The organism is Streptomyces sp. P17 (assembly GCF_032436805.1).
Lineage (GTDB): Bacteria > Actinomycetota > Actinomycetes > Streptomycetales > Streptomycetaceae > Streptomyces.
The window spans coordinates 1-113,697 of the sequence record NZ_JAVRBF010000019.1 but is presented as its reverse complement, the minus strand read 5'-3'; the positions used below and the strand labels follow the sequence as shown (position 1 = coordinate 113,697).

Here is a 113,697-nt window from a genome sequence, read left to right as displayed (position 1 = left end):
CTGGTGCCGCGGAGCTGCTTGACGCCTTCGGTGATGAGGTTGAAGCCATGGACGTAGGCCTCGGAGAGCCCTCCGCCGCCGGTGTTGAGGGGGAGCCGTCCGCCGATCTCCAGGGCGCCCTGTTCGGTGTAGGCGCCGCCTTCTCCTCGCCCGCAGAAGCCGTAGCCCTCCAGGGAGAGCGGGACGAGCGCGGTGAAGGCGTCGTAGATCTGGGCGACGTCGATGTCCTGCGGGGTGAGATCGGCGTGCTTCCACAGGTGCCGGGCGGCGGTCCAGGCGGGGCCGGTGAGGGGGTCGTCGTTCCAGTAGTTGACCATGCCGTGGTGCTGGGCGGGGAGCCCTTGGGCGGCGGAGTGGACGTAGACGGGCCGCTGGGCACAGTCCCGGGCCCGCTCACTGCTGACGACGACGCAGGCCAACGCGCCGTCCGTCTCCAGGCAGTTGTCGTAGAGGCAGAGGGGTTCGCTGATCCAGCGGGAGGTCATGTACATCTCGCGGGTGAGGGGGCGGTCGTACATGATCGCGGCGGGGTTCTGATTGGCGCGGTTGCGGCAGGCGAGGGCGACGTTGAAGAGGTGGTCGCGGGTGGTGCCGTACTCGTGCATATGGCGGCGGGCGAGCATGGCTATCTCGTCGACGGGCCGCAGCAGGCCGTAGGGGCGGGTCCACTGGGCGGGCGTGGGGAGTTGGACGTCGGTGTTGGTCCAGGGCCGCGGCCCGCTGCCGCGCTTGCGTGAGCGCCAGGCGACGCCGACGGTGGCCTGCCCTGCGGCGATGGCGGCGGCGAGGTGGGCGACGGTGGCGCACGAACCGCCGCCTCCGTAGCCGACCTTGCTGAAGAAGGTGAGGTCACCGAGTCCGACGGCCTTGGCCAGCTCCACCTCGTCCGTCTCCTCCATGGTGTACGAGGCGAGCGCGTCGACCTCGCTCGGCGCGATCCCGGCGTCGTCGAGCGCGGCGAGGACGGCTCGGCAGGCGAGGGTGCGCTCGTCCTCGGGGAGTTGCCTGGCGAACCGGGTCTGTCCGATCCCCACGATGGCGGTGGCGTCCTTGATCCCGACCATGCTGTTGGCCCCTCCCGTCGGCTGACAGTGCGTCAGGTTACCGCTAATCTGACGGACAGTCAGCTACTGGTTTGGGGGCTGTTGTGCGCGGTGACGTGGAGTGGGGCAGCATTCCGGGACTCGTCCGCTACGCGACCGAGCGGTACGCGGATGCCGAGGCGGTGGTGGAGGGGCGTACGCGGATCTCGTACGCGGAGTTGGGTTCGCGGGTGTCCCGCTCCACGGCGGCGTGTGTCGTGAACGGGGTCCGGCCGGGCGACCGGGTGGCGATCTGGGCGCCGAACTCCCTGGACTGGATCGTGGCGGCGCTGGGCGCGGTGTCGGCGGGGGCGGTGCTGGTGCCGCTGAACACCCGGTTCAAGGGGGCGGAGGCGGCGGATGTGCTGCGGCGGTGCGGGGCGCGGCTGCTGTTCGTGACGGGCACGTTCCTGGGGACGTCCTACGTGGCCTCGCTGCGGCGGGTGGGCCTTGCGTCGCTGCCGGAGCTGGAGCAGGTGGTGGTGCTGGCGGACGACGCGCCGGCGGACTTCCGGACCTGGAAGGACTTCCTGGCGAGCGGGGAGGGGCTGGCCGGCGACCCGGTCGACGTGGGCCCGTCGTCGCCGTCGGACATCGTCTACACCTCGGGGACGACGGGCCGCCCGAAGGGGGCGGTGATCACGCATGGGCAGACGCTGAGGGCGTACGAGATCTGGAGCGACCTGGCGGGCCTGAGGCTGGGGGACCGCTATCTGATCGTGAACCCCTTCTTCCACACCTTCGGCTACAAGGCCGGGGTGATCGCCTGCCTGATGCGCGGGGCGACGATGATCCCGCAGCCGGTGTTCAACGTGGACACGGTGCTGGCGAATGTGGCGGCGGAGGGTGTGTCGGTGCTGCCCGGGCCGCCGACACTGCTCCAGTCCCTCCTGGACCACCCGTCCCGCGCGGCCTTCGACCTCTCGGCGCTGCGCCTTGTGGTCACCGGGGCGGCGGTGGTGCCGCTGCGCCTGGTGGAGCGGCTGCGCTCGGAACTGGGGGTGGCGACGGTCCTGACGGCGTACGGCCTCTCGGAGGCGAGCGGGATCGTGACCATGTGCCGCAGGGGCGACGACCCGACGGTGATCGCGTCGACCTCGGGACGGGCGATACCTGGGACGGAGGTGAGGGTGGACGCCCCGTCGGGGGAACCGGGGGAGGTCCTGGTCCGGGGCTTCAACGTCATGCGCGGTTACTACGAGGACGAGCGGGCGACGGCGGAGGCGGTGACGGAGGACGGCTGGCTGCGGACGGGGGACGTGGGCGTGCTGGACGGGGCCGGGAACCTGCGGGTGACGGATCGCATCAAGGACATGTACATCGTCGGCGGCTTCAACGCGTACCCGGCGGAGATCGAGCAGGTGCTCGCCCTGCACCCGGATGTCTCCGACGTGGCGGTGATCGGCGTACCGGACGACCGCCTGGGGGAAGTGGGCAAGGCGTATGTGGTCCGGCGTCCCGGGGCGGTCCTGACGGCGGACGACCTGATGGCGTGGTCCCGGCGGGAGATGGCGAACTACAAGGTGCCGAGGTCGGTGGAGTTCGTGGCGGAGCTGCCGAGGAACGCGAGCGGGAAGGTGGTGAAGGGGCGGTTGCGGGACGCCGGCTGAGGGACGGCCGGCGCCCCGCTGCTCCGGCTAACCGAAGGCGCGAACGGCCTGGTAGTACGTCCAGGCGGTGCTGTTGCAGGCGGTCTTGGTGGCGCCGCCGTAGTTGTTGCAGACGCGCTTGAGGTCCTCGTAGAAGGCGCTGTCGAGGCGGGACTTGTTGGCGCTGAACGTGCCGGCGGCCTTGTAGTTGCGGTAGCCGAAGTCGTGGCGGGCGCAGGACATCTGGAACGGGAAGCCGAAGGGGTTGTCCGGCGAGGAGGAGCAGTAGTCGGTGGACCAGTCGAACCCGTAGGCCGCCCAGGCGCCCTGGTTGGCCCGGGCCGCGCCCCAGAGGTTGTAGCTGCTCGCGCTGGTCTGGGTCCAACTGGCCAGGACCTGAGGCTTGTCGGCGGGAGCGGCGTCGGCCGCGGTCGCGGTGGCGACGACGGTGACGATCGTGAGGGCCGAGGTTGCAAGTGCGGTACCGAGTCTGCGGTGCATCCCACACCTCCATGAGGCTGCCGCCCGTCCATCGGACAGCAGGTTCATGTCAAGATGATCGGCCTGTTCTATGCGCGTTTACACCTGCGGGGACCAAATAGCCGATTAACCAAGGGATGTGATCAATGATCAGGCGGTGAACGCCGCGATCCCACTCCACGTCCCCCGAGGGGGCCGAGCTTCCCCTTGACACACGTCGGCCGCGGCGGCTCCCCCTCCGCGCCGCCGCGGCCGATCCCCGTGTGGGAAAAGGTTCTGTGGTGTCTGCCGGTCAGGCCGGGTTGTCCGTGACGTGGGTGTTGTCCGTGGTGGCCTCGCCCTCGTCCTCGGTGCTCGTCACGTGGGTGTTGAGCGGCTTGATCGGGCTGCTCGTCACGTGGGTGTTGAGCGGCTTGATCTCCTCGCCGCTGTCCGCGTCGGTGACGTGGGTGTTGTCGGGCTCAAGGACCGGGTCCTTCTCGGTGTTGCTCATGGGTGGTGCCTCCCCTTGGTGGATCCCTGCGGAACTGCGAGGCCCGTCCGGCGATTCCCCCGAGGACCGCCGGACGGGCTGCTCGCGGCCGTTCACCATAGACGACGGCCGAAGGTCGTCCCGCCTGCCCCCCGACGCGACGGATCGACACGTCGAGAGTGCCTGGCGGCGATAAACGAATGATGAACGCCCCCGACGCCGCCGACGTCCTCAGGCGGCGACCGGTGTGAGCAGTCCCCTCACCTCGGCGGCCTCCGGCGAGTCCAGCCGCTCATAGATCTCCAGGGCTTCGCGCCAGCAGACCAGCGCCCGGCCGGCGTGCCCGATGCCGTTCAGCGCCTTGCCCAGGACGGTCAGCACGTGCCCCCGGCGCCAGTCGCCGCCGATGCCGCGCAGCACCGTGAGCGCCATCTCGGCGTTGCTCGCCGCCTGGGCCGGCTTACGTGCCTCCAGGTCGACCTCCGCGAGCCGGCACAGCGTCATCCCTTCCCACAGGCGCTGTCGGCTGTCACGGAAGACCCGGAGCGCCTCGTCCAGTTGCTGCGTCGCCTCGCTGTGCTGTCCCGTCTTGGCCAGCGCCATCCCGAGGGCGTAGCGGCCGTTCGCGCCCCGCAGGGTGTGGCCCAACGACTGGTAGATGTCGGTTCCTTGGCGGGCCAGTGCCACGGCGGTGTCGGCACGCCCCGTGGCGAGATGCAGACGGGACAGGTTGCACAGCGGGCTCGCGGACCCCGCGACATCGCCGCAGCCCCGGAACTTGTCGATGGCCTGGCTGAAGAACCGTTCGGCGTCCGTGTAGCGGTTCTGGTAGAACGCGATGCTTCCCAGGATGTTCGCCGCCCAGCTCGACGGCAGCGGGTCGTCGGTCGTCCCGGCGAGCTGGATCGCCTCCTGTGCCTCCGGATACGCCCGGTCGAACAGGCCCGAGAACAGGCGTGCGTTGCTCAGCACGACCGACGCGCGACCCTCGGCACGTACGTCGCCCTCGGCACGCGCGGCGTCCCGCAGCACCGTGGCGGCGGCTTCGTACTCCTTCGAGTTGGCCCCCGACTCGGCCAGGTCGACGGATGCCCACAGCAGGTCCACCGCACGGCGCAGGGTGCTGCCCTCGGCGGACTGCCGGGCACAGGCGAGCAGCGGTACCGCCTCGGAGTACAGCCAGTCCCGCGCGGCCTGCCGGTCGGGGAAGCTCAGGCCAACCGGCCCGGTGGCGTGGAGGTGGTCCACCAGCCGGTCTCCGGGCCGCTCCATCGCGTAACCCCCCGCCGCGGTGCCCAGGTAGAAGTCCAGGAGGCGGCTCAGGGCGGCACGCCGCTGACTGGGCGGCCACTCGTCCCGCTCCGCACAAGCACGCGCGTAGAGCCGGACCAGATCATGGAACCGATACCGGCCAGGCGCCGCGGATTCCAGCAGCGACGTGTCGACCAGGGCCTCCAGCAAGTCCTCCGTCTCCTCCACCGGAAGATCCAGGACCGCCGCAGCCGCCGCCAGTGAGATATCCGGACCGTCCGCCAGGCCCAGCAGCCGGAACGCCCGTGCCTGGGACGGCTCCAGCTGGCCGTACCCCAGCTCGAACGTCGCCTTCACCGCCAGATCGCCCGCCTGGAGTTCGTCCAGCCGCCGCCGTTCGTCCGCCAGCTTGGCCGCCAGTACCGAGACCGTCCAGGTGCGCCGGGCCGCCAGGCGGGATGCCGCGATGCGGATCGCAAGGGGCAGGAAACCGCAGGCCGCGACCACGTCCAGGGCCGCTTCCCGTTCCGAGGCCACTCGCTCCTCGCCCACGATCTTCGTGAACAGGGACAACGCTTCGTCCGGTGACATCACGTCCAGGTCCACCAGGTGCGCCCCCGCCAGGTCCACCATCCGCACCCGCGACGTCACCAGCGCCGCGCAGCCCGACGTCCCCGGCAGCAAGGGCCTCACCTGCGCCGCATCCCGCGCGTTGTCCAGCAGCACCAGCACCCGGCGCCCGTCCAGCACCGAGCGGTACAGCGCCGCCCGCTCCTCCAGGGAGTCCGGGATCGCGGAGTCCGCCGTGCCCAGGGCCCTCAGAAATGCCCCCAGTACCGTCTCCGGGTCCGCCGCCCTCGCGCCCGCGCCCTGGAGGTCCACGTACAGCTGGCCGTCCGGGAAGGCCGAACGGGACTGGTGGGCCACATGGACCGCAAGGGTCGTCTTGCCGACGCCCCCGATCCCCGCCAGCGCCGACACCGCCATCACGCGGCCCTCCGCCGACGCGAGCACCTCGCTCAGCTCGGAGACGAACGACGCGCGGCCCGTGAAGTCGGGGACCGTCGCCGGGAGCTGGGCCGGGCGGACCGGGACCGTCGAAGGCTCCGCCAGCGGTGCCGACGGTTCCGCCAGGCCCGGGTCCGCCTGGAGGATGCGCTGCTGGAGCTCGCTCAACCCCGGACGGGGGTCCACGCCCAGTTCGTCCGCCAGCAGGCGCCGCGTGTCCGCGTACACCGCCAGCGCCTCCGCCTGGCGCCCGCTGCGGTACAGGGCCAGCATCAGCAGCTCACGCAGGCGTTCCCGGAGCGGGTGCGCCGCCGTCAGGGCCGTCAGTTCCGAGACCGCCTCCGCGTGGCAGCCCTGTTCCAGGTCCATGTCCAGGCGGGACTCCAGGAGCTGGAGCCGCCACTCCTCCAGGCGGACCCGTTGGGCCTCGGCGTACGGGCCGGGGACGCCTGCCAGAGGTTCGCCGTCCCACAGGGCCAGTGCGCGGTTCAGGACCTCCCGCGCATGGCACAGGTCGCCCGCCCCCCGCGCCTTCTCCGCCTCCGTCGCCAGTTCCTGCGCCATCGACAGGTCCAGGGCGCCGAACCCCAGGCCCCGCACCGCGTATCCGCCGGACTCGCTGACCAGGACACCCGGGTCCAGGACCTTGCGCAGCCGGGACGCGTACGTCCGTACCGCCGCCAGCGCCTGGGACGGCGGTTCCTCGCCCCACAGCGCGTCGATCAGTTCCGCCGCCGTCGCCGTGCGGCCCTCGCGCAGCAGCAGGGCCGCGAGCAGGGCGCGTTGCTGGGGCGAGCCGGTGTTGAGCAGCTCCTCCTCGCGCCAGGCGCGCACCGGGCCGAGCACGCTGAAGCGCAGCGCCGCCGGCTCGGATGAGCCGTCACGGCCGCCACGCCTCTGCTCCGGCACCCGCGGTACACCGTCCATCGCCGTCCCCCTGCAGAACGTCATGACAACCAGGCGCCAGTTTGCCTTGTTCATGGCGGATGCGTCAGCCGTGGGAGACCGCACTCACAGCCAGACGTGCGGTACACCACAAGGCCCTCACAACCTCTTCGCACGGTTCCGCACAGAACCCGATAGCTGACGGACCGTCAGATCAGCGCTACCGTGGGCCGCATGGAGACCAATCCGAGCTTCCCGCTGATCATCTCCGTCGACGACCACACCGTGGAGCCCCCGCAGGTGTGGCAGGACCGGCTCCCGAAGAAGTACCTCGACACCGGGCCCCGCACGGTCCGCGCCCCGTTGAAGGAAATGACCTTCCTCGGGGGTCGGTTCAAGCCGGTCATGGGCGAGAAGGGTGACGACGGCCCGATCGGCGACTGGTGGGTCTACGAGGATCTGCAGCGGCCCCTCACCCGCCTCGACACCGCCGTCGGCTACAGCAGGGACGAGATCAAGCTCGAAGTCATCACGTACGAGCAGATGCGGAAGGGTTCCTACGACGTCCCCTCCCGCCTCGACGACATGGACGTCAACCACGTCCAGTCGGCCCTCTGCTTCCCGACCTTCCCCCGCTTCTGCGGCCAGACCTTCACGGAAGCCCAGGACCATGAGCTGGGGCTGCTGTGCGTCCAGGCCTACAACGACTGGATGGTGGAGGAGTGGTGCGGGCCCCAGGCGCGGGGGCGGCTCGTACCGCTCACCCTCATCCCGCTGTGGGACGCCGAACTGGCCGCGGCGGAGGTACGGCGCAACGCCGCCCGTGGTGTCCGGGCCGTCGCCTTCTCCGAGATACCCCCGCATCTCGGACTCCCCTCCGTCCACACCGACGACTGGGACCCCTTCCTCGCCGCCTGTGACGAGACCGGCACGGTCGTCGCCATGCACATCGGCTCCAGCAGCCGGATGCCGTCCACGAGCGCCGACGCCCCGCCCGCCGTCGGCTCCACCATCACCTTCGCCAACTGCTGCTTCTCGATGGTCGACTGGCTGATGAGCGGCAAGTTCGAGCGCTTCCCGAACCTCAAGGTCATGTACGCCGAGGGGCAGATCGGGTGGATCCCGTACATCCTGGAGCGCGCGGACGTGGTGTGGGAGGAGAACCGGGGGTGGGGCGGGGTCGCCGACAAGGTGCACCGGCCGCCGTCCGAGCTGTTCGCCGACCATGTCTACGGCTGCTTCTTCGACGACGCCTTCGGGCTGCGGAACCTCGACGCCATCGGCGTCGGCAATGTGCTCTACGAGACCGACTACCCGCACTCCGACTCGACCTGGCCGAAGTCCCGGGAGGTCGGCGAGGCGCAGATGGGGCATCTGGACGCGGACGTGGTCGAGCGGATCGTCCGGCGCAACGCCATTGACCTGCTGGGGCTCACGGACGACGGGCGGTGGCCGGGGGCATGAACGCCACACGCGTGTCCTACGGCATCCAGCTCCCGATCCAGTCCCAGAGCACCCTCTACGCCGAGCCCTGGGAGGCCGGCGCCGGGCCCGACGACCTCGTGGCGACAGCTCGCGCGGCGGACCGCGCCGGCTTCTCCTACGTCGCCAGCTGCGACCACGTCGCCATCCCGCGCCGCCTCGCGCCCGCGATGAGCACGGCCTGGTACGACCCCGTCGCCACCCTCGCCTACCTCGCCGCCGCCACCGAACGCGTACGCCTGCTCAGTCACGTAGCCGTGGTCGGCCTGCGCCACCCCCTGCTCACCGCCAAGCAGTACGCCACCCTCGACCACCTCTCCGGCGGGCGCCTGCTCCTCGGGGTGGGCGCGGGACATGTGGAGGAGGAGTTCACGGCGCTCGGGGTGGACTTCCGGCACCGGGGCGCCGTACTCGACGAGACCATCGACGCGTTGCGTGCCGCGCTCGGGCCCGAGGAGTTCCCCGAGCACCACGGCAAGCTGTACGACTTCGAAGGGCTCGGCCAGCTCCCCAGGCCCGCGCAGGAGCGCGTCCCCGTCTGGGTCGGCGGCTCCTCGCCCGCCGCCGTGCGCCGGGCCGCGCTCAAGGGGGACGGATGGCTGCCGCAGGGGGACCCACGGGACCGGCTGCCCCAGCAGATCGCCCGGATCCGGCGACTCCGCGAGGACGCGGCGATCCAGGGCCCGTTCGTCTACGGCGCCATCGCCGAACCCCTCTACATCGGCACCCCCGCCTGGCACGTCGGCCGCCGCACGCTCACCGGCTCCCCCGAGCAGCTCGCCGAGTCACTGCGGGCGTACCGCGCGATGGGCGTGGACCAGATCCAGGTGCGGTTCCGCAGCCGCGGCCGCAGCGAACTCATCGACCAGATCGCGGCGTTCGGCGCCGACGTAGGTCCCCACCTGTGAGGAGTCGGCACATGGGCAAGCTGGACGGACGGGTCGTCATCGTCACCGGGGCGGCGCGCGGACAGGGGGAGCAGGAAGCGCGGCTGTTCCGCGAGGAAGGGGCGTCGGTCGTCGTGGCGGATGTGCTCGACGACCAGGGGGCGGCGCTCGCCAAGGAGATCGGGGCGCTGTTCGTCCACCTGGATGTGGGGGACGAGGCGCAGTGGCAGGGGGCCGTACGGCGGGCCAAGGAGGCGTACGGCCGGATCGACGGGCTCGTCAGCAACGCCGGCATCCTGCGCTTCAACTCCCTTGTCGACACCCCCCTCGACGAGTTCATGCAGGTTGTGCGGGTCAACCAGGTCGGCTGCTTCCTCGGCGTCCGGACCGTCGCGCCCGAGATGGAGGACGGCGGCACGATCGTCAACACCGCGTCCTACACCGGGGTGACCGGCATGGCGGCCGTCGGGGCGTACGCGGCGACCAAGCACGCCATCGTCGGGCTCACCCGGGTCGCCGCGCTGGAGCTGGCCCCCCGCGGCATCCGCGTCAACGCCATGTGCCCCGGCGCCATCGACACCGCGATGTCCAACCCGGCCCAGCTGGACCCGGCGGCGGACGCGGAGGAGACGGCACGGGCGCTGGACGGGCTGTATCGCAAGCTCGTCCCGCTCGGGCGGATCGGGCGGCCCGAGGAGGTGGCCCGGCTCGCCCTCTTCCTGACCTCGGAGGACTCCTCGTACATCACCGGCCAGCCGTTCGTGATCGACGGCGGCTGGCTGGCCGGCGTCTCGGTCATCTGACTGACCGTCAGCTATTGACGCCTCATGCGTACGGTGCCACAGTCAGCGATCTGACGGACCATCAGAAATCCAGACCGGGGACGGTGAACCGCCTTGGAATTCGGGCTCTTTGTACAGGGATACGTGGGCAAGCGCGCGGAGACCGATCCGCTCGCCGAGCACAAGGCGCTGATGGAGGAGACCGAGTACGTCATCCAGGCGGACAAGTCGGGCTTCAAGTACGCCTGGGCCTCCGAGCACCACTTCCTGGAGGAGTACTCGCACCTCTCCGCCAACGATGTGTTCCTGGGCTACCTGGCCCACGCGACCGAGCGGATCCATCTCGGCTCGGGGATCTTCAATCCCCTGGCCCAGGTCAACCACCCGGTGAAGGTCGCCGAGAAGGTGGCCATGCTCGACCATCTCTCCGAGAACCGCTTCGAGTTCGGCAGCGGACGGGGTGCCGGCTCGCACGAGATCCTCGGCTTCCTTCCCGGGATCACCGACATGAACCACACCAAGGAGATCTGGGAAGAGACCATCGCCGAGTTCCCGAAGATGTGGCTCCAGGACGAGTACGTCGGGTTCCAGGGCAAGCACTGGTCGCTGCCCCCGCGGAAGGTACTGCCGAAGCCGTACGGCAAGTCCCACCCGGCGATGTGGTACGCCGCCGGATCGCCTCCGTCGTACTCCATGGCCGCGAAGAAGGGGCTCGGGGTGCTGGGGTTCAGCGTGCAGAAGGTCTCCGACATGGAGTGGGTGCTGGAGCAGTACAAGACGGCGATCGTGGACGCGGAGCCGATCGGGGACTTCGTCAACGACAACGTGATGGTGACGACGACGGCGATCTGCGCGCCCACGCATGAGGAGGCGGTACGGATCGCTGTGAGCGGGGGGTTGCACTATCTGCCCTCGCTGGTGTTCCGGTACCACGACACGTTTCCCCGGCCCGAGGGGTTCCCGGTGTGGCCGGAGACGCTGCCCGAGTACACCGAGGAGTTCGTCGAGGTGCTCATCGAGGAGGAGCTCGTCATCTGCGGGGATCCGGACGAGGTGCTTCGGCAGTGCAAGCGGTGGGAGCAGGCGGGGGCGGATCAGTTGAGCTTCGGGCTTCCGGTGGGGGTGCCGAAGGAGGAGACGCTGCAGACGATCCGGCTCATCGGGGAGCACGTGATTCCGAAGATCGACACGGATCCGGTCCACCGGACCACCCGTTTCCGGCAGTCCGCTTAAGGGGGTTTCCGGAAGATGCTCGACCACCTCGTCAAGGGCGCCACCGTCGTCGACGGCACCGGTGCGCCGGCCTACACCGCCGACGTGGGCATCCGCGCCGGACGTATCGCCGTCATCGCCCCCGGTGTCACCGAGGACGCCCGTACCTCCGAGGACGCCACCGGGCTCGTCCTCGCCCCCGGCTTCGTCGATCCGCACACCCACTACGACGCCCAGCTCTTCTGGGACCCGTACGCCACCCCCTCCCTCAACCACGGAGTCACCACCGTCGCCGCCGGGAACTGCGGCTTTACGCTCGCGCCGCTCCATCCCGACCGGCCCGCCGATGCCGACTACACGCGGCGCATGATGTCCAAGGTCGAGGGGATGTCGCTGGTCGCGCTGGAGGAGGGGGCGCCCTGGAGCTGGCACTCCTTCGGGGAGTACCTGGATGCCCTGGAGGGGCGGATCGCCGTCAACGCCGGGTTCATGGTGGGGCATTGCGCCCTGCGCCGGTATGTCATGGGGGCGGACGCCGTCGGGGGGCAGCCGAGTGGTGAGCAGCTCGACGCCATGCTCCGGCTGCTGCACGACGCCATGGACGCCGGGGCCTGGGGGTTCTCCACCACCCAGTCGTCCACGCACTCCGACGGGGACGGCCGGCCGGTCGCCTCCCGGCATGCGCGGCCCGCGGAGCTGCTCGCGCTGTCCAAGGCGGTCGGGGAGCACGAGGGCACCCAGATCGAGGCGATCGTCGCCGGGTGTCTCGATCAGTTCAGTGACGCCGAGATCGAGCTGTTCGCGGAGATGAGCGCGGCGGCGGGGCGGCCGCTGAACTGGAATGTGCTGACGATCGACGCTTCCGTGCCCGAGCGGGTGCCGCGGCAACTGCTGGCGAGCGAGCGGGCCCGGAAGGCGGGCGGGCGGGTCGTCGCGCTGACCATGCCGATCCTGACCCCGATGAACATGTCCCTGGGCACCTTCTGCGCGCTGAACCTGATACCGGGGTGGGGGCCGATCCTTGGGCTGCCCGTCCCCGAGCGGATCGCCAGGCTCCGGGATCCCGAGGTCCGGGCGGAGATGCTGAAGCGCGCCGCGTCCAAGGAGGCCGGCGTCTTCCGGCGGCTCGCGGACTTCGGGCGGTACGTCATCGGCGACACCTACAGCGAGACGAACCGTGGGCTCGGCGGGCGGGTCGTGCGGGACATCGCGGCCGAGCGCGGGCAGGACCCGTTCGCCTGTCTCGTCGACATCTGCGCCGCCGACGAGCTGCGGACCGTGCTGTGGCCCATGCCGCCCGACAACGACCCCGCGTCCTGGGCGCTGCGGGCCCGGACCTGGCAGCACGAGGACGTCCTGCTGGGCGGCTCGGACGCGGGGGCGCATCTGGACCGGATGTGCGGGGCGCCGTACACGACCCGCTTCCTCGGCGACTGTCTGCGGGGACGGAAGCTGGCCGGTCTTGAGCAGGCCGTGCGGATGCTGACCGACGACCCGGCGCGGCTCTTCGGGCTGCGGGAGCGGGGCCGGGTGCAGGAGGGGTTCCATGCCGACCTGGTGCTCTTCGACCCGGAACGCATCGACGCCGGTACGGCCACCCTGGTGCACGACCTGCCGGGTGACAGCCCGCGGCTCGACTCCAAGGCCCTCGGGGTGCGCGTCGTGTGGGTCAACGGGGTCGAGGCGATCCGGGACGACGTGGTGACGGGCGCGGTGCCGGGGCAGGTGCTGCGGTCCGGGCGGGACACCCGGACGGTGAGCACCCGGTGAGGCAGCGGTTGTTCCTCGGCGGGGCATGGGTGGAGCCCGAGGGCGGCTTCTACGACGTCCTCGACCCGGCGACCGAGGGGACCGTCGGCTCGGCTCCCGAGGCCTCGCGGGATCAGGTGCACGCGGCCTGTGCCGCGGCCCGCGAGGCCTTCGGAGCGTGGTCGCGCACGGCGCCCGAGGAGCGGGCCGCGGTCCTCGCACGTGCCGCGGAACTGATCCGGGACCGGCTGGTGCCGTACGCCGAACTGGCGCAGGCCGAGACCGGCGCGACCACGGCGACGGCACGCGGGATGCAGGTCGGGGTGGCCGCCGCCCGTTTCCGGCGCTACGCGCGCGTGGAGAGCGCCGAGTGGGCGATCCCGCCGCAGATCAACGAGGCCGGGCCGATGGGGCGGGCCGGTGTGATGGGCGCGCTGGCCGTGCGGCAGCCGGTCGGGGTCGTCGCCTGTATCTCCTCGTACAACAACCCGTGGGCCAATGCCGCGGGCAAGATCGCCCCGGCACTGGCGATGGGCAACACCGTGGTGGTGAAGCCGGCTCCGCAGGACCCGCTGTCCGTCTACCGGATGGCGGAGGCCCTGGAAGCGGCCGGGGTGCCGCCCGGGGTGGTGAACGTGGTCTCCGGTGCCTCGGTGGAGGTCGGGGAGGCGGTGGTCTCCTCCGGGGACGTCGACATGGTCAGCTTCACCGGCTCCACGGCCGTCGGACGCCGTATCGCCGAGGTGTGCGGGCGCGACATGAAACGCCAGCTGATGGAGCTCGGCGGGAAGGGCGCGGCGCTCGTCCTCGACGACGCGGACATCGGCTCGGCGGTGGCCGGGATCGGGACGACGTTCTCCTTCTACAGCGGGCAGATCTGCACGGCGCCGACGCGGGTGCTGGCGCAGCGGGGTGTGTACGACCGTCTTGTCGAGCAACTGGCGGTCTGCGCCCGCCGGTTGAAGGTCGGCGATCCCCGGGAGCCGGACACGGTCGTCGGGCCGGTGATCTCGGCGGCGCACCGGGAGCGGGTGGAGTCGTACATCGAGGCCGGCCGCAAGGAGGGAGCGGTGGTCGTGGCGGGTGGTGAACGGCCCCCGCCGGCCCAGGGGTTCTATGTCTCGCCCACCCTCCTCGCCGACTGCACCAACGACATGACCGTCGCCCGCGAGGAGATCTTCGGTCCCGTCGTGTCCGTGATCCCCTTCGACGAGGAGGACGAAGGCGTCGCCCTCGCCAACGACTCCGACTACGGACTGATCGACTACGTCTGGTCCGCGGACGTGGCGAGAGCCTTCCGCGTCGCCCGCCGGCTCAGGGCGGGCGGAGTGGGCGTCAACACGGTCGGCCGGAACATGGAGGCGCCGTTCGGCGGCTTCAAGAAGAGCGGCGTCGGCCGGGACGTCGGCTCCTACGCGCTGCACGCCTACAGCGAGGTGCAGTCGATCGTCTGGCCGGGCTGAGAGAGGCGGGCGGCTACAGGTCGAACACGGCGCGGAGTCCGATCTCGACGGCTTCTATGACGCGCTCGTCGACGGGCCCCAGGTCGTCCGTGAAGAGGGGAGCGGCCATCGTGCGGAACTCGCCGAGCACGATCGTGCCCGCCGAGGGTGAGTCGACCGGAATGTCCACGAGCGTGGCTTCGCGTACTTGCTGCGGATAGATCAGCACGCACGTCGCGGACTTGTTCTGGGCGTTGAGGGCGTCGGACGAGACCACCAGGACGTGTGCGGGCCCGCCGGCGAAGGACAGCTCGTAAACGTGCCCGCGCTTCACCGGCCTGCCACCCGGCCCCACCGCTCCAAGGTCTCTTCCTCGGTTTCGTCCGGCTCGCCGACCGTCGTCACGATCCCGGCTTCGGCCCGCACCCGCGCGGACCGCTCCAGCTCCTCGGACAGCATTTGCCGGCGCAGTATCCGGGCCGTGTACGCGGAGGCATTGCCCTTGGATCTCACGAAGGCGGCGACATCGTCGGGCAGGCTCATCGTCATGTTCACCGTCATGCTGCCATCATACGCCTGCCCTGCATGCCGTATGACGAGTCGCGTTCACAAATGCTTTGCGGGGCCGTCAATGCGAGGCCGCACCGCTCCCCTTTAATGGACGCCTTGACGGTGCCATGACCGAGGGGTGGGTGGCCGTGCGCGTGGTGACCTGGAACCTGTGGTGGCGGTTCGGGCCTTGGCGCGAGCGGCAGAAGGCGATCCGCTCCGTGCTGCGGGAGCTGCGGCCCGACCTCGTGGGCCTGCAGGAGGTGTGGGCCGCCGACGGGGAGAACCTCGCGGAATGGCTGGCGGGGGAGCTGGGCCTGCACTGGACCTGGGCGGCCTCCCCGGCGCCGGAGCGGTGGCGGCGACGGATCGGGGACGCGCCCGTGGACATCGGCGCCGCGGTGCTGAGCCGGTGGCCGGTGCGGACGACGGAGGTCCTACGGCTGCCCGCGCCGCCCGAGCTCGATGACGGTCGGCTCGCTCTGTACGCGCGGACGGGCCCGGCGCACTTCTTCACCGCCCACCTGGCATCCGCCCCGGCCGCCTCCGCCGTACGCCGCCAACAGGCCGCCGCACTCGCCGAGTTCGCCCACCGGGACGGCACCGTGATCGTCACCGGAGACTTCAACGCCGAGCCGGACTCCGAGGAACTGCGCCTGTTCCGGCGCCACTTCCGTGACGCCTGGCCGGATTCGGCGGCCCCCTCGGCGACCTGGGACTGGCACCCGGAGCTCCCCTACACCCCGGACGGCCCACGGCAGGGGGCGCGGATCGACTACGTCCATCTCGGCGGCCCGGGATCCGTACGGGAGGTACGGCGAGCCGGTGACCGGCCCGTGGACGGGGTCTGGCCCTCCGATCACGCGGCCGTCGTGGTCGACCTGGTGTGCTGAGCGCTCCGCTGGAAGTGCCGCGATATGCCGTCGGTCGTCCGCGGCTCCGTCGTGGCTGATCGCGCAGTTCCCCCCGCCCCTCCAGGGCGCTGCCGGTCCGGTTGGGCTTCAAGGACCGACTGACGGCGCCGCCAACTCCCCAGGGGCGCGGGGAACTGCGCGACCAGCCCCCACCGCCCCGCAGCCGAAAACGATCAATCCCGCCCCAGAAAGATCGGATTCGTGAAAGCCGCCAGCGCCCCCGGCAGCGGCGCCATCACCGCCTCGTGCCGCAACTCCGCCCGCACATAGGCCGCATACGAAGGCGTCGTCCGCCACTCCACCACCCCCGCACCCGTCACCGGCAACGGAGAACTCGTGAACAGGACCCCCTGATCCGTCACGAACCGCACCGTGCAGCGAGGTGCCCCGGTCGCCTCCAGACGGACCGTGACCGGAGTGTCCCGGGCCACCCGCAACCGCTCACCGATGCCGGCATGCTCGCCCCGCCCACCCGACGCCGTGAAGGCCAGGGACACGTTCTTGGACTCCGCGACATACGACCGCCCCGCCCGAATGCCCTCCTGGACGGCCTCCCGGGTCAGGTCATCGGCGAGCACCACCGTCTGCGGTGAGCCCACGGGGTCAGGGGCCCGGTGCGCGTCGCTGTTGCCCATGGCCGGGATCCAGGACCGCCCTTCCCGTACCGACGCCACCAGCATCCCGTCCCAGTCGGCCAGCGCCACCTCGTCGTCGGGGGTGTAGGGCCCGTTCCACACCTCGACCGCGTCCGCCTCACCGAAGCCGAACTTCCAGTTGCAGCCGATGCAGGTGGCGTGCGGATGGGCCGGTACGACCAGGCCGCCGGACCTGCGGATCTGGCGCGCGAACTTGCCGAAGCGGTTGTCGCGGGCCCGGTAGCGCCAGTCGACGAAGGTGCCGGGATCCGTGCCGAGGGCCAGGACGTGGCCGTTGCGGGTGGTGACCTCCTCGCCCAGCATCACCAGCAGGTCGTCGCCGGCGACATCGGCCCAGTGGGCGTGCGCGGAGTGCGTGTTGTGCTCGGAGCTGTTGATGAAGTCCAGGCCCGCGGCCCGGGCCAGCTCGGCGATCTCGGCGGGGGTGCGGCGGCCGTCGGAGTACCAGGAGTGCAGATGGCAGTCACCGCGGTACCAGTCCCGGCCGCGCCCCTTGGCCCGCTGGGGCGGGTACCCGGGTTGGGTGACGGCGCCCTGCTCGCCGTAGAGGAGAGTGATCGTGAGCTCGTAGCTCAGGCCCTGCGGGGCGACGGTGTAAGGGCCGAGGACGATGTGCCAGGTGCCCTCGTTGACCGGGCCGGGGATGTACGCGGGGGTCGCGTCGTCGGCGCGGAGGAAGAACTCGGTGCGGGCGCCGCCGGACCAGCCGCGGAAACCCTTGCCGCCCAGGTCGGTGCCGCGTTCGTCGAAGATGCCGATGTCGAGGGCGTTGCCGGGGGTGCCGGCCGGGACGGCCGGGCGGTCGTAGGTGTAGGAGACCCTGATCTCCCTCACCCCGTCGGGTACTTCGACGGGGACGTACACGAAATCGGGCGAGCCGGGGGGCAGAGTCCCGCGTACCGTACGGGTCTCGGTGTGGTGCATGTCGTCCGCCCCTCTCGCGAAGGTCACGCTCCCCAACGTAAGCGCAGCCGCGGCGCCCGTCACGAACAGGGCGCGTCTTCCGAGCCTTGCGTCGTCATCACACATGCCCGGGAGTCTTCCCCGACGGCATGAACTCGTAAGGAAGAGAAGGGGATCGGCGGGCATCGAGCAGACCCCACCGCAGATGCCGACCAGTCGGTATCGACATTTGGCACCACCCCCGGTACAGATGGGACATGCGACTCTCCGTCACGATCTTCCTCACCGACGAGACGATCACCCCGACCCGGCTCGCCCGTGAGCTGGAGCAGCGTGGGTTCGCCGGGCTGTATCTGCCCGAGCACACCCACATCCCCGTCGAGCGGACCACCCCGTACCCGGCCGGCGGCGAGCTGCCGCCCGAGTACGTCCGTACCCTCGACCCCTTCGTCGCGCTCGGCCAGGCCGCCGCCGTGACCGAGCGCCTCGGCCTCGGCACCGGTATCACGCTGGTCGCTCAGCACGACCCGGTGAGCCTCGCCAAGCAGATCGCGACCGTCGACCATCTCTCCGACGGGCGTTTCACCCTGGGCCTCGGCTTCGGCTGGAACGTGGAGGAGGCCGCCGACCACGGCGTCGAGTGGCGCACCCGGCGGGAACTCGTCCGGGACCGGATGGCGTTGATGCGTGCCCTGTGGGCGGAGGAACCGACCGCGTACGAGGGCGAGTTCGGGAGCGTACGGGCCTCCTACGCCTACCCCAAGCCGGTACAGAAGCCGCGGGGCCCGGTCGTCGGACCCCGCACACTCGTCGGCGGCGCCGCCGGGCCCAAGCTCTTCTGCCACATCTGCGAGTACGCCGACGGCTGGATGCCCATCGGCGGCCGCGGACTGACCGAGACCCTGCCGGCGCTCCGTGCCGCCTGGACCGAGGCGGGCCGCGACCCCTCCGCGCTCCAGATCGTGCCGTACGCCATCTCCCCCACCCCCGGAAAGCTCGCGCACTACGCGGACCTCGGCATCGAGGAGGTCGTGGCGCAGTTGCCACCGGCCGGGGAGAGCGGGGTGCTGCGGGCGTTGGACGATCTCGCCGCCTACCTCGGATGACCTGATCAGCTCGACCGTATGCTCGAAGGATGACGACTTCGGTGACCCCCGGATCCGGCCCGACCGAGAACTCCATGCGTCGCGCCCTGAAACGGGCCCGGGACGGCGTCGCCCTCGATGTCACCGAGGCGGCCGTCCTCCTCCAGGCCCGCGGGGAGGCCCTCGACGACCTCGCCGCGTCCGCCGCCCGGGTCCGGGACGCCGGGCTCGAAGCGGCGGGCCGCCCCGGGGTCATCACGTACTCGAAGAGCGTCTTCATCCCGCTGACCCGGCTGTGCCGGGACAAGTGCCACTACTGCACCTTCGTGACCGTGCCCGGCAAGCTGCGCCGGGCCGGACACGGGATGTTCATGTCCCCGGACGAGGCCCTCGACATCGCCCGCAAGGGCGCCGCGCTCGGCTGCAAGGAAGCGCTGATCACCCTCGGCGACAAGCCGGAGGAGCGCTGGCCGGAGGCCCGGGAGTGGCTGGACGCGCACGGCTACGACGACACCATCGCGTACGTCCGCGCCATCTCCATCCGCATCCTGGAGGAGACGGGCCTGCTGCCCCATCTCAATCCGGGGGTCATGTCGTGGACCGACTTCCAGCGGCTGAAGCCCGTCGCGCCCTCCATGGGCATGATGCTGGAGACGACGGCCACTCGCCTGTGGTCCGAGCCCGGCGGCCCCCACTACGGCTCCCCCGACAAGGAACCGTCCGTACGGCTGCGGGTGTTGGAGGACGCGGGCCGGTCCTCGGTCCCCTTCACCTCCGGACTCCTGATCGGGATCGGGGAGACGTACGAGGAGCGCGCCGAGTCCCTCTTCGCGCTCCGGAAGATCTCCCGCGCCTATCACGGCATCCAGGAACTGATCATCCAGAACTTCCGCGCCAAGCCGGACACGGCGATGCGGGGCATGCCGGACGCGGAACTGGACGAGCTGGTGGCCACGGTGGCGGTCGCCCGGCACATCATGGGGCCGAGCGGCTGCCTCCAGGCCCCACCCAACCTCGTCGACTCCGAGTACGAGCGGCTCATCGGCGCCGGGATCGACGACTGGGGCGGGGTCTCCCCGCTGACCATCGACCACGTCAACCCCGAGCGCCCCTGGCCGCAGATCGAGGAGCTCACCGAGCGCTCGGCGGCGGCCGGCTTCGCACTGCGCGAACGCCTCTGCGTGTACCCGGAGTTCGTGCGGCGCGGGGAGCCCTGGCTGGATCCGCGGCTGCGTCCGCATGTGGCGGCGCTGGCGGACCCGGAGACGGGTCTCGCGCGTCCCGGTGTCCTTCCGGAAGGGCACGCGTGGCAGGAGCCGGAGGAGGCCTTCGATGCGTCGGGCCGTACGGATCTGCACACCACGATCGACACCGAGGGCCGTACGTCCGACCGCCGCGACGACTTCGACGAGGTGTACGGCGACTGGGGCGCCCTGCGCGAGGCGGCGGCGCCCGGGATGGCGCCGGAGCGCGTCGACACGGACGTACGGACGGCTCTGAGGACGGCGGCGGACGATCCGACGAAGCTGACCGACGAGGAGGCGCTGGCGCTGCTGCACGCGGACGGCCCGGCGCTGGACGCGTTGACGCGGATCGCGGACGACGTCCGCAGGACAGCCGTCGGCGACGACGTGACGTACATCGTCACGCGGAACATCAACTTCACCAACGTCTGCTACACGGGCTGCCGGTTCTGCGCGTTCGCGCAGCGGCGGACGGACGCGGACGCGTACACGCTCTCGCTGGAGCAGGTGGCGGACCGGGCCCAGCAGGCGTGGGAGGTGGGCGCGGTGGAGGTCTGCATGCAGGGCGGCATCCACCCCGACCTGCCGGGGACGGCGTACTTCGACATCGCGCGGGCGGTGAAGGCGCGGGTGCCGGGGATGCATGTGCACGCCTTCTCTCCCATGGAGGTCGTCAACGGCGCGAGCAGGACGGGTCTTTCGATCCGCGAGTGGCTGACGGCGGCGAAGGAGGCCGGCCTTGACTCCATCCCCGGCACCGCCGCCGAGATCCTCGACGACGAGGTCCGCTGGATCCTGACCAAGGGCAAGCTGCCCACGGCCACCTGGATCGAGGTGATCACGACGGCGCACGAGCTGGGCATCCGTTCGTCCTCGACGATGATGTACGGCCATGTCGACCAGCCGCGCCACTGGCTGGGGCATTTGAGGACGCTGGCGGACATCCAGCAACGCACGGGCGGTTTCACGGAGTTCGTGACACTGCCGTTCATCCACACCAACGCCCCGGTGTACCTGGCCGGAATCGCGCGGCCGGGCCCGACGATCCGGGACAACAGGGCGGTGACGGCGATGGCGCGGCTGCTCCTGCACCCGTGGATCCCCAACATCCAGACGAGTTGGGTGAAGCTCGGCGCGGAGGGCGCGGCGGAGATGCTGCGCTCGGGCGCGAACGACCTGGGCGGCACGCTGATGGAGGAGACGATCTCCCGGATGGCGGGCTCCTCCTACGGCTCCTACAAGTCGGTCAAGGACCTGATCGCGGTCGCGGACGCGGCAGGGCGTCCGGCCAGGCCCCGCACCACGCTGTACGGCGAGGTCCCGGAGGAGCGGCAGCGGGCGGCGGCGGTGTCGGACGGGCATCTGCCGGAGCTGCTTCCGGTGCTGGAGTAACCCGTGGGGAGCGTCACAGTACGATGATCCGACCCTGTCGGTGAGCTGAGGAGATCCGTGCCGTGCCTGCCCCGAAGGTATGGGTGACCGCTCTGACGGTAGGGGCGACAGCCGTGGTCGTCGCCCTCGCCGTACAGGCGGACAAGGGCGCGAAGCCCACGGCCACGGCCACCCCGCCGAGCGCCTCCGCCACGGCGAGTCCCAAGCCGGCCGAGTCCGCGAAGCCGGCCCGGGTGCCGGACGGCTCGGGCACGGGCCGCCGGATCGTCTACTCGCTCGGCCAGAAGCGGGTGTGGCTGGTGGACGGGAGCGAGGCCACGCGCCGCACCATCACGGTGTGGCCGGGCACGGTCGACCCCGAGCCGGGGAGCTACGAGGTCGGGACGCGGGCAGCGGCGACCAAGGGCTCGGACGGGGTGGCGATCGAGCATGTGGTGTACTTCGCCGCGCAGTCCGGCGTGAACATAGCCTTCTCCAACGCCGTGGACGGCTCGTCACCGCCCCCGCCCGAGGCCGGGGCCCTGACGGGCGGTATCCGGATGAAGGCGGCGGACGGCTCGGCGCTGTGGGCGTTCGGGACGGCGGGGACGACCGTGACGGTCGTCGAGTAGGCAACGAGGGAGACGGGGAACCGTGAGCGTGGGCGTACTGATCCTCTTGGTGCTTCTGGCGCTGGTCGTCGGAGGCTGCGTCTGTGTCGTGTGGGCGAGCCGGGGCACCGCCCCGCGCTGGGCGCGCGTGGTGGCCGCCGTGACGCGGGGCGCGGGCGAGCTGCTGGCGATCCTGATGCGGTCCAACAAGGGGTCGAGCCGGAGCCGCAGGAGCTCGGACGACTAGTTACGTGTCGGACGCGGCCGGCAGATGGTTGACGATCAGCACGATCCCGCTGAACACGAAGACCCTGGTCGCCGCGTCAAGACCGTTCCAGTCCCCGGACTGCCACATCGCGAACCACTCACCGCCGATCGCGATGAACCCGGCCCCGAACAGCAGCATGACCATGAGCAGGCCGTAGGTGGAGAAGCGCCGGGCGCTCCGGTCGCCCTGGCGGGCCCAGAGCCAGGTGCCGTATATGAGGACGAGCGCGGCGAGGGTCTCCCAGACGATGATCGCGACGTACGCGGTGTCCTGAAGTCCCTTGCTGGTGACGGCTCTCCACATCAGGTCGTCGTCCTTGAACGTGGTGTCCATCGCGAGGACATGCTGGACGAACTGCTGGTTCGTCCCGAAGTCCGTGATGTTCCCGAAGGCGACCAGCGCCATGTAGAGCGCGACGCTCGCGGTGAGCAGGGTGGCGGTGAGGCGGAGTGCGCCGCGTGGGGGTGTGGATGACATGACGGCCATCTTCCCTCTGCGGGACGGCGTGATCCAGAACGCCCCTCTGGGAACCGCGAGTTGGGCCATTGCGGGGGTGAGGCGGAGTGCGAACGGCGCCATGAGGCGGAGGCCGAGGTCGCCGCCCTGGAACCCGCGCCGGAAGGCCCCTCCCCGCTGGCCTCGACGGCGGACCGGCTCGGCATGGCGGGCCTGGGCCTGGCGGTCCCGGTGGCCGGACCCTTCGTGGGCGCCGTCGACTCCGACCGGCCGGCGGAGGGCGCGGCGCGCTTGAAGGCCCGCCTCGGCGAACGCTTCCGCAACCAGGAGGACCTGCAACTGGTGCTCGCCCCGGAGCGGGTCCTCACCCCCAAGTTCCTGGACGAGCTGGCGACATCGCCGCCGCGGCCGCGGCACCCTGGCTGATTCCCTTCTTCGACACCTACGAGCGCACCGGAACCTTCCTCGACGGCTGGCTGCACGCACTGATGAGCACCGACCGGTACGGCGAACTCCCCGCCAACGTCGTCGTGGTGACCTCCGGACAGCGCCCCTTCGACACCGGCCGCTGGGGCGGGTTCGCCGACTTCATGGCCGATCTGCGGCTCAGCCCCTTCACGGAGGCGGAGGCGCGCGGGCTGCTCGCCGACCGCGGGGTCATGGCCGAGCCGGTGGTCGCCGAGGTGCTGCGCCTCTCGGGCGGCCCCCCGGTCCTCGTACTGCCCAGGGCGCGCGCCGCGCGGGACGCGATGAGGGTGCGTTACGCGGAGTAGCCGTCGAGGAACGCGGACCAGGCGTCGTCGGTGAAGGTGAGCCGGCCGACGGTGGTGTCCTTGGAGTCGCGTACGTGGATGGCGGGGGCGGTGGGGGATATGGCGACCTCGACGCAGTCGGGGTCGTCGCCACTGCTGTAGCTGCTCTTGAACCACGCCAGTGCGGTGCTGGTCACGTCTCTTCTCCCAGAAGTTTCTCGATGAAGGCCAGCGACTCCCGGGGGGAGAGGGCCTGCGCCCGGATCATCCCATAGCGCATCTCCACGACCTGGGCATCCCGGGGATCACTGATCACTCGGCTGTACAGCTCCGCCGCCAGGTACCCCAGGGTCTTGCCGTCCCGAAGCTTCAGCACGCGGAACGAGCCGGTCACATACGCGTGCTCCGCTCGGCTGGTGGGCATCACTTGGATCTCCACGTTCCGCAACTTGCCGACCTCCAAAAGGTGTTCGAGCTGCTGCCGCAGCACCATCCTGCCTCCGACCGGCCTCGTCAGCGTGGCCTCTTCCTGGACGAAGTGGAGGAACGGCGGGGGCACTCGCTCGAAGACTGCCTTGCGCGCCATGCGTGCGGCGACGAGCCGGTCGACCTCCTCCTCCGTGTACGAGGGCCGCCGCGTGTCGAACAACGCACGTGCGTACTCCGGAGTCTGGAGCAGACCGTGGATGTGAAGGGCGGTATAGGCGCCCATCTCCACGGAGTCGTCCTCCAGCTTCGTCAGGTCCCGCACGTTCTTCGGATACCGGGCCTCCTCCACGTCCTTCCTCATGGCCGAGACCTTGCCGCCCGCCCCGGTCACTTTGTCGGTCTTGTCCAGGAAGTCGGGCTTCGGGATCCGCACCCCCCGCTCCACCGCGGAGACCATGTCCTCGCTGTACCCGATCGCGTCCCCGAGCTCGGTCTGCCTCAGCCCGGCGGCCTCCCGCCACAACTTGATCTGCCGCCCGACCGTCTTGAGTACGGCCTCGGCCTCCTCGTCCTCCACCGGCTTCCCTCCCGACGTGTTGAGGTTCCCGACTCGCCCGGGTCCCGCAGATCCCCGACCCGGTTGCCGACGCCGTGGCCCTGGATCGCGGGAACCCACGACCCGGTCGGTCCCGACGCAAAGACCAAAGAACCGGGGAAAGAACCCAACCAGCCCCCACCGCCCGCGGCGATCACCCACGAGGGTGAAAACGCCCAACTCGATTGGCGTGGCGGGGACTTCATGGTGCAGCCTCAGCCGCAACAACTGCAGACATGCATCGGCCCTCGCCGGGACTGGCATCCCAGTGCGAGGGCCTGATCACCGAGGAAGAAGGAAGCTTCCCGATGACTGACCAGAAGCCTAGCGGGCACCCGCGCGCCAAGTCCGGCCGTTCCCACTCCGGCGTCACGCACGTGAACGAAACCCATCACGACAACTTCACCGTGGTCGGCAACCACCTCGCCCAGCACCCGGACCTGTCCCTGACGGCGATCGGCCTGGCGGTGCACATCCAGTCGCTGCCCGAGGGAACCCCCATCGGGATCAAGGTGCTGACAGGGAAGTTCCCCGAGGGCGAGATCCGGATCGCCGCGGCGCTGCGGGAGTTGGAGCACCACGGGTACCTCGCACGCATCAAGGAGCGTCTTCAATCGGGCCGATTCGTGACCCGGACGTACTCGTACAACTTGCCGAGGCGTACGACGCTCAGGGCAGCGGCGGAGCCGGAACCCCGCCCGACGGCAACCCCACGGCCCGCCGCCGACCTCCTCGCCGGCCTGCGCGCTCAGGACGCCCGCCTGCTGCTGACGGAACGGGACGTGTACCGCCTGGCTCCGGCGGTGGAGGCCTGGCTGGAACGAGGAGTGCCCGCCACGGCCGTACAACACACCCTGACGTCCGGCCTGCCCCAGGAACCCATCCGCCACCCGGCGGCCTTCCTGGCCCGCCGCCTGACCGACCTCCTTCCACCACACCTCCCGACCGCCCCGGAACCCCTCCGCCCGGCCCCCCTCCAGACCTGCGACGCCTGTGACCGCGCCTTCCGCTCCCCCCACCCGGGCAGATGCCGCGACTGCCGCCCGACCGAGGCAACAGAGCGGAGTGCGGCGTAACCATGCCGGAGGCGAGTCATGTGGTCCGCGCCGTACCTGCGGCACCGCGAAGTCTCCGCCGGTACCGTACGAGGAGCGGAACACCAGCACCGGAGGTCACCGTGAGTGCTCAGAGCGACGGCCCGTACGGGCCGCTGATCCCGATGCCTGAGCTGACCCCCGACGCGCTTCGGAGCGCGGTCGGGAGGATCGCGCCCAGCAGGCTTCCGGCGCTCACCCAGCATCTGTTCGAGGCAACGACCAACGCCCAGCAGACCAAGAGCCTCGCTCCCCTCCGCGCCTTCGTACATTCCTGGGCCGTGTTCGTCGCGATCGAACGTCACCCGGCGCGTGCCGCGCGGCTGCGCGAACTGGAGCGCATCGTGGACGCCGGCGAGCAGGACCCGTCCGAGGCCATGGCCGAGATCCACGCGATCCGGGAGGCGGCCGAATCCGAGGCCGGGCTGTGACCTCCGCCTGGTCCTGGGACTACAACCCGAGTGCCGAGTATGTGACCGGAGGGCTTCCGGCCGGCGTGGTGGCGGAGGTGGAGCGGCTTGCCACGGAGCTCGCCGCCCTCGGTCATGACTCCGTGCGCGTGGGCAGGCCCGTGGACCGGGAGGGCGGACTGCGAGAGTTCGACGTCTTCGGGGGCCGCGGATTCCTCAGCTTTCTCGCCGTGCCACGCCATGAGTGCGTCTACGTCTGCAACGTCACGTGGTACGGGTGAAACCGAACACCCAGGCTCAATAACGGCCACTCACCGCACACTCCGCATACCATTCCGCCCCCTGAACCGACCGTTCCTGGTCGATTACAGTGCTGGACGTGGGTGCGACAACGGGCGCCGTCTGGGGCCGCTCCGAGCAGCAGGACTTCCGTAGCCGGGTGCGCGGAACGATGCTCGGTGCTGCCGTGGGCGATGCGCTGGGCGCGCCCGTGGACGGGCTGAGCCTGGAGGAGATCAGGGAGGCGTACGGCGTCGAGGGCCTGGTCGCTCTGGGGCTCGGGTACGGGCGGCGGGGTGCCGTGACGCACCTCACCCAGCTCACCCTCTTCTCCGTCGACGGGCTCATACGGGCCCAGGTCCGGCGGGACACGGGCGCCTGGCATCCGCCGACGGATCTGCACCGGGCGTACCTGCGGTGGGCGGCCACCCAACGCGACTGGGGCCCCGACGAGCGGCGCAAGGAAGACGGCTGGCTGGCTCGCGAGGAGTGGCTGTACGCCCGGCGCGACCCCTCCCGATCGCTGCTGATCGGCTTCGGCGACGGGATCATGGGCACGCTGGACGCGCCGAAGAACCTGGGTGAGGCGGGGCCGGAGGCGGCGGCGCGCTCGGCACCCTTCGGGCTCCTGGTCGGCTGGGAGCCCCAACTGGTGGCCCAGCTGGCGATCGAGTGCGCGGCGCAGACGCACGGCCACCCGGTGGGTTACCTCTCGGCGGGCGCGTATGCCGTCATCGTGCACACCTTGGCCTGCGGCGAGAGTCTCGACGGGGCCGTGCAGCGGGCGCTGGCGCTGCTGGCCGCCCGCCCCGGGCATCAGCCCGTCTCGGACGCGCTCCAGCATGCGCTGGGAGCGGTGCGACAGGGGATGCCGACCCCGGCCCGGGTCGAGGAACTGCTGGGTGAGGGTACGGCGGAGGGCGTACTGGCGGTGGCCGTGTACTGCGCTCTGGTGGGCGAGGACGTCCGCCACGGTCTGTGCCTGGCGGTCAACCACGACGGCCCCTCGGGCGCGACGGGCGCGCTGACCGGCGGTCTCCTGGGCGCCCTGCACGGCGAGACGGCCCTCCCCCCGGCCTGGCTGGCCGAGCTTGAGGGCCGCCCCACGATCCTGGAGCTGGCCGACGACTTCGCGATGGAGATGACCCAGGGCCCGGCCCTGCACGGCCCGGCGGGGTCGTCGCCGGGCTGGCTCGCCCGCTATCCGCGCGGCTGAGCCACCTCGTCCAGGGGGCCGGCCGGAGCCGGGACCGCCGCGGCGGCCGATCCGTCGTCGTCCGAGTTGACCTTGTCGATGATCGCCAGCCGCTCCGGAGTGTCCTCCGGCTTCACATAGCCGATCAGGATGTACAGCACCAGGGACACGGCGAGCGGGATGGACACCTGGTACTGCAGCGGCACCCCACCCTCCACGTTCCAGTGGATCGGGTAGTTCACCAGCCAGAACGCCAGCAGTCCCATCGACCACGACGTCAGCGCCGCCGTCGGACCCGAGCGGCGGAACGGCCGCAGCAGACCCAGCATCATCGGGATCGCCATCGGACCCATGAGACCGGCCACCCACTTGATGACCACCGTGATGATGTCCCCGAACGTCGGCGAGTTGACCTGCGTCGCCGCCGCCATCGACAGGCCGAGGAAGACCACGGTCGTCACCCGGGCCACCCGCAGCCCCTGCCCCTGGCTCCAGCTCCGCGCCCGCCGCCAGATCACCGGCGCACAGTCCCGCGTGAAGACCGCCGCGATGGCGTTGGCGTCGGAGGAGCACATCGCCATGGTGTGGGAGAAGAAGCCGACGATCACCAGGCCCAACAGGCCGTGCGGGAGCAGCTGTTCCGTCATCAGGCCGTAGGAGTCCGAGCCGTCCGGCTTCTGCGACTCCACCAGCAGCGGCGACATCCACATCGGGAAGAACAGCACCAGCGGCCAGACCAGCCACAGAATCGCCGACAGCCGGGCCGACCGCTCCGCCTCCTTCGCGTTCGGCGTAGCCATGTACCGCTGCGCCTGGTTGAGCATGCCGCCGTTGTACTCGAACAGCTTGATGAAGAGGAAGGCGAGAAGGAAGACGGTCCCGTACGGCCCCACCAGCGGCTCACCGTGGCCCTGGAGCTCCGGCTCGTCCCAGGCGCCGAGGAATCCGATGCCCTTGTCGTCCAGTTCCACGACGACGGCCACGAACATCGCGATGCCGGCCAGGAGTTGGATGATGAACTGCCCCAACTCCGTCAGCGCGTCCGCCCACAGCCCGCCGATCGTGCAGTACACCGCCGTGATGCAACCGGTGATCAGGATCCCCTGGTTCAGCGAGATCCCGGTGAACACCGACAGCAGCGTCGCGATCGCCGCCCACTTCGCACCGACGTCCACGATCTTCAGCAGCATCCCGGACCAGGCCAGCGCCTGCTGCGTCTTCAGGTCGTACCGGTTCTTCAGGTACTCCAGAGGGGAGGCCACATGGAGCCGTGAGCGCAGCCGGTTGATCCGCGGAGCGAACAGCTTCGATCCGACGGCGATGCCCAGGGCGATCGGAAAGGACCAGGTGACGAACGAGGTCACGCCGTAGGTGTAGGCGATGCCCGCGTAGCCCGTGAACATCACCGCGCTGTAGCCCGACATATGGTGCGAGATGCCGGAGAGCCACCACGGCATCTTCCCGCCGGCGGTGAAGAAATCGCTCACGTTGTCGACGCGCTTGTGCGACCAGATGCCGATCGCCACCATCACGCCGAAGTAGCCGATGAGCACGGCCCAGTCGAGACCGTTCATGTGCGCCCTCCCAGGGTTCAGCCCGGCGCTCATCGTGGGCGCTGCCTCGTGAACACGACAAGCAGGCGTAAGGTCAAGGGGAGGTAAAATCATTCGGCATGATGGTTCTGGTTCACATGTATGAACTCATCGCATCAGCTCCCCTGCGTTGACCAGCAACGACTGTCCGGTGATCGCCCGAGCGCGATCCGACACCAGGAACGCCGCCGCGTCCGCCACATCCCCGTCCGTGGCGAGTTCCGGCAGCGCCATCCGATCGGTCAGCCGCTTCAGTACGGCGGACTCCTCGACCCCTTCCGACTGCGCCGCGAACCGCACATACGCCCGCACCGGCGGCCCCCACATCCACCCGGGCAGCACGGTGTTGACCCGGATCCGGTACGGCCCGAGCTCCCGCGCCAGTGAGTACATCGCGCTGGTCAGCGCCCCCTTGGAGGCGGCGTACGCGGCCTGCCGTACCTGGGAGGGAGCGGCCACCGCCGACTGGGTCCCGATGAACACCACAGAGCCGCCGCCCGATTTGAGTGCCGGCAGGCAGGCGCGCGTCATCCGCAGCGACCCCAGCAGATTCACGTCGATCACCTGCTGCCAGGTCGCGAAGTCCGCGTCCTCCACACCACCGAAGTAGCTGTCCCAGGCGGCCACATGGACAACCGCGTCGATCCGCCCGAACCGCTCCCGCGCGAGCGCCGCCAGCGCCTCGCACCGCGTCTCGTCGGTGATGTCCGTCGTCCGGTACGCCGTGTGCGCCCCGTCCGGATCGATCTCGGCCGCGCACTTGGCGAGGCTGGCCTCCGTGCGCGCCCCGAGTACGGCGTTCCCCCCGTCGCGCACCACCGCCGCCGCGACCTGATGGCCGAGCCCGGGGCCGACTCCCGACACGACGACGGTCCTTCCGGAGAGCAGTGACATCGGCGGCCTCCCTGACTCTGGCGCAATATCTGACGGGGCGTCAGAGTATGGGCGAGCCGCCTAGGAAGGGGAAGGGCATGAGCGAGGAGACCCGCAGCGAGACATACGCCGAACTGGCCGCCGTAGGACCCTACGGAGTCCACCCCGGCCACGCGCTCATCACCCTGGTCGAACCGCACCCGGGCCATGAGTACGCCTACAACCGCTGGTACGAGGACGACCACTACTACGCCGGCGCCATGGCCATGCCCTGGATGTACGCGGGCCGCCGCTGGGTCGCCACCCGCGATCTGCAACTCCTGCGCGTGCCCGAGAAGTCGGCCGTCGCCCAGCCCGTCACCGCGGGCTGCTACATCTCGACGTACTGGATCACCGACGGCCGCTACGACGACCACATGAAGTGGACCGTCGCCATCAACAAGCGCCTCAACCGCGATGCCCGCGTCTACCAGGACCGCACCCATGTCTTCACCGCCTTCCAGGACCACGAGGCGACGGTGTACCGGGACGGGGCGGCGGGGCCTCGGGACTTCCACGCGCTGGACCATCCGTACGCGGGGCTGGTGGTGGAGGTGCTCGACGCCGAGTCGGCCGAGCAGCGGGCCGAGCTCATCGAGTGGCTGTGCTCGCGGCACCTCCCCGAGCGTCTCGCGGGGTCCCCGGCCGCCATGGTGACGATCTTCCGGCCCACGCCCCTGCCCGGCGACCGGATGACCTACGTCAAGCAGGTCGAGGGCGTCGGTACCCGGCTGACACTGCTGTGGTTCCTGGAGGCGGATCCCCGGGAGTGCTGGGAGCCGTGGTTCACGGACCTGAGCACCGAAGGGCACGGGCGGATCGAGCTGCTCGCACCCTTCGTCCCTACCGTCCCGGGCACCGACAGGTACGTGGACCAGCTGCGCTGAAGCGGGCTACTTCAGCTCGTCCGGACACGGCGTGCCCCGCGGCACGTCGTAGGGCGCCGCCAGCCGGTAGGTCCCCGCCTTCGGGGCCACCAGCATGGTCCACTTGTCGCCCAGCGCGTCCTCCTCCGTCTCCATCAGGCAGCCGTTGACGTTGTCGTACGTCTTCGGCTCACCGTCGGGACGGTCCTCGGAGGCCTCCGTCTCCTTGGGCGGGTCGAGCTTCTGGCCCTCGGCGTCGACGATGCTCAGCCACGGCGAGTACGGGATCCGGATCAGCACCCGCCCCGGCTTGCTCACCCGCATCGTCCATTCGCCCTGCTCGGCCCGCTCCACCACGGTGTTCGGCTCGGCCAGCGGCGACGGGTCGATCACCTGGAACAGCTGCCAGTTCGCGTCGCCCCACACCTGCTTCAGATACGGCATCCCACGCTGCACCAGCTGGCGCTCACGCTTGCCGCCGTCTCCGTCCGGCTCGTCCTTCGGCACCACCACGAAGCGCACCGCCCAGCGGTGCAGCCACTCCAGATAGTTCGCCGAGTTCAGGGTGTCGTCGTAGAAGAGCGGGTTGCGCTCCATGTCGGCCTGGCGGTTCCAGCCACGGGCGAGGTTGACGTACGGCGCGAGCGCGGAGGCCTCACGGTGGGAGCGGGCCGGTACGACCTCCACCCGGCCCTTCTCGGCGCCGACCTCCTGGAGTTCGTTGACGAGGGGCGCGAGCTCGCGGGCCCAGGAGGCGGCGGGGGTGGTGTGCACGATGTCGACGACGGTCTTCGCGCCGATCCACACGTTGAACCCGACGAACGCCAGCACGACCGCGTACCACTTGCGCGAGCGCGGCACCGTGAACGGCAGCGCCGCGATCAGTGCCACACCCGCGAAGACCATCGAAAGGCGGGTGATGTTGGAGCCGATCTGCGAGTTGATCAGCCACACCAGCACCACCGACAGCGCGTAGACCGCCGAGGTCAGCCGGACCGTCGTCCACTCCTTGGGGACCAGGACGAGCACCAGGACCGCGGAGGCGAACGGAAGGATCACCGAGGCGATGTTCATCGGCTGCGTCCCCGAGAAGGGGAAGAGCCAGGCCGAAGCGGCCACCACCGCGCTCGGCGCGAGCCCCAGCGCCCAGGCGCCGGGCCGTCGCTTCTGCAGGAACAGCGCCACCGCCACCAGGCCCACGAAAAGACCGGCGACCGGCGAGGCCATCGTCGCGAGCGCGGCCAGTGGGGCGGCGCACAGCGCCTTCGCCCAGCGTTTGTAGCGCCAGCGGTACGGCCAGCAGAACACGACCGCGACCGCGCCGAGCGCGAACATCGTCCCGAGCCCGAAGGTGACCCGCCCCGAAATGGCGTTGCACAGCAGCGCGAACACCCCGGCCAGCGCGGCCCACAGGGGCTTCCGGACGGACCGGCTGCGGATGAGGACGAGCGTCAGCAGGCCCGCGGAGACGGTCCCGGCGATCATCATCGTCGTACGGACGCCCAGCATCGACATCAGATACGGCGACACCACGCTGTACGACACCGGGTGCATCCCGCCGTACCAGGCGAGGTTGTACGCGGAGTCGGGGTGCCGGCCGACGAACTCGGCCCAGGCGTCCTGCGCCGCGAGATCGCCGCCGCTGTTGGCGAACGTGAAGAACCAGACGATGTGCAGGACACCGGCCAGGGCGGTGACCGACAGGACGGGATGGCGCAGCAGGCGCTCACGTACGGTGAGGAAGGCGGCGGCCGTGGGCGAGGGGTCCTCGCTCGCGGGCACGCGTATTCGCGGGCCTGGTCCCGGGCCCGGAGCGGCGTCGTCGGCGCGTGTCGGCTCCGCAGTGACCACCGTTAAGGCACTCCCCGTGGTGTCCTGTCTGCTGTTCTGGCCGCGTCCCGTTTCCCGCGTGTTGTCGGCCCTGTCCTTGAGGGTTCGCCGGTCGTGCCTTGTGAGCGACGGCCTGACCCGTTTCGTGACGCTAGCACGCAGCCCGCCGAGCGGCTCCCGGGGTGGGGCCCGTCGACGGGCTGCGGTGTGCGGCGGATCAGGTGATGCGGGTCAGCTTGTCCGTGAAGCCGGGTTCGACGAGGTCGGTCCGGAGCGCCACCGGCACCTTGACCGCGCCGGCGGTGCCGCCGTCGCCGACGGTGAGCGTGCCCACCTTGGTGCCGGCCTTCGCCTCGTGCGGTACGGCGTCGGCCTTGAAGTCCAGCTCCACCTTCAGGCCCGCCCAGCCGACCGCCTTGACGTCCTTCGTCGCCACGACCGGGGTACGGCCGCCGAGGCCGTCGTCGACATACCCGACGACCTCGCCCTTCTTCAGCAGCGTCGCCGACTCCAGCGCGCCCTGGGCGGCCCGGATCAGCTGGTCGCCGGAGTCGAGCGCGGCGGCGAGGATGCCACCGCCCGTGTCCGGCTGGCGCACCACGGCGCCGACGATGGTCCGCATCTCGCCGCCGACGTCCTGCTTCGCGGCGAACATGAGGTTGCCGAGGGCGGAGGTGGTGGTGCCGGTCTTGATGCCGACGACGTTGTTCTTGCCGACCAACTGGTTCCAGTTGCCGTGGTTCTGGCCCTTGTAGTCGTCGTACGACATCATCGCGGCGATCTCGCGGAAGGCGGGCTGCTCCATCGCGGCCTTGGCGAGCTTGACCTGGTCCACGGCGGTGGAGACCGTCGTGTCGTTGAGGCCCGAGGGGTCGGTGTACGTCGTGTTGGTCATGCCGAGGTCGCCGGCGGCGGCGTTCATCTTCGCCACGAACGCCTTCTCCGACCCGGCGTCCCAGCGGGCCAGCAGGCGGGCCACGTTGTTCGCGGACGCGATGAGGATGCTCTCCAGGGCCTCGCGCTGGGTGATGGAGTCGCCGGCGAAGACGTCGACGGTGGACTCCTGGCCGGCGTCCGACTGTTTTTCGGCGGCCTGGTCGATCTCGATCTTCGGGCCTTCCTCGCCGCTCTTGAGCGGGTGGTCGCGAAGGATGAGATACGCGGTCATGACCTTGGCGACGCTGGCGATCGGCACGGGCTTCTGGTCGCCAAAGGAGCCGAAGGAGCCGATGCCCTGGACGTCGAGCGCGGCCTGTCCCTCGGCGGGCCAGGGGATGTCGACCTGGGAGCCGTCGAAGGTGTACGTCGACTCGGCGGTGAGGTCCAGGGTGGGGGTCGGGAGCGGGCGTACGGCCTGCGCGATCGCGAACACGACGACGAGCAGGAGGACCAGGGGGGTCCAGATCTTGACCCGCCGGACCAGAGTGCGGACGGGGGTGTCCGGGGGCGGCGGGGTGTTGGTCAGCTCGGCCAGCAGGTCCAGCGGGGGCTTGGGGGGCAGCGGCTGCTGGGTGGTGCGCTCGGGGCCGACGTGCGGGACGGAGGTGGTGACGTCCGGCTTGAGCGCGACGAACTTGCTGGTGGGCTGGTCCACGGGTGGGCGCGGGGCGCGGAGGGCGGTGGTGGGCTGGTCCACGGCCTTGGCGGGGGCGGGGCCGGTGCCCGGCGTGTCCTCGGCGTCGGCGGGGGCGGGCTTGTCGTGCGGGGCGTCTTCGGCGTCGGCGGGGGCGGGCTTGTCGTGCGGCGCGTCTTCGGCGTCGGCGGGTGCGGGGCCGTTGTCCGGCGCGTCCTCGGCTTCGCCTTCGGCCGCCGTGTTCCCACCCGCACCACCCGTGCTGCTTTCGTCGTCGGCTGCGGGTGGCCCCTGAGGGGCGTCCTCGCCGTCGGCGGCCGCGGGCGCGTCCTGGGCTTCGTCCTCGTCGTCGGCGGCTTCCGGCTCGTCGCCCGCTGCGGCGTGGGCCTCGGGCTCCGAGTCGTCGTCCTCAGGCTGAGCCTCACCCTCAGCCTCAGCTTCGCCCTCAGCCCCGGCCCCGGTCTCAGCCTCTGCCTCGGCCTCGGTCTCAGCCTCTGCCTCGGCCTCGGTCTCAGCCTCTGCCTCGGCCTCGGTCTCAGCCTCTGCCTCGGCCTCGGTCTCAGCCTCGCCCTCGGCCTCGGTCTCAGCCTCGGTCTCAGCTTCGCCCTCGGCCTCTGCCTCGGCCCCAGCCCCAGCCCCAGCCCCGGCCCCAGCCCCAGCCCCGGCCCCGGCCCCGGCCCCGGCCTCAGTCTCGGCCTCTGCCCCGGTCTCAGCCTCTGCCCCGGCCCCGGTCTCAGCCTCTGCCCCGGCCTCAGTCTCGGCCTCTGCCTCTGCCTCTGCCTCGGCCTCGGCCTCGGCCCCAGTCTCGGTCTTGGCCCCGGCCCCGGCCCCGGCCCCGGAGTTGGCCCCGGAGTCGGCTTCGCTCTGTGCTTCCCCCTCGGGCTCCTTGGGGTCGGTGTTCTCGGGCTCGGCCGGCGGGTTCTCCTCCGGGTTCTCCGCCGTGGCCTCGGGCTCGGGCGTCGGCTCGTCCGGCTTCGGTGTCTTCTCGTCGCCCTTGGACACCCACGCCGCCACCGCGGCTCGCAGGCGGGCGTCGCTGGCGTCGGGTTCGGTGGGCTTCTCCGCCGGCTCGGGTTCTTCCGGATCCGGTGCCGCCAGGTCGGGTGCCGACAGCACGCGGGTCGCCGTATCGACGCCTCCGCGGGTCATCGCCAGGCGGGGGTCGGTGGATTCGCTCCGCGCCTCCGGAACCGGACCCGCGCTCCCCGACGTCGGTTCTGCCGACGACTCGCGCTGCTTCGAACTGTCGGGGGACTCGCCCGCCACCGATGCCTCCTAAACCCGTGAAACGTCGTGTTCGTCTGAATCGCCGCCGCCCGGACACCGCTCCACCGCGCTGTCCGAACCATGTACCAGTGTCCTGTGTGCGGGCTTGGCTGACGCGATAGACGAGAACGACATACCTACTGGTTCCCTCACAAACAGGTCACGCACCCTCGACAGACCAATGTGAGAGGGGTCACCCTGTCATTCATCCACGCGGGGAGGCATGGATGGGCAGGAGCCGCAGAACAATTCCGGAGGAGCTTCTGCTGCTGGCACTGGACCCGGCCACGGGTACCACTGCACAGCCGCAGTCGCTCGACCTCGGTCTGGCCGGAGCGCAGCTAGTGGAGCTGGCGCTGGCCGGACGGATAGCCCCAGACGGGGATCGTATCGCCGTGGTGGTACCACGGCCGACTGGAGATCCGACTTTGGATTGCGCGTTGGAGCTGCTGCGCAGGCGTGGCGCTCCCGTGCGTGCCGTCCATTGGATCGGCGGGCCCCGCCTGGGGCTGCGCCAGACCTACCTCTCGCATCTGGAACGGTGCGGCATGGTGCATGCCGTGGCCGGACAGATGTGCGGGGTGTTGCCGACGACTCGCTACCAGGCGACCGACAACGAGATCAGCCGAGAGATCAGGTCCCGGCTGGACTCCGCGATCCGCACCGGCGTACCGCCGGACCCGCGGACCGCGGCGCTCGCCGCACTGGCGCACGCGGTCGGCCTCGGCAAACACCTGTATCCGGGCAACGAGGGCCGTTCCTCTCGCTCCCGGCTGCGGGACCTGATCAGGCACGACCCCATGGGCGGTCTCGTCGCGCACGCCGTGATGGACGTCCAGAACGGCGTCGCGGCCCAGCCGCGCCGCAGCCCCGCCCCAGCGGGCCGCCAGCCGGCCGCCGGCGGCAGGGCCGCACCGGAACCCGCTCGTGGCGTTCCGATGCAACCGCGCCGAGGCTCGATGGCGCGCGTCGTGGCCCACTGAGCCGCAGTTCCACGACCCGCACCACCCAGCCGCCACGCCGCACCGCAGTCCCCGAGACCCGGTACGGGAGCCGCTGGTCCGCGCGGGGTGGCGGGACCGTATGTGTCCGGACGACGACACGGTCCGCCACCCCGCGCGGCCGCATGTGCGGAGCACCCGCGTCCATGTCCCGAACTGGCGCGTATGCAGCGCATATCCACCGTTTCCCAGCGGTAGAAAGCACCTTGGTGGCAGTCTGCTCAACAGCAGATACGCAAAGTCGCAAGCAGTACATGCAGCCGGAGGTGCACGTCCCGTGGCGTCCAATGTCAATCCCACTGTCAGGCGCCGCCGGCTGGGCCAGGAGTTGCGCCGGCTCCGCGAGCTCAAGGGCATGACGGCCGAGGAGGTCGCCGAGCGGCTGCTGGTCTCCCAGTCGAAGATCAGCCGCCTGGAGAACGGCCGCCGCAGCATCAGCCAGCGCGACGTCCGTGACCTGTGCGGGGTCTACGAGGTCGAGGACGTCCGGATCGTCGACTCCCTGATGCAGATGGCCAAGGACTCGCGCCAGCAGGGCTGGTGGCACTCCTTCGGCGACATCCCGTACAGCGTGTACATCGGTCTGGAGACGGACGCGGCCAGCCTTCGGGTCTACGACCCCCAGGTCGTCCCGGGGCTGTTGCAGACGAAGAGCTACGCGGAGGCGCTGATCTCGGGCGCGTTGCCGGAGGTCGCCCCGACCGATGTCGACAAGCGGGTGCAGGTGCGGCTGCGCCGACAGGAACGTATCTCTGCCCCGGAGAACCCGCTCCGCCTGTGGGCCGTCCTGGACGAGGCGGCGCTGCGCCGCGAGGTCGGCAGCCGGCACGTGATGATCGAGCAGTTGGAGCACCTCATCGAGATGTCCCGGCTGCCGCATGTCACCGTGCAGCTCATCCCGTTCGCGATGGGAGCGCACCCCGGTGTCAGTGGCCAGTACGCGATCCTGGAGTTCCCGGACGCCGCCGACTCCAGCGTGGTCTACATCGAGGGCGTGACCAGCGACCTCTACCTGGAGAAGGCGCAGGACGTACAGAAGTACAGCGTGATGTACGAGCATCTGCGCGCCCAGGCGCTGAACGCCGACCAGAGCCGGGAGTTCATCGCGAACGCGGCCAAGGACTACGCGCGCTGAGCTGCGGCGCCGGAAGATACACCTTCGGCCAGTCCCGGCGGAAGTCCCCACTGGAATATGCCATCCAGTCGAGTGAATAGTCGCTCCGCACTCCGATGTTGGCGAGTAGCGTCGATCACGCCATCAAGCAACAACGTTGGCGAAAACGTGCCGTGCGGAAGGAAGACACGCGCTTACGGCATGCGACAGCAACTCAGCAACTGGTTACCGGAGCGAACATGGCAATCAAGCAGGGCCTCACGGACAAGTGGGTCAAGTCCTCGTACTCGCAGGGCAATGGCGCCTGCGTCGAGATCAAGTCCCCTGTCCTGTCGGCAATGGCCGTCCGGGACTCCAAGGTCCCCGAGGGTCCCATCCTGGCGTTTCCCGCGGGCGCGTGGAACGCCTTCGTGTCCTCGGTCAAGGTGTAAGGGGGCTGATCCCCTGAGCCTCGACCGATGACGATCGACAACTGCACAAGCACCACACAAGAGCCCTCTCGACCAGCCCGCCGTCCTTGCCGAGGGGGCTCGGCTTGTGCCCGGCAGATGCGCGACGCGTCTGCCGGGCACGGCCGTTCGCGAGTGGGTCACCTCACTCGCGACGCGTCTGCCGGGCACGGCCGTTCACGAGTGGGTCACCTCACGGGGAAGGCCACATCGCACACCGGGTCCCCGGCGCCCGCCGCGTCCCAGTCCGCGAAGTAGATCTCCCGGCATGGACCCGCCTGCCACAGCCCCTCCTTCGCGATCCACTCCTCCACCGCCTCGAAAGCGGCCAGGATCTGCGGATGGGCCACCTGCGCCTTGGTGATCCGGGTGCAGGCGATCCGCTGGGCCGGCTCCACGCGCACCTTCGTCGCATGGCTACGGCCCTGCTTCTCGGCCCAGGCCCGGGCCGCCGCCGCGTCGGCCACCGGCACACACGACTCGGCCGGTCCGTCGCTCTCCGGCGACACATCGGAGTGGTACACGACGAACGGCGGCGCGGTGATGCCACCGCACTCCCGCGCACCCTCCTCAAGCCGCCCCAGCGACGCGCCGATCCACGCCGGCAGCTCGCCCGCCAGCACATGCCGCGTCTCGGTGATCAGCACCTGCTCGGGCACCTCCACCGTCTCGACCACGAACTTCCCGTACATCTCGGAGCTCCTCCCCGACAGCCGTCCACGGAGGTACTCGGCGAGCGTCCGCTGCCCGGCGAACCGCGCCTCCACGTCCGCCCAGTACGCGTCGAGCCGGGCGGCGGCCGCGGCCCCGTCCGGTGCCTCGACGACCTCGGCGATCCGCGCGAGCGGCATGTCGAGCTGGCGCAGCAGCGCCACGAGCCGGGCGGGTTCGACCTGGTCGGCACGGTAGTAGCGGTAGCCGCTGACCTCGTCGACGTGCGCCGGGGCCAGCAGCCCCAGCCGGTCGTACAGCCGCAGGGCCTTGGCCGACAGCCGCGCCCGGGCGGCGAACGCCCCGATGGTGAGCAGTTCCTCTCCTACGTCCACCACGTCATCCTCCGTCGCCGGGCGCCGTTCGCCCGGCGACAGGAAACTCGGGTCTGACCCAGGGGAAAGGTCAAGCGGCGATCTGCGCCTCGATGGCGGCCACGACCTCCGCCGCGTCCGGCTCGGTCTGCGGCGAGAAGCGGGCGACGACCTGGCCGTCCCGCCCGATCAGGAACTTCTCGAAGTTCCAGCGGATGTCCCCGCTGTGCCCCTCGCCGTCCGCGAACCCGACAAGACGCTCGTACAGCGGATGCCTCCCCTCGCCGTTCACCTCGACCTTCTCGGTCATCGGAAAGGTCACGCCGTACGTCGCCGAACAGAACTCGGCGATCTCCTCGGCGCTGCCCGGCTCCTGCCCGAGGAACTGGTTGCAGGGCACCCCGAGCACGCTGAACCCACGCTCCGCGTACTGCTCGTGCAGCCGCTCAAGCCCGGAGTACTGCGGGGTCAGCCCACACTTGGAGGCCACGTTCACGACCAGGACGACCTGGCCGACGTACCGCTTGAGGTCGGCGGAACCGCCGCCGAGCGCGGCGATCTCGACGTCCAGGGGATTGCTGCTGTTTACCGTCATGCCCGGATGCTAGTGCCGCGACAGGCAACGTTCGCCCCGTCGTGACGCCCGGCACGCACTCTCGCCGCACCGGCCGAAAGCCCAGGTACATCCAGTACGAGGGCTTCCGGCCGGCACGCCGAGAGCACGCACCGGACGCCGCTCCTTGACGGGCAGACGTTGCCTGCCGCGGCACTAGCCGCGCCGGGTGACAGCTCTCCGGCCGCCTCCAAGAGGACCTCCCCCGCCGCCGTCCGCACATACAGCACCGACCGCCCCGCCCTCCGCCGCTCCACAAGACCCGCGTCCAGCAGCACCCGCAGATGCCGGCCGACCGAGCCCAGACCCTGCCCGGTCACCGCGACCAGCTGGGTCGTGCTCATCGGGGTGCCGAGCAGGACGAGGACCCCGGCGCGGGCGGTGCCCAGCAGGGCGCCGAGTCCCGTCGGTACGGCACGGCGGTCGTGGTGTGAGGCGAGCGCGCCGGTGCAGGGGTAGACGACGGCGTACCGGTCGTCGCCCTCCCACGACGCCCACCCCGACTTCGGCGTCACCGGCACGAAGACCAGTTCGGCGCCCGAGATCTCCCGCGGCGGATACTCGTGCCGGTTGACCTGGAACCGGCTCTCCCCGAGCCACCGGGTCCCCGGCCGCAGCGAGTCCAGTACCGCCGCCCAGCCGCTCCGGCTCACCTGCACGGTACGGGCGACCACATCCGCCTCCAGAACCCGTCGGCGCCGGTCCCAGTCCGGCCGTACGGTCTCCTGCCAGACGTACGCAAGAAGCGCCGCCGCCCGCGACGGCAGATCGTCCCGTTCCAGCTCGGCGGGGAGCGGCCCCGCGAGGGAGAGGGCGAGGTGAGCGCGCGCGTCCGAGGGGCGGGCCGCGCGCACCCGGGCGACGCCCTCCTCGAAGGTCTCCCCGTCGCGGGGCGTGGGCGTGAGGAAGTCGGCGATCCACTCCCGCCCGAGCCCGGCGCGCACCAGCAGCGCGGTCACCGGATCGGCGGCCAGCAGCGCGAGGTAGCCGGGCCGGTGCGCCCGCAGCCAGTCCCGCTCCCCGGGATGCGCGCCCACGCCCGCGTGCAGCAGCTTCAGGCTCGCGAAGGTCTCGGCGAGCGGCGAGAGCACGAACCGGCTGCGCGCGAGCGTGTCCGCGTTGACCTGCCACCAGCCCATGACGCCTCCTTTCGCACCTGTGCGAAACATTAACGGCCCCCGCAAGCGCCGCCCGAGACTCCCGCACATGCGCAGCAACAGCTACCAAGCCCTCTTCCGCACCCCCGAGTTCACCCCGCTCTTCCTCTCCTCCTCGGCCCAGATCGCGGCCCACACGGTCGGCGGTCTGGCGCTCGGCACCCTCGTGTACCGGGCGACGGGCTCCCCGCTGCTGTCGGCGGTGAGCATGTTCGGCCCGTCGCTGGCCCAGGTGCTGGGCGCGTCCCTGTTCCTGTCGGGTGCCGACCGCCTCCCCCCGAGGGCGACCCTGACGGGCCTCTCGCTGGCCTTCGCGGCGGCCACGGCCCTCCTCGCCGTACCGGGCCTGCCGATCTGGGCCGTCTTCGCCGTCCTGCTCGCCCAGGGCCTGATCGCCTCGCTCGGCGGGGGAGTCCGCTGGGGCCTGCTGAACGAGATCCTCTCCAAGGACGGCTATCTGCTGGGGCGTTCGGTCTTCAACATGACGAGCGGGATCATGCAGATCGCCGGATACGCGACGGGCGGGGTGCTGGTGACGCTGGTGTCGCCCCGCTGGTGCCTGCTGCTGGCGGCTCTGCTGTACCTCCTCGCGGCGGCCGGAGTCCGCCTCGGCCTCACCGTCCGGGCCCCGCGCGCCTCGGGCCGCCCGTCGGTCGCGGCCACCTGGCGCACCAACGCCCTGCTCTGGTCCTCCCGCCCCCGCCGGACGGTCTACCTGGCCCTGTGGATCCCCAACGGCCTGGTCGTGGGCTGCGAGTCGCTCTACGTCTCCTACGCCCCCGGATCCGCCGGCACCCTGTTCGCCTGCGCGGCGCTGGGGATGCTCGCGGGTGATGTGACGGTGGGCCGCCTGATCCCGCCCGCGCGGCGCGTCCGGCTGGGGGTACCGCTGCTGGTGCTGCTGGCTTCGCCGTACGCCCTCTTCGTGCTCGGCCCGTCCGTGCCGCTCGCTGCGGTCGCCGTGGCGCTGGCCTCGGTCGGTTTCGGGGCGAGTCTGATCCAGCAGGAGCGGCTGATGGCGCTCACCCCGGACGAACTGAGCGGGCACGCGCTGGGGCTGCACTCGGCCGGGATGCTGACCTTGCAGGGCGTGAGCGCGACGCTCGCCGGGTCGGTGGCCCAACTGACCTCTCCCGCGACGGCGATGACCGTGATGGCGGTGGCGTCGCTGGCGGTGACCGGCTGCCTCGCGAGAGGACTGCGTACTCCGGTGCCCGGGGGGAGGGAAGAGTGCGCGGTGTCTTGACGTGTCCCTGGCGGGGTGGATACATGTGTGGGAGCGCTCCCATGTATTTCCACCTTCCGATGCTTTCCGGTGCTCACTTCTCTGGAGTCGCAGTGAGAACACACAAGAGCTCGGTGGCGGCGAGGCTGCTGATGGCGCTGGCCACCCTGTTGGGCCTGCTGGTCCTGGGCGCGACCCCGTCCCAGGCCGCGGAACCTCAGGCCACCGGCCTGCACATCAGCAACGGCCGCCTCCTTGAGGCGAACGGCAACGACTTCGTGATGCGTGGCGTGAACCACGCTTACACCTGGTACCCCGGCGAGACCCAGTCGCTGGCCGACATCAAGGCGCTCGGCGCCAACAGCGTCCGGGTCGTGCTGTCCGACGGCGACCGCTGGACCCGGAACACGCCCGAGGAGGTCGCCGCGGTCATCGCCAGCTGCAAGGCGAACCGTCTGATCTGCGTCCTGGAGGTCCATGACACGACGGGCTACGGCGAGGATGCGGCGGCCGGCACGCTCGACTCGGCGGCGGACTACTGGATCGGCCTGAAGGACGTGCTGGCCGGCCAGGAGGACTACGTCATCGTCAACATCGGCAACGAGCCCTGGGGCAACACCGATCCGGCGGGCTGGACGGACCCGACCATCTCCGCGGTCAAGAAGCTGCGGGCGGCCGGCCTGGAGCACACGATCATGGTGGACGCGCCGAACTGGGGCCAGGACTGGCAGAACGTCATGCGCACCAACGCCCCGGCGGTGTACGCGGCCGACACCACCGGCAACCTGATCTTCTCGATCCACATGTACAGCGTCTACGACACGGCGGCGGAGATCACGGACTATCTGAACGCCTTCGTCGCGGCGAAACTCCCCATTCTGATAGGCGAGTTCGGCGGCCCCGCGGACCAGTGGGGCGACCCGGACGAGGACACGATCATGGCAGAGGCGCAGAGGCTGAACCTCGGCTATCTGGCCTGGTCCTGGAGCGGCAACACGGACCCGATCCTGGACCTGTCGATCGGCTTCGACCCGAACCGGCTGAGCAGTTGGGGCCAACGCGTCTTCAACGGCCCGAACGGCATCGCCCGGACCTCGAAGGAGGCCACGATCTTCGGCGGCGGGGGCACCGACACCCAGCCCCCGACAGCCCCCGGCACCCCCACGGCATCGGCGGTGACCTCGACGTCGGCTCAGCTGACCTGGCCGGCGGCGACCGACAACGTTGGCGTGACCGCGTACGAGGTGGTACGCGTGACGGGCACGACGGAGACGACGCTGGCCGCGTCGACGACGACCTCGGCGGCCCTCACGGGCCTGTCGCCGAACACGGCGTACACGGTGGCGGTCTACGCGAAGGACGCGGCGGGCAACCGCTCCGCGCGCTCGGCGACGGCGACGCTGACGACCGCGAACCCGCCCACCGGCACCTGCGCGGTCACCTACCGGGTGGTCAACGAATGGCCGGGCGGCTTCCAGGCCGACCTGACCGTGCGCAACACCGGCACCGGCCCCGTCAACGGCTGGACCCTGGCCTTCGCCTTCCCGGCGGGCCAGACGGTGACGAACATGTGGGGCGGCGTCCCGGCGCAGACGGCGGACACGGTACGGGTGGCCCCGGCGTCGTACACGACGACGATCCCGGCCTCGGGCTCGGTCTCGATCGGCTTCACCGGCACCAAGGGAACGACGAACCCGTCCCCGACGGCGTTCACGCTGAACGGCGCGACCTGTACGACGAGTTGACCTTTTGCGGACGGGCCCGCGGCGCATGTCGCGGGCCTCTGTACATGGTGACTCTGTACATGGCGACTCTCTACATGGCGACTCAGGAAGTGGCGCGCAGCCGGCCGTGGGACCGCTGGCGGAGCTGCTCGACGGCCTGGGCCGTGGCATCGTCGGCTGGGAGGAAGACGACCAATTGCTGGTAGTCCGAGGAGAGTTCGAGGATCTCGCGGCGCAGCCGGAGCTCCCCGGCCGTCGGATGGTTGACGCGGACGTCCCCGCGTCGCGGAACCGTGTGCCGGTTGAGCCGACGGGTGAAGTCGGGCCCCGCGACGGGCGCGAGCTCCGTGCTGAACCACTCGGAGTTCTCGACGGAGGGCGCGAGCCACAGATCGAAGACCTGCTCGTCCGCGATGTCGTCCCAGTCGGCGAAGAAGGTGCGGGCGTGGGGTCGGTGAAGAGGTACCGGGTGAGGTTGGGGCTGTCGGAGTCGAGCAGCCCGCTCCCGCTCGTCATGGACGCGTAGCCGTTGCTGTGGGCGAGGATGTCGCCGAGCCGGTTGGTCACGACGGCGATACCGGGTTCGAGCAGACGGAGGGTACTCAATACCCGCTGTTTCACGCTGCGTATGGTGGCACCTGCTGTGATTTGCCCAGTTGGGAGATCGAGCTTGACGTAAACCCAACTGGTGTCACCCACGTTCCGATAGATAGCGTCGGCACACTCGTGAGAACCCTCGCCCCACCGGGAGCCATCCGTGAACCGCCGCCCCACACTGCTCGCAGCCGCCGCGCTGACCGCTGTCGCGGCCCTGTCGCTGTCCGCCTGCGGGGGCAGCGACGGCAGCGACAAGGGCAACGACAAAATCGCGGGGGCTGATACGGGAGGCGACTCCTCAGCCTCGGCTTCGCCGAGTGCGAGCGCGTCGGGCTCCGCCGAGCGCCCGACGATCAAGCTGCCTTCGGACGTGAAGCTGACATTCACGCCCGAGGAGACCGGTGACTCGGTGAAAGACGCAGTACTGCGCGACAACGCGGAGGTCATCCGGGCCATCGACGCGGCCATCATCGCTGGCGACCCGAGACTGCCGAGCCTCGAGTTCTACACCGAGGGCGAGGGCGCTGCGGCTGCGTATGAATGGGTCAAGGGGTACGTGGACGGTGGCCTGACCATCACGGGGAGCGTGCGCTACTTCAACCGGAACGTGAAGGTGAAGTCCAAGGACTCTGCGTCGATCGGCTACTGCGCGGATGAGAGCAAGGGATACGACAAGGTCATCAAGACCGGCAAGCTCAAGGGAACTGAGGTGACCAAGAACAGCTACGTCGCCTACACCGCCCAGGTCAACCTGAACAAGGACGGCGTCTGGGAACTCACCAAGATTTCTGGGGCACGCGGAGCTGCGGTATGCCAGCCGTAAAGCGTTTTCTGAGGTTTGCACTTTTCGGGGCGTCTGCGGGAGCACTGGTCCTCTCCATGGCGCCTGCAGCTGTCGCATCGCAGACAGGCTCCGGGGGCGGCGCGGTAATCGGCGGCGGGTCCGGCTCCGAGTCGGGCACCGGCGCATCTGGCGGCGCCGACGGCGACAAGCTCACCTCGACCGTCTCCGCCGGGATCGTCTACGACCGTTCGAAGAATGGCAGCGGCCAGTCGACCGGCGCCGTCACATCGACCTCAGCGTCCTGGACTCCCCCTGCCTGCTACTACGCGCCGAAGTACACGCCCAAGGAACTTGAGGCGCAGATGAAGCAGGTGTGGCAAAGCAGCGCGCCCAGCCACGAGTGGGCCCTGATGACGCAGAACTATTTCGCCAACGGCGACCCCTACAAGGACTTCAACAAGGACAAGGCAGGCGACGGCTACTGGTGGGACTCGTACGTCACTGAAGGCCGAGAGGCCGACCCGGCGTCCAATGAGTGCGACGAGATGCCGTTCTGGGTCGACAAGGGTGACGCGCCGCCGGCCAACCGCCCGCAGGCCATCACGGCCGAGACGCTCGCCCAGCTCGCCTACGGCGAGATCCGCGTCCCCTCCACCAAGGTCGACCTCGCCCCGGAGAACACCACGAAGGTGAACCTGCCGACCTGGGCCTGGCTGGACACGGCGGACTTCAAGCCGGTCTCGGTCACGGCCTCCGTCCCGGTGCTCGGCCTCAGCGCGACGACCACCGCCGAGCCGATCTCGCTGAAGATCGAGCCGGGCACGGACGACGCGGTCACCTACCCCGCCTCCGGCGAATGCGCGATCAACAACGGAAACATCGGCGAGCCCTACGCCAAGGGCAAGGCCGACCAGACCCCGCCGTGCGGCGTGAAGTACCTGCGCTCCTCCGGCGACGGCTCGTACAAGCTCCAGGCGACCATCACCTGGGAGATCAGCTGGAAGAGCACCATCGGCCAGGGCGGCGACCTCCCCAACGGCACCTTCGGCGCGGACCAGGACGTCGTCGTCCAAGAGATCCAGGCCGTCAACCGCTGACCACTGCGAGGAGCAAAGGTGTCCAAGGGATCCGATCTGCAGGTCGACTACGACCTGTTGAGCACCAGCGCGACGCAGCTCGAGGAAATCCGCAAGGAGTTCAAGGGGCTGGGTGGGTGGAAGAACGAGGTCACCGCTGTCGTCGGCGACTCCCGCGTCAAGAAGGTCATGGGCGAGTTCGTGGACAACTGGGACAGGAACCGCAAACGCCTGATCAAGGAGATCGAGGAGGTCGGGGACATGGTGGAAACCACCCGTGACGCTTTCCAGACACTCGATGACGATCTCGCGAACGCGACCAAGGGAAAGCAGAAGTAGCGCCGCGGGCACGCACCGACCGATGATGCTCGTAACTCTTCGCAGGGGGAACTTCCATGGCGCGGCCGGCTGACTGGTCACCGCTCGCCGAAGCGGATCCCGTTCCGGGTGCCCCGGAGGGGATCCGCGACGAGGTCGAGCACATGAAGAGCGTCGCCAAGAAGCTCCGTGACCAGGCCGCGGCGCTGCAGGCGATCGCCGACAGTGACGGTCTGAAGGGCAAGTACGCGGACAAGATCGGTGAGAAGGCCGGCGGCTTGTCCAAGCGGCTGGATCTGGCCGAGGACCGCTACCGGGAGGTGAAGGGGCACCTCAAGGGCTGGGCGGATGACATGGAGGAGGCCCAGAAGAAGGCGGACCGCGCGCTGCGGGACGCGAAGGACGCTCAGCAGATCATCGACAGCCGCAAGCCGGACGACAAGGAGAACGGCTCCGGCAAGGACGGGTCCGGTGCGGAAAGCGACGACCCGGCGGTCAAGCAGGCCAAGGAAGACCTTGAAAGTGCCCGTACGAGGCTGAACTCGGCGGTGTCCTTCTATGACGAACGGGCAGGCCATTACGCTCGTGAGATCGGGAAGTCGATCGACGACGACATGGAGGACAGCTGGTGGAACGACATCAAGGCGTGGGTCGGCGACGCCGAATGGCTTGACAAGCTCGCGGACAAACTGAGTGACATCAGTACCGTGGTCGGAATGCTCGCGGTCGTCTTCCCCGCGCTCGGCCCGGTGGCCGCTGCCCTCGCGGGAGTCGTGGCGGTCATTCACCTGGTGAAGGCTCTCACCGGCAACGGGTCCTGGTTCGATGTGCTGTTGGACGTCGCGGCACTCAAGATGATGCGCAACGGCCTGAAAGCGGCGAAGGCCATCAAGGGCCTGCAGAACCAGGGGCGGAGCCTGTCGCAGGGGCTCGCCAAGCAGAAGCGGGCACTGGATTCGATGCGCGCGAGCCGCGCACAGCGAGCGGCCGTCAGGGGCCGGGCCTCCCGGCTGCACCGCAGCCTGGACGTCCAGAGAGGACGGGCGGCAGCGAGGGGCGTGCGCGATGAACCGCTGCCGGAGGTGACCCGGAAGGAAGTCCGCAAGACGTTCGGCGATCCCACGATGGCTAAGCAGATCAAGGACATCCGGCGCTGGCGGGATGAGTTCCCTGACAGCCAGGAGCTGCGCAACGTCGCTGGGGAGGCGGAGCACCATCTCGGCGTTCAGCGCGCGTCCTGGCTCGTGGGGTCGGGCCTTGACCTCGCCGACAAGGGCGGAGAGAAAATGACAGACTCCTACGGGGCGACGAAGGACAACATGTCAGTACCGGTGGGGTCGCAATGGTGAGGTTCAAACCGACGAGGTGGAACCCCAGTGCCGCCGAGGGCGCCAAGGCCCGCAAGCTGCGACAGGGCCGAGGAGGCTCCCAGGCACCGGGCCCCCATCACCCTCGTCTGTCTTCTCCGCTCGCCCGTGAGGTGAGGTCGCAGAACGAGTCGTCGACCGCCGATCCGGGGCTGTCTCCCGCTGCCCGTGAGGACGAGGACGCGTTCCGCAGCGGGCAGAAGGTACGCATGGCGCTGGTCGCCGTCGCCGTCGTGATCCTCCTGTGGTTCCTCAGTTCGGACGAAGAGCCCGGCGGCTGGCGTGTCCCGGCTCTTCAGGCTTGGGCGTTGAACATCGCCGCCGCCACGCCCCTGCTGGCTCTGGTCCGCTTCCGGAACCCCCGTGCCAGGGAGGAGACCGTCACGCTGGAGTTCGAGCTGAAGTTCCTCAGCGGTCTCTACGCCCTCTTCGCGATCGTGGACATCTTCTCCGGCACCGGCACCCAGTGGGGTGCGCTACCCGCCCTGGTGTTCGGCGTCGCCGTCTACGCAGGCATCTGGTACACGAACAAGCAGGCTCGTGCCCGTGGCTGAACCGACCTCCGCGCCCACCGGCTACCGGCTCGTCCTGCCGTCGGACTGGGTTCAGATCCCCCTGCGCACGGGCGAGGCAGAACAAGTGGCGCGGGACATCGTCACGGAAGCGTTCGCCCGCGTACCGGCCGACGTGCCGCGCGACAAACTCACCCCGCTCCGGCTGGAGCTGGAGCGGCGGCTGCTGGCCGCCGTCGCGGACGCGCGCCGTGCCGAGGCCCTGGAGCTGTACCTGCCGATGCGGCTGTCGGGCGAGGTGAACCTCGGCGCGTCGATCATCGTCTCCGAGACCAGGCTGCCGACCCGTAGCGACGAGAGCGGCACGACCGGGGCCATCTCCGATCCGGCCGAGGTCGCCGCACAGCTCATGTCGCGTGACGGCGGAAGCAATATCGACCTCAGCAGCGGTGAGGTGGACGGCGCGCTGGCCGTGCGGCGGGAGCGGGTCGTACCCGCCGCCCCCGACCGCGGCGTGGAGATGGACAGCCGAAGGGTCGACTACTTCGTGTCCGTGCCCGGTGACCCGGGCCGCTGGTTCGTGGCGGCCTTCTCCACCATCGGAGCCGGGAGCCCGCGCGACGACCTGGCCGACGCGCTCGTCGAGTGGTTCGACGCGCTGATGACGACGTTCCGGTGGAGCTGGAAATGACGGAGGACCGGCTGGAGCTGGACCACGAGTTCGACCTCCTCATCAACTACGACCCGAACCGGTGGCTGGAGATCCCACCCCGTTGGGACAGGGAGTCGTGGCAAAAGGCCGACGACTGGTCCCGGGAGTGCGCGGAACTGCTGTGGCAGGCGTTCGCGCAGCACCCCGGGAAGTCGGGGGTCGCCTTCCTCGCCGGCACCTTGCGGTGCTGCGCGGACGCCTTCGCACCGGAGCGGTTCGACACCCGCGTGCTCCTGCACATCGCCTCCCCCACCGCGCTGCCGCTGCCGCTCGTCGCCAGCGTGGAGCCGGCCTCGGGCGCACGCGAACGAACGCTGCGCGCTCTGGTCAAGGCAGATGATCCGGAGGCGGTCGAACCCCCGGTCGTCGCGGCCCATCACACCAAGCAGCTCGGCGACGGTCTGCGCGCCTTCCGCTACGTACGCCAGGACGATACGTCCGAGGTCATCGCAGGAATCACATACGCCTGGCGCGTCCACGACGTCGGAGCCGACGTGACGCTGTGGACGGCCACCGACGACACCGGCCAGATCATCCGGGCCTCGCAGGACATCGAAGAGCTTGCACACAAGCTCAGCGTCAGGGTTCTGGACCTTGAACCGGAGAGCGAGGCTTCTCCGGGCACGGCGGCTCTCCGACGTCGAGGGCTGGTCGCTGACGAACGAGGCTATCGAGACGCCTGACATGGCATCGACGTTCACCAGCTCGATCCCGGGTGAGGACAAAGCCGAGAGTTCGTCCTTCACCGTCTACCAGGACAAGGTCAGCGACGCGATCGAGCAGCTGCTGCCCAAGGGCGCTGACGGGTACGCCGTCCTCCTGCGTAAGGGATCCTTGCCAGGTTGTACTGGCGCTGCCGCGCCGTGCTGTTTTCCCTGGTCAGAACCGTGCGGCGAGCCACTTGATCCGGCTCATGCCGCCCTGTATCGGGCCGTCCGCTCACGCATCGCTCACGCGCTGCTGGCTGCTGAGCAGTGCGTGGGTCAGATCTGGCCGAGGTCGATCTCCACGGGGAAGGGAGCCGCTACCTTGAGGACGCCGGTGAACACGTCTCCGTCCCGGTAGGTCTTCGTCGCGGGGTCGAGAACATAGGTGTACACGAGAGGGACACCTGTCACGGCCTGCTCGATCCGCCAGTAGAAGGCAATGCCTGCCTTGGCGTACTGGTCGACCTTCACGATCCGGTCGGTGGTCTCCGAGCCTGGCGACACCACCTCCGCGACCAGCAGCACATGCTCAGGGCGGGTGGGAGTGATGTCGATCGTGTCCGCGCGGTACACGACGACGTCCGGGCGGCGATTGGTGAGCGGGACGTCCTGAAGCCGGACGTCGAAGTCGGTGTCGGCGTTCCACTCCGGGCCCGCGGCGGCATCCAGGGCGTTCGCCAGAATCCGAGCGAGCCGGTTGTGCCGCTTGGACGCGCTCGGACTCACGACGACCATCCCGTCCACGATCTCGATGCCGGCGCACTGCTCCTCGGACCAGGAGTCGTACTCCTCCGCCGTGATCTGCTCATGCATCCACGCCGGGGCCACCATCTCGGCCGTCATGAAGCACCTCCCGGACACTGTGCTGCGGGCCCGACCCCGCTGGATTCAGCGTACTGTCAGCCGTCCTTCCGGCACGCCGATCTCGCTCACGCTCCCTCCCGTCGGCCGACATCCGACCAGCAGGCCCACGACAAGGGGGAAACCGGCGCGGTGGACTCGTCGACAGAGGATCGGAACACGGCCGGCGGCACCACTGGCCTGACGGCCACACCGGTGAGCGCTGAACCACCCGACGACGTGACCGTCGCGAGACCCTCGGCCGCAGAGCAGCATGGTTGTGGCGAAGCTGCTTCTGGAGGAAGCGCGGGTCAGGAAGCCGGACCGTCGAGGTCGAGGCGGATCACGGCGAGCGCCTCGGCGATCTCGACGGTCAACTCGTCCTCCGGGCCGAACACCATGCACATGTCCTGGTGGAGAGGTTCGAGGACCTGCCGCGCCTCGGCGGTCCGGCCCTGGGCGAGCAGCAGCATCCCGATGTTGTGCCGCAGCTCCACGGCTTCCTCGCTCACGTCGCTGTCGACGGCCCGCACGACGTTCAGCACACCCTGGAGCGCGGCCAGCGCGTCGGTGACCTGGCCGAGCTCGGCGCGGCACCGGGCCGCCTGGGCGCGGCAGGCGCGGGCCTGCTCGCCGGTCGGCCCGGCGATACGGGCGTAGGCGTCGGCGAGGGCGTCGAACTCGGGCAGGGCGGCCCGGTAGTCGCCGCCGAGGAGGCGGATCGCCGCCCGCTGGCGGCGCAGCGCCAGGACCTGCTTGCTCTCGGAGCCGAGGGCGAGGGCGGCGGGTTCGATGACCTCGCCGAGCACCTCGGCGGCCTGCGCGAACCGCTCCTCCTCCAGCAGGGCGTCGGAATGCGCGTACGCCTCCTTGATGTCCTCGCGCAGCCGGGCGGGGACGGGCGCCGGCGGGGCCCCCGGGAGGACGGCCGTCGGCGCCGGACCGCCGGGTGCCGGGGCCTGGGCGCGGGCGCGGGGCGCGAAGGGGTGACGGAACACGTCCGTGGGGTCGGGCGCGCCCGCTGGCCCCGTATCCGCCGTGCGGGGCTCCCGGCCTGGCGGCGGGAGGAACGGCAGCAGCCGCGCGTACACCTCCTGCGTGTCGGCGGGCCGCGCCTCGGGGGCCTTGCGCAGCAGGTGCAGGACCAGCTCCTCCAGCGCCTCGGGGACGTCGGGCCGCAGCTGTCGCAGCGGGGTGGGGGCGGCGTTGACGTGCTGGTACATCAGCAGGTACTCGCTCTCCGCCTCGAACACGAGCCGCCCGCTGAGGAGTTCGTGCAGCACACAGCCGAGCGCGTACAGGTCGGTCTGCGGGGTGATGCGTCCGCCGCGGACCTGCTCGGGCGACATGTACTGGTGGGTGCCGATGGGGCTGCCGGTGGCGGTCAGCTTGGTGACATCGGTCCGCAGCATCGCCGCGATGCCGAAGTCGAGGACCTTCACGGTGCCGTCGCGTGCGACGAGGATGTTGCCCGGCTTGAGGTCCCGGTGGATCACCGGCACGTCGTGCGCGTACGACAGTACGGTCGCGACCTGCGCGGCGACGGCGGCGGCCCAGCTGACCGGCAGCGGCCGGCCGGGGTCGAGGTAGGCGGACAGCGGCACGCCGTCGACGAGCTCCATCACCAGGAACAGCCGCTCGTACGACGCGTCGAGCACCGCGTCGTACACCTGCGGCACACCGGGGTGCTGGATGCGCGCGGTGATGCGGGCCTCGCGACGGAAGCGCTTGGCGAACTCCTCGGCCAGCTGCGGGGAGGTGACCGACGCCTGCCGGATGAGCTTCACGGCGACGGGCCGGTCGAGCACGGCGTCGTAGCCGCGCCACACGTCGCCCATGCCGCCGTGGCTCAGCTCCTCCAGGAGTTCGTAACGGTCGGAGATCGCCTCCTGCGGCACCTTGCCCCCGGTGTGCGTGATGAACAGTCACGGTCAGGGGTCAAGTGTGACCGCTGCGTCAGGATGCCGTCCAGGGTTCGCCGTGCGCCATGGACATGGGCCCGGCGGTGGACGACGGGCAGGAGGGTGCGGCGGCCGGCCGGCATCCCGCCGACCGGACCGTCTGAGCCGTACCTTCACCACCGCCGTTGGGCCCAGTCGCGCGGGCGGCTGGGCCCTCACGTCTTGCACGGTCAGCCGAGACAGAAAAACGCCCCCTCTCCGAAGAGCCGGGGGCCGCCTGCTGGGGTCAGATCCAGGTGACCTGGAGGACGTAGCCGCGCTCAAACCGGGGGACGATCAGGAAGACGAACATGCCTCCGAGGACATCCACGGTTTCGCTCTTCGGCCCCATGCCTTCGTACCTCGTGCCGTCGAGGTAGAGAGCTTCAGCGGCGCGGATCAGCTCGTCGGCTTTCTTCTCGACCTCGGCGATGAAGGCCGGCGGAGCTCCGCCGGCCACGTACTCCTCGCTAGGGTCGTACTCCCATCTCCAGGTCACTCGGACACCGCCTTGTACGCGGCGCGGATGATGTCGCCGGAGATCCTTACGTAGCGGCGGCTTTCTTCAAGAGTCTCGGCGGCGTTGGCCATGTACTCGGCGCGGCGCAGCTCACGCGCCGCCTCGGGAAACCGCTCGATTTCGATGTTGGCGGCCCACGCGATCATGAAGAGCTGGAGGGGCTTGATGCTGCTCTGCTCGATGGCGGCGGCGACGGCCTTGCGCTGATCGGCGTCCATTTCCGGCAGTCGCTCCGGCGCGATGGCGGCAAGGGCGGCCCGGAGGGCCTCGGGGGTCCGCGCGGGGCGTGGGATCAGCTCTGTGTCGTGGCCGGGCTGTGTGCTCACGATGTCCTCCAAGGGATGCCCCGGCCAGCATATCCAGCCGGGGCACACGCATCAGATGTCGTCGTCCAGACCCTCCTCGCGGCGGATCATCCGCCAGGCCGCCGTAGGGGACGATCTGCGCGAGGAAGCCGTACTTCCTGACGTAGTCGTTGAGGTCGGCGCGGAAGGCCCTCCGCCGTCTCCTGGCCGTCCTCGTCCTCGCTTTCGAGCAGCGCGGTGGAGCGGGCGACGGCGGGGGAGAGCAGAGGGCACCACCGGCCCTGCGGCCGACTTGCCGCTACGCCGTCACTCCTTGTCCGCCGCCATGATGCCGACGCATTCTTCGAGCGCGGCGTGCAACGGCGTTACGAAGGCGGCGAGTTCGGCGTCCGACGCCTTCCCCACCTCCAGCACTGCGCCGACGACCGTCACCAGGACGGCGGCGGCCTTCAGCGCGTGCGCGTCGGCCAGCTCCTCAAGACGGCCGCCGGGGTGCGTGACCGCCAGGGCCTCCTTGCCGGTGGCCGGGTCGAGGCCGAGACTGCGCAGACGCGGCGTACTCGTGCTCATGCGGCGGCCTCCCACGGAACCGGAACGTAGTCCTGCCCCAGCGTCGCCAGGACCGCCGCCCGGCGCCGCTCGCGCTGGAGGCGGCGCCGGTCATGTTCGTCCCGCTCGCGTTCCCATTCGACGACGTACGGCCGGACCAGGGGCATGCCGTCGGCGGTGATGACGTCCGCCGGGTGCGGACACGTGATCACGGGCGGGGGTTCCGGAGCGGGCGGACAGGAGATGGGGGGCAGTGACGGCGGCGCTGCGGCGCGATGGGCACCACGGGCGGGCAGGAACAGGGCCAGAATCGCGGCCAGTAGGCTGCGCATAGGTCGACTCCCAATCAGTCGGCTGAGGCCCCGGTAGGGAAGTAGCCGCTTCCCGTCGGGGCCGCTCTGTGTTGCGAACTACGGTAGCGCGGATAACCGCAGATAACCACGGATGCGCGGAATGCCGTGGTCACCCACGCTGATGCCATGGAGCTTGACCGCACACGCCCCCTGTGGCGGCAGATCGCAGCAGAGATCATCCGGCGCATCGAGAACGGCACTTATCCGCCGGGAAGCCGCGTGCCCTCCACTCTGGAAATCGCCCAGGAGTTCGGCGTAGTGAATGCGACGGCGGCGAAGGCGATGCGACATGTGCGGGAGCAGGGGTGGACGCGGGGCGAGGTCGGGCTGGGGACTTTCGTCGCCGACCCCCTGCCGCCGTCCTCCGAAACCCCCGCCCCCTCCGCATAGCCGAAGCCGCGTCTCCCTCAAGCCAGGGCGTACGCATCAGACGTCGTCGTCCAGCCCCTCCTCGCGGCGGATCATCCGCCAGGCCGCCTTGCGGGCGCTGCGGTCCAGGCTGGACTTGAAGCCTTTGTCGGGGCCGAAGTACTGGCGGCCCATGCCCGCGATGGTGTCGATGTGGTCGGCCATCTTGTCCGCGAAGACGTTGTCGAAGACGAGGCCGAAGTTCTCCTCGTCGTTGACGACTGCCGCCGCCCGCACCTTCGGGTCGGCCTTGGCCTCCTCGAACGGGCGGATGACGTCCTGCTCGGTGAACTCGGTGCCGAACCGTTCGTTGAACTTCTCGATCAACTCGGAGAGCAGCGACTTCTCCGCCTCCTTCGCGCCGCCTGAGCCGTCGCCGAAGCCCGGCATCGTCGCCGGCCCCTCGGGGGTGAGGGAGACGTCGTACTCGCCGGTCTTCTCCACCCGCAGATGACTGAGGTCGACCTCGCCTATGTCCACGCCGCCGTCCGCGCGGCGCGGCAGCCGGTTGAGGAGGTAGCGGCCGTAGAGGTGCAGCCGTTCCAGCTCGGCGTCCCGGTAGGGGACGATCTGCGCGAGGAAGCCGTACTTCCTGACGTAGTCGTTGAGGTCGGCGCGGAAGCCCTCCGCCGTCTCCTGGTCGTCCTCGTCCTCGCTTTCGAGCAGAGCGGTGAAGCGGGCGACGGCGGGGGAGAGCAGCCGGTACAACTCGGCGTGCAGCTTCTCCCACTTGGACTGTGAGCCCGCAGCCTTCTCCTTGGCGGCGAAGTACGCGGCGGCGAACTCGTCCATCTCCTGCCCGGACAGCATCGCCGCCTGCATGACCCGGCTCTGCGCGGTGTAGAGCAGGTTGGGGTCGGAGGGGAGGGTGTTCGCCTCCTCGAAGTACGGGCGGAAGGACTCCTGTATGTCCTCGGCGTCGTTGACGAAGTCGAGGACCGCCAGGTCCGCCTGCGTCTTGCGCTCGGCGGTGCGGTTCAGCCGGGACAGGGTCTGGACGGCGGAGATGCCGGTCAGCGTCTTGTTGACGTACATCGTCGTGAGGAGCGGCTGGTCGAAGCCGGTCTGGTACTTCTCCGCCACGACCAGGATCTTGTACTCGCGCTGGCCCGGACCACCGGCTCGGGCGGCCTTGTCGTCGGCACGCGTGTACGCGAACGCCTTCGGCAGCGCGCTCTCCGACAGCCCGCCGTTCTCCTTCGGCTCGGTGGTCTCCTCGCCGTCGATGGTGAGTGATCCGGAGAAGGCGACGAGGACGCCGAGGTCGGGGTACTTGGCGTCGTAGTCCCGGTCCTTGATGTAGCTCTTGATGGCGCGCGCCATCTGTACGGCGGACTGCCGCGACGCCGTCACCACCATCGACTTGGCCCGCCCGCCGAGACGGCCCCTGCTGTGCGCCACGAAGTGCTCCACGATCACCTGGGCGTGCTGGGCGACCGTCGAGTCATGGGTCAGCGCGTACCGGGCGAGCAGGCTGTTCGCCTTCGACGGGTCGACCTCCCGCTCGTCGGGGTTCTGGTTCACCAGCTTCCAGTACGTGTTGTATGTGACGTAGTTGCGCAGCGGGTCGAGGATGAAGCCCTCCTCGATCGCCTGGCGCATGGAGTACGTGTGGAAGGGCCGGTAAGCCGCCTTGCCGTCGATGTCCTGGAGCGTGCCGAAGAGTTCGAGGGTCTTGGCCTTCGGTGTTGCGGTGAACGCGAAGTACGAGAGGTTCGCGGCGCGGGAACGCTGCTCGGCCCGCTTCTTGAGCTGCTCGTCGAGGGTGGCGGCCTCGGCCTTGACCGTGGTCGCGCCCGCGTCGTCCGAGTCGGAGTCCAGGCCGAGGTCGCGCAGAGCGGCCCGTACGTCCTTGGCAGCGTCGCCGGACTGCGAGGAGTGCGCCTCGTCCACGATGATCGCGAAGTGGCTGCCCCGGATCTCGGTGGGGTTGCGCTCGATGTAGGAGATCAGCGCAGGGAACGAGTGCAGGGTGACGGTGACGATCTTCCCGGTGTCGCGGGCGAGGGCCTTGGCGAGCTGCTCGCCCTTCGCCCCGTGCTTCTCGTCGATCTTCACGACGAGGCCTGCGGTCTGCTCGAAGTTGCCCACCGTTTCCCGGAGTTGGGCGTCCAGGTTGCGGCGGTCGGTGATGACGATGACCTTGTCGAAGACCGGCACGCCCGGCTTGAGGCCCTTGGCGATGGCCTCGGGGTCGAGTTCGCGCGGGTCGGTGGGGGTGTGCAGGTCGCTGAGGCGGTGGGCGAGCCAGCCAATGGTGTTCGACTTGCCCGAGCCGGCCGAGGCCATGACCAGGTAGTCGTGGCCCGCGCCGTGCGTGGCGGCGTGCGCGGTGAGCTTCTTGACCGCGTCCCACTGCTGGAACCGGGGGAAGACCATCGTCTTGGTGCTGCCACCGCCGGGCGTCTTGGTTTTCTGCAGGTGCACGAACCTCTGGAGCAGGTCCAGCCAGTTGTCCGGCTGCCAGACCTGCTCCCAGAGGTAGGAGGTCGCGTACGTGCCGTAGGCGGTGGGGGCCGGGTTGCCTGCTCCGCCCGGCTGGCCGGGGCCGTTGGAGCCGGTGTTGAACGGGAGGAAGCGGGTGTTCTTGCCCTTGAGCTGGGTGGCGACGAAGACCAGGTCCGGGTCGACGGCGAAGTTCGCGACGACGCGACGCGTGAAGATCAGCTCGGTGGGGTCGCGGTCGGTGCGGTACTGCTCCTTGGCCTGCTCCACGCCCTGTTTGGTCAGCGGGTTCTTCAACTCGGCCGTGGCGACGGGGATTCCGTTGAGGAAGAGGGCGAGGTCGAGCCGGTTGCCATAGTCGGCCTGCTTGGTCGCGTACTCGAGTTCGCGGACGACGGTGAGGCGGTTGGCCCGGTAGCCGTCGAGCACGGAGTCGTGGGCGACGAGGTTCGGCTTGAAGTAGGCGACGCGGATGCGCGTGCCGAGGACTCTTACGCCGTTGCGGAGGACGTCTAGGAGCCCATTGGTGGCGATGGCCTGGTCGAGGCGCTTGGCGAACCCACGCTGAGCCTCGTTCGGATCACTGCCGTACTGATGGGTGACGAGGTCGTCCCACTCATCGGGCTGGGTCGCCCCGATGAAGGTGAACAACTCGTTGGTGTCCAGAGCGAGATCGGCCCGGTAGTCCTGCGGCCGCGCCTCGCGCCAGCCACGCTCGACCATGGCGGCAACGATGGCGTCTCCGAAGGCGGACTCCGTGTGGATGGGACTCATGGCTACGCGCTCACTCCGTCTGTTACGTTGCGGCCGCTGGCGGTGGAGACGTCGAACTGGCCGGTTACGGCGGCGGTGATGAGGGACTGGCGGCGTTCGGCGAGCAGACTGAGCTGGCGAGCGACGGCGGTACGGAGTCGGCCCGTGCCCTGCATGCCGCTTCGGATCTCCTGCACCAAAACGTCCTGCTGCGTTTGCGTAGCCATCGGCACGGGCCAGGTTTTGATGTCTTCGCCACGGAGTTTCACCATGGACTGGGAGGATCCCCGCGCCACAGATTCAATCAACGTACGTACACGACCGCTCAGTGCAACCTGTGCCACGAAGTCCGCGTTCATCTCAGGTACAAGGCCAACGCGATAGATCAAGTCAGGAAGCAGCAGCTTCTGGTGATCGCCTTCGATAACTGCAACATCACCGACCAGGCTTGGTGTGTTGGCGCGCGTTACCAGAAGGTCACCTCGCCTCACCTGATAGGCGGAAATCGCCTCAGTTTCCTCTGGCAGTCGCTTGTTTTCGGAGGCAATGAAGTGCCCGCCCTTGACGGCGCTGAGCTTCAAGACCCCCCACTCGTCATCGCCTTGCCGAGGAACGGCCTCGCACTGCGGGCTTGTCCCCTGCTCAATCCGCGTAGTGAATCGACGCAGCGGGACCTCGCCAACTGTCTTAGCCAACTCATTGACCAGGTTGTCACGCAGAGCGTCATCACGCTCATCGAGTCTCGCCCTCAAGGTCACCTGCAGGCCCACCAGTTGGTCGATGCGGGCAGTCTCAGCGTCGAGGAAGTCGGCGATTCGGCGCTGCTCTGCCAGCGGGGCTACGGCGACGTTGAGGTGTGTGATGTCTTCAGGGGCGACTCGCTGGTGACTTCGCGTGACGGACTGGACGCGCGCATCCAACTCCTGGCGAACGAAGTCGGATTGCAGCAGGTAGGCGAGGTAACGTGAATTCAGAGCGTCACCCGCACGCAATCCGACGAATTCTGTCGATGACACGATCGGCAGGGTCGATGCCGCCACTGATACCACACGGCTCTTGCGCGGGTTCAGCTTGCTGATCAGCACTTCGCCGCCGCTGAGGCGAAACTTTGCGGATTTGATGGACTCCGAATCTTCGATCTGCCCGGTGCCTGTCGCGTCCACCGACGGAATGCTGTAGTGGACGACCTCATCACCAAGGTCGGTCGGTTCCATGACTTTTCGCTCTACTGTGGCCAGAGACCACAGCGGAAGCGTCCTCCAAAGAGACGTCATTCCGTCACCTCACCCAACAGCGCCTGAATCTCCGCCTCCAGCGACTTCAACTCCGCGTCAATCTCCGCCAACGGCCTCGGCGGCTTGTACACGTAGAAGTGCCGCGTGAACGGGATCTCGTACCCGATCTTCGTCTTCGTGTGGTCGATCCACGCGTCCGGCACGTGCGGCAGCACCTCCCGCTTGAGGTACTCCTCGACATCCTCGCCGAGCGGAACGTTCTCGTAGTCCCGCAGGTCCGTATCCGGCTCCGCCGCACCCTTGACCCTCTGCACCTCGCCCTCCGGGTCCCGTACCCCCACCGCCTCCCGTACCGCCTTCGCGAACGGCGCCCCCGACGGCCACGTAAGCCCGGCCGCGACCACCGCGTCCTTGAGCGCGATGAACGCGTCGGACTTGGTCGCCCAGGACGAGCCGAGCAGCGTACGGACCGCCGCGACGAACTCCTCACTCCGCTCCAGCTTCGCCACCGGCTTGGCCTCCGCCAGCGCCGCCAACGTCTCCTCCGTGACCTCAAACCGCAGCTTCAACGGCCGCTCCACGGTGATGCGCTGGTAGCCGAAGTCCTCGTTGGCGAAGACCTTGACCTTGCCGTGCAGCGGGTGCTCCCCGTCGCCCGCGACCTGCAGCGCCTCCGCGTACAGCCGCGTGATGTCGCCGATGTGGTCGGGGCGGCCGTTCGTCCCGTCGCCGAGCTCCTTGCGCTTGTCGCCCAGCGACTTGCGCATCTTCACCCGCTGGTCGCGCGCGTCCAGCAGGACGACCTTGCCTTTGTGGTCCTTGTCCTTACGGTTCGTCAGGATCCAGAAGTACGTGGAGATGCCGGTGTTGTAGAAGAGCTGGTCCGGGAGGGCGACGATCGCCTCCAGCCAGTCGTTCTCCAGGATCCAGCGGCGGATGTTGGACTCGCCCGACTCGGCCGCGCCCGTGAACAGCGGGGAGCCGTTGAAGACGATGGCGATGCGGGAGCCGCCCCCGCCGTTCACGTCCACCGGCTTCATCTTCGAGATCATGTGCTGGAGGAACAGCAGCGAGCCGTCATTGATGCGCGGCAGGCCCGCGCCGAAGCGGCCGGCGTCGCCGAGCGACTTGTGCTCGTACTCGACCTCCTCCTTGACCTTTTTCCACTCCACGCCGAACGGCGGGTTGGCGAGGAGGTAGTCGAACCTGCGGCGGGCGTGGCCGTCGTCGGAGAAGGAGTTGCCGAAGCGGATGTTCTCCGGGTCCTGGCCCTTGATCATGAGGTCGGACCGGCAGATCGCCCAGGACTCGGGGTTGAGTTCCTGCCCGTAGACCTCGACCGTCGCGTCCGGGTTGAGGGCCTTGATGCGGTCGTCGGCGGCGCTGAGCATGCCGCCCGTGCCGCAGGCCGGGTCCATGACCGTGCGGACGACACCTGGCACGGTGAGGGCGTCCGCGTCGGGCGCGACCAGCAGGCTGACCATCAGCTTGATGACCTCGCGCGGGGTGAAGTGCTCACCCGCGGTCTCGTTCGACTGCTCGGCGAACCGGCGGATCAACTCCTCGAAGATGTAACCCATGTTGTGGTTGGGCACGACGTCGGGGTGCAGGTCGAGATCGGTGAACCTGCCGATGACCTGGTAGAGCAGGTTCGCGCCGTCGAGCTTCCTGATCTGCTGGTTGAACTCGTACTTGTCGAGGACCTCGCGGGCGTTGTCGGAGAAGGCGCCGACGTAGATCTGCAGGTTCTTCGCCGCGTTCTGCGGGTCGGCCGCGATCTTCCGCAGCGTGAGGTCGCTCTTGTTGTAGAAGGAGTGGCCCGAGGCCCTGCGCAGGAAGTGGCCGGTGTCGATGTCCTGGCCCGCGAACCTGGCGACGGTCTCGACGACCTTGTCGCGCGTCGGCTCCAGGACGCACTCCAGGCGGCGCAGCACCGTGAACGGCAGGATGACCTTGCCGTAGTCGGACTGCTTGTAGTCGCCGCGCAGGAGATCGGCGACGGACCAGGCGTGGTTCGCCAACTCCGTGTGCTTGCTGCTGTTCAAGAGGTCCCGGCTTCCTTCCGAAGAGCGCCGTCCGGGCGGGGGACGGCAGGGATCAGTGTGGTCGTACGCGGTGGGACGCGTGGGGCGTTTCAGACAGAACGGCTGTCCGGGGTGCCCGACGCATCCGGGCTGCCCGGGGTGTCCGGTGGCAGGAGTACGCCGGCGGTGAGGCCGGTTGTCAGGGTGGCCGCGGTGTCGGCGGCGAGGTCGGCGGTTCGGCGGACGGCCGCGCGCAGTTCGTACACGCGGCGGAACGCCTCCCCGTAGCGCCGCTGTGCCTCCAGCGGCAGCAGCGGTACGCGCAGGCGGCCCGGTGTGACGTGCACGAGGGTGGAGCCGGTGGACGCGGAGGCGATGTTGTCGTCGGCGCCGAGGAACCCGGCCAGGAACCACGCGTCGAGGCGGGCCGGGTCGGGGCGCAGGAGGTGGATGTGCTGTCCGAGCAGGGCTCCGGCGTCCCGGTCGTCCGCGACCCGGGTCATCGCGGACTCGTTGCCGCCGCCCCCGACGGCGCGTACCAGGACGTCCCCGGCGGCGACGGGCTGCGCGGCGTCGGCGTGGAAGTCGACGGTCCCGCCGGACGGGGGGTTTCCGGTGGAGACGTCCTGGGCGGTGAGGACCGGCCGGTCCACGGTGGGGGCGGCGGAGCCCTTGGAGCCGCGGGTGCCGGGCGGCGCCGCCCGCAGCACGGTCAGGGCGCCGCCGCGCGCCAGGTCGGAGACGGTCGCCGTACGCCACTCGCGGGCCGAGGCTCCGGACGGCTGCCAGCCGCCGGACGCGGAGGCGGATGCCAGGGCGGCGACCTGCTCGGCCAGTTGGTCGTGCAGGTCGTGGACGCGCCGGGCCAGGGCCGCGGGGTCGATGTCGGCCGCGGTCGCCCGGACATGACGGGCCGGGGTGACGTCGACGACGTCGTCGAGGAGGTCGACGAGCGGCACCGCGCGGGCGACGCCGGGCTCGTCGGCGTAGGTGTCGGGGGCGGTGGTGAACGCGGCCCACTGGCCGAGGACCCGCTCCGACAGCCCCGCCCAGTCGAAGGTGGCGGCGGAGGCCGAAGAGGTGGGGGCGGAGGCCGCGGAGGCGGAAGGGCCGGACCGGCGGGAGCGCGAGCCGCCGCGGGAGCCGGCACCCGCCGTCGCCGTACCGGTGGCGGTCGGCGTGCCCGTGGCGCCGTCCCGCTGCTCGCCCTCCCCGTCGACGAACAGCACCGTCGTACGGTCCGTGCCGCCCGGCTCGGGGCGTTGGAACACCCAGATCTGCAGGCCGATGTGGAGTGGATACGCGGCCCGCGCCGGGAGGGAGACGACGGCGCGCAGGGCCCCGCCGCGGATTAGTTCCGCGCGGACGCGGCGGCCGGAGGAGCGGAAGGCGAGCGCGGGAGGCAGCAGCATGACGGCGTGGCCGCCGGGCTCCAGGTGCGCGAGGGCGTGCTGCACCCACGCCAGTTCGGACTCGAAGCGCGGCGGGACCCCGTACGCCCACCTCGGGTCGTAGGCCAGCTCGTCGTGACCCCAGTCGCGGTCGGCGAACGGCGGGTTGCACAGGACGGCGTCCACGGTGACGTCGGGGAAGGCGTCGGCGCGCAGGCTGTCGCCGACGCGGATCGCCGTCTCGGCCTCGGGTGCGGCGATCAGCAGCCGGACCGCGGTGCGTTGGCCCTGGACGGGGAGAGAGTCCTGCCCGAACAGCTCCCGCGCGCCCTGCCGTGCGGCGGCGGCGAGGAGCGTGCCGCTGCCGCAGGCGGGGTCGAGGACGCGGGACGCGCCCGCGGGCAGGAGTCGTGCCATGAGCCGGGCCAGACCCTCCGGGGTCTGGTAGACGCCGCTGGCGGCGCCCTCGTCCAGTTCGCGTTCGGCGAGGACGTCGAGAGCGGCCTGGGCCCCCGCCTCTCGGACGCAACCCAGCAGGGTGCGGACCGCGCCCGCGTCGTCCGGGCCGTAGCGGACCGGCTCGGCTTCCGGCACGGCGGCCGGTAGCTCTTCCGCGGTCTTGTCCGCCTGGGCGATCAGCTGGTCGTCGGGCAGGGCGGCGAGTTCGGCCAGTTCCTCCGGCGTACGGCGGGACGCGGCAGCCACCAGCGGGAACAGTCGCGCGGCCACCCCGGAGCCGGGCCCCAGCAGCCGTAGCGCCGTACGCAGTTCCTCGGTCGGCGAGGCGGTGGAGGTGTACCCGCGTCCCCGCAGCCATGCCTGGACGGCCGGCAGGTCGTAGAGCGGGCTGGTTTCCGTGCCCGCGCTGGGTGCCGGGAAGTCGTCGTGGCGGCGGCGCCAGTTGCTGACGGTGGCGCGCGTGACCCCCGCGATGCGGGAGATCTCGGCGGCTGTCACGTGTGCGGAGGGCGCCGGTCGGGCTGGTGGCTGCTGGGGCATGGCGTGGAGTTCCGCACCTCTCGGGCCTGTCGGGTAGGGACGGTTAACACGTTACAACAGCCGTCAAGTTCGTCAAGTTGTTTGACGGTGCTTTCATGGCTGTGCTTATCTGGTCACGCTTCCGAGTGGAAGCATGCGCCGTGACTCCGCAACCGCACCGTGAAGCGTCCTGGCGCCGTACCGCGCCACGCGTCCGATCTCTCCCGGTCCCTTTTCGTCGCAACGCCGTACCTCGGGGCCGTCCACTCCGCGTCCATTCCGCACCGCAGTCGCCACCCACCGCACACACGGGAGGAACCCGCATGACCGTGACGGAACAGCCCCGGCAGAACGCACACCACCCCACCGACCCCGCCCGTCCGGCCCCGTCCGACCAGCCCGTGCCCGTGGCCGGTCTGGTGGAGGCCCGCCTGGCGGAGGAGGCGCTCACCGAGCCCGTCAAGGTGCTCCTGAAGGAGGCCCTGGGCGACGGAGAGCCCCGGGGGACGTCCACCGTCGGCCGGATCTACCTCGAGTCCGTCGCCGTCGCCCGGTTCCGTGGCATCGGACCGCGCGCCTGGCTCAAGCTCAGCCCCAGACCCGGTGTGAACCTGGTCGTGGGTCGCAACGGCTCCGGCAAGTCCAGCATCGCCGAGGGCATCGAGACAGCCTTCACCGGCGTGAACATGCGCTGGCAGGGGCAGCACGCGCTGCGCAGCAGCAACTGGCGCAACCTCCACGACACCGACGGCAGGCCGGAGATCGAGGTCAAGCTCGCCATCGAGGGCGACACCGGCCGCAGCACCCTCACCCGCACCTGGGAGGGCGACGACTTCGACGCCTCCCGGGCCGAGCTCAGGCGCCCCGGACACGGCCGCGCCCCCCTCGACCACGCGGACTGGACGCAGGCCCTGCGGGACTTCCGGCCCTTCCTGTCGTACGTCGATCTCGACCGCATGATCAGTGGCAAGCCCTCCGAGATGTACGACGCCATCGCCACCATCCTCGGCCTGGGGCAGCTCAGCGCCGCCGACGGCCGGCTCCGCCAGGAGGCCAAGGCGCTCGAAGACGCGGACAAGGCGGCGAAGGCGGAGCTGCCGGGCCTCAAGGAGGCGCTGTACGAGTTGGAGGACGACGAGCGCGCGGTCCAGGCACTCGTCGCCGTCGACACGGCGGGAACCCCCGACCTCGCGACCGTCGAAGCCCTGGTCGCCGGTCTGCCCACCGACACGGACGATGGCCTGCTCGCCCGGCTGCGCGCCGAGGCCGACGTGCAGGGACCCGACATGGCGCAGGTCCACGCGGCCCTGGACCGCCTGCGCAATGCCCTCGCCGATGCCGAGGACCTGCGCGGCACCGGCACCGAGGACGCCCTGCGGCGTGCGGAACTCCTCGAACGGGCTGTGGCGCACCACGACCGTCACCCTGATGTTGCCTCCTGCCCCGTGTGCGGGACCGACGGGATGCTGGACGCGGCATGGGCTGCGCACGCCATCGCCCAGATCGCCGCACTGCGGCAGGAGGCGGAGGCAGCAGCGGGCGCGCGCAGCGAACTCCGGTCGGCCGCGCGGGCCGTGCAGGACCTCGTCCACACGCCCCGACAGATCCCCACAGCCCTGGCCGACCCGTGGCGCGCCTGGACCGCCTGCCGGACGATCAGTGATCCCGGCGAGCTCGCCCAGCGCGCCCACGAGGCCGCCGCGCCCCTGGCCGATGCCTGCGCCGCGGTCAAGGAGAACGCCGTCAGGGAACTGGAGAAGCGGGACGAACGCTGGCGCGGGCTCGTCACCCGCCTGGCGGGCTGGGCGGAGAGGGCCCGTGCCGTGGAGGCGAACAAGCCCCGGCTGCGGGACATCAGGAAGGCGAGCACCTGGATCAAGGCGCTGGCCGCCGAGTTGCGGGAACAGCGCATGGAAGGCTTCGCCGACCAGTCGCAGCGCATCTGGGAGCGGCTCCGCCAGGAGAGCGACATCGATCTCAAGGCCGTGAGCCTGAAGGGCAGCGAGAAGGCCACCGTCCGCAAGCTCGTCATGGATGTCACCGTCGACGGCCAGGAGGCCTCGGCTCTCAGCGTCATGAGCCAGGGCGAGCAGCACTCCCTCGCGTTGTCCCTGTTCCTGCCTCGGGCCGCCACCGCCGACAGCCCGTTCGGCTTCATCGTCATCGATGACCCCGTGCAGTCCATGGACCCCGCCAAGGTCAACGGACTCGCCCAGGTCCTGCACGAGCTCGGCGAGCACCGGCAGGTCGTCGTGTTCACCCACGACACCCGGCTCCAGCGGGCGTTCACCAGCCAGGATCTGCCCGTGACGGTGTTCGAGGTCGAGCGGGCCAAGTCGTCCAAGGTGAAGGTCAAGCCGGTGACCGACCCGGTACGGCAGGCGCTCGACGACGCGCGGGCCCTCGCCAGTACCAGTGACCTGCCGTCGGCGGCACGGACCCACGTGCTGCCCAGCCTGTGCCGTATCGCCCTGGAGAACGCCTTCCTCGAAGCCGCCTGGATCCGGCATCACCGCTCCGGCGCGCCCGAGGACGAGCTGCAGGCCGCCGTCGGCGGCGCCGACAAGCTCATGAAGGTCGCGGCACTGGCCCTGTTCGGCGACGCCGGCCGGACCGGCGACGTCTACCGGGAACTGCGCACCCTTTGCGGACCGCGTGCGGTGGACCTCCTCAAGGAGTGCCAGAACGGCTCCCACGCCATGGGAGCGCAGATCACCGACCCCCACCGCTTCGTGGACGACATCGAGATCATGGCGCAGAAGGTGCGCAAGCCGGGGGTGACCGCGTGATGAGCACTCCCACCACCTCGGTCGAGGAGCTCCTGCTGACGGCAGATCAGCTGCTTGCCGCCCGTACGGGCGCCACGGCCGCCGGCCGGCACCGCGGAGCCTCCCTCGCTCTGCGGACCGCCCTGGAGCTCTCCATCGACCGCGTGCTCGACGCCGCGGTGCCAGGGCTCGCCGACACCACGATGCGGGCCAAGATGCTGTGCCTCCACTGCTACACCGCGGCGGAGACCGCTCGCCGCACCAACGCCGTCTGGTCGCACCTCTGCCTGGGATGCCACTACCACCAGTACGAGATCGGCCCCACCCACGACCAGGTTCGCGCCTGGCGGACGGAGGTCGGCGAGCTGGTCGGGACGTTGACCATCTGACTGTTTGTTACCAGCAGGTCTCTGATGGTTATTTCGACGGGGCCGGGCGTATGCCCGTCGCAGCGTCCTCCGGGGTGCTGCAAGGGGAGGGGACATGGACATGGGCACCACCACGCGCAACGAGATCATCGCCGTCGAGCAGAAGGCGGTGGACCGCGCCTACGACTGCTATGCCGCGCGGCTGGCCGAAATGGCCGGGGGGTCGGTCGCCTCGGCCTCCGCGAGTGGCAAGGACAGCGTCGCCAACCGTCTCGCGGCCGAGGAACGGGCCGCGGCGTACGGAGGTCTCGGCAACGCTTCGCTGGTCATCAGCCGCGTGGACGTGCAGGACGGCCCAGGTGGGGAGCCCGATACCTGGTACGTCGGCCGGCGTGCCGTTTCCGACGTGCAGACCCGCGATACCGTCGTCGTGGAGTGGACCAACGAGCTTGCCAAGAAGTGGCTCGACGCGCTGCCGGACGCTCCGGGGGAGGTGCTCCTTCGGCGGCGGCTGCACTGCAGGCAGCGCGTCGTCGAAGGTTATGCCGACGACATCTCCGTCACCGTCCCCGCGCCGCGGCCGACCGCGGACGACGCCGATCCGCAGTCCGCGGCGGCAGACTCCACCACCGACACACAGCGGCCTGACAAGGCGCGGCGGCCCGTCCTCACGCCCGCCGACGTCGCCCGTCTCCATCACCAAGGGCCGCTGCAGCCCGACGACTTCCTTCTCCGCGAACTTCAGCGCTCGCGCAGCGGCAGCATGCGGGACATCGTCGAGACCATCCGCCGCGACCAGATGGCCCTGGTCACCGGTTCGCCCTCCGACATCCTCGTAATCCAGGGCGGCCCGGGTACCGGCAAGTCGGCGGTCGGTCTGCACCGCGTGACCTGGCTCGTCAACAACGGGCACTTCAAAGCCCAGGATGTCCTCGTCGTCGGCCCCCATCAGCGGTTCCTGGAGTACGTGAGCCAGGTGCTGCCCACGCTCGGCACCCGGAACGTCAACGCCGTGCAGGTAGCGCGCCTGTGGGACGGCGAGATCCTCGGCACCGACACCCCCACGGCGCGGATGGTGAAGTCCGATGAACGCATGGCGGCCGTCCTGCGGCGGCGCGTTGAGATCGAGTGCCGTCCCGAGGCCGTCGACGAGTTCACCACCACTGCTTCTTACGAGGGGGCCAAGCCGGAGCTCACCGTCACCGTCGGCGGCACGACCCTGCGCGTCCCGCGCTCCGAAATGCTTTCGCTCCTCGAAGACGTGCGCCAAGGTGATGGCTCCTACCGTGAGCGCCGTGACCGCTTCCGCGGGCTGCTCGTCGACCGCCTGCTGCGGGAACTCGTCGCCGTCGCCCCTCGCCGCAGCCACGACGACACGATCCGCCGCGACCTGGAACGCAACCGTCAGGTCGAGCGCCTCATCGAACGTGTCTGGCCTTCGCCCGGCGCCAGGGAAGCCCTCCGCACCCTCTACGACTCCGAAGACCTCCTGCGCACCTGCGCCGAGGGCATTCTCGACGCCTCAGAGCAGGCCGCTGTGCGCCGTCCTCGGGCCGACACGGCCGACGCCGATCCCTGGACGCTCGACGACCGGGTCTGCCTCGAAGAACTGCGGTATCTCATCACCGGGGAGACCCCACAGCGGTACGGGCACATCGTCGTCGACGAGGCACAGGACCTGACACCCATGCAGGCCCGCTCCCTGCGCCGGCGCTCCGCCGCGCAGGGCTCCATGACCATCCTCGGCGACCTCGCCCAGGCCACCGGCCCCCACACGCACACCGACTGGGACCGCCTCGGCACCCTCCTGTCCGACCACGGCGACTGGCGCGTGGCCGAGCTGAACACCAGCTACCGCGTGCCCGCCGAAATCATGGAGTTCGTCGCCCCCCTGGCCCGTACCGTCGCCCCCCTGGCCCGTACCGTCGCCCCCCTGGCCCGTACCGTCGCCCCCACGCTGCCGTACCCGCAGGCCGTGCGTGCGGCGGGAGAGGACGCCGTAGGGACGGTCGCGACCGAGCCGTGGAAACTCCTCGGCGACACCGTGGCCCAAGCCACCCGCCTCATCGGCACCAGCGACGGACACACCCTGCGCTCCGTGGCGGTCATCGTCCCCGACGACTCCGGCTGGCTCGACGAGATCAGCCGCCAGCTGGACCTGGCCGAGGGCATCACCGAGCAGGGACGCGAGGCGGTGTCCGTGCTGGCCGCCGCCCAGGCCAAGGGCATGGAGTACGACCACGTCCTCGTCGTCGAACCCGCCACCATCGCCGACCGGGGCCCGGCCGGACTGCGCCAGCTGTACGTCGCGCTCACCCGCAGCACCCAGAGCCTGACCGTCCTGCACACATCTCCGCTCCCGGAGGCCCTCACGAACACCGACGGCAGCAGTACCGAACCAGCACCTGCCGATGGCGAACCAGGCATGGCAGACGCTGACGTCCCCGACATCGGTACGGACGTCCGAGTCCGCGTGACCGGCCGGGCACCCGGTGGCCGGTACAGGGTCAAGGCCCTGTCTCCCGCGATCGACGTCCCTCTGGTCCTGACCGTCCGCCACGGCTCGGTGCCCCCGCGTCCCGGCGCGGTACTGGACTGTTGGGTGTTCGCTCACGAGACGAACCACTGCCTGCTCACCGCGGACCAGCGTGGCCGCCAGCCCATTTCCCCCACCATGGCGGATCGCTATGTGGCGGCGCTCGGCGTTTTCGACGACCTGACCAACGGTGACGGAACCATTCCGGAGAACGCCCGTGATCGTCTGTCCGAGCTCAAGGGCATGGCCAACCGCGTCCTCCGCCGTGACCAGGCGGACTGGGTGGACGTGCGTCGTGTGCTCGGGTCCCCGGACAAGCATCGCCTCAGCCTCCTGCGCGACCTGGCGGCGCACACCAACCGCATGCTCAAGGACGGCGACCTGGACCTGAACCGCCTCCAGTCGGACCTGGCACGCGCCGACTGGGCTCAGGCCCTGAACGCGGCCCGAGAGGCGCTCCAGCACCGCCGGGCCGCCCCGGGCGAACCGGAAACCGAGAGTGCGCCCGCCTCCGTCCAACAGCCGTCCGAGCAGAAGGAAGCAGAGCCCGTGACCTCCGAAGGCATGCCCGCCACGCCGGCGCCCGCCACGCCCGCCAAGGGACTTCTGCACTCGCTGGAGACCACGGCGGCCGCCGACCGCACGTGCAAGAGGCACGAGTCGGTGCGCCATGCTCTCAAGGCGGCTCTGCTCTGGGCGGACCTGCAGCCGACCGACTCCCCGGTCATCGATGTCAGCCGCACCGCGGAAGACGGCCACTTCCTCTACGAGGTACTCGGTGCCGGCCGCTCCACCTACGCCGACCTCCGCTCGGGAGCCACCCGCCTCCTGGAGATCAACCACACCCTGCCCGCTCCTGCCGACCGCCTCTACCTGGTGCTCTCCGAACCGCCCGCCGAGGACTGGTCGGCCGACACCGTGCTCGGTGTCTTCGGGGTTCAGGTCCTGTGGCGCACCCTCGACAGTTGGGGCGGCCATGACGCGGAAACCGCCCTGGGCTCCGGAGAGGCCTAACCACTTTCGACAGAAGCGCGGTTCTTCCGTGCGCGCTCGTGCGCTCCTTGGGTGCCTGAAGCGGAGCCAGAGCCTGATGGCCCGGAGAAGCCCGGGCCGGAGTCCGTGCCGGATGATGCTCATCCGCTGGAGAGACTTCGGAGGATCAACTCTCCGTCCGCTCACGCAAACGGCCCCGGACGAGGGGTCCGAGGCCGAACAGGAGCCCTCCCTGGGGGAGGAACCCCAGTTCAGAGCGGTAACGCATGGTGCCCCCGGCAGGATTCGAACCTGCGACACCGGCTTTAGGAGAGCCGTGCTCTATCCCCTGAGCTACGAAGGCGGAGGTGGACCCCGTAGGGCCACAGGCGTCAGGGTACCGGATCCAGTCGACCCCGGGTCAGGTGATCGGGACGTGGGTGAAGCGGGAGGCGGCCTTGAGGTCTGTTTCGATGGCCTTCGCTGTGGATGCGAGGGCCGGGAGGATGGTGTGCTCGCAGTCCGAGTGGGTGTGGCGGGCCGCGTGCATGGCGACGCCCGCCGCGGCCACCCGGGCGCCTGTGCGGGCGTCCCGGATCGGGACCGCCAGCGTGCGCAGGCCCTTCTCCCGTTCCTCGTCCAGTAGGGCGTGGTCCTGGTCGGGGGACAGCAGGACCTGCCCCAGTGCCGTTTCCGGTGCCGGGGCTCGGGTGCCCGGGGGGATCGTCACGCTCATGACGCGGTGGGCCGTGGCTTCCGCCGTATAGAGGATCTCCTTGCCGTCCGGGGTCAGGGTTGCCAGTGAGGCCGACTCCTGGATGCGGGCTGTGAGGTCCCTCAGGTGGGGGGTGGCCAGGCGGGGGAGCGTCGTCCGGGACAGTGGGGGGAAGCCCAGGGACAGGACCCTGGGGGTCAGGGCGTAGGTGCGTTCGTCCGGGCGGGTCACCAGGCACAGGTGCTCGTAGGTGATCAGTGCTCGGCGCGCCGTCGCCCTGGCCAGGCCCGTCGCCTGGGCCACCTCCGTCAGCGTCAGGCGCGCCCTGCCCTCGCCGAACGCCGTCAGCACCGTCAGGCCCCGGGCCAGCGACTCCACGAACTCCCGGCCCAGTTCCTGCTTCGACCCGCCCGTCCAGGCCGCCAGGGCGGAGGGGGCCGGTTCCGTGGTGGGCGCCCTTCTCAGCTCCCGTTCCATCGTCGCCACCGCCCGCCTCAGCCTCGGCAGCAGCGCCTGACGCAAGTCCTGCGCCGTGTGGCGGCTCGTGTGGCTCACCACGCTGGCCACGCAGGCGATCCGGTGCGTGCCGGGATCCCGTACCGGAACCGACAGCGCGACCAGGCCCGGCTCGATCAACTGGTCGTCCAGCGCCCAGCCGTCCTCCCGTGCCCGCGCCACCCGCGACCCGAACTCCTCTTCCCCATAAGGCCGTTCCCTCGGCGGTACGGCCGAGAAGGCGCTGTCCTGCGGGTCCCGCGCCCTGCGGTCGCGCCACGAACGCCACTCCTCCTGCGTCCATTCCAGGGCGAACAGCGGGCCGGGGGCGGTGCGTTCGGCCGGGAGCAGGTCGCCGATGCGGAAGCTGAGGGACATCACGCGGCGGCGGGTGGCCTGGTGGATGAAGCGGATGCCGTCGCCGTCGGGCACCGCCAGGGAGACCGACTCGTCCAGTTCGTCGGCGAGCGCGTCCGCGTGCCCGCGCAGCAGCGAGGGCAGGCGCAGGGCCGCCAGGTAGGCGTTGCCCAGTTCCATCAGGCGGGGGGTCAGGACCGCGTCCCGGCCGTCGAGACGGACGTACCCCATGCGGGCGAGGGTGGAGGTGATGCGGTCGACCGTCGAGCGGGCGAGGCCCGTGGCGCGCTCAAGGCCGCTCGCGCTCATCGTCCCGCCGGCCTCCGTCAGCTCCCGCAGCACGGCGACGCCCCGGATCAAGGGCGCGACCGCCTCAGGCGGAGGGACGGCGGCGGTGGTCTGTGCGGGCATCGGCTCTCCGGTACGGCGGTCTCGGCAGGCCCCACCGTAATCCCGCGCGCGAGCCCGTGGCCTCGCATCACCTGCGGGTCCGGGCAGGCCAACGCGTATTCCTGGGCGCGAGCCCCGCGTCATCCGCGGTCTGGCCGGCCCGTGGTCTCGCATCACCTGCGGGTCCGGGCAGGCCAACGCGTATTCCTGGGCGCGAGCCCCGCGTCATCCGCGGTCTGGGCGGGTAGGTCGGGCCATGGTCCCGTGGGCGAGCCCTCAGCCCTCGTCACCCGAGGGTCTGGTCAGCTCCCGCCGTAGTCCCGTGCACACGCCCTCAGCCCCAGCGTCACCGGCGGGTCTCCGCAGGCGGCCTCGCCCCAGACCCCCGCCCGAGCCCTCAGCCCCAGCGTCACCGGCGGGTCTCCGCAGGCGGCCCCGCCCCAGACCCCCGCCCGAGCCCTCAGCCCCAGCGTCACCGGCGGGTCTCCGCAGGCGGCCCCGCCCCAAAACCCCGCGTCACCCGCACCACATGATCCCCCGACAACTCCGCCGCCACCGAGATCCGGATGCCCCGCCGGGGATCCGTGAAGTCCTCCCCGGGCGTGAACGGCGCGTCCGAAAGTTCCGCGTGGACGTTCGGGCTCCGGGTGCATCCCCCGCTGTCCTGCTCGCTGTCGTACACCCGCACCGGCCCCTGCCCGGTGTCCACGTCCGCGTCGACCTTGTAGATCAGCACCCCCGGCCGGCACACCGTCTCGTCGTTGCCCTCGCGGGTGCGCAGTTCGACGGCGTAGCCGGTACGGCCGCCCAGGGGGACGAAGACCAGCTTCGGGCCGCCGCGGCGGGCCAGTGGGGTCAGCCGGTACTCCGTCGTTCCGGGGGCCGTCGCGCAGCTGATCTGGGCCGTGTCCAGCCAGCCCAGCTTCCATTTGTGCCAGCCGAGCAGGTCGTTGTTGGCGCCCCAGTCCTCGCTCATGATGTCCCAGTGGCCGACCGCGCCCCCGCCCTGCTGGGTGTAGAGGTCGGGCAGGCCGAAGACATGGCCGTTCTCGTGCGGCAGGACACGGTAGCCGGTGCGGTCGTAGGTGCCGGAGCCGTCGTCCTGGCGGGAGTAGACGAACGAGGCGTTGGCGACGGGGACGCCGTCGGCGACCGGGGCCTCCGTGTTGCCGGCGAAGGTGACCGAGAGGACCGTGTCCAGGGCCGAGGGCCCGGCGTTCGGCGTCATCAGGACGTTCAGGAAGTCGTAGCGGCGGAAGTCCACCTTCGGGTCGGCCACGGCCACGAGGTCCTGGACCAGCTCCCGGTAGCCGGGGTCGAAGGGGGCGCCGCGTTCTATGCCGTACTCCTCGAACGGCTTCGGCATCCGCAGCCAGCCGGGGACCGGGGTCTCGGCGCGGTAGTCGAGGCGGCCGTAGGAGCTGGTGCGGAACCAGTCCCGGGTCTGCGGGAAGAACTCGCGGAAGCGGTCCCGGGCGCGGCCCTGGCCGCGGGCGTCGGAGAAGTCGACCATCAGGGTCAGGGCGCGGACCGTGCCGGTGGAGCGGGAGTAGCCGCCAAGGGTGGGCACGCCCTCCGACATCTGCACCGTGGGGCTGCCGGTGATCATGCAGGGGCCGGGCGCGGAGGTGCGGGCCGGCGCGATCGGTCCGGCCTTCGCCGTCGTACCGCCCGCCGAGAGCTGTCCGGTGCCGGCCGAGGTGCTGACCGCGAAGGTCAGCGCGGTCACGGAGGCGAGGGCGGCGAGGCGGCGGGGGCGTATCCGACGGCTGGACGGCTGCATGCAGGGGCCCTTCGTCGCGGCAGCCGCCGGTCCGGCTGCACCCTTGCGATCACCCTCGGCCGAGGGGAGCGCGGGCGCGCGCTGGAGGAGCCCGAACGTGGCACAGCGAAACCTGTGACTCAGGTCACGGGAAATCTCTTCGAGGGCGGGAAATAACCGGGGATCGTTTCCCCGTTTAGACCTGTGTCCGCGCGAAACGGGGAGACCTTCCCCGGATCGCACTCAGCACTCTTCGAGGAGTACGCCGTGCAGACCGCTATCCCCGTACCGCGCAAGGTGACCCGGCCGCGCGCCGACGCCCTGCGCAACCGGGAGCGGATCGTCACCGCCGCCCGGGAGATGTTCGTCGAGCACGGTCCTGACGTACCGCTCGACGAGATCGCCCGCCGGGCCGGCGTCGGCAACGCCACGGTGTACCGCAACTTCCCGGACCGCGACGCGCTCGTCCGCGAGGTCGTGTGTTCCGTCATGGACCGTACGGTGGCCGCGGCCGAGACCGCGCTCGCCGAGAACGGCGACGCCTTCGAGGCCCTGGAGCGCTTTGTGCACACCTCCGCCGATGAGCGGATCAGCGCCCTGTGCCCGATGATCTCCAGCACCTTCGACCAGAACCACCCGGATCTGGAGGCCGCGCGCGAGCGCAGTGAGCAGGTCATCGAGGCGGTCATGGAGCGTGCCCGGGCGGCCGGACAGCTCCGTACGGACGTCGGTGTCGGCGACCTCATGGTCGCCGTGGCCCAGCTCAGCCGGCCCCCGGCCGGTGCCGGCTGCATGAGCGTCGACCGCTTCGTCCACCGTCATCTTCAGCTCTTCCTGGACGGACTGCGGGCCCCGGCCCGCTCCGCCCTGCCCGGCACGGCCGTGACCCTGGAGGACCTGCGCCAAGCCGATTAGTCCAGCGCCCGACGCCAGTCCCTGTTCGCACACCTCTTTCTCGTTTCGCGTTTTTCCGTTCCGTTTTCCGTCACGAAGTCCCGAAGTGGGTACCCCCATGTCTCAAACAGCCGTGAAGGCTCCCGGAGTCCCGGACTCCAACCGCTGGAAAGCGCTCGTCTTCATCGCGCTCGCCCAGCTGATGGTCGTCCTCGACGCCACCATCGTGAACATCGCGCTTCCCTCCGCCCAGCAGGACCTGGGCATATCCGACGGCAACCGGCAGTGGGTCGTCACGGCCTACGCCCTCGCCTTTGGTGGTCTGCTGCTCTTCGGCGGCCGTATCGCCGACCTGTGGGGCCGTAAGCGCGCCTTCGTCGTCGGTCTCGCCGGATTCGCCGCGGCCTCCGCGCTCGGTGGCGCCGCCACCAACGAGGCCATGATGTTCGGCGCCCGCGCCCTGCAGGGTGTCTTCGGTGCCCTGCTCGCGCCCGCCGCGCTCTCCCTGCTCGCGGTGATGTTCACGGACGCCAAGGAGCGCGCCAAGGCGTTCGGTATCTACGGCGCCATCGCCGGTGCCGGCGGTGCCGTCGGTCTGATCCTCGGTGGCTTCCTCACCGAGTACCTGGACTGGCGCTGGACGTTCTTCGTGAACATCCCCTTCGCCATGATCGCCGCGGCCGGTGCCTGGTTCGTCATCCGGGAGCCCGAGGGCGCCCGCAACCGCAACCCGCTCGACATCCCCGGTGTCCTGCTCTCCACCCTGGGCCTGGTCGCGCTGGTCTACGGCTTCACCCGCGCCGAGTCCGAGGGCTGGGGCGACGCGGTGACGGTCGGCATGTTCGTCGCGTCCGTCGTTCTGCTGCTCGCGTTCGTCGTCACCGAGGCCAAGGTCAAGGCCCCGCTGCTGCCGCTGCGCGTGATCACCGACCGCAACCGCGGCGGGATCTACCTCTCGCTGGGCCTCGCCATCATCGGCATGTTCGGTCTGTTCCTGTTCCTGACCTACTACCTGCAGATCGTCCAGGGCTACTCGCCGGTGAAGACCGGTTTCGCCTTCCTGCCGATGATCGTGGGCATGATCACGGGCTCGACCCAGATCGGCACCCGTCTGATGACCCGGGTCGCGCCGCGGCTGCTGATGGGCCCGGGCTTCCTTCTCGCCGCGGTCGGCATGCTGATGCTGACCCAGCTGGAGGTCGACTCCTCCTACGCCGCCCTGCTGCTGCCGGCGATGCTGCTGCTCGGCCTCGGTATGGGTACGGCGTTCATGCCGGCCATGTCCCTGGCTACCATGGGCGTCAAGCCGCAGGACTCCGGTGTCGCCTCCGCGATGGTCAACGTCTCCCAGCAGGTGGGCGGTGCGATCGGTACGGCCCTGCTGAACACGATCGCCGCCTCGGCCACCACCACCTACATCGCCGACCACATCGGCGGCGCGGCCGGCCGGTCCCAGCAGCAGCTGGTCCAGCTGGAGGGCATGGTGGAGGGCTACACCACCGCGATCTGGGCGGCCGTCGGCATCCTGCTCGCCGCTTCGCTGATCGCCTTCACCCTGGTCAACGCCGGCAAGCCGGGCAGCAGCCCGGTGGCCTCGTCCGAGGACGGCGCCGAGGAGGAACTGGCGGTACCGGTCGTCGCCCACTGACGACCCACCTCTTCGGGACGACCGGCCCGTACGTACGGGGGAGGGGACGCCCCGTACGTACGACCCAGGATCTGCCCTGGCCTCGCTGAGTGAGCGGCTCAGCGGAGCCAGGGCAGATCCGCACCCGCTTCGTCCGGCTCAAGTCCCTCGGCGACGATCCGCATGATCTCGCCGAGGGACTTCTGCTGTTCCGGGGTCAGCCGGTCGAAGAGCGCGCCCCGCACCGCGCTCACATGGCCCGGCGCGGTCCGCTTCAGCACCGCCATCCCCTCGTCGGTCAGCACCGCGAACTGGCCGCGCTTGTCCGAGGGGCAGTCCTCGCGGCGCACCCAGCCGTTCTTCTCCAAACGCGCGATGGCGTGCGAGAGCCGGGAGCGGGTGATCTTCGCGTACATCGCCAGCTCGGTCATCCGCAGCCGCCGCTGGGGGGAGTCGGCGAGCTTGACCAGCAGGCCGTAGTAGATGTGCGGCATGCCCGCGTCCCGCTGGAGCTGGCGGTCCAGGTGGTCCTCCAGCAGCGTGGTGGCCTGGAGGTAGGAGCGCCAGACGCGCTGCTCCTCGGCGGTGAGCCAGCGGGGCTCTTCAGTGGATGCGGGTGCGGATGCCGTGTTCATGGCTCCACTGTACGAGCCGTCTGCTTGAAAGTTGAAACAACGGGGCCTATTCTGACGTAGAGGTTTAGAATTCAAGTAATAGCTCAGGGCGAGTAACTGCTCAGAGGGAGTCGCCACGATGTCCGCCGCCACCCAGGAGCGCATGCCCGCGCTCTACCTCAGCCACGGTGCCCCGCCCCTCGCGGACGACCCGGTCTGGCCCGGCGAGCTCGCGGCCTGGTCCGCGCAGCTGCCCCGCCCGAAGGCGATCCTCATGGTCTCCGCCCACTGGGAGGAGGCCCCGCTGGCGCTCGGCGCGGTGGAGACCGTCCCCCTCGTCTACGACTTCTGGGGCTTCCCCGAGCACTACTACCGGGTGCGCTACGAGGCGCCCGGCGCCCCCGCGCTCGCCGAGTCCGTACGCAAGCTGCTGCGCGCCCCCGGTATGCCCGTGCAGGACATCCCGGACCGGGGCCTCGACCACGGCGCCTACGTCCCGCTCGTGGAGATGTTCCCGGCCGCCGACATCCCCGTCCTCCAGATCTCCATGCCGACGCTCGACCCGGTCCGGCTCATGGAGATCGGCCGGAAGCTGGCGCCGCTGCGCGACGAGGGCGTGCTGATCGTCGGCTCCGGCTTCTTCACCCACAACCTGGCCGCGCTCCGGCAGGGCGGCATCCCCGCCTGGTCGGCGGAGTTCGACGACTGGGGCCGGCGGGCGCTGGAGAACCACGACTGGGACGCGCTGCTGGACTTCCTCGGGAAGTCCCCGGCCGGCCGGTACGCCCACCCGCGCACCGAGCACTTCGCCCCGCTGTTCGTGACCATGGGCGCGGCCGAGGCCGGCGGCGAGCTGGACGCGCAGCGCTCGGTGATCGACGGGTTCTGGATGGGGCTGGCGAAGCGTTCGGTGCAGTTCGGCTGAGCTACAGGGGTTTCTCGTACCAGGCCACGTCCCAGTAGCGGCCGAACTTGCGGCCCACCTCGCGGTACGTGCCGACGTGCTGGAAGCCGAAACGCTCGTGCAGCCTGGTGGAGGCCTCGTTCGGCTGGGCGATGCCCGCGTAGGCGCGGTGCAGATCCTCGTCCGCCAGGGTCTCGAAGAGGGCCTTGTACAGAAGGGTGCCCACCCCTCGGCGGCCGGCGTCCGGGGCGAGGTAGACGGTGACCTCCACGGAGGTGGCGTACGCGGGCTTGGGCCGGTGAGGGCTGGATGTGGCGTACCCGAGGATCCGCTGTGAGTTCCCCGTGGAGTCCCGTTCCTCGGCAACCATCAGGCGGTACGGCCCGTCTTCAGGGTGGGAGAGCAGCCAAGGGCGGCGTTCTTCCGGCGTGAAGACCGCGGTATCGAAGGTGATCGGCGTCTCACGTACGTAGTGGTTGTAGATGTCCGTGAGGGCTTCGAGGTCAGCCTCGACTCCCGGCCTGACCTGCACCTCTGTACGTGCCGCTGACATCCCGCCTCCTCGTGTGGCCGGACAGGGTACTGCATGATCAGAAAAATAGGGGGACGGGTTGGGAATTCTGTCCTGATTCCAGTCGTTGTTTCCATCGGATGCAGGGCACCCGAGCAGAGTGCCGGGCACCAAGGACAACCCGCCAGCCCACCATCGCAAGGGAGCACGCATGGCAACCCGTGCCGTCACCCGTCGTCAGTCCGCCGCTGGCGAGACCGTCGACAGGGCACGCAGTGTTCGCGCCCATGGCGGCGAGATCGCCGATCGCGACCTGGTCGGCATGTACCTCGACGAGATCGCGCGCACACCGCTGCTCGACGCCGCCAAGGAGGTCGAGCTGTCACAGATCATCGAGGCGGGTGTGTTCGCGCGACAGGTCCTCGACGGGTACGAGGAGTCCAAGGCGGACGCCTCCCGTGAGGAGCTCGAAGCGCTGGTCGCCGAGGGGGAGCGTGCCAAGGATGTCTTCATCCGCTCCAACCTCCGCCTGGTCGTCGCCGTCGCCCGCCGCTACCCGCGCAGCGGACTGCCGCTGCTGGACCTGATCCAGGAGGGCAACGCCGGCCTGGTGCGCGCGGTCGAGAAGTTCGACTACCGCAAGGGCTTCAAGTTCTCGACGTACGCGACCTGGTGGATCCGTCAGGCCATCACCCGTTCGATAGCCGACCAGTCCCGCACCATCCGGCTCCCCGTCCACCTGGTGGAGGAGCTCGGCCGGATCCGGCGCGTGCAGCGCGAGTTCAACCGTGAGCACGGCCGCGACCCGGAGCCCGCGGAGATCGCCGCCGAGCTCGGCTCGAACCCCGACCGGGTGATCGACGTGCTGGACTGGGCCCGCGACCCGGTCTCGCTGAACATGTCGGTGGACGACCAGGGCGAGACCCAGTTCGGGGACCTGCTGGAGGACACCTCGGCGGTCTCCCCGGAGCAGTCCGTCCTGACCCTGCTGCGCAGCGAGGAGCTCGACGACCTGATCGGCCGCCTCGACCAGCGCACGGCCTCGATCATCAAGATGCGGTACGGCATCGACGACGGCCGCGAGCGCACCCTGACCGAGGTCGGCAAGGAGCACGGTCTGACGCGCGAGCGTATCCGGCAGATCGAGAAGCACGCGCTGCTGGAGCTGAAGAAGCTGGCCCGGGACACCGGGTTCGACGCCGCCGCCTGATCGTGGACGCGAGTCCGGGGGCGTGCGAGCGCCCCGGCCGCGTACGCCGGGTGGCGAAAGAGCGCGCAAACATGGCGTTGTAACGCCGCTTCAACTCCCAGGGCCCTGGGAACAACCTTTCAGGGTCCAGGAGTTCGGTCCCCGCGATCCCCCCTCGCGGGCCCTCCTGAACCAAGTCCCGCCGCTGTCCCCCCGGCGCCGGGACTCTCCCAAGCCGGACCCCGGCGCCCTCCCCCCCCTGGGCGCCGGGGTCCGGCTCTTGTGCGGGCATGCTGGAAGGCGGGCCACCCCGTACCTGAACCCCGGGGTGGCCCGCCGGATGGCAGATTGTGTCACATGGGCATAGCCTGCCGAGTGTGAGTAGCCCCACCCCAGCACCAAACTCCGCCGTCCCCCTCTCCCTGACGGAGCGGCGCAAGGCGGAGACCCGTATGCAGATCGCCCGCGCCGCGGCCGCCCTCTTCGTCAGACAGGGCCTGCGCGCCACCCGCGCCGAGGACATCGCCCAGGCCGCCGGTATCGCTCCGCGCACGTTCTACCGCTACTTCGCCACGAAGGAGGAGGCCGTCTCCCCCCTCTACGCGGCGGGGGCCGAGCGGTGGGCGCAGGCGGTGCGGCTGGCTCCCGCGGAACTGTCCGTCCCCGAGGCGCTGGAACACGCGGTCGAGCACACGCTGACCCCGGGCGTGGGGGTCTCGGCGTCCTCCTGGGAGTGGGTGCGCACGCTGATCCGTCTCGCCGTGGCCAGTCCCGCGCTGGGGAAGGTGTGGGCGGAGGTCTGTCATGCGTCCGAGGGGACGCTGGCGGAGGTCCTGGCGGCGCGGTTGGGCGACGCGGGGCTGAGGGACGCGGGACTGGGCGGCGAGGGCGACAACGTTGCCGGTCCCTCTCCCGAGCTGCGGTTCGCGGCGGCTGTGGCGGGCGCCGCTGTGCGGGTGGCCGTCGAGTCGTGGGCGGTGGGGGAGGCGCGGCCGGCAGGGCCGGAGGGTCCGGGTGCTCTCGCGCTGCGGAATCTCGCGGTGGTGCGGGACATTCCGTGGGGGGAGGTCGCGGGTTCGGTGAGGGGTGGGTCGTAGAACAGGTTCCGTAAGGGTCCGGTCGTAGCAGGCCGGTGCTTTTGCTCAGCCCTTCGCCGCCCTGCTCAGGCGGCCGCCCAAGTCCCTTACACAGCGGACCAGTTCCTCCGGCTCGTGCACGGTGAACTCGCAGTCGGCCATCGCCAGCCGTACCGCCATCCACTCCACGGCGTCGCCGGTCGTGGCGCGCAGCCGGCAGGTGTGGTCGTCGAGCGGTTCGGGAGCGCCGAGCCACTTGGGCAGGCGGGCGGCGATGAAGTGGGCGGGGGCGGCGAAGGTGACCGAGAACTCGTAGGTCTCCTGGCGGCGGTACATGGACTGGCGCAGATACTCGGCCGCGTTGCCGGCGGGCAGCTCGCGCGGGGTGAAGCGCGCGCCCGTCGCGAAGGGGTCGCTCACCCGGTCGACCCGGAACGTCCGCCAGTCGTCGCGGTCGAGGTCGTAGGCGACGAGGTACCAGCGGCGGCCGGTGGAGACCAGACGGTAGGGCTCGGTGACCCGTCGGGACTCCGTGCCGTCGCCCGCCCGGTAGGCGAACCGCAGCCGCTCCTGGCCGGCCACCGTCGAGGCCATGACCGTGAGCGTCTCCGGTGCGATGCTCGCGCCGTCGCCGCTGGTCAGCGGGGTGGTCGCGGCCTGGAGGGTGGCGACGCGATGGCGGAGCCGGCTGGGGAGCACCTGCTCCAGCTTGGCGAGCGCCCGTACGGACGCCTCGTCGACGCCCTCGACCGCGTGCCCGGCGCCGGCGCGCAGGCCGACCGCGATGGCGACCGCCTCCTCGTCGTCCAGGACGAGCGGCGGCATGGCCTTGCCCGCGACGAGCCGGTAGCCGCCCTCGGCGCCCTTGGTCGCCTGCACCGGATAGCCGAGCTCACGCAGCCGGTCGATGTCCCGCCGCACGGTACGCCGCGACACACCGAGCCGGTCGGAGAGCTCGCCGCCGGGCCATTCGCGGGGTGTCTGGAGGAGGGAGAGGAGCTGGAGGAGGCGGGCTGGAGTGTCTGTCGTCATGCCTCTGAGAATGCCGCAGAACTAGGACAGGATCTGACCTACTCGGGCTCTAACTTCTTTCACATGACCCAAGAGACGACACCTGTCGGAGACAAGCGGCGCTGGTTCGCGCTGGCCATCGTGATGACCGCCGCCTTCATGGACCTCGTGGACGTGACGATCGTCAACATCGCGATCCCGTCGATCCAGCGGAACGCCGGCGCCACCGAGAGCCAGATCCAGTGGATAACGGCCGGTTACGCCCTCGCCTTCGCCGCGGGCCTGATCACCGGCGGCCGCCTCGGCGACATCCACGGCCGCAAGAAGCTGTTCCTCCTCGGCATCGGCGGCTTCACGATCGCCTCCGCGCTGTGCGGCTTCGCCGCGAACCCGGAGATGCTGGTCGCCTCCCGCATCCTGCAGGGCGCGATGGCGGCGCTGATGGTGCCGCAGGTGCTGTCGATCGTGCACGCCACCTTCCCGGCGCACGAGCGCGGCAAGGTGTTCGGGCTGTTCGGCGCGGTCGTGGGGCTCGGCGCGGTCAGCGGTCCGCTGCTCGGCGCGCTGCTCACCGAGTGGAACCTCTTCGGCCTGGAATGGCGCCCGATCTTCCTGATCAACCTCCCCGTCGGCATCGCAGGGCTGATCCTCGGCAGCCGCTACATCACCGAGTCCAAGGCGGCGAAGGCCCCCAGGCTCGACCTGGTGGGCGTGGCCCTGGTGACGCTCGGTCTGCTGATGCTGCTCTACCCGCTGACCCGCGGCCGTGAGACGGGCTGGCCGCTGTGGGGGTACGTGTCGATGGCCGGCTCGCTGGTCGTGCTCGCGGTGCTGGTGGCGTACGAGAAGCGCAAGTCCGCGCGGGACGGCTCCCCGCTGATCGAACTGTCCCTGTTCAAGGTGAAGAGCTTCGCCGCCGGTATCGCCGTACAGACCGTCTTCGGTGTCGGGCTCGGCATCTTCTTCCTGGTGTGGACGCTGTACATGCAGTCCGGCCTGGGCTGGGGTCCGCTGAAGGCGGGGCTGACCGGCGTGCCGTTCTCGCTCGCGGTGTCGACGGCGGCGGGGCTGTCCGTGCAGAAGCTGGTGCCGCGCTTCGGGCGCAGGGTGCTGCAGTCGGGTGCGCTGGTGCTGGGTCTCGGTGTCCTTCTCTACCTGTGGGAGTCCGAGCGGTACGGCCTCGGCATCACGTCCTGGCAGATGGCGCTTCCGCTGGTCGTGATGGGCGTGGGCATGGGTCTGATCGTCGCCCCGCTGACGGACGCGATCCTCTCGGAGGTGCCGCGCGAGCACGCCGGTTCGGCGTCGGGCCTGATCAACACGGTGCAGCAGATGGGCAACGCGCTGGGGCTCGGCCTGGTGTCGGTGGTCTTCTTCGGGGTGCTGGACGACCGGGTGGGTGCCGGGAGCGCTGTCGGGCCGGCCTTCGTGGACGCGTTCCAGCATGCGCTGGGCTGGGTGGCCGCGGTGATGGGCGTCATCTTCGTGCTGATGTTCGCGCTGCCACGGAAGCCTGCGCAGCATGTGGAAGGCGCGTCCGGGCCGGAGCCCCTGGGCGACCGGGACGAGGCGCGGGAGCCGGTGCCCGTCGCCTGAACCATCGGATCTCGGACCGTCCGCATCAAGGGCCCTGCGCTGGTCGGCGCGGGGCCCTTCCGCATGCTTCTGGGGCCGCGCGTCCGTTCATGCCCGAGTTACGCCCGAACCTGTTTACTTTCCGGAAATCCCGACGTAGCCTCCAAGCGAAACCACAGGTTCGGGCATTGGTCGGAGGCGAACGGACATGTACGCACCGGAGCGGCAGCAGGAGATCCTCCGGATCGCCCGTGACGGCGGCCGGGTGGATGTGCTGTCGCTGGCCGAGGAGTTCCAGGTCACGGCGGAGACGATCCGCCGGGACCTGAAGGCCCTGGACCGGGCAGGACTGCTGCGCCGGGTGCACGGCGGGGCCATTCCGGTCGGCCGCCTCGACTTCGAGCCGGACCTCGCCGAACGGGAGTCCACGGCCGCCGACGAGAAGGACCGCATCGCGAAGGCCGCCCTCGCCGAACTGCCGGCCGAGGGCACGATGATCCTCGACGCCGGTACGACGGTCGCGCGGGTCGCGGGCGCCATCCCGCTGGAGGCCTCGCTCACCGTCGTCACCCACAGCCTGCCGATCGCGGCCCGGCTCGCGGACCACCCCGGTATCCAGCTCCATCTGGTCGGAGGGCGCGTACGGCACCGTACGCGCGCCGCCGTGGATGCCTGGGCGCTGCGTGCGTACGGCGAGATCCGGGCCGATGTCCTCTTCGTGGCGGCCAACGGCTTCTCCGCCGACCACGGCCTGACCACCCCCGACCTCGCCGAGGCCGCGGTGAAGCGCGCGGCCGTGGCCGCGGCCCGCCGTGTCGTGCTGCTCGCCGACTCCTCCAAGCACGGCCAGGAGCACTTCGCCCGCTTCGGCGACCTGAGCGATGTGGACCTGCTGATCACCGACAGCGGGCTGAGCCCCGAAGACACCGCCGCCATCGAGCGCGGCGGCACGGAAGTAGTGCGCGCATGATCCTCACCGTCACCCCCAATCCGTCGCTGGACCGCACCTACGAGGTCCCGTCCCTGGAGCGCGGCGAGGTCATCCGCGCCACCGGCGAACGCATGGACCCGGGCGGCAAGGGCGTGAACGTCTCGCGCGCCGTCGCCGCCGCCGGACGGCGCACGGTGGCGGTGCTGCCCCTGGGTGGTGCGCCGGGCGCGCTCGTCGCGGATCTGCTCGACGCGCAGGGCATCGAGGTCACGGCGGTGCGGGTCGCCGGAGCCACCCGCTCGAACATCGCGCTCGCGGAGTCGGACGGAGTGCTCACGAAGATCAACGCGCCGGGTCCCGAGCTGACGGCCGCGGAGCAGGAACTGCTGCTGGAGACGGTGCGTGAGCAGTCGCGGGACGCGGACTGGATCGCGTGCTGCGGGAGCCTGCCGCGGGGGCTCGGTCCGGCGTGGTACGCCGATGTCGTCGCGCGGGCCCACGCGGGGGGCGCGCGGATCGCGCTGGACACCTCGGGGCCCGCGCTGCTGGAGGCGCTGCGCGAGCGGCCCGACGTCGTGAAGCCGAACGCCGAGGAGCTCGCGGAGGCGGTCGGGCGCCCCCTGTCCACGGTGGGCGACGCGGTGAAGGCGGCCGAGGAGTTGCGCGAGATGGGCGCACGCGCCGTGCTCGCGAGCCTGGGCGCGGACGGCCAGCTGCTGGTGGACGGCGCGGGCGCCTGGTTCGGCAGCGCGCGAGTGGATGTCGTACGCAGCAATGTGGGTGCCGGTGACTCCTCGCTCGCCGGCTTCCTGATCGCCGGCGGCAGCGGCCCGGAGGCGCTCGCGTCCGCGGTGGCCCACGGCGCCGCCGCCGTACAGCTGCCCGGCAGCGTCATGCCGTCGCCGGGCGACCTGGACCCGTCGGCCGTCACGGTCACGGCCGAGGTGCCGGTGGACCGCGTACTGAAGGAGCCGGTGTCATGACGTACGCCTCTCTCACGCCGGCTGCGAAGTGGCGGGGCTCCCCGTTACTCGCCGCTGCCGATGACCGTCGGCAGGGCAACCTGAGCCGCCCTGCCGTCAGGTGGGGGCGGGGTTTCCCCGGCCCCGCCTCCACCACCTCCCCCCACTGCATCCCCGTCCCCACCCCCGCCCACCCCACTCCCCGGGCGATACGCGTGCGAAGGAGCCCGCGATGAGCGACATGATCACCGCGGACCTGGTCGATCTCGACCTGTCCGCCGATACCAAGGAAGCGGCGGCCCGTGCCCTCGCCGAGCGCATGGTGGCCCTGGGCCGGGTGACCGACCTGGAAGGCTTCCTCGCCGACGTCGCCGCCCGCGAGGCCCAGATGCCGACCGGCCTCGACGGCGGCATCGGCATCCCGCACTGCCGCAGCGAACACGTCACCGAGCCGACCCTCGCCTTCGGGCGCAGCGCGGCCGGGATCGACTTCGGCGCGGCGGACGGTCCCGCGGACCTGATCTTCCTGATCGCGGCACCCGCAGGTGCGGACGACGCCCACCTGACGATCCTCTCCTCGCTGGCACGGCAGCTGATGAACTCCGAGTTCACGGACGCGCTGCGGGCGGCGGGGGACGCGGGTGTCGCGGCGGCGCTGATCCGGGGGGACGAGACTCCTGGCGCGGCCGAGGAGACGAGCGGTTCCGCAGACTCCGCTGCGGTGTCGGCGGCGGCCTCCGCCGGCACCGCAGCGGTCAGCACCACCAAGGGCACCCCCGATTCCTCCGGAGGGAACGCGCGCCCCTTCCGTATCGTCGCCGTCACCTCCTGCCCGACCGGCATCGCCCACACCTACATGGCGGCCGAGTCCCTGGAGAACGCGGGCCGTGAGGCGGGTGTCGAGCTCGTCGTCGAGACGCAGGGCTCGGCCGGCTTCACCCGGCTCGACCCGGCGGCCATCGCGGCGGCGGACGGCGTGATCTTCGCGCACGACGTGCCGGTACGGGACAAGGACCGCTTCGCCGGCAAGCCGACGGTCGACGTCGGCGTGAAGGCGGGCATCAACCGCCCGGCCGAACTCATCACCGAGGTGCGCGAGAAGGCGGCGCGCGGGGAGGTGAGCGCGGGGGCGCCCGCGGGCACGCCGGTCGAGCGTGCCGGTGAGTCCGGCGAGGGCTACGGCACCAAGCTGCGCAAGTGGCTGATGACCGGCGTGAGCTACATGGTTCCGTTCGTCGCCGCGGGCGGTCTGCTGATCGCCCTCGGGTTCGCGATCGGCGGCTGGGAGATCAACAAGGCTCCGTCGGTCATGGAGCGCTTCGACTGGACCCAGGTCGACAGCTGGGGCGCCCTGCTCTTCCAGATCGGCGGCGTCGCCTTCGGCTTCCTGGTCCCGGTCCTGGCCGGTTACATCGCCTACGGCATGGCGGACAGGCCAGGCCTGGTCCCCGGCTTCGTCGGCGGCGCGATCTCGCTGACCATCAACGCGGGCTTCCTCGGCGGCCTCGCGGCCGGTCTGATCGCCGGTGGTGTGGTGCTGGCGATCCAGCGGGTGAAGATCCCGCCGGTGCTGCGCGGCATCATGCCGGTGGTGGTGATCCCGCTGATCTCCACGCTGATCGTCGGCTTCCTGATGTTCGTGGTGATCGGCAAGCCGATCGCCGAGGCCCAGGAGGCCATGACCGACTGGCTCGACGGTCTCTCCGGCACCAACGCCATCCTGCTCGGCGTCCTGCTCGGCCTGATGATGTGCTTCGACCTCGGCGGCCCGGTCAACAAGGTCGCGTACGCCTTCGCCACGGCCGGTATCGCCGTCGCCGACCCCAGCGACTCCGCGATGAAGGTCATGGCCGCCGTGATGGCCGCCGGCATGGTCCCGCCGCTGGCGATGGCCCTGGCCACCACGGTCCGCGGCAAGCTCTTCACCCAGACCGAGCGCGAGAACGGCAAGGCCGCCTGGGTGCTGGGCGCCTCCTTCATCTCCGAGGGCGCCATCCCGTTCGCGGCCGCCGACCCGCTGCGCGTCATCCCGGCCTCGATGGCGGGCGGCGCGGTCACCGGCGCGCTGTCGATGGCCTTCGGCGCCACCCTGCGTGCCCCGCACGGCGGCATCTTCGTGGTCCCGCTGATCGGCAACCCGCTGCTGTACCTGGTCGCCATCGCGGCGGGCGTCTGCGTCACCACCGCCCTGGTGGTCGTCCTGAAGGGCATGCGCAAGCCGGCCCCCGGCGCGGCGCCCACCGGGCCCGGCGCCGGTGTGGCCACCGCGACCGCGGAGTCCAAGCAGCCGGTGGCGGCCTGAGCGCGCCAAGTCGCCCTTATTAAGGAGCTGTGAGTCGTTCACGGCACCTGCGAGATACGTCACGGTCCGGGGCCAAAGTCCCGGACCGTGGTGTGTACTGGGGCGCATGCCTGAGCACGTCTCGATCTTCCAGCTGCTGGGCGTGGGCCTGCTCGCCCTGCTGACCGTCGCCTGGGTGGTAGGCCTGTCCCGCGTCCTGCGCGCCATCCGCCCCGGCGCCGCCCCGTGGCCCACCGACCCCGCCCTGTCCGCCCTCCCGCCGCAGCGGCAGGCGGTCCCGCACCTGGAGGCGGTACAGCTCACCCCGGCCGAACAGGACGCGTTCGCGGGCCTGGTACGGCAGCTCAGCGACGGGCGCTGAACGCCCCGCGCCGGCGCACGCTACGACACCTGCGCCGCCCGGCGCTCCATCGCGTCCCGCGCGGCGTCCTCGCTGACGTACACCTCGCACATGTGCCGCCCGTCCGGCGTCGCCGTGTGCTCGACCTCCCACAGGGAGATCTCCGCGCCGTCGCGCAGCAGGAAGGCGTGCTCGTAGAGCGAGAAGCACAGCCCGGCGCGCCCGGCGCGGCACGGCCGTCCGAAGGCCTGCGTGATCTGGTGCGCGAACGCCGTGGTCAGCAGCGCGGCGGTGTCCGGGCCCGGCCGGTCGGTGTTCTCCGCACGGCGCAGGAGCCGGCGCGCGTGGTCGGCGGAGTCGTCCGGCACGTACGCGTGCCGCGGCGCGTGGACCGGCGACAGCTGCACCGTCACCGGCAGCTCGAAGTCCGGGGCGTCCGGCGGCAGGGGCAGACGCGCGGTCGCGGCGCGCAGATCCTCCTCGTCGACGTACACCTCGTGCTGCGGTGCGCTGCCCCGCGCGGTGTTGTGGACGAGCTCCCACAGGGTGAGGGCCGAGCCGTCGGCGAGCAGCCAGGTGTGCCGGTACGTCTCACGGTGCCGGCCCGCGCTGTGGTGCGCGGAGTGCAGCGAACTGTCGTGCGCCAGCGCGCAGTCGAGTCGCCGTATCACCTCGTCGGGCAGCTCGAAGGAGTTCAGGGCACGGCCGAGCAGTCGCGCGAGGTGCTCCTCCGGAGACTCCGGCGACTCATGGGATTCGTACGCTGCCGTCTCGTACGGAACGCTCAAGGCTTCTCCCGGCGTTGCTGCATGTCACCTTGTGGGTGCATACCGTAGCCCCTCGGTCGGACATCATGTCCGGGAACCGAGAAAACGTACGCACGTAAAACGCCCGGGCCGCGCGGATGGTTCCCACGCGGCCCTACGAACCGTCAGAAGGCCCTGCTCAGGCGGCACTTCCCGCGGTCCACTCGCTCCACGGCATGTTCCATCCGTTGAGCCCGTTGTCCGGCGCCACCGACTTCTCGGGGGAGTTCTTCACGATCACCACGTCGCCGATGAGCGAGCTGTCGTAGAACCACTTCGCCGTCGTGTCACCCTGCGCGCCCCGCACGTCCTGCATCCCCACACAGCCGTGGCTCGTGCCCTGCCGGCCGAAGGGCGGGTTGCCCTTGTCGTACCAGTAGTTGCCGTGCAGGAAGGTGCCCGACGTCGTCAGCCGCATCGCGTGCGGCACATCGGGGATGTCGTACGCGTCGGCCAGATTCACCGTCCGGCTGTTCATCCGCGTCTCCAAGAGCTTCTCGGAGATCACCATCTGCCCGTTGTACGTCGGGAACTCCGCGCTGCCCGCCGAGATCGGCACCGACTTGAGCGTCTTGCCGTCCCGCGTGACCGTCATGGTCTGTGTGCTGACATCCACCGTGGAGACCTGCGAGCGCCCGATGGTGAAGGTCACGGTCTTCTTCTGCACCCCGTAGACGCCGTTCGCGCCCTCGATCCCGTCCAGGTCGATCTTCATCGTGACCTTGGAACCGGCCTTCCAGTACTCCTCGGGCCGGAAGTCGAGCCGCTGCGCCCCGAACCAGTGGCCCACGATCTTCTGCCCGCTGCTCGACGTGACGGTGATGCCCGACCGCACGGCCTTCTGGTCGCTGATCGCCTTGTCGAAGGTGAACGACACCGGCATCCCGACGCCCACCGTCGCGCCGTTGTCCGGCGTGTACGTCCCGACGAAGCTGTTCTGAGGCGTGACCGTGGTGAAGCTCGAACCGGCCGCGACGGTCTTCCCGTCCGCGCCCTTCGCCTTCGCCGATATCTCGTACTTGGTCCCGCGCTCCAGCTGCTCCTTCGGCTTCCAGCTGCCGCCGTCCGCCGATATTGCCCCCGGCACGGCCTGTCCCGTCCCCGCCACCGTCATCTTCACGTCGGTGAGCTCGCCGTCGCTGACCTTCACGCCGGTCGAGTTGATCGACGCGCCCGACGAGCCGTCCTTCGCCGAGATGACGATCTTCGCGGCCGACGTCCTGGCGGAGTCCCCGCCCTTGCCGTCGTTCTGCGCGTCGGCGCTGCCGCCACAGGCGGTGAGGGTGAGGGCGCCGACCATCAGGACGGCACAGGTCCCCAGTGCGCGCCGCGCTGCTTTGTCCGGCGTTGTCACAGGCTGCTCCCAGTTCACGTGATCTGCGTGGTCCGATCCGATGCGTGCAGATAGAGGGAATCCGCGAGGCGTCGGGTTCCCTCCATGTGCGGTGAACGCCATGACGTGACAGAACCGCGACATTCACGGGCGGAGGTGGCGGAGCGGGAGCACCTTGCGCCGCTCAGGCCCCCGCGGCACCACCCCCGTACAACTCGCCGTACGACGGCCACACCCCACCCGGCCCGTCCACGGACTCCGCGGCGCGCACCGCGCGCACGATCGCGCGCGTCACCGCATCCGCGCCCGCGGCGAGGATGTCGTTCAGCGCGAGCGGGCTCGCGGTATCGAGCGTGCGCGCACCCGTCGCCAGCGCGAACACCGTGTCGCCGTCGTTGAGCAGATGCACCGGCCGTACGGCGCGCGCGATGCCGTCGTGCGCCGTGCCGGCCAGCTTCTGCGCCTGCGCCTTGGACAGGTCCGCGTCGGTGGCGACGACGGCGAGCGTCGTGTTCAGCGGGGGAGGCGCGTTCTTCGACGAGGTCTCGGCGAGGCGCAGCCGCGCGGCCTCGTGCACGCGCGCCCCCGGATACTCCACACGCCCCTGGAACAACTCGCCGTACAGCACACCGGTTTCCGGATCCATCGCGCTTCCCACCGCGTTCGCCACCACCAGCGCGCCCACGGTGACCCCCGAGTCGAGCACCACGCTCGCCGTCCCGACCCCGCCCTTCAGCGCCCCGAGCACCGCCCCGGCACCGGCGCCGACGCACCCTTCCCGCACCCCGGCGCCCACCGCGCTCGCCGCTGCCTCCTCGACCGCCGCGCGCCCCGTCGCCGCATCCGGCCGGGCCCGGAAGTCGCCGCCCCGCCCCAGGTCGAAAACGCACGCCGCGGGCACCACGGGCACGACATGCGCCGGATCCGGCCCGACGCGCACCCCGCGCCCCTGCTCCTCCAGCCAGGCCATCACACCGGAGGCCGCGTCGAGCCCGTACGCGCTGCCCCCGGTCAGGACGATCGCCTCGACCTTCTGCACGAGGTTGCGCGGATCGAGGGCGTCGGTCTCCTTGGTGCCGGGGCCGCCGCCCCGCACATCCACCGCGGCGACGGCCCCGCCCCGCGGGGCGAGGACGACAGTGGTGCCGGTGAGCCAACCGTCGCCGGTGCGCGTCGCGTGCCCCACGCGCACGCCGGCGACATCCGTCAATGCGTCAACTGTCATGGAGCCAGTGTCGTCCAGCCGCGGGCGCGGCCCGGTGACATCAGCCGGTCGGAGTCGCCGCCGGGCCCGCCGCGGTCCGGCGCTCCCGCGCGGTCATGCGTGCCGTCAGTGTCGTCCCGGTCGCCACCGCGAGAGCCGAGACGATCCCCGCCGCGAGCACCGCCCAGTTGCCGAGGAAGGTGCAGGCGATGACGAGCAGCGCCGTCGTCGGCAGCACGAGCTGCTGGGCGATGCCGTACTTGAAGTGACGTGAGTGCAGCGCCCACACCGTGAGCAGGTACAGCGCCGTCGGCAGGGTCACCGCGGCCGACGCGGACAGCGTGGAGATGTGCGCCTTGCCGACGGCCTGCTCGACCGCCACCTCCAGGCCGGCGCCGATCGCGGCCGCCGACGCGAAGATCAGGTAGTGGCCGTAGCCCCAGAGGAAGGACTGCCGGTTGGAGCGCAGATGACCGTGGATCGGCACCACGAAGTAGATCCACCAGGCCGAGAAGATGATCAGGAGTCCGCCCGCGGCGATCGGCAGCAGTTCGCCGAGCACGTCGTTCTCGTCGAGGGCGGTCTTCACGGCGACCGTGGCGGCGGCGATCGTCTCGCCGAGCACAATGATCGTGAACAGGCCGTACCGTTCGGCGATATGGCGTGGATGCCAGGACGTGGCGTGGTCCTTCTCCGCGTACGCCGGCACGCACATCTCCACGATCGCCATCACCAGGAACAGCCAGGGCCTGCCGCCCTCGGGCAGGATCAGCAGCCCCAGCCAGCCGATCTGGCACAGGAACACGCCGGCGGCGTACCGCAGGGCCGTCGTTCTCGCGGGTCCCTGACTGGAGCGTGCCGCGCGCAGCCACTGGGCCGTCATCGCGAGCCGCATGATCAAGTAGCCCAGCCAGACGGCCAGGAACTCGTGGTCGTCGAACGCCTTGGACACCCCGGCCGCGAGCACCAGCACACCGGCCATCTGCACCAGGGTGACGACCCGGTAGAGCGCGTCGTCGTTGTCGTAGGCGGAGGCGAACCAGGTGAAGTTCATCCAGGCCCACCAGATGGCGAAGAAGACCATCGCGTAGTCGAGGATGCCCTCGCCGGCGTGCGCCTCGGCCACGGAGCGCACCAGCTGCACTCCGGCCTGCGCGATGGCCACGACGAAGCACAGGTCGAAGAAGAGCTCAAGTGGTGTGGAGGCGCGGTGCGCCTCGTCGCGGCCCCGGGCCGTGAGTCTGCGCAGAGGGCCGTTGCTTCCGGGCGTGCCGGGCGAGGCGGACGCGTGTGCCGAGCTGGACGTCATGAGTCCAAGCACAGCAGATGAGACGCCGGATTGGCGCGCTGGGAGAGGGGGCAGGGTGTCCTCTCGGCGCACGGACCGTACGCGGTCCGAGCCCCCGGACGGCCCGCCGCTGCCGACGCCGCCAGGGCCGTACCCTTGAGGCATGGACACCGCCCCCGATCCCGAGCCGCGCGAGCCGAAGGCTGCGCTGATCTTCGACGACCCGCTGGACCAGCAGTCCTCGGACGACACGGACCGCGGGTGGGGCGAGCGGCCGAGCGCCACGAGCGACAGCGCGGCCGATCTGAAGCGCTTCCTCGACGAGAAGCCGCCCCACCACATCTGAGTCCGGCGGGCCGGTGGGCACCTCGCCGCAGAGCCCCTTCGAGCGCGGTTACGACTGGTTGTGGCCCGAGCCGCGCTGCGCGACCAGCGCGTCGCGGATCTCCTTCAGCACCTCCAGCTCGGTCACCTCGATGACCTCGTGGGTGCCTTCCTTCGCCTTCCGGCGGGCCTCCTGGCGTGCCAGATACTTCGACATCGGCAGCACCATCAGGAAGTAGACCACCGCCGCGGTGATCACGAAGCTGAGCGTCGCCCCCAGGACCGAGCCCCACAGGATCATCACGCCGCTCGTGACCGTGCCGTCCGCGGCCTTCTCGCAGGGGCCCTTCAGACACGAGCTGTAACTGTCGAGGTTCTTGGTCCCGATCGCCCCGACGAACGGGTTGATGACGCCCCTCACCACCGAGTTGACGATGTTGGTGAAGGCGGCGCCGATGACCACCGCTACTGCCAGATCGACGACGTTCCCGCGCATCAGGAAGGCCTTGAAGCCGTCCAGGATGCTCGGTTCCTTCTTCTCGCTCACCTCGGGGACTCTCCTCGCACGCGCAAGTTGGGGAACAGACCGCTCCGCAACCTACGTCAGGGCTGGGCCGCCCTGTCCAATCCGGTAGCTCGATCATGCGACTTGACAAGCAGTCACGCACCAGGCGGAAGACACGGCTCAGCACAGTGTCACCGCCAGTCGTGCCGTCGCACTCGCGCCCACGAGACGGGCCGCCGTGGAACGCGGCACCGTGAGCACGACCAGCGCGCCGCCGTCCACCGCGTCGTCCAGGGCCTCGGGCACCTTCGTCACCCGCACCCCGCGCGCGACCACGCGCGCGTCCCCGCCCGCCGCCGTCTCCTCGGCCGCGATCACGTCCACTCGGTCACCGGGCCGCAGCAGCCGCACCGTGGCCCCGTCGGCGATCCGCACCGGCGCCGTCACCATCTCGACGGCGCGCCGCTCGCGTACGGGCTCCGCCGCCGGATGCCCGCGCGCACGGTCGGTGTCCCGCGGGCCCGCCGCCACCAGCGCCGCCGCCGTGACCGCGAGCCCCGCGGCCACGGCCCGCCGTCGATGCCGTACGAGCCCGCGCAGCTGGAACCGCCCGCCGCGCACCCGCACCGGCGCGAAGTGCGGCACCTCGCACGTCGGAGGAGCGTCCGTGCCGAGCGGGCGCGGAGGAAGGGGAGCGGCGGACGCGGGTGAGAAGCGGGAAGGAGTCGGAGACGGACCGAAGGACATGGGAACCACCACCTGCCACGAGGGAACGGCTTGCGAACCCACGATGAGGCTTCGCGCCGCCGCCCGCTGAGGCCGGTGGACGACCGGCAGGGTGTGGACAACTCCCTCACCCGAAGGGGAGGTTCCGCCCAGGAGATGCGCCCCGCGGATCCACAGGGGACCCGCGGCCCGCGGCCCTACGGCAGCTCGAACCCGGGGTCCATCCCGCCGAGCGCGGACGTGCACAGGCAGTCCCGCTCCTCGTTCGAGGGCAGCGCGGCCACCGCGTCGAAGAGCACGCCCCGCAGCCGGTCCACGTTGGCCGCGAAGACCCGCAGCACCTCGTCGTGCGAGACGCCCTCGCCGGTCTCGGCGCCCGCGTCGAGGTCGGTGACCAGCGTCATCGACGTGTAGCAGAGTTCGAGTTCACGGGCGAGCGCCGCCTCGGGATGACCGGTCATGCCCACCACCGACCAGCCCTGCGCCTGGTGCCACAACGATTCGGCACGGGTGGAGAAGCGCGGCCCCTCGATCACGACCAGCGTGCCGCCGTCCACAGGCTCCCAGTCCCGCCCGCGCGCCGCCTTCAGCGCGGCCGCCCTTCCGGCCGGGCAGTACGGGTCGGCCAGCGACACATGCACCACGTTCGGCACGGCGCCGCCGGGCAACGGCAGCCCGTCGAAGTAGGACGCCGCCCGGGACTTCGTACGGTCGACCAGCTGGTCCGGCACCAGGAGCGTGCCCGGACCGTACTCGGGGCGCAGGCCCCCCACCGCGCACGGACCCAGCACCTGGCGCACACCCACCGACCGCAGCGCCCACAGATTGGCCCGGTAGTTGATCCGGTGCGGCGGCAGATGGTGGCCGCGCCCGTGCCGGGGCAGGAAGGCGACCCGCCGCCCGGCGATCTCGCCGAGGAAGAGGGAGTCGCTGGGCGGCCCGTACGGGGTCTCGACCTGGATCTCGGTCACGTCGTCGAGGAACGAGTAGAAGCCGGAGCCGCCGATTACACCGATCTCTGCGTTCGCCATGCGGTCACAGTAGCTGGCGGCCGTTCACGGCCGAGAGGGGCTACGGCGAACGCGGAGAACCCCACCGTCCTACGACGGCGGGGTCCCGTGAGCGAAGCGCTACGCGGCGGAGCTGCTGCTGGTCGAGGTACCCGAGCCCGACGGCTTCGAGTCCGAGGACGTCGAGGTGGAGGACGTCGAGGAAGAGGCCGACTTCGACGACGACGCCGGCGAGCTGCTCGACGAGGAGCCGCGGCTGTCGTTGCGGTAGAAGCCGGAGCCCTTGAAGACGATGCCGACCGCGGAGAACACCTTCTTCAGGCGGCCACTGCAGCTGGGGCACTCGGTGAGGGCGTCGTCGGTGAACTTCTGCACCGCCTCAAGGCCCTCGCCGCACGCGGTGCACTGGTACTGGTAGGTCGGCACTGTCTTCCTCCTGGCACTCTCACTCAATGAGTGCTAACGACGATCCATAGTGACGTATTCCCCGGGATCAGTCCACCGTCACCGGCACTCGGTGACCGACGCCACGTGCGACGGTACGGCTGCGCGGGCGCGCCACCAGCCGGGAACGCAGGGCCAGGAGCGTGGCCAGGGCGAGCAGCGTGCCGCCCATCGGCACCAGGAATCCGGCGCCGTCCCGGAAGCGGTCCTCCAGCTGTCCGGCGACCGTGACGGCGGCCGCCTGGCCGAGCGCCACCGCGCCGGTGAGCCAGGTGAAGGCCTCGGTGCGGGCGCCGGCCGGGACCAGGCCCTCCACCAGCGTGTAACCGGTGATCAGGGCGGGCGCGATGCACATGCCGACGAGCAGGCCGAGGCCGGCCAGGACGAGCACGGAGTGCGCGGCCCACAGACCGGACGCGGCGAGCGCGAGGGCGGCGTAGCCGATGACGAGGCGCCGCTGCGGGGCCACCTTCCACGCGATGGCGCCGCAGACGATGCCGGAGATCATGTTGCCGGCGGCGAAGACGCCGTACAGGACGCCGTTCAGACCCGGCTCGCCGATCGACTCGGTGAACGCGGCCAGGGACACCTGCATGCCGCCGAAGACGGCACCGATGCCCAGGAAGGTCACGATCAGCACGCGCACCCCGGGGATGCTCAGCGCGGAGGTGTGCTGCACGCGTGTGTGCCCGTCGACGGCGACGGAGGGCTGCGTGCTTCTCTGCGCGGCGAACAGCAGACCGCCGATCAGCGTCAGCGCGGCCTCCGTGATCAGGCCGGCGGCCGGGTCGACGGCGGTGCACAGGGCGGTGGCGAGCAGCGGGCCCACGACGAAGGTCAGCTCGTCGGTGACGGACTCGAAGGCCGCCGCGGTGGTCATGAGGGGCGAGCCCTGGAGCTTCACGCCCCAGCGGGCGCGGACCATCGGACCGACCTGCGGAACCGAGGCGCCGGTGGGCACGGCCGCCACGAACAGCGCCCACAGGGGCGCGTCCGCCAGCGCGAGCGCCGTCAGGGTCAGACCCGCCAGCGTGTGCACCAGCACGCCGGGGATCAGGACCGCACGCTGCCCGTACCGGTCGGCGAGGCGCCCGGTGCAGGGCGCGAACAGCGCCATGGAGACGCCGGTGACGGCCGCGACGGCGCCCGCGGCGCCGTAGGAGCCGGTGGTGTGCTGCACGAGCAGCACGATGGAGATGGTGAGCATCGCGAACGGCTGGCGCGCGGCGAAGCCGGGGAGCAGAAACGTCCAGGCGCCGCGGGTGCGCAGCAGCTGTCCGTATCCCGGGCGGGAGGAAGCCGGCGAGGTCTTCGACGGCTCGGTGGTGACCGTGGATTCCACGGCCCGTGCCTTTCTGCCGCCTGGTAGCGCGGCCCCTGCGGATGGGGGGCGGCGCCGAGAGCTGTCCTCTTGCGCGGAACTGCGGTAGATACCGGCGCCCGCTGCGGGAGCGTCCCGGCCGCCATACGGTCGGCGCCAGCTCTGCGTCAGGCAGAGTTGGTTCGATCAAAGTGCGCCTTCATCGTACAGGGATCAACGGCTGGTGCACCTGTGAAAATGAGCACCACGTCGCCGCAGCGCCTGTGAATGAATGAGGCGTGAACGGTACGAAACGCGCCCTTAACGAAGGGGGGCGCCCCCCGCGCCCGGCTCCCCGCCCTCGCCGTTCGCCCCCAGCCACCCGGCCAGCTTGCCCCCGCGTCCCACCGCCCGAAGGCGCCGCTCCGCCGCGTCCCGTACCGGATCCGTGGCGACCACGAGCAGCTCGTCCCCGCGTCGCAGCACCGTCGTGGGCAGCGGCACGAACGATTTGCCGTCCCGCACGACCAGGGTGACCGCGGCGCCGGCGGGCAGCCGGAGCTCGTTGATCTCGACGCCGTGCATCTTCGAGCCCACGGGGATCGTGACCGACAGCAGGTGGCCCCGCAGCCGCTCCAGTGGCGCCGACTCGATGCCGAGGTCGGCGGCGGCCTCCGCGTCCTCGCCGAGCCGCAGCTTGCGGGCGAGCCAGGGCAGTGTCGGTCCCTGGACGAGGGTGTAGACGACGACCAGGACGAAGACGATGTTGAAGATCCGGCGGCTGTCCTCGACACCGCCGACCATCGGGATCGTCGCCAGGATGATGGGGACGGCGCCGCGCAGGCCGGCCCAGGACATCAGCGTCTGTTCCTGCCACGGCACCCGGAACGGCGTCAGGCAGAGCACCACGCTCAGCGGGCGCGCGATCATCGTCAGCACCAGGCCGATGACGAGGGCGGGCAGGATGTCGTCGCCCAGCTCGTGCGGGGTGACCAGGAGGCCGAGCAGGACGAACATGCCGATCTGGGCCAGCCAGCCGAGCCCGTCGGCGAAGCCGCGGGTGGCCGGCCAGTGGGGCAGCCTGGCGTTGCCCATCACCATGGAGGCGAGGTAGACCGCCAGGAAGCCGCTGCCGTGGGCGATGGCGCCGACCGCGTACGCCGCGACGGCGATGGCCATGACGGCGATCGGGTAGAGGCCGGAGGCGGGCAGTGCCACATGGCGCAGGCCCCAGGAGCCCAGGAAGCCCACCGCGATGCCGATGGCGGCACCGATGGCCAGCTCCAGCGCTATCTCGCCGACCAGGACGTACCAGTGCTCGACGGGACCGGCGTGCGAGAAGGCGACCACCAGGATGACCACGGGGGCGTCGTTGAAGCCGGACTCCGCCTCCAAGGTGCCCGTCACGCGCGCGGGAAGGGGGATTTTGCGCAGCACGGAGAAGACCGCGGCCGCGTCCGTGGAGGACACGACGGCCCCGACGATGAGCGCCTGGCGCCATTCGAGACCGGTCAGGTAGTGCGCGGCTGCCGCCGTCACGCCGACGCTCACCGTGACGCCCGCCAGTGCCAGCGCGGAGGCGGCCGGAAGGGCCGGCTTGATCTCCTTCCACTTCGTGCCCAGACCACCCTCGGCGAGGATCACGACCAGGGCCGCGTACCCGATGACCTGCGTCAGCTCGGCATTGTTGAACTTGATGTCGCCGATGCCGTCCTGGCCCATGGCGATGCCGATGCCCAGGTATACGAGCAGGCTGGGGAGCCCGCTGCGCGAGGAGATCCGGACCGCTGCGACGGCGACGAGCAGGACGAGCGAGCAGATGAGCAGTAGCTGGTTGAGGTCGTGGACAGTCAGCGGCCGTTCCCTTCCCTGGCTCACGGGCACGCGCGCGTGAGCTCACGTACATAGGACACGAAGTGGCTGACTCCGTACCCGACTACTTCGTTACCTTACCTAACTCTTGACGATTTCTTGACGTTCGCCGGGCGTGATCGAACGCTCGTGCGCCGTGGTTCCCCACTCCGGGTCAAGGGGCAGGGGGCCCTGCGCCTATGGTTGCTCCAGCGCTCAGTCAAATGGATAAGCCCGCCTGCCGCTCGCGTTAGGACAGCAAGGACAGCGATGCCCCCCAACACCACCGCCTCTACGGGTCAGCAGCCCGGCAAGTCCGGCAGGAAGAAGGGGCGCAGAGCCCGCCTGATCGTCCTCGTCCTGGTGCTGGCCATGATCGGAGGCGTCGCGTACGGGACGTACTGGTCCATCAGTACGGTCCGTGCCTCGTTCCCGCAGACCAAGGGTTCGATCACGCTCGACGGCCTGTCGGGCCCGGTCGACGTGAAGCGCGACGGCTACGGCATCCCGCAGATCTACGCCTCCTCCGACGAGGACCTGTTCATGGCGCAGGGCTTCGTCCAGGCGCAGGACCGGTTCTACGAGATGGACGTGCGCCGTCACATGACGTCCGGGCGCCTGTCGGAGATGTTCGGCAAGAGCCAGGTCGACAACGACGAGTTCCTGCGCACCCTGGGCTGGGACCGCATCGCCAAGGAGGAGTACGACAGCAAGCTGTCGGACGCCACCAAGAAGTACCTCCAGGCCTACGCCAAGGGAGTCAACGCCTACCTGGAAGGCAAGGAAGGCGAGGAGCTCTCCCTGGAGTACGCCGCCCTCGGTTTCGCCAACGACTACAAGCCCGCGGAGTGGACCCCGGTCGACTCGGTCTCGTGGCTGAAGGCGATGGCCTGGGACCTGCGCGGCAACATGCAGGACGAGATCGACCGCGCCCTGATGACCAGTCGTCTGGGCCCGCAGCAGGTCAAGGACCTCTATCCGCAGTATCCGTACGACCGCAACAAGGCGATCGTCCAGGAGGGCCAGTACGACGAGCTCACCGGGACGTTCGAGCAGGGCGGCGCCTCCACCGGCAGCGCGTCCTCCGACGGCACCTCCACGGCGGGAGCGTCCACGAGCGGCGCCACGGGCCTGCAGAGCCAGCTCTCGGGCCTCTACGGCGTCCTGGAGGACCTGCCCACGGCCGTCGGCGTGAACGGCAACGGCATCGGCTCCAACTCCTGGGTCGTCTCCGGCGATCACACCATCACCGGCAAGCCGCTGCTGGCCAACGACCCGCACCTGTCGGCGTCGTTGCCGTCCGTCTGGTACCAGATGGGCCTGCACTGCCGCAGCGTCTCCAGCAAGTGCCAGTACAACGTCAGCGGTTACACGTTCGCCGGTCTGCCCGGTGTGGTCATCGGCCACAACCAGAACATCTCCTGGGGCATGACCAACTCCGGGGTCGACGTCACCGACCTCTACCTGGAGAAGCTCACCGGCAGCGGCTACCAGTACGACGGCAAGGTCAAGCCCTTCAAGACGCGCGAGGAGACCATCAAGGTCGCCGGCGGCGCGTCCAAGAAGATCGTCGTCCGCGAGACGAACAACGGGCCCCTGCTCTCCGACCGCAGCGACGAACTGGTGAAGGTCGGCAAGAAGGCCACCGTCGACACCTCCGCACCCGACCGCGGCGACGGCTACGGCATCTCCCTGCGCTGGACCGCCCTGGACCCCGGCACCTCCATGGACGCCGTCTTCGCGATGAACAAGGCCGCGAACTGGAGCGACTTCCGCGCCGCCGCCGCCCTGTTCGACGTGCCCTCGCAGAACCTCGTCTACGCCGACACCGAGGGCCACATCGGCTACACCCTGCCCGGAAAGATCCCCAGGCGCGCGGAGAACGTCGACGGCTCCGTCCCGCAGCCCGGCTGGGACTCCAAGTACCGCTGGACCGGCTACATCCCGCAGGACGAGCTGCCCTTCGAGTTCGACCCCGCGCGCGGGTACATCGTCACCGCCAACCAGGCCGTGATCGACAAGGACAAGTACCCCTACACCCTCACCGGGGACTGGGGTTACGGCACGCGCAGCCAGCGCATCACCGACCTGATCAAGTCGAAGATCGACGACGGCGGCAAGATCTCCACCGACGACATGCGTCAGATGCAGCTCGACAACAGCAGCGAGATCGCCAAGCTGCTGGTGCCGAAGCTGCTGGAGATCGACATCGCCGACAAGGACGTCCGCGAGGCGCAGAAGCTCCTGGAGGGCTGGGACTACACCCAGGACGCCGACTCGGCGGCCGCCGCCTACTTCAACTCGGTCTGGCGCAACATCCTCAAGCTCGCCTTCGGCAACAAGCTGCCCAAGGAGCTGCGGGTCAAGGGCCAGTGCCTGTGGGTCGAACCGGTCAACACCACGGGCCCGGCGGACGAGACCGAGGATGTCCGCGAGTGCGGCCAGCGCGACGCCGACCAGGCGCAGCCGGACGGCGGTGACCGCTGGTTCGAGGTCGTCCGGGGCCTCATGGACGACGAGGACAGCGACTGGTGGAAGACCCCCAAGTCGGGCACCCGCCCCAAGGCCGACAACCGTGACGAGCTGTTCGAGCGCGCCATGATCGACGCCCGCTGGGAGCTGACGGCCAAGCTCGGCAAGGACATCGACACCTGGAGCTGGGGCCGGCTGCACCGCCTGTTCCTGAAGAACCAGACCCTCGGCACCGACGGCCCCGGCTTCCTGCAGTACGCCCTCAACCGCGGCCCCTGGAGGCTCAGCGGCGGCGAGGCGACGGTCAACGCCACCGGCTGGAACGCCGCCGGCGGCTACGGCGTCGTCTGGGTGCCGTCGATGCGGATGGTGGTCAACCTCGGCAACCTCGACAAGTCGAAGTGGATCAACCTCACCGGCGCCTCCGGGCACGCCTACAACGCCCACTACACCGACCAGACGGACAAGTGGGCCGACGGCGAGCTGCTGGACTGGTCCTTCTCCGACGGCGCGGTCGACAAGAGCACGAGCGACACCCTGGTGCTGAAGCCGTGAGCCGGTCACGGTGAACGCACGAAAGGGCCCTTCACACGCGCGTGAAGGGCCCTTTCGCATGGGGGGAGGAGCCGTCTCAGGCCGCCCGGAAGCGGCGTACGCCCGACGGCGTCACCACCGCGTGCACCGGCCGGTCGTGCGCCTCGGCCGGGACGCGCTCGACGACCTCCGCGTCGTACAGCAGCACCACCAGCGCGGGGTGCACGTCCGCGCGCTCCAGGCGCGCGAGCACACGGTCGTACGAGCCCCCGCCGCGCCCCAGGCGCATCCCGCGCGCGTCCACCGCGAGGCCCGGCAGCAGCACCACGTCCGCGGTGGTCACGGCGTCCGGTCCGAGGCGTTGGCCGATGGGCTCGAAGAGCGCCATCCTTCCGCCGTGTTGGACCGGTGCGAGGGAGTCCTCGCCGGTGTAGGCGCCCCAGTCGAGGTCGTTGTCCGGCAGGAGCGCGGGGAGCAGGACGTGCACGCTCCGCGCGCGCAGCGCGTCCAGCAGCGCGAGCGTGCCCGGTTCGCTCCCCACGGAGACGTACGCCGCCACCGTGCGCGCCCGCGCCAGCTCGGGCAGCTCCAGCGCCCGCCCCGCCAGCGCGACCGCCGCCTCCCGCACGTCATCAGCCGTCAACCTGTTCCTCACCGCGAGGAACTCTCGCCGCAACGTTCGCTTGTCAGGCTCAGCCGGACGTCCGATCTGACTCAATGGTCGTACCCGTACCCTTTCAATACGCTCATATGAGAGCCAATTAACCGGAGCCACAGATTCCCTACAAAGGCACCGGATAAGGTTGCGGGCATGACTCAGTCGCACCCTCGGATCAGCAAGGCTGTCATTCCCGCAGCAGGTCTCGGCACCCGGTTCCTGCCGGCCACCAAGGCCACTCCCAAGGAGATGCTGCCGGTCGTCGACAAGCCGGCGATCCAGTATGTGGTCGAGGAGGCCGTCTCCGCGGGCCTCGACGACGTCCTCATGATCACCGGCCGCAACAAGCGCCCCCTTGAGGACCACTTCGACCGCAACTACGAGCTGGAGTCCGCCCTTCAGAAGAAGGGCGACGCCGGCCGGCTCGCCAAGGTGCAGGAGTCCAGCGACCTCGCCACCATGCACTACGTGCGCCAGGGCGACCCCAAGGGGCTCGGCCACGCGGTGCTGTGCGCGGCCCCGCACGTCGGCCACGAGCCCTTCGCGGTGCTCCTCGGCGACGACCTCATCGACCCGCGCGACCCGCTGCTCGCGCGCATGGTCGAGGTCCAGGAGCAGCGCGGCGGCAGCGTCATCGCGCTCATGGAGGTCGCTCCCGAGCAGATCCACCTCTACGGCTGCGCCGCGGTGGAGGCCACCGAGGACGGCGACGTCGTCAAGGTGACCGGCATGGTCGAGAAGCCCGACGCCGCGGACGCCCCGTCGAACTACGCGATCATCGGCCGCTATGTCCTCGACCCGCACATCTTCGACATACTCCGCAAGACCGAGCCCGGTCGCGGCGGTGAGATCCAGCTCACCGACGCCCTCCAGCAGCTCGCCGAGGACGAGAAGGTCGGCGGCCCGGTGCACGGCGTCGTCTTCAAGGGCCGCCGCTATGACACCGGTGACCGTGGCGACTACCTGCGTGCCATTGTCAGGCTCGCATGCGAACGTGAAGACCTGGGCCCGGACTTCCGGACCTGGCTTCGCAGTTACGTAGCCGAGGAGATGTAGCCACTTTGAGCAGCGCCGCGCCCCGCACCACAGGCCGGGACCACCTCTGGTCGGTGGACGAACACCTGGAGGACATCCTCGCGACCGTCCGTCCCCTCGAACCCATCGAGCTGCAACTCCTCGACGCCCAGGGCTGCGTCCTGGTCGAGGACGTCACGGTGCCGGTGTCCCTGCCGCCGTTCGACAACAGCTCCATGGACGGGTACGCGGTGCGGGTCGCCGATGTCGCGGGCGCGAGCGAGGAGTTCCCGGCGGTCCTGGAGGTCGTCGGGGACGTCGCCGCGGGCCAGGCGGAGCTGCTGCACGTCGGCCCCGGCCAGGCCGCCCGCATCATGACCGGCGCCCCGCTGCCGCCCGGCGCGGAGACGGTCGTACCCGTCGAATGGACCGATGGAGGCCTCGGCGAGGGACCGGTGGCCGGGATGCGCGCCCGCAGTCTCGCCCCCGAGGGCGCCTCCGGGTATGTGCATGTGTACCGGCCCGCCGAGGCACGCGCGCACGTGCGCGCCAAGGGCAGCGACGTGAAGGCCGGTGACCGTGCCCTGGAGGCCGGCACCGTCCTCGGCCCGCCGCAGATCGCCCTGCTCGCCGCGATCGGCCGCGGCACGGTACGCGTACGCCCGCGCCCGCGGGTGGTCGTGATGTCCACCGGCAGCGAACTCGTCCAGCCCGACCAGCAGTTGCGCAGCGGCCAGATCTACGACTCCAACAGCTTCGCCCTCACGGCGGCCGCGCGGGACGCCGGCGCCATCGCCTACCGCGTGGGCGCCGTCGCCGACGACGCCGAGACGCTGCGCTCCACCATCGAGGACCAGCTGGTGCGCGCCGACCTCATGGTCACCACCGGCGGGGTGAGCGTCGGGGCGTACGACGTCGTCAAGGAGGCGCTGCAGTCCGTCGGCGACGAGGACGAGGCGGGCAGCGGCATCGACTTCCGCAAGCTCGCCATGCAGCCCGGCAAGCCCCAGGGCTTCGGCTCCATCGGCCCCGACCACACCCCGCTGCTGGCCCTCCCCGGAAACCCCGTGTCGTCGTACGTCTCCTTCGAGCTGTTCGTGCGTCCCGCGATCCGCGCGCTGATGGGCCTGGAGGACGTCCACCGGCCGCGCACGACCGCGACTTTCACGGCCGACAAGGCGCTGACCTCGCCGAAGGGGCGCCGGCAGTTCCTGCGCGGGACATACGCCGACGGCGCCGTGACCCCGGTCGGCGGGGCCGGATCGCACCTGGTCGCCGCCCTCGCGCACGCCGACGCGCTGATCGTCGTCCCCGAGGACACCGAGTCCGTCGAGCCCGGCGCCGAGGTCGAGGTCGTGCTGCTCGGCTGAGCGCACGCGCGTGCGCCGGTCCTGCTCCGGTGCGCGCGCCGACTTGGCGGTACCGTGTCGCGCACAGCAGGCCCAGCGCCGCACCGCCACGGGCCCGGACCGGGAGCGCCACACAGCATGAGTACGCAGGACCGACTGACGCACATCGACGAGGCGGGCGCGGCCCGCATGGTCGACGTATCCGGCAAGGACGTGACCGCGCGCACCGCTCGCGCGAGCGGGCGCGTCCTGGTCTCCCCCCGGGTGATCGAACTGCTGCGCGGCGAGGGCGTCCCCAAGGGCGACGCGCTGGCCACCGCGCGGATCGCGGGCATCATGGGCGCCAAGCGCACCCCGGACCTGATCCCGCTGTGCCACCCGTTGTCGGTGTCGGGTGTGAAACTGGATCTGTCGGTCGCGGACGATGCCGTGGAGATCCAGGCCACCGTCAAGACCACGGACCGCACGGGCGTCGAGATGGAGGCCCTCACCGCGGTCTCCGTCGCCGCGCTCACCGTGATCGACATGGTCAAGGCGGTCGACAAGGGAGCGGTCATCACCGACGTACGGGTGGAGGAGAAGACGGGCGGCAAGTCGGGCGACTGGAGCCGGGCATGACATATCGCGCGCTGGTCGTCACCGCCTCCAACCGGGCCGCCGCCGGGGTCTACGAGGACAAGGGCGGCCCGCTGGTCTCGGACGGCCTCAAGGGCTTCGGCTTCGACGTCGACGGCCCGCAGATCGTGCCGGACGGTGACCCCGTGGAGGCCGCGCTGCGCGCCGCCGTGGAGGCCGGGTACGACGTCGTCGTCACCACCGGCGGCACCGGCGTCTCGCCGACCGACCGCACGCCCGAGGCGACCCGCAAGGTGATCGACTACGAGGTGCCCGGCATCGCGGAGGCCATCAGGGCGTTCGGACGCGAGAAGGTGCCGACCGCCGCGCTCTCCCGGGGCCTTGGCGGGGTGGCGGGCAGCACGCTGATCGTCAATCTGCCGGGTTCCACCGGCGGTGTGAAGGACGGTCTCGCGGTCCTGGAGCCCCTGCTGGTCCACGCCGTCGACCAGATCCGCGGCGGCGATCACCCCAGACCCGGCCCGGGCAGTGGGGGTGCGAGCTGAACAGCCCATCCTGGCCCGCGGTACTGGCGGACGGCGATGTCGTCCTCCGGCCGATAAAGCTTCGTGACCAGCGGGCCTGGCGTGAGGTCAACCGGCGCAACCGGGACTGGCTGCGGCCCTGGGAGGCGACCATTCCGCCGCCCACGCCCAGCGGGCCGATCGCGCACCGGCCGACCTACCGCCAGATGGTCCGGCATCTGCGCTCCGAGGCGAACGCGGGCCGCATGCTGCCGTTCGTCATCGAGTACCAGGGGCGGCTGGTCGGGCAGTTGACGGTCGCCGGGATCACCTGGGGCTCGATGTGCTCGGGGCACGTCGGCTACTGGGTGGACGAGGCGGTGGCCGGCCGCGGGGTGATGCCGACGGCCGTGGCGCTCGTCGCGGACCACTGCTTCCGCACCGTCGGACTCCACCGCATCGAGGTCTGCATTCGTCCGGAGAACGGGCCGAGCCGCCGGGTGGTGGAGAAACTCGGATTCCGTGAGGAGGGGCTGCGGCCCCGTTATCTCCACATCGACGGGGCCTGGCGCGACCATCTCGTGTTCGCGCTCACAGCGGAAGAGGTGCCCGACGGGTTGCTGAACCGCTGGCACCGGGCACACTCCCGGGGGAACCCCGCGCAGCCCGGGTAATTGAATAAACGTTCGAAATTGATCGCCTCGCGACCGTCTCGTAGCCCTGAATTCGCATCCTCTGCGGCCTGCTGATCGCATCGGTCACAAAAAAATTTCGAAATATCAGCCAGATCGTGCGACACACCGGCTCAATTGGCAGATGGCCTCACGCAAACCCCTCTACCGTGTGAGGCGTGAGCAGCAGCGGCCTCATCTACGCAGTCATTGTCGGGGCCTGGGCCGCCTACTTGGTGCCGATGTGGCTCCGTAGGCAGGACGAGCTGAACGAGGCCCGTCCGACGGAACGCTTCAGCACAGCCATCCGGTTGCTGTCCGGACGGGCGGGGATGGAGCGCCGGTATGCCAAGGACCTGCGCGCGCGCTCCGCCGACGAGGGGGAGCCCAGCGCCGACGACCCGGACGGCGTCACCGCATCGGTGGACGTCCGGGCCTTCGCCATGCCTCCGACGCGCCCACAGGCGCAGGCGGCGGTGCCGGCGCGCACGGAGGACAAGGAGCGGTCCGAACCGGCGCGCGCGCAAGCGGCCGCGCCGGCGCCCGGAGCCGGACCCGCGCCGGCGCAGCAGTCCCAGAAGGCGCAGACGGCGCAGAAACCGGTCCCGGCCGCACGGCGCACGCCTCCCACGCCCGCCGCGGAAGCGGCCGCCGCGCGCGCCCGGCGCATGAAGGCGCTCGCGCGCCGTCGGCGCACCACCGTGATGCTCTTCCTCGCCTTCACGCTCGGCGCGATCGTCGCCGCCGTCGGAGGGCTCGCGTTCCTGTGGGCGCCGGGTGCGCCCGCCGTCATGCTCAGCGCGTACATCGCGTATCTGCGCTCCCAGGAGCGCCGCCGTTTCGCGTACCAGATGGACCGCCGCCGAGCCGAAGCCGCCGCGCAGCGGCTCAGGGAGCGTGCGCGCCAGCCGCGCCGGCGTATGCCCGCCGAAGCCGGCGCGGACGCAGAGGAGCCCCACGAAGGCCCCGGATCACAGACCGACCCGGGGCTGTCGGCGCTCGCCGCGGACCGGCGGGCGCTCGTCGAGCAGACCGATCACGCCGAGTGGGTCGATCAGCAGCGCGAGCGTCAGCGGCGGCCGGGGCAGGGCGACAGCTGGGATCCGGTGCCGGTGCCGTTGCCCACCTATGTGACCGCGCCGGTCGCGCCGCGGGCCACGGCGCATGTGGATCTGGGGGCGCCCGACACATGGAGCTCGGCGCGTTCCAGTGCGGTCGCGCCGGAGCGGGAGGCGGAGTCCCGCGCCGCCGCGGGCGAGCCGACGGAAACGGACGACGGTGAGGACAGGGCGGACGGCGGCGGGCGCAGTGACGCCCGCCGGGCGGCGTCCGCCCGGCGGGCACGCGAGCGTGGACGCACGCCGTTGTTCGACCAGTACGACGATGGCGGGCGGCCGCGGGCGGCCAACGAGTAGGCGGCCCCGAGGCGCCCGCACCCCCACCGCACCGGGCCGGATGCCCGGCCGGGAACGGATTTCCAAGCGGGCGGACCGGGATGCTAGAGTTTCACTCGTTGCAAGGGCCTGTGGCGCAGTCCGGTAGCGCACCTCGTTCGCATCGAGGGGGCCAGGGGTTCAAATCCCCTCAGGTCCACCGCAACAACTGCCCCTGAGGAATCAGGCAGTTGATGAGATCCCGTCCGATCGGTTGATCGGGCGGGATCTTTTTTGCCCAGGTGGCTGACGTGGGGTCAGGTGGCATCATGCTGCACCGCCCACCGGGGATGCGCGGGCGCGTCCGGTGCCCCCGCACGGGGGCGGAGCCCGGCGGGTGGGTGTCTGGTGGGCCGCGGTGCAGCTCAGGGGGCGGGCCCGGCAAGTGGGACGGGCGGTTCCGCTGTCAGCACCCTGCCAGCGCAGGTCCCTGCATTCCTTTTTCCTGGTGATCCGTGGGGTGCTCCTCCAGAATTTAATCACCGGGCGACGGGAAGTCGGCCGGGGGGACCAAATGGGGAATTCATAATTCCGAGGGGGAATTATTTTCATGGGCAAGAATCTGCTGCGTGCCGTGGTCGTCGCTCTGGGTCTCGTCCTCGTCGGCGTCGGTGTGGAGAGCACGGCGGCCGGGACCGCGGGCGGGGGCTCGTCGGTCGGGGCGCTCAAGGACCCGATCTGGGGGACGGCGCCCGAGACCGAAGGTGCAGACCCCATTTGGGGCTGATTTCTGCCCGGTCGAGTAAGATTTCGGCCAAGCTTGTCTGAAAAGGACCCATCCCTCGGGGGTGGGTCCTTTGTTACTGCCCGGTTTGATCACGCATTCATTGCGGAACCGTTTCTCCCTCCACATAATTGGCCGAGAGCTGACGGCTGCATCACGGAGGCGAGGGGGCGTGCGTGCTGGAACCGCTGGGGTTGGGGGCCCATGCGGCCGAGGTCTACCGGGCCATGCTCAAGAGGCCGGATTTCAGCCTTGACGATCTGGTGGCGAACCTGGGCTGGCAGCCCGAGCTGGTCAGATCGGCCCTCGACGAATGTGTACGACTTGCGCTCATCAAACCGTCCTGGGACGCGCCCGGCGAACTGCGCGTCGTAAGCCCGGAGGTCGGCCTCCAGGCCCTGCTCACCCGCCAGGAGAACGAATTCCTGGAGCGGCAGAAGCGGATAGCCGAGGCGCGCCTCGAAGTGGCCCGGTTCATCGACGAGTACACCGCGGCCCAGCAGCGGCAGCGCAACACCGTCATCGAGCGGCTCATCGGAATCGATGAAATCCGTACGCGCATCGAGGAATTCACTCAGGAATGCGAAACGGAGCTTCTCGCTTTCGCCACGGGTGGCCCCCAGACGGAGGCCAGCCGGGAGGCGAGCCGGCCGTTGTGCGAGAAGCTCGCCCAGCGCGGCGTGGTGATGCGCAGCATTTACCTGGACAGCGTTTACAACGACCCCGCGACGGTCGAGCATCTGCGCTGGCTGCACTCGCACGGTGATCAGGTGCGTACGACGGCGTCGTTGCCGTCGCGGATGCTGCTGTTCGACCGTATGCGCGCGGTGCTGCCGATCGATCCCGACGCCTCGGCCGCGGGCGCGCTCGTCCTGCACGGGCGGGGGATCATCACGATCCTGGGTGAGCTCTTCGAGCGGGTGTGGGAGAACGCGCTGCCCTTCAGCGGGGGGCGGCCGCAACCACGGGACCGCGGTGGCGAGGAGCTGTCCGGGCAGGAGCAGGCCGTGCTGCGGCTGCTCGGTGAGGGGCTCACCGACGAGGTGGTCGCCCGCAAGCTCGGCGTCTCGGTGCGGACCGGGCGGCGTATCACCGCCGAGCTCATGGGGCGGCTCGGCGCCCGTAGCCGCTTCCAGGCGGGACTGCGGGCCGCGCAGCTCGGCTGGCTGGAGGGCGCGGAGCCGGAGAGCAGCAGTACGGCTGTGTAGCCGTACGGGGCGATGCCCCGGCGCCCGTCTCGCGAAGACACCGTATAGGCCTCGTATAGCGGTCGATTCCACTCTCGGATCAACGCATGGAGGACCGAGTCACCGGACCCGGACTCCGATACCGATCCCTCATTGGAGTCGAGATGCCCAACGCGAACGTGACGACCGTTCTGGACGCGGCCCGCAAGCAGGAGATCAAGGAGATCGTCTGCGACATCCTTGAGATCGACGAGGACGAGGTCACCGAGACCAGCCTCTTCAAGGAGGAGCACGACGCGGACTCGCTGCGTGCCATCGAGATCCTCGCCGCGCTGGAGCGCACCCAGAACGTCACCATCGACCAGGCCGAGCTCAGCCGCATGGTCAACCTGGAGGGCGTCTACGTCGTGGTCGCCGAGGCCGCCCAGAACTGATCTGCCGTCCCGACCGTCAGATGGGTGAGCTTCGATGAACGCTTCGAGCAACACAGGGCGCCGGGTGGTCATCACCGGACTCGGCGTGGTCACCAGCATCGGCATCGGTGTGGAGGCCTTCACCGCCGGCCTCCGGGCGGGACGCAGCGGCGTCAAACCGATCACCGCGTTCGACACGACCGGCTTCGCCCACGCCAACGGCTGCGAGGTCACCGACTTCGAGCCGGAGCAGTGGGTCACCCGGCAGTCTCCCGAGGAGCTGGGCCGGGCGAGCCAGTTCTCGGTGGCGGCCGCCAGGATGGCGGTCCAGGACGCGGGTCTGAGCGTCGCGGACGTGAGGGCCCGCCGCTCCCTGGTGTCCGTCGGCACCACGGACGGCGAGTCCCGCGACCTCGACCAGCTCGTCGCCGCGAGCCTGGACAGCGGGCCCGAGGAGTACGAGCCGACCGTCGCCCGGCGCATCCCCGCCGGACGCCTGTCCGCCGGGATCGTGCGTGAGCTGGAACTGGAGGACGTCGAGGCCGTCACCATTCCGACCGCGTGCGCGGCGGGCAACTACGCCGTCGGCTACGGCTATGACGCCATCCGCAGCGGGGACGTGGACGTCGCCCTGTGCGGGGGCGCCGACGCGGCCTGCCGCAAGACCTTCACCGGCTTCTACCGGCTCGGCACCATCGCCCCCGAGGTGTGCCGGCCCTTCGACAAGGACCGCGAGGGCATCCTGACCGGCGAGGGCGCGGGCATCCTCCTCATGGAGAGCCTGGAGTCGGCGCTCGCCCGCGGTGCGCGCATCTACGCCGAGGTGCTGGGGTACGGCCTGGCCTGCGACGCCCTGCATCCCGTCGCCCCGGACCAGGACAGCATCGCCCGCACGATCCGTATCGCGCACCGCAACGCGGGGGTGACGCCGGATCAGGTCGACTTCGTCTCCGCGCACGGCACCGGGACGAAGGCCAACGACATCACCGAGGCGGGCGCCATCCGCCAGGTGTTCGGCGCGGACGCCATGCCGCGCACCGTCTCCATCAAGTCGATGATCGGCCACAGCATGGGCGCCGCCAGCGCGGTCGCCGCGGCGGCCTGCGCGCTCGCGCTCACCGAGGGATTCATCCCGCCGACGGTCAACCACCGGGAGACCGACCCCGAGTGCGGGGTGGACTGCGTGCCCAACGAGGCGGTCGAGGCGGAGCTGAACGTCGTACAGAACAACGCGCTCGCCTTCGGCGGCAACAACGCCGTGCTGATCCTCGGGGCGTACCGGGGTGCAGCGGTGGGTGCGGCATGAGCTGGATCGTGACCGGGATGGGCGCCGTCGCCAGCATCGGCGGCAGCGTCGAGGAGATCTTCGACTCGCTGGTCGCCGGGCGCAGTGGCCTCGGGCCGTTGCGCGGGTACGACCGGGAGAAGTTCAGGGCGCAGGTGGCGTACGAGATCGACGACCGGCCGGCGCCGGGCGTGGATGTGCCGCTGCGGGCGACCCGTTGGCTGGAGCAGGCCGTCGCGGCGGCCGCGGCGGACGCCGGGCTCGGGGACGACCTGTCCGGGGTGCCGGTGCTGGTCGGCACCACCTTGCGCGAGCTGCGCTCGGTGGAGCTGTCCTGGCGGGACAAGGTGCCCTTCGACGCGGCCGACCTGCACTTCGGCACCATGCTGCGGCGCCGGTTCGGGGCCGCGGACACGCACACCGTGGCCAACGCCTGTTCGGCCTCGCTGTACACGCTGGCGCTCGGCACCGATCTGCTGGAACTGGGGGCGGCGGACACCGTCGTCGTCGCCGGGGTCGACACCATCAGCGAGAGCACGTACGGGCTGCTGGACCGCTGCTACCCCGAGGCGCCCGACCGGGTACGGCCCTTCGACCGGGCCCGGCGCGGGATGCTCCAGGGCGAGGGTGCGGTGGCCGTGGTGCTGCGCCGGGAGAGCGACGGGCCCGGGGCGGCGGGGCGGGTGCACGCGCGCGTGCGGGGCGTCGCCGTCAACTGCGATGCCCATCATCCCTCCGCGCCGGACGCGAAGAACATCACCGCCGCGGTGCGCGAGGCGCACGAGAGGGCGGGCGTACGGCCGGCCGACATCGACCTGGTGATGCTGCACGGCACGGGGACGCCGCTGAACGACGAGGCCGAATCGACGGCGCTCGGCGCGGTGTTCGCGGGCGTCGAACCCTCGCCGTACATGACGGCGATCAAGTCGATGACCGGGCACACCGCGGGGGCGTCCGGGCTGCACAGCCTGGTCGCGGCGGTGGACGTGCTGCGCGGCGGGACGGTGCCGCCGACCGTGTATCTGGACGATCCCGTGGAGGCCGTGGCCGGGTTCCGGCTCGTGCGCGGGGTCGCCGAGCGGGCGGACGGGCCGTTGCGGATCGCGCAGATCGACTCCTTCGGCTTCGGCGGGCTCAACGCGGTCGCTGTCGTGGAGCTCGTGGACTCGGTACGGGAAGGAGCGGGCAGTTGAGTGCCGCAAACACGGCGCGGACCGTGATCACCGGGCTCGGTACGGCCGTACGAGGTCTGGACGGGCCGGGTGGACTGCTCGGTCCGCTGCCCGCGGGGCACCGGTCGGCGGCCGATCCCGTCTCCCGGCTCACCGGGCGCGGGCTGCGCTACAAGGACCGGGCCACGAAACTGGCCATGGCCGCGGCGCGGGACGCGCTGGACGCGGCCGGACTGCTCGACGGTGCCGGGGAGGTGACGGTGCCGGGCGAGAGTGTCGGGGTCGTCGCCAGCACCAACTACGGCAACTGCGACACCGTCTGCGAGACGGTGCGGACGATCGCCGAGTCGACGTATCTGGGGACCAGCCCGATGCTGCTGCCGGCCACCTCCAGCAATGTGGTCGCCTCCTGGGTGGCCATCACGCACGGGCTGCGCGGCGCCAACCTGACGCTGTGCAACGGGCCGACCTCCGGGCTCGACGCCGTGAACTGGGCCCGGCTGCTGGTCGCCGCCGGGCGGGTGGAGCGGGTGCTCGTCGTCGGGGTCGAGCCGGACAACGCGGCCGTACGGCATGTCACGCGGACACCGGACCCGGACGGCGCCGACGGCACGGACGGGGCGCCGGAGCTCTTCGACGGGGCGGCCGCGCTGGTCGTCGAGTCGCTCGCGTCGGCCGAGGCGCGCGGGGTGCGGGCGCTGGCGGTGCTCGGGCCGTACGCGCGCCGGGGCGATCACGCCGCCGCCGTCGCGGAGGTACGGGCGCTGCGGCCCGGGCCGGTGGGGCTGTGGTGCGTACCGGAGCATCCCGCCGGGCTTCGCGCCCCGGCGCCCGCGCTCGGGGCGTCCGCCGGTTCGGTCCCCGTCCACGACCTCTCCGCCCTGTACGGCCCGTCGTCCGGCGCGCTGGGCGTGCTGCAGTGCGCGACGGCCGCCGTCTGGCTCGCGGAGCACGAGGACACGGTCCTCGTCAGCGCGGGCACGGGCGACGCCGGCGGCGACGACGCGGGCGCGGCCCTGCTGCTGACGGCACCGGAGGCGCTCGCGGTGGCGGGCAGTGCGGCATGAGCGCGCAGGGCGTACCGACTGCGGGCACAGCGCACGATGCCGGCTCCGGCGCGAGCGCGGAGCGGAGTGCGCGCCCTGATCAGGGTGCGACTGGCGAGGACGGCGTGCGAGCCGACGGCTCTGCGGCGCGCGGCGTGAGCCCACAGCGCGCGGAGCAGGTTGCGCGCCCCCGGCAGGGCGGTGCGTGCGGGGCGCGGGCTGGTGGGCTTGTGCCTGGCTCGGGGGACCGTGCCACGGCGGCCGGGCCTGCCGCGCG

102 protein-coding genes, 2 tRNA genes and 1 pseudogene (1 of these 105 only partly in view) are annotated in these 113,697 nt (G+C 70.5%); 60 read left to right on the top strand and 45 right to left on the bottom strand.

Translation table 11 applies throughout. The features are described 5' to 3' along the window. A protein-coding gene (locus tag RMT89_RS15030; protein ID WP_315884252.1) for a lipid-transfer protein crosses the window boundary here: on the bottom strand, nucleotides 1-1,064 show its 5' portion. It extends 85 nt beyond the left edge of the window; the window shows 1,064 of its 1,149 coding nt (coding positions 1-1,064); it begins with the start codon at nucleotides 1,062-1,064; the stop codon falls past the left edge of the window. Between the two features lie 83 nt (nucleotides 1,065-1,147). On the opposite strand from RMT89_RS15030, the gene RMT89_RS15025 reads away from it, so the two are divergent. Beyond that, nucleotides 1,148-2,692 carry a FadD3 family acyl-CoA ligase gene (locus RMT89_RS15025; RefSeq protein ID WP_315884251.1) on the top strand — a complete coding sequence of 515 codons (1,545 nt, stop codon included), beginning with the start codon at nucleotides 1,148-1,150 and terminating at the stop codon, nucleotides 2,690-2,692. 27 nt (nucleotides 2,693-2,719) lie between these two features. Here RMT89_RS15025 and RMT89_RS15020 read toward each other — a convergent pair whose 3' ends face one another. From RMT89_RS15020 to RMT89_RS15010, 3 genes are all read right to left on the bottom strand, one after another. Then, nucleotides 2,720-3,172, bottom strand: coding sequence for a phospholipase (locus tag RMT89_RS15020; protein ID WP_315884250.1), 453 nt, complete (start codon nucleotides 3,170-3,172; stop codon nucleotides 2,720-2,722). Nucleotides 3,173-3,443: 271 nt separating this feature from the next. Beyond that, the gene (locus tag RMT89_RS15015; protein WP_315884249.1) at nucleotides 3,444-3,644 is read right to left on the bottom strand and encodes a hypothetical protein; all 201 of its coding nucleotides are present in this window, start codon (nucleotides 3,642-3,644) and stop codon (nucleotides 3,444-3,446) included. A gap of 210 nt (nucleotides 3,645-3,854) precedes the next feature. Beyond that, entirely contained in the window at nucleotides 3,855-6,809 is a 2,955-nt protein-coding gene (locus RMT89_RS15010; RefSeq protein WP_315884248.1) for a BTAD domain-containing putative transcriptional regulator, read from the bottom strand. A gap of 192 nt (nucleotides 6,810-7,001) precedes the next feature. Here RMT89_RS15010 and RMT89_RS15005 point away from each other — a divergent pair, with 192 nt between their 5' ends. The 6 genes from RMT89_RS15005 (at nucleotide 7,002) to RMT89_RS14980 (ending at nucleotide 14,342) form a co-directional block, all read left to right on the top strand. After that, complete coding sequence (locus tag RMT89_RS15005) at nucleotides 7,002-8,231, top strand: amidohydrolase family protein (RefSeq protein ID WP_315884247.1); 1,230 nt, start codon at nucleotides 7,002-7,004, stop codon at nucleotides 8,229-8,231. Next, nucleotides 8,228-9,157, top strand: a complete 930-nt coding sequence (locus RMT89_RS15000; RefSeq protein ID WP_315884246.1) for a TIGR03619 family F420-dependent LLM class oxidoreductase — start codon at nucleotides 8,228-8,230, stop codon at nucleotides 9,155-9,157. The genes RMT89_RS15005 and RMT89_RS15000 overlap by 4 nt, the downstream gene beginning before the upstream one ends. 11 nt (nucleotides 9,158-9,168) lie before the next feature. Beyond that, nucleotides 9,169-9,939, top strand: a complete 771-nt coding sequence (locus tag RMT89_RS14995) for an SDR family NAD(P)-dependent oxidoreductase (protein ID WP_315884245.1) — start codon at nucleotides 9,169-9,171, stop codon at nucleotides 9,937-9,939. Between the two features lie 93 nt (nucleotides 9,940-10,032). Then, nucleotides 10,033-11,151, top strand: a complete 1,119-nt coding sequence (locus RMT89_RS14990) for an LLM class flavin-dependent oxidoreductase (RefSeq protein ID WP_399498160.1) — start codon at nucleotides 10,033-10,035, stop codon at nucleotides 11,149-11,151. 15 nt (nucleotides 11,152-11,166) lie between these two features. Beyond that, a complete protein-coding gene (locus RMT89_RS14985) occupies nucleotides 11,167-12,900 on the top strand; it encodes a D-aminoacylase (protein ID WP_315884243.1) in 1,734 nt (577 codons plus the stop codon). Next, complete coding sequence (locus tag RMT89_RS14980; protein WP_315884242.1) at nucleotides 12,897-14,342, top strand: aldehyde dehydrogenase family protein; 1,446 nt, start codon at nucleotides 12,897-12,899, stop codon at nucleotides 14,340-14,342. Before RMT89_RS14985 ends, RMT89_RS14980 begins: the two co-directional genes overlap by 4 nt. 13 nt (nucleotides 14,343-14,355) lie before the next feature. Here RMT89_RS14980 and RMT89_RS14975 read toward each other — a convergent pair whose 3' ends face one another. Together RMT89_RS14975 and RMT89_RS14970 are read right to left on the bottom strand one after the other, a co-directional pair. After that, nucleotides 14,356-14,655: a type II toxin-antitoxin system PemK/MazF family toxin gene (locus RMT89_RS14975; protein ID WP_315884241.1), complete on the bottom strand. Its 300-nt coding sequence runs from the start codon at nucleotides 14,653-14,655 to the stop codon at nucleotides 14,356-14,358. After that, entirely contained in the window at nucleotides 14,652-14,882 is a 231-nt protein-coding gene (locus tag RMT89_RS14970; protein WP_315884240.1) for a hypothetical protein, read from the bottom strand. Before RMT89_RS14970 ends, RMT89_RS14975 begins: the two co-directional genes overlap by 4 nt. Before the next feature lie 116 nt (nucleotides 14,883-14,998). Here RMT89_RS14970 and RMT89_RS14965 point away from each other — a divergent pair, with 116 nt between their 5' ends. Beyond that, nucleotides 14,999-15,763: an endonuclease/exonuclease/phosphatase family protein gene (locus RMT89_RS14965; protein ID WP_315884239.1), complete on the top strand. Its 765-nt coding sequence runs from the start codon at nucleotides 14,999-15,001 to the stop codon at nucleotides 15,761-15,763. Nucleotides 15,764-15,957: 194 nt separating this feature from the next. On the opposite strand, the gene RMT89_RS14960 is transcribed toward RMT89_RS14965, so the two are convergent. Then, the gene (locus RMT89_RS14960) at nucleotides 15,958-17,469 is read right to left on the bottom strand and encodes a CehA/McbA family metallohydrolase (RefSeq protein ID WP_315884238.1); all 1,512 of its coding nucleotides are present in this window, start codon (nucleotides 17,467-17,469) and stop codon (nucleotides 15,958-15,960) included. A gap of 131 nt (nucleotides 17,470-17,600) precedes the next feature. Between RMT89_RS14960 and RMT89_RS14955 the strand changes: the two genes are divergently transcribed. Genes RMT89_RS14955 through RMT89_RS14940 form a run of 4 tightly spaced genes read left to right on the top strand, consistent with a single transcriptional unit; the run spans nucleotide 17,601 to nucleotide 21,901 of the window. Further along, nucleotides 17,601-18,449: an LLM class F420-dependent oxidoreductase gene (locus RMT89_RS14955; protein WP_315884237.1), complete on the top strand. Its 849-nt coding sequence runs from the start codon at nucleotides 17,601-17,603 to the stop codon at nucleotides 18,447-18,449. A 29-nt stretch (nucleotides 18,450-18,478) separates the two neighbouring features. Beyond that, the gene (locus RMT89_RS14950; RefSeq protein WP_315884236.1) at nucleotides 18,479-21,064 is read left to right on the top strand and encodes a bifunctional FO biosynthesis protein CofGH; all 2,586 of its coding nucleotides are present in this window, start codon (nucleotides 18,479-18,481) and stop codon (nucleotides 21,062-21,064) included. 53 nt (nucleotides 21,065-21,117) lie between these two features. Continuing rightward, nucleotides 21,118-21,675 carry a hypothetical protein gene (locus tag RMT89_RS14945; RefSeq protein WP_315884267.1) on the top strand — a complete coding sequence of 186 codons (558 nt, stop codon included), beginning with the start codon at nucleotides 21,118-21,120 and terminating at the stop codon, nucleotides 21,673-21,675. A 28-nt stretch (nucleotides 21,676-21,703) separates the two neighbouring features. Continuing rightward, nucleotides 21,704-21,901, top strand: coding sequence for a hypothetical protein (locus RMT89_RS14940; RefSeq protein WP_315884266.1), 198 nt, complete (start codon nucleotides 21,704-21,706; stop codon nucleotides 21,899-21,901). On the opposite strand, the gene RMT89_RS14935 is transcribed toward RMT89_RS14940, so the two are convergent. Then, a complete protein-coding gene (locus tag RMT89_RS14935) occupies nucleotides 21,902-22,399 on the bottom strand; it encodes a DUF2165 domain-containing protein (protein WP_315884235.1) in 498 nt (165 codons plus the stop codon). A 60-nt stretch (nucleotides 22,400-22,459) separates the two neighbouring features. On the opposite strand from RMT89_RS14935, the gene RMT89_RS14930 reads away from it, so the two are divergent. Both RMT89_RS14930 and RMT89_RS14925 read left to right on the top strand, forming a co-directional pair. Continuing rightward, nucleotides 22,460-22,804, top strand: coding sequence for a hypothetical protein (locus RMT89_RS14930; RefSeq protein WP_315884234.1), 345 nt, complete (start codon nucleotides 22,460-22,462; stop codon nucleotides 22,802-22,804). Nucleotides 22,805-22,866: 62 nt separating this feature from the next. After that, nucleotides 22,867-23,151: a hypothetical protein gene (locus RMT89_RS14925; protein WP_315884233.1), complete on the top strand. Its 285-nt coding sequence runs from the start codon at nucleotides 22,867-22,869 to the stop codon at nucleotides 23,149-23,151. On the opposite strand, the gene RMT89_RS14920 is transcribed toward RMT89_RS14925, so the two are convergent. Then, nucleotides 23,139-23,327, bottom strand: coding sequence for a DUF397 domain-containing protein (locus tag RMT89_RS14920; protein WP_315884232.1), 189 nt, complete (start codon nucleotides 23,325-23,327; stop codon nucleotides 23,139-23,141). The two genes, RMT89_RS14925 and RMT89_RS14920, sit on opposite strands and share 13 nt — an antisense overlap. Further along, nucleotides 23,324-24,136: a helix-turn-helix transcriptional regulator gene (locus RMT89_RS14915; RefSeq protein WP_315884231.1), complete on the bottom strand. Its 813-nt coding sequence runs from the start codon at nucleotides 24,134-24,136 to the stop codon at nucleotides 23,324-23,326. Before RMT89_RS14915 ends, RMT89_RS14920 begins: the two co-directional genes overlap by 4 nt. Nucleotides 24,137-24,462: 326 nt before the next feature. Here RMT89_RS14915 and RMT89_RS14910 point away from each other — a divergent pair, with 326 nt between their 5' ends. The 4 genes from RMT89_RS14910 (at nucleotide 24,463) to RMT89_RS14895 (ending at nucleotide 27,153) form a co-directional block, all read left to right on the top strand. Then, nucleotides 24,463-25,230 carry a helix-turn-helix domain-containing protein gene (locus RMT89_RS14910; RefSeq protein ID WP_315884230.1) on the top strand — a complete coding sequence of 256 codons (768 nt, stop codon included), beginning with the start codon at nucleotides 24,463-24,465 and terminating at the stop codon, nucleotides 25,228-25,230. A 101-nt stretch (nucleotides 25,231-25,331) separates the two neighbouring features. Continuing rightward, a complete protein-coding gene (locus tag RMT89_RS14905) occupies nucleotides 25,332-25,679 on the top strand; it encodes a DUF6247 family protein (RefSeq protein WP_315884229.1) in 348 nt (115 codons plus the stop codon). Further along, on the top strand, nucleotides 25,676-25,939 hold the full coding sequence (locus RMT89_RS14900) for a hypothetical protein (protein WP_315884228.1): 264 nt from the start codon (nucleotides 25,676-25,678) through the stop codon (nucleotides 25,937-25,939). The genes RMT89_RS14905 and RMT89_RS14900 overlap by 4 nt, the downstream gene beginning before the upstream one ends. Nucleotides 25,940-26,037: 98 nt before the next feature. Continuing rightward, complete coding sequence (locus RMT89_RS14895) at nucleotides 26,038-27,153, top strand: ADP-ribosylglycohydrolase family protein (RefSeq protein WP_315884227.1); 1,116 nt, start codon at nucleotides 26,038-26,040, stop codon at nucleotides 27,151-27,153. Here RMT89_RS14895 and RMT89_RS14890 read toward each other — a convergent pair. Further along, nucleotides 27,138-28,706: a sodium:solute symporter family protein gene (locus RMT89_RS14890; RefSeq protein WP_315884226.1), complete on the bottom strand. Its 1,569-nt coding sequence runs from the start codon at nucleotides 28,704-28,706 to the stop codon at nucleotides 27,138-27,140. The two genes, RMT89_RS14895 and RMT89_RS14890, sit on opposite strands and share 16 nt — an antisense overlap. Before the next feature lie 126 nt (nucleotides 28,707-28,832). Then, nucleotides 28,833-29,618: an SDR family oxidoreductase gene (locus tag RMT89_RS14885; RefSeq protein WP_315884225.1), complete on the bottom strand. Its 786-nt coding sequence runs from the start codon at nucleotides 29,616-29,618 to the stop codon at nucleotides 28,833-28,835. Between the two features lie 77 nt (nucleotides 29,619-29,695). Between RMT89_RS14885 and RMT89_RS14880 the strand changes: the two genes are divergently transcribed. Beyond that, on the top strand, nucleotides 29,696-30,523 hold the full coding sequence (locus RMT89_RS14880) for a hypothetical protein (protein ID WP_315884224.1): 828 nt from the start codon (nucleotides 29,696-29,698) through the stop codon (nucleotides 30,521-30,523). Nucleotides 30,524-30,529: 6 nt separating this feature from the next. On the opposite strand, the gene RMT89_RS14875 is transcribed toward RMT89_RS14880, so the two are convergent. Together RMT89_RS14875 and RMT89_RS14870 are read right to left on the bottom strand one after the other, a co-directional pair. Beyond that, entirely contained in the window at nucleotides 30,530-32,353 is a 1,824-nt protein-coding gene (locus RMT89_RS14875) for an MFS transporter (RefSeq protein WP_315884223.1), read from the bottom strand. Between the two features lie 196 nt (nucleotides 32,354-32,549). Then, nucleotides 32,550-35,171 carry a D-alanyl-D-alanine carboxypeptidase gene (locus RMT89_RS14870; RefSeq protein WP_315884222.1) on the bottom strand — a complete coding sequence of 874 codons (2,622 nt, stop codon included), beginning with the start codon at nucleotides 35,169-35,171 and terminating at the stop codon, nucleotides 32,550-32,552. 227 nt (nucleotides 35,172-35,398) lie between these two features. Between RMT89_RS14870 and RMT89_RS14865 the strand changes: the two genes are divergently transcribed. The 3 genes from RMT89_RS14865 to RMT89_RS14855 all read left to right on the top strand — a co-directional run bounded on the left by RMT89_RS14865 (nucleotide 35,399) and on the right by RMT89_RS14855 (nucleotide 37,717). Then, complete coding sequence (locus RMT89_RS14865; RefSeq protein ID WP_315884221.1) at nucleotides 35,399-36,154, top strand: GPP34 family phosphoprotein; 756 nt, start codon at nucleotides 35,399-35,401, stop codon at nucleotides 36,152-36,154. 295 nt (nucleotides 36,155-36,449) lie between these two features. Further along, the gene (locus tag RMT89_RS14860) at nucleotides 36,450-37,307 is read left to right on the top strand and encodes a helix-turn-helix transcriptional regulator (RefSeq protein WP_315884220.1); all 858 of its coding nucleotides are present in this window, start codon (nucleotides 36,450-36,452) and stop codon (nucleotides 37,305-37,307) included. A 218-nt stretch (nucleotides 37,308-37,525) separates the two neighbouring features. Then, nucleotides 37,526-37,717: a DUF397 domain-containing protein gene (locus RMT89_RS14855; RefSeq protein WP_315884219.1), complete on the top strand. Its 192-nt coding sequence runs from the start codon at nucleotides 37,526-37,528 to the stop codon at nucleotides 37,715-37,717. A gap of 206 nt (nucleotides 37,718-37,923) precedes the next feature. On the opposite strand, the gene RMT89_RS14850 is transcribed toward RMT89_RS14855, so the two are convergent. The 3 genes from RMT89_RS14850 to RMT89_RS14840 all read right to left on the bottom strand — a co-directional run bounded on the left by RMT89_RS14850 (nucleotide 37,924) and on the right by RMT89_RS14840 (nucleotide 40,512). Next, nucleotides 37,924-38,784 carry a MerR family transcriptional regulator gene (locus tag RMT89_RS14850; protein WP_399498155.1) on the bottom strand — a complete coding sequence of 287 codons (861 nt, stop codon included), beginning with the start codon at nucleotides 38,782-38,784 and terminating at the stop codon, nucleotides 37,924-37,926. Between the two features lie 67 nt (nucleotides 38,785-38,851). Then, nucleotides 38,852-39,355, bottom strand: coding sequence for a glutathione peroxidase (locus tag RMT89_RS14845; protein WP_315884218.1), 504 nt, complete (start codon nucleotides 39,353-39,355; stop codon nucleotides 38,852-38,854). Continuing rightward, on the bottom strand, nucleotides 39,352-40,512 hold the full coding sequence (locus RMT89_RS14840) for a helix-turn-helix domain-containing protein (RefSeq protein WP_315884217.1): 1,161 nt from the start codon (nucleotides 40,510-40,512) through the stop codon (nucleotides 39,352-39,354). Before RMT89_RS14840 ends, RMT89_RS14845 begins: the two co-directional genes overlap by 4 nt. A gap of 67 nt (nucleotides 40,513-40,579) precedes the next feature. On the opposite strand from RMT89_RS14840, the gene RMT89_RS14835 reads away from it, so the two are divergent. Next, entirely contained in the window at nucleotides 40,580-41,776 is a 1,197-nt protein-coding gene (locus tag RMT89_RS14835) for an MFS transporter (RefSeq protein ID WP_315884216.1), read from the top strand. Nucleotides 41,777-41,907: 131 nt separating this feature from the next. Continuing rightward, a complete protein-coding gene (locus RMT89_RS14830) occupies nucleotides 41,908-43,500 on the top strand; it encodes a cellulase family glycosylhydrolase (protein WP_315884264.1) in 1,593 nt (530 codons plus the stop codon). Nucleotides 43,501-43,582: 82 nt separating this feature from the next. Here the strand turns inward: RMT89_RS14830 and RMT89_RS14825 are convergent. After that, nucleotides 43,583-44,106: pseudogene (locus RMT89_RS14825) on the bottom strand (transcriptional regulator); the annotation flags it as partial. A gap of 130 nt (nucleotides 44,107-44,236) precedes the next feature. Here RMT89_RS14825 and RMT89_RS14820 point away from each other — a divergent pair. Genes RMT89_RS14820 through RMT89_RS14790 form a run of 7 tightly spaced genes read left to right on the top strand, consistent with a single transcriptional unit; the run spans nucleotide 44,237 to nucleotide 49,528 of the window. Continuing rightward, the gene (locus RMT89_RS14820; protein ID WP_315884215.1) at nucleotides 44,237-44,899 is read left to right on the top strand and encodes a hypothetical protein; all 663 of its coding nucleotides are present in this window, start codon (nucleotides 44,237-44,239) and stop codon (nucleotides 44,897-44,899) included. Beyond that, nucleotides 44,887-45,957, top strand: coding sequence for a hypothetical protein (locus tag RMT89_RS14815; RefSeq protein ID WP_399498152.1), 1,071 nt, complete (start codon nucleotides 44,887-44,889; stop codon nucleotides 45,955-45,957). The genes RMT89_RS14820 and RMT89_RS14815 overlap by 13 nt, the downstream gene beginning before the upstream one ends. 18 nt (nucleotides 45,958-45,975) lie before the next feature. Then, a complete protein-coding gene (locus RMT89_RS14810; protein ID WP_315884213.1) occupies nucleotides 45,976-46,275 on the top strand; it encodes a hypothetical protein in 300 nt (99 codons plus the stop codon). 56 nt (nucleotides 46,276-46,331) lie between these two features. Beyond that, a complete protein-coding gene (locus RMT89_RS14805) occupies nucleotides 46,332-47,603 on the top strand; it encodes a putative T7SS-secreted protein (protein ID WP_315884212.1) in 1,272 nt (423 codons plus the stop codon). Next, a complete protein-coding gene (locus RMT89_RS14800) occupies nucleotides 47,597-48,175 on the top strand; it encodes a hypothetical protein (protein ID WP_315884211.1) in 579 nt (192 codons plus the stop codon). The genes RMT89_RS14805 and RMT89_RS14800 overlap by 7 nt, the downstream gene beginning before the upstream one ends. Next, nucleotides 48,168-48,824 carry a hypothetical protein gene (locus RMT89_RS14795; RefSeq protein WP_315884210.1) on the top strand — a complete coding sequence of 219 codons (657 nt, stop codon included), beginning with the start codon at nucleotides 48,168-48,170 and terminating at the stop codon, nucleotides 48,822-48,824. The genes RMT89_RS14800 and RMT89_RS14795 overlap by 8 nt, the downstream gene beginning before the upstream one ends. Further along, nucleotides 48,821-49,528: a hypothetical protein gene (locus tag RMT89_RS14790; protein WP_315884209.1), complete on the top strand. Its 708-nt coding sequence runs from the start codon at nucleotides 48,821-48,823 to the stop codon at nucleotides 49,526-49,528. Before RMT89_RS14795 ends, RMT89_RS14790 begins: the two co-directional genes overlap by 4 nt. Nucleotides 49,529-49,828: 300 nt before the next feature. Here the strand turns inward: RMT89_RS14790 and RMT89_RS14785 are convergent, their stop codons facing one another. The 6 genes from RMT89_RS14785 to RMT89_RS14760 all read right to left on the bottom strand — a co-directional run bounded on the left by RMT89_RS14785 (nucleotide 49,829) and on the right by RMT89_RS14760 (nucleotide 54,038). Further along, nucleotides 49,829-50,395, bottom strand: a complete 567-nt coding sequence (locus RMT89_RS14785) for a Uma2 family endonuclease (RefSeq protein ID WP_315884208.1) — start codon at nucleotides 50,393-50,395, stop codon at nucleotides 49,829-49,831. A 308-nt stretch (nucleotides 50,396-50,703) separates the two neighbouring features. After that, nucleotides 50,704-52,290: a serine/threonine-protein kinase gene (locus RMT89_RS14780; protein ID WP_315884207.1), complete on the bottom strand. Its 1,587-nt coding sequence runs from the start codon at nucleotides 52,288-52,290 to the stop codon at nucleotides 50,704-50,706. Between the two features lie 289 nt (nucleotides 52,291-52,579). Continuing rightward, entirely contained in the window at nucleotides 52,580-52,831 is a 252-nt protein-coding gene (locus tag RMT89_RS14775) for a hypothetical protein (protein WP_315884206.1), read from the bottom strand. After that, nucleotides 52,828-53,178, bottom strand: a complete 351-nt coding sequence (locus tag RMT89_RS14770) for a hypothetical protein (protein ID WP_315884205.1) — start codon at nucleotides 53,176-53,178, stop codon at nucleotides 52,828-52,830. The genes RMT89_RS14775 and RMT89_RS14770 overlap by 4 nt, the downstream gene beginning before the upstream one ends. A gap of 285 nt (nucleotides 53,179-53,463) precedes the next feature. Next, a complete protein-coding gene (locus RMT89_RS14765; protein WP_315884204.1) occupies nucleotides 53,464-53,727 on the bottom strand; it encodes a hypothetical protein in 264 nt (87 codons plus the stop codon). After that, on the bottom strand, nucleotides 53,724-54,038 hold the full coding sequence (locus RMT89_RS14760; RefSeq protein ID WP_315884203.1) for a hypothetical protein: 315 nt from the start codon (nucleotides 54,036-54,038) through the stop codon (nucleotides 53,724-53,726). Before RMT89_RS14760 ends, RMT89_RS14765 begins: the two co-directional genes overlap by 4 nt. A gap of 147 nt (nucleotides 54,039-54,185) precedes the next feature. Between RMT89_RS14760 and RMT89_RS14755 the strand changes: the two genes are divergently transcribed. Further along, on the top strand, nucleotides 54,186-54,449 hold the full coding sequence (locus tag RMT89_RS14755; RefSeq protein ID WP_315884202.1) for a winged helix-turn-helix domain-containing protein: 264 nt from the start codon (nucleotides 54,186-54,188) through the stop codon (nucleotides 54,447-54,449). 36 nt (nucleotides 54,450-54,485) lie between these two features. On the opposite strand, the gene RMT89_RS14750 is transcribed toward RMT89_RS14755, so the two are convergent. The 4 genes from RMT89_RS14750 to RMT89_RS14735 form a co-directional block, all read right to left on the bottom strand. After that, complete coding sequence (locus RMT89_RS14750) at nucleotides 54,486-57,686, bottom strand: type I restriction endonuclease (RefSeq protein ID WP_315884201.1); 3,201 nt, start codon at nucleotides 57,684-57,686, stop codon at nucleotides 54,486-54,488. A 2-nt stretch (nucleotides 57,687-57,688) separates the two neighbouring features. Then, the gene (locus RMT89_RS14745) at nucleotides 57,689-58,879 is read right to left on the bottom strand and encodes a hypothetical protein (RefSeq protein ID WP_315884200.1); all 1,191 of its coding nucleotides are present in this window, start codon (nucleotides 58,877-58,879) and stop codon (nucleotides 57,689-57,691) included. Between the two features lie 56 nt (nucleotides 58,880-58,935). Continuing rightward, nucleotides 58,936-60,945, bottom strand: a complete 2,010-nt coding sequence (locus tag RMT89_RS14740; RefSeq protein WP_315884199.1) for a class I SAM-dependent DNA methyltransferase — start codon at nucleotides 60,943-60,945, stop codon at nucleotides 58,936-58,938. Between the two features lie 89 nt (nucleotides 60,946-61,034). Beyond that, entirely contained in the window at nucleotides 61,035-63,272 is a 2,238-nt protein-coding gene (locus RMT89_RS14735; RefSeq protein WP_315884198.1) for an N-6 DNA methylase, read from the bottom strand. 344 nt (nucleotides 63,273-63,616) lie between these two features. Between RMT89_RS14735 and RMT89_RS14730 the strand changes: the two genes are divergently transcribed. The 3 genes from RMT89_RS14730 (at nucleotide 63,617) to RMT89_RS14720 (ending at nucleotide 69,979) form a co-directional block, all read left to right on the top strand. After that, nucleotides 63,617-66,082: an AAA family ATPase gene (locus tag RMT89_RS14730; RefSeq protein WP_315884197.1), complete on the top strand. Its 2,466-nt coding sequence runs from the start codon at nucleotides 63,617-63,619 to the stop codon at nucleotides 66,080-66,082. Beyond that, nucleotides 66,082-66,450 carry a hypothetical protein gene (locus RMT89_RS14725; protein ID WP_269653452.1) on the top strand — a complete coding sequence of 123 codons (369 nt, stop codon included), beginning with the start codon at nucleotides 66,082-66,084 and terminating at the stop codon, nucleotides 66,448-66,450. The genes RMT89_RS14730 and RMT89_RS14725 overlap by 1 nt, the downstream gene beginning before the upstream one ends. 100 nt (nucleotides 66,451-66,550) lie before the next feature. After that, complete coding sequence (locus tag RMT89_RS14720) at nucleotides 66,551-69,979, top strand: AAA family ATPase (protein ID WP_315884196.1); 3,429 nt, start codon at nucleotides 66,551-66,553, stop codon at nucleotides 69,977-69,979. 246 nt (nucleotides 69,980-70,225) lie between these two features. On the opposite strand, the gene RMT89_RS14715 is transcribed toward RMT89_RS14720, so the two are convergent. The 3 genes from RMT89_RS14715 to RMT89_RS14705 form a co-directional block, all read right to left on the bottom strand. Further along, nucleotides 70,226-70,301 (bottom strand) — tRNA-Arg (locus RMT89_RS14715). Between the two features lie 57 nt (nucleotides 70,302-70,358). After that, nucleotides 70,359-71,915: a helix-turn-helix domain-containing protein gene (locus RMT89_RS14710; protein ID WP_315884195.1), complete on the bottom strand. Its 1,557-nt coding sequence runs from the start codon at nucleotides 71,913-71,915 to the stop codon at nucleotides 70,359-70,361. Between the two features lie 451 nt (nucleotides 71,916-72,366). After that, nucleotides 72,367-73,677 carry a M6 family metalloprotease domain-containing protein gene (locus tag RMT89_RS14705; RefSeq protein ID WP_315884194.1) on the bottom strand — a complete coding sequence of 437 codons (1,311 nt, stop codon included), beginning with the start codon at nucleotides 73,675-73,677 and terminating at the stop codon, nucleotides 72,367-72,369. 246 nt (nucleotides 73,678-73,923) lie between these two features. Between RMT89_RS14705 and RMT89_RS14700 the strand changes: the two genes are divergently transcribed. Then, the gene (locus tag RMT89_RS14700; protein ID WP_315884193.1) at nucleotides 73,924-74,571 is read left to right on the top strand and encodes a helix-turn-helix domain-containing protein; all 648 of its coding nucleotides are present in this window, start codon (nucleotides 73,924-73,926) and stop codon (nucleotides 74,569-74,571) included. A 97-nt stretch (nucleotides 74,572-74,668) separates the two neighbouring features. Next, complete coding sequence (locus tag RMT89_RS14695) at nucleotides 74,669-76,198, top strand: MFS transporter (protein ID WP_315884192.1); 1,530 nt, start codon at nucleotides 74,669-74,671, stop codon at nucleotides 76,196-76,198. A 98-nt stretch (nucleotides 76,199-76,296) separates the two neighbouring features. On the opposite strand, the gene RMT89_RS14690 is transcribed toward RMT89_RS14695, so the two are convergent. Continuing rightward, nucleotides 76,297-76,812 carry a MarR family transcriptional regulator gene (locus tag RMT89_RS14690; protein ID WP_315884191.1) on the bottom strand — a complete coding sequence of 172 codons (516 nt, stop codon included), beginning with the start codon at nucleotides 76,810-76,812 and terminating at the stop codon, nucleotides 76,297-76,299. A gap of 118 nt (nucleotides 76,813-76,930) precedes the next feature. Here RMT89_RS14690 and RMT89_RS14685 point away from each other — a divergent pair, with 118 nt between their 5' ends. Next, nucleotides 76,931-77,716 carry a class III extradiol ring-cleavage dioxygenase gene (locus RMT89_RS14685; protein WP_315884190.1) on the top strand — a complete coding sequence of 262 codons (786 nt, stop codon included), beginning with the start codon at nucleotides 76,931-76,933 and terminating at the stop codon, nucleotides 77,714-77,716. A gap of 1 nt (nucleotide 77,717) precedes the next feature. On the opposite strand, the gene RMT89_RS14680 is transcribed toward RMT89_RS14685, so the two are convergent. Next, the gene (locus tag RMT89_RS14680) at nucleotides 77,718-78,248 is read right to left on the bottom strand and encodes a GNAT family N-acetyltransferase (RefSeq protein WP_315884189.1); all 531 of its coding nucleotides are present in this window, start codon (nucleotides 78,246-78,248) and stop codon (nucleotides 77,718-77,720) included. 169 nt (nucleotides 78,249-78,417) lie between these two features. On the opposite strand from RMT89_RS14680, the gene RMT89_RS14675 reads away from it, so the two are divergent. Together RMT89_RS14675 and RMT89_RS14670 are read left to right on the top strand one after the other, a co-directional pair. Beyond that, complete coding sequence (locus tag RMT89_RS14675; protein WP_315884188.1) at nucleotides 78,418-79,416, top strand: sigma-70 family RNA polymerase sigma factor; 999 nt, start codon at nucleotides 78,418-78,420, stop codon at nucleotides 79,414-79,416. A 431-nt stretch (nucleotides 79,417-79,847) separates the two neighbouring features. Continuing rightward, nucleotides 79,848-80,492 carry a TetR family transcriptional regulator gene (locus tag RMT89_RS14670; protein WP_315884263.1) on the top strand — a complete coding sequence of 215 codons (645 nt, stop codon included), beginning with the start codon at nucleotides 79,848-79,850 and terminating at the stop codon, nucleotides 80,490-80,492. 45 nt (nucleotides 80,493-80,537) lie between these two features. Here RMT89_RS14670 and RMT89_RS14665 read toward each other — a convergent pair whose 3' ends face one another. Further along, a complete protein-coding gene (locus tag RMT89_RS14665; protein WP_315884187.1) occupies nucleotides 80,538-81,503 on the bottom strand; it encodes a YafY family protein in 966 nt (321 codons plus the stop codon). Nucleotides 81,504-81,566: 63 nt separating this feature from the next. Between RMT89_RS14665 and RMT89_RS14660 the strand changes: the two genes are divergently transcribed. From RMT89_RS14660 to RMT89_RS14640, 5 genes are all read left to right on the top strand, one after another. Continuing rightward, nucleotides 81,567-83,078, top strand: a complete 1,512-nt coding sequence (locus tag RMT89_RS14660; RefSeq protein WP_315884186.1) for an MFS transporter — start codon at nucleotides 81,567-81,569, stop codon at nucleotides 83,076-83,078. Nucleotides 83,079-83,265: 187 nt separating this feature from the next. Next, nucleotides 83,266-84,027: a DeoR/GlpR family DNA-binding transcription regulator gene (locus RMT89_RS14655; protein WP_315884185.1), complete on the top strand. Its 762-nt coding sequence runs from the start codon at nucleotides 83,266-83,268 to the stop codon at nucleotides 84,025-84,027. Next, the gene (pfkB, locus tag RMT89_RS14650) at nucleotides 84,024-84,971 is read left to right on the top strand and encodes a 1-phosphofructokinase (RefSeq protein WP_315884184.1); all 948 of its coding nucleotides are present in this window, start codon (nucleotides 84,024-84,026) and stop codon (nucleotides 84,969-84,971) included. The genes RMT89_RS14655 and pfkB overlap by 4 nt, the downstream gene beginning before the upstream one ends. Before the next feature lie 211 nt (nucleotides 84,972-85,182). Next, nucleotides 85,183-87,252 carry a fructose-specific PTS transporter subunit EIIC gene (locus RMT89_RS14645; protein ID WP_315884183.1) on the top strand — a complete coding sequence of 690 codons (2,070 nt, stop codon included), beginning with the start codon at nucleotides 85,183-85,185 and terminating at the stop codon, nucleotides 87,250-87,252. Between the two features lie 106 nt (nucleotides 87,253-87,358). Then, nucleotides 87,359-87,613 (top strand): hypothetical protein, encoded by a 255-nt coding sequence (locus RMT89_RS14640; protein ID WP_315884182.1) that lies wholly within the window; start codon nucleotides 87,359-87,361, stop codon nucleotides 87,611-87,613. Nucleotides 87,614-87,633: 20 nt separating this feature from the next. On the opposite strand, the gene RMT89_RS14635 is transcribed toward RMT89_RS14640, so the two are convergent. The 4 genes from RMT89_RS14635 to RMT89_RS14620 form a co-directional block, all read right to left on the bottom strand. Then, nucleotides 87,634-88,380: a DUF6227 family protein gene (locus tag RMT89_RS14635; RefSeq protein WP_315884181.1), complete on the bottom strand. Its 747-nt coding sequence runs from the start codon at nucleotides 88,378-88,380 to the stop codon at nucleotides 87,634-87,636. Nucleotides 88,381-88,537: 157 nt separating this feature from the next. Beyond that, nucleotides 88,538-89,752 carry an Ig-like domain-containing protein gene (locus RMT89_RS14630; protein ID WP_315884180.1) on the bottom strand — a complete coding sequence of 405 codons (1,215 nt, stop codon included), beginning with the start codon at nucleotides 89,750-89,752 and terminating at the stop codon, nucleotides 88,538-88,540. 163 nt (nucleotides 89,753-89,915) lie between these two features. After that, nucleotides 89,916-90,956, bottom strand: a complete 1,041-nt coding sequence (locus tag RMT89_RS14625; protein WP_315884179.1) for a P1 family peptidase — start codon at nucleotides 90,954-90,956, stop codon at nucleotides 89,916-89,918. Between the two features lie 40 nt (nucleotides 90,957-90,996). Further along, complete coding sequence (locus RMT89_RS14620; protein WP_315884178.1) at nucleotides 90,997-92,244, bottom strand: low temperature requirement protein A; 1,248 nt, start codon at nucleotides 92,242-92,244, stop codon at nucleotides 90,997-90,999. A gap of 142 nt (nucleotides 92,245-92,386) precedes the next feature. Here RMT89_RS14620 and RMT89_RS14615 point away from each other — a divergent pair, with 142 nt between their 5' ends. Continuing rightward, on the top strand, nucleotides 92,387-92,569 hold the full coding sequence (locus tag RMT89_RS14615) for a hypothetical protein (RefSeq protein ID WP_315884177.1): 183 nt from the start codon (nucleotides 92,387-92,389) through the stop codon (nucleotides 92,567-92,569). A 48-nt stretch (nucleotides 92,570-92,617) separates the two neighbouring features. Here RMT89_RS14615 and mscL read toward each other — a convergent pair whose 3' ends face one another. The 6 genes from mscL to RMT89_RS14585 form a co-directional block, all read right to left on the bottom strand. After that, nucleotides 92,618-93,094: a large conductance mechanosensitive channel protein MscL gene (mscL, locus tag RMT89_RS14610; protein ID WP_315884176.1), complete on the bottom strand. Its 477-nt coding sequence runs from the start codon at nucleotides 93,092-93,094 to the stop codon at nucleotides 92,618-92,620. Between the two features lie 138 nt (nucleotides 93,095-93,232). After that, nucleotides 93,233-93,799 carry a hypothetical protein gene (locus tag RMT89_RS14605; protein ID WP_399498140.1) on the bottom strand — a complete coding sequence of 189 codons (567 nt, stop codon included), beginning with the start codon at nucleotides 93,797-93,799 and terminating at the stop codon, nucleotides 93,233-93,235. A gap of 176 nt (nucleotides 93,800-93,975) precedes the next feature. After that, on the bottom strand, nucleotides 93,976-94,809 hold the full coding sequence (locus tag RMT89_RS14600) for an S-methyl-5'-thioadenosine phosphorylase (protein ID WP_315884174.1): 834 nt from the start codon (nucleotides 94,807-94,809) through the stop codon (nucleotides 93,976-93,978). Nucleotides 94,810-94,908: 99 nt separating this feature from the next. Further along, nucleotides 94,909-95,214, bottom strand: coding sequence for an FmdB family zinc ribbon protein (locus RMT89_RS14595; RefSeq protein WP_315884173.1), 306 nt, complete (start codon nucleotides 95,212-95,214; stop codon nucleotides 94,909-94,911). 67 nt (nucleotides 95,215-95,281) lie between these two features. Beyond that, nucleotides 95,282-96,574, bottom strand: a complete 1,293-nt coding sequence (locus RMT89_RS14590; RefSeq protein ID WP_315884172.1) for an MFS transporter — start codon at nucleotides 96,572-96,574, stop codon at nucleotides 95,282-95,284. Nucleotides 96,575-96,853: 279 nt separating this feature from the next. Continuing rightward, the gene (locus RMT89_RS14585; RefSeq protein WP_315884171.1) at nucleotides 96,854-98,416 is read right to left on the bottom strand and encodes a potassium/proton antiporter; all 1,563 of its coding nucleotides are present in this window, start codon (nucleotides 98,414-98,416) and stop codon (nucleotides 96,854-96,856) included. A 237-nt stretch (nucleotides 98,417-98,653) separates the two neighbouring features. On the opposite strand from RMT89_RS14585, the gene RMT89_RS14580 reads away from it, so the two are divergent. Beyond that, complete coding sequence (locus RMT89_RS14580; protein WP_315884170.1) at nucleotides 98,654-101,410, top strand: penicillin acylase family protein; 2,757 nt, start codon at nucleotides 98,654-98,656, stop codon at nucleotides 101,408-101,410. Between the two features lie 76 nt (nucleotides 101,411-101,486). Here RMT89_RS14580 and RMT89_RS14575 read toward each other — a convergent pair whose 3' ends face one another. Continuing rightward, nucleotides 101,487-102,107 carry a 5-formyltetrahydrofolate cyclo-ligase gene (locus RMT89_RS14575; RefSeq protein WP_315884169.1) on the bottom strand — a complete coding sequence of 207 codons (621 nt, stop codon included), beginning with the start codon at nucleotides 102,105-102,107 and terminating at the stop codon, nucleotides 101,487-101,489. Nucleotides 102,108-102,200: 93 nt separating this feature from the next. Here RMT89_RS14575 and galU point away from each other — a divergent pair, with 93 nt between their 5' ends. The 13 genes from galU to RMT89_RS14510 all read left to right on the top strand — a co-directional run bounded on the left by galU (nucleotide 102,201) and on the right by RMT89_RS14510 (nucleotide 113,441). Further along, nucleotides 102,201-103,103 carry a UTP--glucose-1-phosphate uridylyltransferase GalU gene (gene galU / locus RMT89_RS14570; RefSeq protein ID WP_315884168.1) on the top strand — a complete coding sequence of 301 codons (903 nt, stop codon included), beginning with the start codon at nucleotides 102,201-102,203 and terminating at the stop codon, nucleotides 103,101-103,103. A gap of 5 nt (nucleotides 103,104-103,108) precedes the next feature. Beyond that, complete coding sequence (gene glp, locus RMT89_RS14565; RefSeq protein ID WP_315884167.1) at nucleotides 103,109-104,431, top strand: gephyrin-like molybdotransferase Glp; 1,323 nt, start codon at nucleotides 103,109-103,111, stop codon at nucleotides 104,429-104,431. Nucleotides 104,432-104,548: 117 nt separating this feature from the next. Then, nucleotides 104,549-105,028 (top strand): cyclic pyranopterin monophosphate synthase MoaC, encoded by a 480-nt coding sequence (moaC, locus tag RMT89_RS14560; RefSeq protein ID WP_315884166.1) that lies wholly within the window; start codon nucleotides 104,549-104,551, stop codon nucleotides 105,026-105,028. Next, nucleotides 105,025-105,531: a molybdenum cofactor synthesis domain-containing protein gene (locus RMT89_RS14555; RefSeq protein WP_315884165.1), complete on the top strand. Its 507-nt coding sequence runs from the start codon at nucleotides 105,025-105,027 to the stop codon at nucleotides 105,529-105,531. Before moaC ends, RMT89_RS14555 begins: the two co-directional genes overlap by 4 nt. Next, on the top strand, nucleotides 105,528-106,163 hold the full coding sequence (locus RMT89_RS14550; protein WP_315884262.1) for a GNAT family protein: 636 nt from the start codon (nucleotides 105,528-105,530) through the stop codon (nucleotides 106,161-106,163). The genes RMT89_RS14555 and RMT89_RS14550 overlap by 4 nt, the downstream gene beginning before the upstream one ends. A gap of 176 nt (nucleotides 106,164-106,339) precedes the next feature. Then, a complete protein-coding gene (gene glpR / locus RMT89_RS14545; RefSeq protein ID WP_315884164.1) occupies nucleotides 106,340-107,575 on the top strand; it encodes a gephyrin-like molybdotransferase receptor GlpR in 1,236 nt (411 codons plus the stop codon). A gap of 104 nt (nucleotides 107,576-107,679) precedes the next feature. Continuing rightward, a tRNA-Ala gene (locus tag RMT89_RS14540) sits at nucleotides 107,680-107,753 on the top strand. 390 nt (nucleotides 107,754-108,143) lie between these two features. Next, the gene (locus RMT89_RS14535; protein ID WP_315884163.1) at nucleotides 108,144-108,320 is read left to right on the top strand and encodes a hypothetical protein; all 177 of its coding nucleotides are present in this window, start codon (nucleotides 108,144-108,146) and stop codon (nucleotides 108,318-108,320) included. A 173-nt stretch (nucleotides 108,321-108,493) separates the two neighbouring features. Next, nucleotides 108,494-109,525: a helix-turn-helix transcriptional regulator gene (locus tag RMT89_RS14530; RefSeq protein WP_315884162.1), complete on the top strand. Its 1,032-nt coding sequence runs from the start codon at nucleotides 108,494-108,496 to the stop codon at nucleotides 109,523-109,525. Between the two features lie 143 nt (nucleotides 109,526-109,668). After that, nucleotides 109,669-109,938, top strand: a complete 270-nt coding sequence (locus tag RMT89_RS14525) for an acyl carrier protein (protein WP_315884161.1) — start codon at nucleotides 109,669-109,671, stop codon at nucleotides 109,936-109,938. Between the two features lie 34 nt (nucleotides 109,939-109,972). Beyond that, nucleotides 109,973-111,223 (top strand): beta-ketoacyl-[acyl-carrier-protein] synthase family protein, encoded by a 1,251-nt coding sequence (locus tag RMT89_RS14520; RefSeq protein WP_315884160.1) that lies wholly within the window; start codon nucleotides 109,973-109,975, stop codon nucleotides 111,221-111,223. After that, a complete protein-coding gene (locus RMT89_RS14515) occupies nucleotides 111,220-112,395 on the top strand; it encodes a beta-ketoacyl synthase N-terminal-like domain-containing protein (protein WP_315884159.1) in 1,176 nt (391 codons plus the stop codon). The genes RMT89_RS14520 and RMT89_RS14515 overlap by 4 nt, the downstream gene beginning before the upstream one ends. After that, the gene (locus RMT89_RS14510; protein ID WP_315884158.1) at nucleotides 112,392-113,441 is read left to right on the top strand and encodes a beta-ketoacyl synthase N-terminal-like domain-containing protein; all 1,050 of its coding nucleotides are present in this window, start codon (nucleotides 112,392-112,394) and stop codon (nucleotides 113,439-113,441) included. Before RMT89_RS14515 ends, RMT89_RS14510 begins: the two co-directional genes overlap by 4 nt. Nucleotides 113,442-113,697 lie beyond the last annotated feature (256 nt).

Coding starts and splice junctions, on each gene's coding strand:
- RMT89_RS14765 (WP_315884204.1), bottom strand. CDS start 53,727: ATGAGCACGAGTACGCCGCGTCTGCGCAGTCTCGGCCTCGACCCGGCC.
- RMT89_RS14515 (WP_315884159.1), top strand. CDS start 111,220: ATGAGCTGGATCGTGACCGGGATGGGCGCCGTCGCCAGCATCGGCGGC.
- RMT89_RS14830 (WP_315884264.1), top strand. CDS start 41,908: ATGGCGCTGGCCACCCTGTTGGGCCTGCTGGTCCTGGGCGCGACCCCG.
- RMT89_RS14520 (WP_315884160.1), top strand. CDS start 109,973: ATGAACGCTTCGAGCAACACAGGGCGCCGGGTGGTCATCACCGGACTC.
- RMT89_RS14615 (WP_315884177.1), top strand. CDS start 92,387: ATGGACACCGCCCCCGATCCCGAGCCGCGCGAGCCGAAGGCTGCGCTG.
- RMT89_RS14655 (WP_315884185.1), top strand. CDS start 83,266: ATGTACGCACCGGAGCGGCAGCAGGAGATCCTCCGGATCGCCCGTGAC.
- RMT89_RS14750 (WP_315884201.1), bottom strand. CDS start 57,686: ATGAGTCCCATCCACACGGAGTCCGCCTTCGGAGACGCCATCGTTGCC.
- RMT89_RS14995 (WP_315884245.1), top strand. CDS start 9,169: ATGGGCAAGCTGGACGGACGGGTCGTCATCGTCACCGGGGCGGCGCGC.
- RMT89_RS14525 (WP_315884161.1), top strand. CDS start 109,669: ATGCCCAACGCGAACGTGACGACCGTTCTGGACGCGGCCCGCAAGCAG.
- RMT89_RS14835 (WP_315884216.1), top strand. CDS start 40,580: ATGCGCAGCAACAGCTACCAAGCCCTCTTCCGCACCCCCGAGTTCACC.
- RMT89_RS14620 (WP_315884178.1), bottom strand. CDS start 92,244: ATGACGTCCAGCTCGGCACACGCGTCCGCCTCGCCCGGCACGCCCGGA.
- RMT89_RS14955 (WP_315884237.1), top strand. CDS start 17,601: ATGCGACTCTCCGTCACGATCTTCCTCACCGACGAGACGATCACCCCG.
- RMT89_RS14805 (WP_315884212.1), top strand. CDS start 46,332: ATGGCGCGGCCGGCTGACTGGTCACCGCTCGCCGAAGCGGATCCCGTT.
- RMT89_RS14625 (WP_315884179.1), bottom strand. CDS start 90,956: ATGACAGTTGACGCATTGACGGATGTCGCCGGCGTGCGCGTGGGGCAC.
- RMT89_RS15000 (WP_315884246.1), top strand. CDS start 8,228: ATGAACGCCACACGCGTGTCCTACGGCATCCAGCTCCCGATCCAGTCC.
- RMT89_RS14600 (WP_315884174.1), bottom strand. CDS start 94,809: ATGGCGAACGCAGAGATCGGTGTAATCGGCGGCTCCGGCTTCTACTCG.
- RMT89_RS14725 (WP_269653452.1), top strand. CDS start 66,082: ATGAGCACTCCCACCACCTCGGTCGAGGAGCTCCTGCTGACGGCAGAT.
- RMT89_RS14800 (WP_315884211.1), top strand. CDS start 47,597: ATGGTGAGGTTCAAACCGACGAGGTGGAACCCCAGTGCCGCCGAGGGC.
- RMT89_RS14815 (WP_399498152.1), top strand. CDS start 44,887: ATGCCAGCCGTAAAGCGTTTTCTGAGGTTTGCACTTTTCGGGGCGTCT.
- RMT89_RS14720 (WP_315884196.1), top strand. CDS start 66,551: ATGGGCACCACCACGCGCAACGAGATCATCGCCGTCGAGCAGAAGGCG.
- RMT89_RS14685 (WP_315884190.1), top strand. CDS start 76,931: ATGTCCGCCGCCACCCAGGAGCGCATGCCCGCGCTCTACCTCAGCCAC.
- RMT89_RS14985 (WP_315884243.1), top strand. CDS start 11,167: ATGCTCGACCACCTCGTCAAGGGCGCCACCGTCGTCGACGGCACCGGT.
- RMT89_RS14665 (WP_315884187.1), bottom strand. CDS start 81,503: ATGACGACAGACACTCCAGCCCGCCTCCTCCAGCTCCTCTCCCTCCTC.
- RMT89_RS14605 (WP_399498140.1), bottom strand. CDS start 93,799: ATGTCCTTCGGTCCGTCTCCGACTCCTTCCCGCTTCTCACCCGCGTCC.
- pfkB (WP_315884184.1), top strand. CDS start 84,024: ATGATCCTCACCGTCACCCCCAATCCGTCGCTGGACCGCACCTACGAG.
- RMT89_RS15005 (WP_315884247.1), top strand. CDS start 7,002: ATGGAGACCAATCCGAGCTTCCCGCTGATCATCTCCGTCGACGACCAC.
- RMT89_RS15015 (WP_315884249.1), bottom strand. CDS start 3,644: ATGAGCAACACCGAGAAGGACCCGGTCCTTGAGCCCGACAACACCCAC.
- RMT89_RS14745 (WP_315884200.1), bottom strand. CDS start 58,879: ATGGAACCGACCGACCTTGGTGATGAGGTCGTCCACTACAGCATTCCG.
- RMT89_RS14660 (WP_315884186.1), top strand. CDS start 81,567: ATGACCCAAGAGACGACACCTGTCGGAGACAAGCGGCGCTGGTTCGCG.
- RMT89_RS14960 (WP_315884238.1), bottom strand. CDS start 17,469: ATGTGTGATGACGACGCAAGGCTCGGAAGACGCGCCCTGTTCGTGACG.
- RMT89_RS14730 (WP_315884197.1), top strand. CDS start 63,617: ATGACCGTGACGGAACAGCCCCGGCAGAACGCACACCACCCCACCGAC.
- RMT89_RS14935 (WP_315884235.1), bottom strand. CDS start 22,399: ATGTCATCCACACCCCCACGCGGCGCACTCCGCCTCACCGCCACCCTG.
- RMT89_RS14535 (WP_315884163.1), top strand. CDS start 108,144: ATGGGCAAGAATCTGCTGCGTGCCGTGGTCGTCGCTCTGGGTCTCGTC.
- RMT89_RS14645 (WP_315884183.1), top strand. CDS start 85,183: ATGAGCGACATGATCACCGCGGACCTGGTCGATCTCGACCTGTCCGCC.
- RMT89_RS14790 (WP_315884209.1), top strand. CDS start 48,821: ATGACGGAGGACCGGCTGGAGCTGGACCACGAGTTCGACCTCCTCATC.
- RMT89_RS14785 (WP_315884208.1), bottom strand. CDS start 50,395: ATGACGGCCGAGATGGTGGCCCCGGCGTGGATGCATGAGCAGATCACG.
- RMT89_RS14755 (WP_315884202.1), top strand. CDS start 54,186: ATGGAGCTTGACCGCACACGCCCCCTGTGGCGGCAGATCGCAGCAGAG.
- RMT89_RS14910 (WP_315884230.1), top strand. CDS start 24,463: ATGACTGACCAGAAGCCTAGCGGGCACCCGCGCGCCAAGTCCGGCCGT.
- RMT89_RS14880 (WP_315884224.1), top strand. CDS start 29,696: ATGAGCGAGGAGACCCGCAGCGAGACATACGCCGAACTGGCCGCCGTA.
- RMT89_RS14950 (WP_315884236.1), top strand. CDS start 18,479: ATGACGACTTCGGTGACCCCCGGATCCGGCCCGACCGAGAACTCCATG.
- RMT89_RS14865 (WP_315884221.1), top strand. CDS start 35,399: ATGGGCAGGAGCCGCAGAACAATTCCGGAGGAGCTTCTGCTGCTGGCA.
- RMT89_RS14710 (WP_315884195.1), bottom strand. CDS start 71,915: ATGCCCGCACAGACCACCGCCGCCGTCCCTCCGCCTGAGGCGGTCGCG.
- RMT89_RS14885 (WP_315884225.1), bottom strand. CDS start 29,618: ATGTCACTGCTCTCCGGAAGGACCGTCGTCGTGTCGGGAGTCGGCCCC.
- RMT89_RS14705 (WP_315884194.1), bottom strand. CDS start 73,677: ATGCAGCCGTCCAGCCGTCGGATACGCCCCCGCCGCCTCGCCGCCCTC.
- RMT89_RS14845 (WP_315884218.1), bottom strand. CDS start 39,355: ATGACGGTAAACAGCAGCAATCCCCTGGACGTCGAGATCGCCGCGCTC.
- RMT89_RS14965 (WP_315884239.1), top strand. CDS start 14,999: ATGACCGAGGGGTGGGTGGCCGTGCGCGTGGTGACCTGGAACCTGTGG.
- RMT89_RS14675 (WP_315884188.1), top strand. CDS start 78,418: ATGGCAACCCGTGCCGTCACCCGTCGTCAGTCCGCCGCTGGCGAGACC.
- RMT89_RS14555 (WP_315884165.1), top strand. CDS start 105,025: ATGACATATCGCGCGCTGGTCGTCACCGCCTCCAACCGGGCCGCCGCC.
- galU (WP_315884168.1), top strand. CDS start 102,201: ATGACTCAGTCGCACCCTCGGATCAGCAAGGCTGTCATTCCCGCAGCA.
- RMT89_RS14970 (WP_315884240.1), bottom strand. CDS start 14,882: ATGACGGTGAACATGACGATGAGCCTGCCCGACGATGTCGCCGCCTTC.
- RMT89_RS14690 (WP_315884191.1), bottom strand. CDS start 76,812: ATGAACACGGCATCCGCACCCGCATCCACTGAAGAGCCCCGCTGGCTC.
- RMT89_RS15020 (WP_315884250.1), bottom strand. CDS start 3,172: ATGCACCGCAGACTCGGTACCGCACTTGCAACCTCGGCCCTCACGATC.
- RMT89_RS14680 (WP_315884189.1), bottom strand. CDS start 78,248: ATGTCAGCGGCACGTACAGAGGTGCAGGTCAGGCCGGGAGTCGAGGCT.
- RMT89_RS14760 (WP_315884203.1), bottom strand. CDS start 54,038: ATGCGCAGCCTACTGGCCGCGATTCTGGCCCTGTTCCTGCCCGCCCGT.
- RMT89_RS14580 (WP_315884170.1), top strand. CDS start 98,654: ATGCCCCCCAACACCACCGCCTCTACGGGTCAGCAGCCCGGCAAGTCC.
- RMT89_RS14890 (WP_315884226.1), bottom strand. CDS start 28,706: ATGAACGGTCTCGACTGGGCCGTGCTCATCGGCTACTTCGGCGTGATG.
- RMT89_RS14925 (WP_315884233.1), top strand. CDS start 22,867: ATGAGCACCGACCGGTACGGCGAACTCCCCGCCAACGTCGTCGTGGTG.
- moaC (WP_315884166.1), top strand. CDS start 104,549: ATGAGTACGCAGGACCGACTGACGCACATCGACGAGGCGGGCGCGGCC.
- RMT89_RS14840 (WP_315884217.1), bottom strand. CDS start 40,512: ATGGGCTGGTGGCAGGTCAACGCGGACACGCTCGCGCGCAGCCGGTTC.
- RMT89_RS14640 (WP_315884182.1), top strand. CDS start 87,359: ATGCCTGAGCACGTCTCGATCTTCCAGCTGCTGGGCGTGGGCCTGCTC.
- RMT89_RS15010 (WP_315884248.1), bottom strand. CDS start 6,809: ATGGACGGTGTACCGCGGGTGCCGGAGCAGAGGCGTGGCGGCCGTGAC.
- RMT89_RS14695 (WP_315884192.1), top strand. CDS start 74,669: ATGTCTCAAACAGCCGTGAAGGCTCCCGGAGTCCCGGACTCCAACCGC.
- RMT89_RS14670 (WP_315884263.1), top strand. CDS start 79,848: ATGCAGATCGCCCGCGCCGCGGCCGCCCTCTTCGTCAGACAGGGCCTG.
- RMT89_RS14855 (WP_315884219.1), top strand. CDS start 37,526: ATGGCAATCAAGCAGGGCCTCACGGACAAGTGGGTCAAGTCCTCGTAC.